This is a genomic window from Pseudomonas sp. B23(2017), assembly GCF_002113725.1.
Taxonomy (GTDB): domain Bacteria; phylum Pseudomonadota; class Gammaproteobacteria; order Pseudomonadales; family Pseudomonadaceae; genus Aquipseudomonas; species Aquipseudomonas putida_Z.
The window spans coordinates 57,672-170,345 of the sequence record NZ_NEJM01000012.1 but is presented as its reverse complement, the minus strand read 5'-3'; the positions used below and the strand labels follow the sequence as shown (position 1 = coordinate 170,345).

General features: G+C 62.0%; 101 protein-coding genes, 2 tRNA genes and 3 pseudogenes (1 of these 106 cut by a window edge). 46 read left to right on the top strand and 60 right to left on the bottom strand.

The window, feature by feature from the left end:
- Positions 1–341: the beginning of a cystine ABC transporter substrate-binding protein gene (gene tcyJ, locus CAG46_RS19385; RefSeq protein WP_003257420.1), read on the bottom strand. 454 nt of this gene lie to the left of the window's left edge; only the first 341 of its 795 coding nucleotides appear in the window; it begins with the start codon at positions 339–341; its stop codon lies off the left edge, out of view.
- A 393-nt stretch (positions 342–734) separates the two neighbouring features.
- Here tcyJ and epsC point away from each other — a divergent pair, with 393 nt between their 5' ends.
- Positions 735–1,667 carry a serine O-acetyltransferase EpsC gene (gene epsC / locus CAG46_RS19380; RefSeq protein ID WP_085618358.1) on the top strand — a complete coding sequence of 311 codons (933 nt, stop codon included), beginning with the start codon at positions 735–737 and terminating at the stop codon, positions 1,665–1,667.
- Positions 1,668–2,000: 333 nt separating this feature from the next.
- Positions 2,001–3,962 (top strand): choline transporter BetT, encoded by a 1,962-nt coding sequence (gene betT, locus CAG46_RS19375; RefSeq protein ID WP_170929293.1) that lies wholly within the window; start codon positions 2,001–2,003, stop codon positions 3,960–3,962.
- 126 nt (positions 3,963–4,088) lie between these two features.
- Here betT and tauD read toward each other — a convergent pair whose 3' ends face one another.
- The 4 genes from tauD to tauA are packed head-to-tail and all read right to left on the bottom strand — an operon-like array spanning position 4,089 to position 7,595.
- Positions 4,089–4,922, bottom strand: a complete 834-nt coding sequence (gene tauD / locus CAG46_RS19370; RefSeq protein ID WP_075046922.1) for a taurine dioxygenase — start codon at positions 4,920–4,922, stop codon at positions 4,089–4,091.
- A 48-nt stretch (positions 4,923–4,970) separates the two neighbouring features.
- Positions 4,971–5,810, bottom strand: coding sequence for a taurine ABC transporter permease TauC (gene tauC / locus CAG46_RS19365; protein WP_085618356.1), 840 nt, complete (start codon positions 5,808–5,810; stop codon positions 4,971–4,973).
- Positions 5,807–6,595, bottom strand: coding sequence for a taurine ABC transporter ATP-binding subunit (gene tauB / locus CAG46_RS19360; RefSeq protein ID WP_075044314.1), 789 nt, complete (start codon positions 6,593–6,595; stop codon positions 5,807–5,809). Before tauB ends, tauC begins: the two co-directional genes overlap by 4 nt.
- Before the next feature lie 28 nt (positions 6,596–6,623).
- Positions 6,624–7,595 (bottom strand): taurine ABC transporter substrate-binding protein, encoded by a 972-nt coding sequence (gene tauA, locus CAG46_RS19355; protein ID WP_075044315.1) that lies wholly within the window; start codon positions 7,593–7,595, stop codon positions 6,624–6,626.
- 654 nt (positions 7,596–8,249) lie between these two features.
- On the opposite strand from tauA, the gene CAG46_RS19350 reads away from it, so the two are divergent.
- The 8 genes from CAG46_RS19350 to CAG46_RS19315 all read left to right on the top strand — a co-directional run bounded on the left by CAG46_RS19350 (position 8,250) and on the right by CAG46_RS19315 (position 15,401).
- The gene (locus CAG46_RS19350) at positions 8,250–9,584 is read left to right on the top strand and encodes an OprD family porin (protein WP_085618354.1); all 1,335 of its coding nucleotides are present in this window, start codon (positions 8,250–8,252) and stop codon (positions 9,582–9,584) included.
- Between the two features lie 165 nt (positions 9,585–9,749).
- Positions 9,750–10,388, top strand: a complete 639-nt coding sequence (locus CAG46_RS19345; RefSeq protein WP_015268594.1) for a peroxiredoxin — start codon at positions 9,750–9,752, stop codon at positions 10,386–10,388.
- Positions 10,389–10,677: 289 nt separating this feature from the next.
- Positions 10,678–11,271: an NADPH-dependent FMN reductase gene (gene ssuE, locus CAG46_RS19340; RefSeq protein ID WP_024087992.1), complete on the top strand. Its 594-nt coding sequence runs from the start codon at positions 10,678–10,680 to the stop codon at positions 11,269–11,271.
- A gap of 84 nt (positions 11,272–11,355) precedes the next feature.
- Positions 11,356–12,321: a sulfonate ABC transporter substrate-binding protein gene (locus CAG46_RS19335; protein ID WP_075044317.1), complete on the top strand. Its 966-nt coding sequence runs from the start codon at positions 11,356–11,358 to the stop codon at positions 12,319–12,321.
- A 58-nt stretch (positions 12,322–12,379) separates the two neighbouring features.
- Complete coding sequence (ssuD, locus tag CAG46_RS19330; RefSeq protein ID WP_025337326.1) at positions 12,380–13,528, top strand: FMNH2-dependent alkanesulfonate monooxygenase; 1,149 nt, start codon at positions 12,380–12,382, stop codon at positions 13,526–13,528.
- A gap of 10 nt (positions 13,529–13,538) precedes the next feature.
- Positions 13,539–14,336, top strand: coding sequence for an aliphatic sulfonate ABC transporter permease SsuC (gene ssuC / locus CAG46_RS19325; RefSeq protein WP_039614250.1), 798 nt, complete (start codon positions 13,539–13,541; stop codon positions 14,334–14,336).
- The gene (ssuB, locus tag CAG46_RS19320; RefSeq protein ID WP_013970450.1) at positions 14,333–15,145 is read left to right on the top strand and encodes an aliphatic sulfonates ABC transporter ATP-binding protein; all 813 of its coding nucleotides are present in this window, start codon (positions 14,333–14,335) and stop codon (positions 15,143–15,145) included. Before ssuC ends, ssuB begins: the two co-directional genes overlap by 4 nt.
- Positions 15,146–15,185: 40 nt before the next feature.
- Positions 15,186–15,401: a molybdopterin-binding protein gene (locus CAG46_RS19315; RefSeq protein ID WP_003255829.1), complete on the top strand. Its 216-nt coding sequence runs from the start codon at positions 15,186–15,188 to the stop codon at positions 15,399–15,401.
- A 139-nt stretch (positions 15,402–15,540) separates the two neighbouring features.
- On the opposite strand, the gene CAG46_RS19310 is transcribed toward CAG46_RS19315, so the two are convergent.
- The 4 genes from CAG46_RS19310 to CAG46_RS19295 all read right to left on the bottom strand — a co-directional run bounded on the left by CAG46_RS19310 (position 15,541) and on the right by CAG46_RS19295 (position 20,745).
- Complete coding sequence (locus CAG46_RS19310) at positions 15,541–16,173, bottom strand: TetR/AcrR family transcriptional regulator (RefSeq protein ID WP_085618352.1); 633 nt, start codon at positions 16,171–16,173, stop codon at positions 15,541–15,543.
- Positions 16,173–17,750, bottom strand: coding sequence for a glutamate--cysteine ligase (gene gshA / locus CAG46_RS19305; protein ID WP_178080715.1), 1,578 nt, complete (start codon positions 17,748–17,750; stop codon positions 16,173–16,175). The genes CAG46_RS19310 and gshA overlap by 1 nt, the downstream gene beginning before the upstream one ends.
- A 287-nt stretch (positions 17,751–18,037) precedes the next feature.
- Entirely contained in the window at positions 18,038–18,421 is a 384-nt protein-coding gene (locus tag CAG46_RS19300) for a PaaI family thioesterase (protein WP_003257433.1), read from the bottom strand.
- Complete coding sequence (locus tag CAG46_RS19295) at positions 18,421–20,745, bottom strand: Tex family protein (protein WP_085618348.1); 2,325 nt, start codon at positions 20,743–20,745, stop codon at positions 18,421–18,423. Before CAG46_RS19295 ends, CAG46_RS19300 begins: the two co-directional genes overlap by 1 nt.
- A 217-nt stretch (positions 20,746–20,962) precedes the next feature.
- On the opposite strand from CAG46_RS19295, the gene ompR reads away from it, so the two are divergent.
- Together ompR and CAG46_RS19285 are read left to right on the top strand one after the other, a co-directional pair.
- The gene (gene ompR, locus CAG46_RS19290; protein WP_012270052.1) at positions 20,963–21,703 is read left to right on the top strand and encodes a two-component system response regulator OmpR; all 741 of its coding nucleotides are present in this window, start codon (positions 20,963–20,965) and stop codon (positions 21,701–21,703) included.
- A 13-nt stretch (positions 21,704–21,716) separates the two neighbouring features.
- Complete coding sequence (locus CAG46_RS19285) at positions 21,717–23,030, top strand: ATP-binding protein (RefSeq protein WP_085618346.1); 1,314 nt, start codon at positions 21,717–21,719, stop codon at positions 23,028–23,030.
- 124 nt (positions 23,031–23,154) lie between these two features.
- On the opposite strand, the gene rimK is transcribed toward CAG46_RS19285, so the two are convergent.
- Both rimK and CAG46_RS19275 read right to left on the bottom strand, forming a co-directional pair.
- Positions 23,155–24,060 carry a 30S ribosomal protein S6--L-glutamate ligase gene (rimK, locus tag CAG46_RS19280; RefSeq protein WP_013970455.1) on the bottom strand — a complete coding sequence of 302 codons (906 nt, stop codon included), beginning with the start codon at positions 24,058–24,060 and terminating at the stop codon, positions 23,155–23,157.
- Positions 24,057–24,539: an ATP-dependent zinc protease gene (locus CAG46_RS19275; RefSeq protein WP_003257436.1), complete on the bottom strand. Its 483-nt coding sequence runs from the start codon at positions 24,537–24,539 to the stop codon at positions 24,057–24,059. Before CAG46_RS19275 ends, rimK begins: the two co-directional genes overlap by 4 nt.
- Before the next feature lie 109 nt (positions 24,540–24,648).
- On the opposite strand from CAG46_RS19275, the gene CAG46_RS19270 reads away from it, so the two are divergent.
- Complete coding sequence (locus CAG46_RS19270) at positions 24,649–25,050, top strand: RNA-binding S4 domain-containing protein (RefSeq protein WP_013970457.1); 402 nt, start codon at positions 24,649–24,651, stop codon at positions 25,048–25,050.
- A 127-nt stretch (positions 25,051–25,177) separates the two neighbouring features.
- Here the strand turns inward: CAG46_RS19270 and CAG46_RS19265 are convergent, their stop codons facing one another.
- On the bottom strand, positions 25,178–25,972 hold the full coding sequence (locus CAG46_RS19265; RefSeq protein ID WP_085618344.1) for a phosphatase PAP2 family protein: 795 nt from the start codon (positions 25,970–25,972) through the stop codon (positions 25,178–25,180).
- A 120-nt stretch (positions 25,973–26,092) separates the two neighbouring features.
- Between CAG46_RS19265 and hslO the strand changes: the two genes are divergently transcribed.
- From hslO to CAG46_RS19250, 3 genes are all read left to right on the top strand, one after another.
- Positions 26,093–26,992: an Hsp33 family molecular chaperone HslO gene (gene hslO, locus CAG46_RS19260; RefSeq protein ID WP_015268604.1), complete on the top strand. Its 900-nt coding sequence runs from the start codon at positions 26,093–26,095 to the stop codon at positions 26,990–26,992.
- Between the two features lie 179 nt (positions 26,993–27,171).
- Positions 27,172–28,713, top strand: coding sequence for a phosphoenolpyruvate carboxykinase (locus tag CAG46_RS19255; protein WP_039614246.1), 1,542 nt, complete (start codon positions 27,172–27,174; stop codon positions 28,711–28,713).
- Positions 28,714–28,977: 264 nt separating this feature from the next.
- On the top strand, positions 28,978–29,418 hold the full coding sequence (locus CAG46_RS19250; RefSeq protein ID WP_085591836.1) for a thioesterase family protein: 441 nt from the start codon (positions 28,978–28,980) through the stop codon (positions 29,416–29,418).
- 55 nt (positions 29,419–29,473) lie between these two features.
- On the opposite strand, the gene CAG46_RS19245 is transcribed toward CAG46_RS19250, so the two are convergent.
- From CAG46_RS19245 to fdhD, 3 genes are all read right to left on the bottom strand, one after another.
- Positions 29,474–29,956, bottom strand: a complete 483-nt coding sequence (locus CAG46_RS19245; protein WP_085599970.1) for a glycine zipper domain-containing protein — start codon at positions 29,954–29,956, stop codon at positions 29,474–29,476.
- A 317-nt stretch (positions 29,957–30,273) separates the two neighbouring features.
- Positions 30,274–32,619 carry an FdhF/YdeP family oxidoreductase gene (locus CAG46_RS19240; protein WP_085618342.1) on the bottom strand — a complete coding sequence of 782 codons (2,346 nt, stop codon included), beginning with the start codon at positions 32,617–32,619 and terminating at the stop codon, positions 30,274–30,276.
- Between the two features lie 5 nt (positions 32,620–32,624).
- The gene (gene fdhD / locus CAG46_RS19235) at positions 32,625–33,455 is read right to left on the bottom strand and encodes a formate dehydrogenase accessory sulfurtransferase FdhD (protein ID WP_075044326.1); all 831 of its coding nucleotides are present in this window, start codon (positions 33,453–33,455) and stop codon (positions 32,625–32,627) included.
- A 187-nt stretch (positions 33,456–33,642) separates the two neighbouring features.
- Here fdhD and lysM point away from each other — a divergent pair, with 187 nt between their 5' ends.
- The gene (gene lysM / locus CAG46_RS19230; RefSeq protein ID WP_023661080.1) at positions 33,643–34,083 is read left to right on the top strand and encodes a peptidoglycan-binding protein LysM; all 441 of its coding nucleotides are present in this window, start codon (positions 33,643–33,645) and stop codon (positions 34,081–34,083) included.
- Positions 34,084–34,195: 112 nt separating this feature from the next.
- Here the strand turns inward: lysM and yrfG are convergent, their stop codons facing one another.
- Complete coding sequence (gene yrfG, locus CAG46_RS19225) at positions 34,196–34,858, bottom strand: GMP/IMP nucleotidase (protein WP_085591842.1); 663 nt, start codon at positions 34,856–34,858, stop codon at positions 34,196–34,198.
- 64 nt (positions 34,859–34,922) lie between these two features.
- Here yrfG and nudE point away from each other — a divergent pair, with 64 nt between their 5' ends.
- Positions 34,923–35,489, top strand: coding sequence for an ADP compounds hydrolase NudE (gene nudE / locus CAG46_RS19220; RefSeq protein ID WP_015268611.1), 567 nt, complete (start codon positions 34,923–34,925; stop codon positions 35,487–35,489).
- Complete coding sequence (gene cysQ / locus CAG46_RS19215; RefSeq protein WP_084785110.1) at positions 35,486–36,304, top strand: 3'(2'),5'-bisphosphate nucleotidase CysQ; 819 nt, start codon at positions 35,486–35,488, stop codon at positions 36,302–36,304. Before nudE ends, cysQ begins: the two co-directional genes overlap by 4 nt.
- Before the next feature lie 171 nt (positions 36,305–36,475).
- Here cysQ and CAG46_RS19205 read toward each other — a convergent pair whose 3' ends face one another.
- From CAG46_RS19205 to rfbC, 4 genes are read right to left on the bottom strand one after another with little or no spacing between them, the layout of a single operon-like run.
- The gene (locus CAG46_RS19205; RefSeq protein WP_085618338.1) at positions 36,476–36,931 is read right to left on the bottom strand and encodes a YiiD C-terminal domain-containing protein; all 456 of its coding nucleotides are present in this window, start codon (positions 36,929–36,931) and stop codon (positions 36,476–36,478) included.
- Positions 36,931–38,337: a sigma-54 dependent transcriptional regulator gene (locus CAG46_RS19200; RefSeq protein WP_025337340.1), complete on the bottom strand. Its 1,407-nt coding sequence runs from the start codon at positions 38,335–38,337 to the stop codon at positions 36,931–36,933. The genes CAG46_RS19205 and CAG46_RS19200 overlap by 1 nt, the downstream gene beginning before the upstream one ends.
- Positions 38,334–40,148 (bottom strand): ATP-binding protein, encoded by a 1,815-nt coding sequence (locus tag CAG46_RS19195; RefSeq protein WP_025337341.1) that lies wholly within the window; start codon positions 40,146–40,148, stop codon positions 38,334–38,336. Before CAG46_RS19195 ends, CAG46_RS19200 begins: the two co-directional genes overlap by 4 nt.
- 42 nt (positions 40,149–40,190) lie before the next feature.
- Positions 40,191–40,736, bottom strand: coding sequence for a dTDP-4-dehydrorhamnose 3,5-epimerase (gene rfbC / locus CAG46_RS19190; RefSeq protein WP_085618336.1), 546 nt, complete (start codon positions 40,734–40,736; stop codon positions 40,191–40,193).
- A 279-nt stretch (positions 40,737–41,015) separates the two neighbouring features.
- Between rfbC and aguA the strand changes: the two genes are divergently transcribed.
- Together aguA and CAG46_RS29145 are read left to right on the top strand one after the other, a co-directional pair.
- A complete protein-coding gene (gene aguA / locus CAG46_RS19185; protein WP_025337343.1) occupies positions 41,016–42,122 on the top strand; it encodes an agmatine deiminase in 1,107 nt (368 codons plus the stop codon).
- A 185-nt stretch (positions 42,123–42,307) separates the two neighbouring features.
- Positions 42,308–42,505 carry a hypothetical protein gene (locus tag CAG46_RS29145; RefSeq protein WP_085618334.1) on the top strand — a complete coding sequence of 66 codons (198 nt, stop codon included), beginning with the start codon at positions 42,308–42,310 and terminating at the stop codon, positions 42,503–42,505.
- 132 nt (positions 42,506–42,637) lie between these two features.
- Here the strand turns inward: CAG46_RS29145 and CAG46_RS19175 are convergent, their stop codons facing one another.
- Complete coding sequence (locus CAG46_RS19175; protein WP_085618332.1) at positions 42,638–44,716, bottom strand: TonB-dependent siderophore receptor; 2,079 nt, start codon at positions 44,714–44,716, stop codon at positions 42,638–42,640.
- A gap of 504 nt (positions 44,717–45,220) precedes the next feature.
- On the opposite strand from CAG46_RS19175, the gene CAG46_RS19170 reads away from it, so the two are divergent.
- Positions 45,221–46,540 carry an OprD family porin gene (locus CAG46_RS19170; protein WP_085618330.1) on the top strand — a complete coding sequence of 440 codons (1,320 nt, stop codon included), beginning with the start codon at positions 45,221–45,223 and terminating at the stop codon, positions 46,538–46,540.
- A 127-nt stretch (positions 46,541–46,667) separates the two neighbouring features.
- On the opposite strand, the gene CAG46_RS19165 is transcribed toward CAG46_RS19170, so the two are convergent.
- The 3 genes from CAG46_RS19165 to CAG46_RS19155 all read right to left on the bottom strand — a co-directional run bounded on the left by CAG46_RS19165 (position 46,668) and on the right by CAG46_RS19155 (position 50,670).
- On the bottom strand, positions 46,668–48,332 hold the full coding sequence (locus CAG46_RS19165; RefSeq protein ID WP_085618328.1) for an FMN-binding glutamate synthase family protein: 1,665 nt from the start codon (positions 48,330–48,332) through the stop codon (positions 46,668–46,670).
- A 228-nt stretch (positions 48,333–48,560) separates the two neighbouring features.
- Positions 48,561–49,949, bottom strand: a complete 1,389-nt coding sequence (locus CAG46_RS19160) for an ATP-binding protein (protein ID WP_085618326.1) — start codon at positions 49,947–49,949, stop codon at positions 48,561–48,563.
- Position 49,950: 1 nt separating this feature from the next.
- Positions 49,951–50,670 (bottom strand): response regulator, encoded by a 720-nt coding sequence (locus tag CAG46_RS19155; protein ID WP_025337347.1) that lies wholly within the window; start codon positions 50,668–50,670, stop codon positions 49,951–49,953.
- Between the two features lie 140 nt (positions 50,671–50,810).
- Between CAG46_RS19155 and CAG46_RS19150 the strand changes: the two genes are divergently transcribed.
- Positions 50,811–53,108: a TonB-dependent siderophore receptor gene (locus CAG46_RS19150; protein ID WP_085618324.1), complete on the top strand. Its 2,298-nt coding sequence runs from the start codon at positions 50,811–50,813 to the stop codon at positions 53,106–53,108.
- 593 nt (positions 53,109–53,701) lie between these two features.
- On the opposite strand, the gene CAG46_RS19145 is transcribed toward CAG46_RS19150, so the two are convergent.
- From CAG46_RS19145 to CAG46_RS19100, 9 genes and pseudogenes are all read right to left on the bottom strand, one after another.
- Positions 53,702–53,908 (bottom strand): DUF3079 domain-containing protein, encoded by a 207-nt coding sequence (locus CAG46_RS19145; RefSeq protein ID WP_085618322.1) that lies wholly within the window; start codon positions 53,906–53,908, stop codon positions 53,702–53,704.
- A 530-nt stretch (positions 53,909–54,438) separates the two neighbouring features.
- Positions 54,439–56,355 carry an antiviral reverse transcriptase Drt3b gene (gene drt3b, locus CAG46_RS19140; RefSeq protein WP_085618319.1) on the bottom strand — a complete coding sequence of 639 codons (1,917 nt, stop codon included), beginning with the start codon at positions 56,353–56,355 and terminating at the stop codon, positions 54,439–54,441.
- Positions 56,348–57,643, bottom strand: coding sequence for an antiviral reverse transcriptase Drt3a (gene drt3a, locus CAG46_RS19135; protein ID WP_085618317.1), 1,296 nt, complete (start codon positions 57,641–57,643; stop codon positions 56,348–56,350). The genes drt3b and drt3a overlap by 8 nt, the downstream gene beginning before the upstream one ends.
- A 1,091-nt stretch (positions 57,644–58,734) precedes the next feature.
- Positions 58,735–58,875: pseudogene (locus tag CAG46_RS19125) on the bottom strand (DUF3079 domain-containing protein); the annotation flags it as partial.
- A 122-nt stretch (positions 58,876–58,997) separates the two neighbouring features.
- Positions 58,998–59,630, bottom strand: coding sequence for a hypothetical protein (locus CAG46_RS19120; RefSeq protein WP_256575103.1), 633 nt, complete (start codon positions 59,628–59,630; stop codon positions 58,998–59,000).
- A complete protein-coding gene (locus CAG46_RS19115; protein ID WP_085618313.1) occupies positions 59,605–60,186 on the bottom strand; it encodes a DUF6036 family nucleotidyltransferase in 582 nt (193 codons plus the stop codon). Before CAG46_RS19115 ends, CAG46_RS19120 begins: the two co-directional genes overlap by 26 nt.
- A gap of 174 nt (positions 60,187–60,360) precedes the next feature.
- Positions 60,361–60,684 carry a helix-turn-helix domain-containing protein gene (locus tag CAG46_RS19110; protein WP_085618311.1) on the bottom strand — a complete coding sequence of 108 codons (324 nt, stop codon included), beginning with the start codon at positions 60,682–60,684 and terminating at the stop codon, positions 60,361–60,363.
- Between the two features lie 263 nt (positions 60,685–60,947).
- Positions 60,948–61,023, bottom strand: a tRNA-Thr gene (locus CAG46_RS19105).
- A 98-nt stretch (positions 61,024–61,121) separates the two neighbouring features.
- Positions 61,122–61,370 (bottom strand): hypothetical protein, encoded by a 249-nt coding sequence (locus CAG46_RS19100; protein ID WP_085618309.1) that lies wholly within the window; start codon positions 61,368–61,370, stop codon positions 61,122–61,124.
- 571 nt (positions 61,371–61,941) lie between these two features.
- Here CAG46_RS19100 and CAG46_RS19090 point away from each other — a divergent pair.
- A complete protein-coding gene (locus tag CAG46_RS19090; RefSeq protein WP_003257466.1) occupies positions 61,942–62,232 on the top strand; it encodes a DUF3077 domain-containing protein in 291 nt (96 codons plus the stop codon).
- Between the two features lie 388 nt (positions 62,233–62,620).
- Here CAG46_RS19090 and CAG46_RS19085 read toward each other — a convergent pair whose 3' ends face one another.
- The 5 genes from CAG46_RS19085 to CAG46_RS19065 form a co-directional block, all read right to left on the bottom strand.
- Complete coding sequence (locus CAG46_RS19085; RefSeq protein ID WP_085618305.1) at positions 62,621–63,826, bottom strand: methyltransferase; 1,206 nt, start codon at positions 63,824–63,826, stop codon at positions 62,621–62,623.
- A 128-nt stretch (positions 63,827–63,954) separates the two neighbouring features.
- Positions 63,955–64,644 carry an ABC transporter permease gene (locus CAG46_RS19080; RefSeq protein WP_015268628.1) on the bottom strand — a complete coding sequence of 230 codons (690 nt, stop codon included), beginning with the start codon at positions 64,642–64,644 and terminating at the stop codon, positions 63,955–63,957.
- Entirely contained in the window at positions 64,644–65,336 is a 693-nt protein-coding gene (locus CAG46_RS19075; protein ID WP_025337363.1) for an ABC transporter permease, read from the bottom strand. The genes CAG46_RS19080 and CAG46_RS19075 overlap by 1 nt, the downstream gene beginning before the upstream one ends.
- Positions 65,337–65,390: 54 nt before the next feature.
- Complete coding sequence (locus CAG46_RS19070; RefSeq protein ID WP_085618304.1) at positions 65,391–66,143, bottom strand: ABC transporter substrate-binding protein; 753 nt, start codon at positions 66,141–66,143, stop codon at positions 65,391–65,393.
- 11 nt (positions 66,144–66,154) lie between these two features.
- The gene (locus CAG46_RS19065; RefSeq protein ID WP_003257472.1) at positions 66,155–66,928 is read right to left on the bottom strand and encodes an ABC transporter ATP-binding protein; all 774 of its coding nucleotides are present in this window, start codon (positions 66,926–66,928) and stop codon (positions 66,155–66,157) included.
- Positions 66,929–67,592: 664 nt separating this feature from the next.
- On the opposite strand from CAG46_RS19065, the gene gabP reads away from it, so the two are divergent.
- Entirely contained in the window at positions 67,593–68,978 is a 1,386-nt protein-coding gene (gene gabP, locus CAG46_RS19060) for a GABA permease (protein WP_025337364.1), read from the top strand.
- 180 nt (positions 68,979–69,158) lie between these two features.
- Here the strand turns inward: gabP and CAG46_RS19055 are convergent, their stop codons facing one another.
- The 8 genes and pseudogenes from CAG46_RS19055 to CAG46_RS19025 form a co-directional block, all read right to left on the bottom strand.
- Entirely contained in the window at positions 69,159–69,602 is a 444-nt protein-coding gene (locus tag CAG46_RS19055) for a hypothetical protein (RefSeq protein WP_013970488.1), read from the bottom strand.
- Between the two features lie 59 nt (positions 69,603–69,661).
- The gene (ppk2, locus tag CAG46_RS19050; RefSeq protein ID WP_085707975.1) at positions 69,662–70,642 is read right to left on the bottom strand and encodes a polyphosphate kinase 2; all 981 of its coding nucleotides are present in this window, start codon (positions 70,640–70,642) and stop codon (positions 69,662–69,664) included.
- Between the two features lie 249 nt (positions 70,643–70,891).
- A complete protein-coding gene (locus CAG46_RS28935) occupies positions 70,892–71,056 on the bottom strand; it encodes a hypothetical protein (RefSeq protein WP_172827546.1) in 165 nt (54 codons plus the stop codon).
- A gap of 3 nt (positions 71,057–71,059) precedes the next feature.
- A pseudogene (locus CAG46_RS19045) lies at positions 71,060–71,647 on the bottom strand (zeta toxin family protein).
- A 350-nt stretch (positions 71,648–71,997) separates the two neighbouring features.
- Positions 71,998–72,073: transfer RNA gene (locus CAG46_RS19040), tRNA-Phe, on the bottom strand.
- 90 nt (positions 72,074–72,163) lie between these two features.
- Positions 72,164–72,436: an oxidative damage protection protein gene (locus CAG46_RS19035; RefSeq protein ID WP_003257478.1), complete on the bottom strand. Its 273-nt coding sequence runs from the start codon at positions 72,434–72,436 to the stop codon at positions 72,164–72,166.
- A complete protein-coding gene (gene mutY, locus CAG46_RS19030; protein WP_013970490.1) occupies positions 72,433–73,500 on the bottom strand; it encodes an A/G-specific adenine glycosylase in 1,068 nt (355 codons plus the stop codon). Before mutY ends, CAG46_RS19035 begins: the two co-directional genes overlap by 4 nt.
- Positions 73,497–75,743 carry an AsmA family protein gene (locus tag CAG46_RS19025; protein ID WP_085618391.1) on the bottom strand — a complete coding sequence of 749 codons (2,247 nt, stop codon included), beginning with the start codon at positions 75,741–75,743 and terminating at the stop codon, positions 73,497–73,499. Before CAG46_RS19025 ends, mutY begins: the two co-directional genes overlap by 4 nt.
- Before the next feature lie 387 nt (positions 75,744–76,130).
- Here CAG46_RS19025 and CAG46_RS19020 point away from each other — a divergent pair, with 387 nt between their 5' ends.
- From CAG46_RS19020 to hisF, 6 genes are all read left to right on the top strand, one after another.
- On the top strand, positions 76,131–77,792 hold the full coding sequence (locus CAG46_RS19020; protein WP_085618393.1) for an OFA family MFS transporter: 1,662 nt from the start codon (positions 76,131–76,133) through the stop codon (positions 77,790–77,792).
- A gap of 261 nt (positions 77,793–78,053) precedes the next feature.
- On the top strand, positions 78,054–78,647 hold the full coding sequence (gene hisB, locus CAG46_RS19015) for an imidazoleglycerol-phosphate dehydratase HisB (RefSeq protein WP_003255736.1): 594 nt from the start codon (positions 78,054–78,056) through the stop codon (positions 78,645–78,647).
- Positions 78,648–79,286: an imidazole glycerol phosphate synthase subunit HisH gene (gene hisH, locus CAG46_RS19010; protein ID WP_085618395.1), complete on the top strand. Its 639-nt coding sequence runs from the start codon at positions 78,648–78,650 to the stop codon at positions 79,284–79,286.
- Positions 79,287–79,547: a DUF2164 domain-containing protein gene (locus tag CAG46_RS19005; protein WP_085618397.1), complete on the top strand. Its 261-nt coding sequence runs from the start codon at positions 79,287–79,289 to the stop codon at positions 79,545–79,547.
- Between the two features lie 27 nt (positions 79,548–79,574).
- The gene (gene hisA, locus CAG46_RS19000) at positions 79,575–80,312 is read left to right on the top strand and encodes a 1-(5-phosphoribosyl)-5-[(5-phosphoribosylamino)methylideneamino]imidazole-4-carboxamide isomerase (RefSeq protein ID WP_003257484.1); all 738 of its coding nucleotides are present in this window, start codon (positions 79,575–79,577) and stop codon (positions 80,310–80,312) included.
- Between the two features lie 10 nt (positions 80,313–80,322).
- On the top strand, positions 80,323–81,093 hold the full coding sequence (gene hisF, locus CAG46_RS18995; protein ID WP_025337372.1) for an imidazole glycerol phosphate synthase subunit HisF: 771 nt from the start codon (positions 80,323–80,325) through the stop codon (positions 81,091–81,093).
- A gap of 120 nt (positions 81,094–81,213) precedes the next feature.
- Here hisF and choV read toward each other — a convergent pair whose 3' ends face one another.
- The 3 genes from choV to choX (CAG46_RS18980) form a co-directional block, all read right to left on the bottom strand.
- Positions 81,214–82,392, bottom strand: a complete 1,179-nt coding sequence (gene choV, locus CAG46_RS18990) for a choline ABC transporter ATP-binding protein (protein WP_085618399.1) — start codon at positions 82,390–82,392, stop codon at positions 81,214–81,216.
- On the bottom strand, positions 82,389–83,237 hold the full coding sequence (choW, locus tag CAG46_RS18985) for a choline ABC transporter permease subunit (RefSeq protein WP_169774667.1): 849 nt from the start codon (positions 83,235–83,237) through the stop codon (positions 82,389–82,391). Before choW ends, choV begins: the two co-directional genes overlap by 4 nt.
- Positions 83,238–83,318: 81 nt before the next feature.
- Positions 83,319–84,266, bottom strand: coding sequence for a choline ABC transporter substrate-binding protein (choX, locus tag CAG46_RS18980; RefSeq protein WP_085591296.1), 948 nt, complete (start codon positions 84,264–84,266; stop codon positions 83,319–83,321).
- Positions 84,267–84,719: 453 nt separating this feature from the next.
- Between choX (CAG46_RS18980) and CAG46_RS18975 the strand changes: the two genes are divergently transcribed.
- Both CAG46_RS18975 and CAG46_RS18970 read left to right on the top strand, forming a co-directional pair.
- The gene (locus CAG46_RS18975) at positions 84,720–86,096 is read left to right on the top strand and encodes an L-serine ammonia-lyase (RefSeq protein WP_025337375.1); all 1,377 of its coding nucleotides are present in this window, start codon (positions 84,720–84,722) and stop codon (positions 86,094–86,096) included.
- Between the two features lie 497 nt (positions 86,097–86,593).
- Entirely contained in the window at positions 86,594–87,700 is a 1,107-nt protein-coding gene (locus tag CAG46_RS18970) for a GlxA family transcriptional regulator (protein WP_025337376.1), read from the top strand.
- A gap of 120 nt (positions 87,701–87,820) precedes the next feature.
- Here the strand turns inward: CAG46_RS18970 and CAG46_RS18965 are convergent, their stop codons facing one another.
- The 5 genes from CAG46_RS18965 to choX (CAG46_RS18945) form a co-directional block, all read right to left on the bottom strand.
- Positions 87,821–88,078, bottom strand: a complete 258-nt coding sequence (locus tag CAG46_RS18965; protein ID WP_003257487.1) for a hypothetical protein — start codon at positions 88,076–88,078, stop codon at positions 87,821–87,823.
- Positions 88,079–88,503: 425 nt separating this feature from the next.
- Complete coding sequence (locus CAG46_RS18960; RefSeq protein ID WP_085618401.1) at positions 88,504–88,980, bottom strand: thioesterase family protein; 477 nt, start codon at positions 88,978–88,980, stop codon at positions 88,504–88,506.
- 10 nt (positions 88,981–88,990) lie between these two features.
- Positions 88,991–89,956: an L-carnitine dehydrogenase gene (locus tag CAG46_RS18955; protein WP_085618403.1), complete on the bottom strand. Its 966-nt coding sequence runs from the start codon at positions 89,954–89,956 to the stop codon at positions 88,991–88,993.
- A gap of 18 nt (positions 89,957–89,974) precedes the next feature.
- Positions 89,975–90,859: a 3-keto-5-aminohexanoate cleavage protein gene (locus CAG46_RS18950; RefSeq protein ID WP_046614490.1), complete on the bottom strand. Its 885-nt coding sequence runs from the start codon at positions 90,857–90,859 to the stop codon at positions 89,975–89,977.
- A gap of 121 nt (positions 90,860–90,980) precedes the next feature.
- Positions 90,981–91,925 (bottom strand): choline ABC transporter substrate-binding protein, encoded by a 945-nt coding sequence (gene choX, locus CAG46_RS18945; RefSeq protein ID WP_085618405.1) that lies wholly within the window; start codon positions 91,923–91,925, stop codon positions 90,981–90,983.
- Positions 91,926–92,072: 147 nt separating this feature from the next.
- Here choX (CAG46_RS18945) and CAG46_RS18940 point away from each other — a divergent pair, with 147 nt between their 5' ends.
- Complete coding sequence (locus tag CAG46_RS18940; protein WP_085618407.1) at positions 92,073–93,035, top strand: GlxA family transcriptional regulator; 963 nt, start codon at positions 92,073–92,075, stop codon at positions 93,033–93,035.
- Here CAG46_RS18940 and CAG46_RS18935 read toward each other — a convergent pair.
- The 3 genes from CAG46_RS18935 to CAG46_RS18925 all read right to left on the bottom strand — a co-directional run bounded on the left by CAG46_RS18935 (position 93,026) and on the right by CAG46_RS18925 (position 94,877).
- Entirely contained in the window at positions 93,026–93,577 is a 552-nt protein-coding gene (locus CAG46_RS18935) for a hypothetical protein (protein WP_075044353.1), read from the bottom strand. The genes CAG46_RS18940 and CAG46_RS18935 overlap by 10 nt on opposite strands.
- Positions 93,578–93,643: 66 nt before the next feature.
- Complete coding sequence (locus CAG46_RS18930; protein WP_080958440.1) at positions 93,644–94,360, bottom strand: hypothetical protein; 717 nt, start codon at positions 94,358–94,360, stop codon at positions 93,644–93,646.
- 115 nt (positions 94,361–94,475) lie between these two features.
- Positions 94,476–94,877: a lysozyme inhibitor LprI family protein gene (locus tag CAG46_RS18925; protein ID WP_003257504.1), complete on the bottom strand. Its 402-nt coding sequence runs from the start codon at positions 94,875–94,877 to the stop codon at positions 94,476–94,478.
- A 287-nt stretch (positions 94,878–95,164) separates the two neighbouring features.
- On the opposite strand from CAG46_RS18925, the gene CAG46_RS18920 reads away from it, so the two are divergent.
- The 7 genes from CAG46_RS18920 (at position 95,165) to CAG46_RS18890 (ending at position 104,525) form a co-directional block, all read left to right on the top strand.
- Positions 95,165–96,142, top strand: a complete 978-nt coding sequence (locus CAG46_RS18920; protein WP_003257506.1) for a dipeptidase — start codon at positions 95,165–95,167, stop codon at positions 96,140–96,142.
- Positions 96,143–96,219: 77 nt separating this feature from the next.
- On the top strand, positions 96,220–96,750 hold the full coding sequence (locus CAG46_RS18915) for a DUF5943 domain-containing protein (protein WP_013970507.1): 531 nt from the start codon (positions 96,220–96,222) through the stop codon (positions 96,748–96,750).
- Positions 96,751–96,765: 15 nt separating this feature from the next.
- On the top strand, positions 96,766–98,826 hold the full coding sequence (gene dgcA / locus CAG46_RS18910; RefSeq protein WP_025337383.1) for a dimethylglycine demethylation protein DgcA: 2,061 nt from the start codon (positions 96,766–96,768) through the stop codon (positions 98,824–98,826).
- A 177-nt stretch (positions 98,827–99,003) separates the two neighbouring features.
- Positions 99,004–100,956, top strand: a complete 1,953-nt coding sequence (gene dgcB / locus CAG46_RS18905; RefSeq protein WP_085618409.1) for a dimethylglycine demethylation protein DgcB — start codon at positions 99,004–99,006, stop codon at positions 100,954–100,956.
- Positions 100,956–102,188: an electron transfer flavoprotein subunit alpha/FixB family protein gene (locus CAG46_RS18900; protein WP_085618411.1), complete on the top strand. Its 1,233-nt coding sequence runs from the start codon at positions 100,956–100,958 to the stop codon at positions 102,186–102,188. The genes dgcB and CAG46_RS18900 overlap by 1 nt, the downstream gene beginning before the upstream one ends.
- A 10-nt stretch (positions 102,189–102,198) precedes the next feature.
- A complete protein-coding gene (locus CAG46_RS18895; protein ID WP_003257512.1) occupies positions 102,199–102,969 on the top strand; it encodes an electron transfer flavoprotein subunit beta in 771 nt (256 codons plus the stop codon).
- A gap of 677 nt (positions 102,970–103,646) precedes the next feature.
- Complete coding sequence (locus CAG46_RS18890) at positions 103,647–104,525, top strand: RHS repeat-associated core domain-containing protein (protein WP_085618413.1); 879 nt, start codon at positions 103,647–103,649, stop codon at positions 104,523–104,525.
- Positions 104,526–104,568: 43 nt separating this feature from the next.
- Here the strand turns inward: CAG46_RS18890 and gbcA are convergent, their stop codons facing one another.
- Positions 104,569–105,861: a glycine-betaine demethylase subunit GbcA gene (gbcA, locus tag CAG46_RS18885; RefSeq protein ID WP_013970512.1), complete on the bottom strand. Its 1,293-nt coding sequence runs from the start codon at positions 105,859–105,861 to the stop codon at positions 104,569–104,571.
- 295 nt (positions 105,862–106,156) lie between these two features.
- Here gbcA and gbcB point away from each other — a divergent pair, with 295 nt between their 5' ends.
- The gene (gene gbcB, locus CAG46_RS18875; RefSeq protein ID WP_015268654.1) at positions 106,157–107,257 is read left to right on the top strand and encodes a glycine-betaine demethylase subunit GbcB; all 1,101 of its coding nucleotides are present in this window, start codon (positions 106,157–106,159) and stop codon (positions 107,255–107,257) included.
- 123 nt (positions 107,258–107,380) lie between these two features.
- On the opposite strand, the gene CAG46_RS18870 is transcribed toward gbcB, so the two are convergent.
- A complete protein-coding gene (locus CAG46_RS18870) occupies positions 107,381–109,006 on the bottom strand; it encodes a methyl-accepting chemotaxis protein (RefSeq protein WP_085618415.1) in 1,626 nt (541 codons plus the stop codon).
- 275 nt (positions 109,007–109,281) lie between these two features.
- Between CAG46_RS18870 and CAG46_RS18865 the strand changes: the two genes are divergently transcribed.
- The 4 genes and pseudogenes from CAG46_RS18865 to CAG46_RS29355 all read left to right on the top strand — a co-directional run bounded on the left by CAG46_RS18865 (position 109,282) and on the right by CAG46_RS29355 (position 111,927).
- Entirely contained in the window at positions 109,282–109,512 is a 231-nt protein-coding gene (locus tag CAG46_RS18865; RefSeq protein ID WP_085618417.1) for a hypothetical protein, read from the top strand.
- Entirely contained in the window at positions 109,509–109,811 is a 303-nt protein-coding gene (locus tag CAG46_RS18860; RefSeq protein WP_003257516.1) for a cell division protein ZapA, read from the top strand. The genes CAG46_RS18865 and CAG46_RS18860 overlap by 4 nt, the downstream gene beginning before the upstream one ends.
- A gap of 178 nt (positions 109,812–109,989) precedes the next feature.
- Positions 109,990–111,063, top strand: a pseudogene (locus CAG46_RS29360) (cache domain-containing protein); the annotation flags it as partial.
- A gap of 126 nt (positions 111,064–111,189) precedes the next feature.
- Positions 111,190–111,927 carry a methyl-accepting chemotaxis protein gene (locus CAG46_RS29355; RefSeq protein ID WP_371919195.1) on the top strand — a complete coding sequence of 246 codons (738 nt, stop codon included), beginning with the start codon at positions 111,190–111,192 and terminating at the stop codon, positions 111,925–111,927.
- Between the two features lie 149 nt (positions 111,928–112,076).
- On the opposite strand, the gene CAG46_RS18850 is transcribed toward CAG46_RS29355, so the two are convergent.
- On the bottom strand, positions 112,077–112,517 hold the full coding sequence (locus CAG46_RS18850; RefSeq protein ID WP_143493500.1) for a hypothetical protein: 441 nt from the start codon (positions 112,515–112,517) through the stop codon (positions 112,077–112,079).
- Positions 112,518–112,674: the final 157 nt, after the last annotated feature.

The following is a 112,674-nucleotide window of genomic DNA, read 5'->3' as shown; positions in this document are numbered from 1 at the left end:
TTCTTCTTGCGCTCTTCGGAAATGGTCACCTGGTTTATCACCACGTCCAGGCGCTTGGACTCCAGTGCGGCGAGGATGCCGTCCCATTTGGTCGGCTGCACCTTGGCCTTTACCCCCAGCTCCTTGGCCAGCAGTTCGGACAGTTCCACTTCGAAGCCGGTCAGCTTGCCGTTTTCGTCCTGGAAGCTGAACGGTGGGTAGGTGCCTTCGAGGCCGACGTTGATCACGCCTTTTTCCTGGATGGTCTTCAGCTGCTCGCCGGCGAAGGCCTGGCCGAGCAGGCCGGCACCCAGCAGGAGTGCCAGGCTGGCGTTGAGTAGCGGTTTGGCGAATTTCGACATTTCAGAGCCCCGCGCTTGTTGTGTAAGTGGTGGGTGGCGACTATAGGGTCGGCTGCTTAGGCCAGGAAATACTAAAAAATTATTTTGTTATTTCCTTTTTAATTTTTGCCAGGTGCTGGCTGCTTTGAGGGTAGGCGAGGTTGCCTGCTCCGTCATCGCGGCTTATGCCTGACTTAGCGCAGGATGGAATAAAGCGTTGTTTTTTCCAAGAGATGGATTTGCCGTAGAGTGGATTGCATGTAGGCAGGTTCGGCCCTTTCGCGGGTAAACCCGCTCCCACAGAGCCCGCACAGGCATCGAAACCTGTGCAGTCCCTGTAGGAGCGGGCGAGCCCGCGAAGAGGCCGGCCCTGCAAATAAAAATGAGTTTGGCCTACTCAGGCAGGAGAAAACCGTGAGCGAACAACCTTCACCCGGGCACTGGCAGTTGCAGAGCATCGTCACCGGCCTGCGCGGTGCCCGTGAACAATGGCGTACCCGCAATGGCCGCAGCAGCGGCGAGCAGGGCGGGCGTGAGCTGCCTTCGCGCGAAGCGATGCGGCACATCCTGGAGCAACTGTGCGGCGCCCTGTTCCCCATGCGCCTTGGCCCGGTCGACCTGCGCGAAGAAAGCGAAGACTTCTACGTCGGCCATACCCTGGATGCCGCGCTGACCGCCTTGCTGGCCCAGGCCCGCCTGGAGCTGCGCTACGCCGCACGGCAAAGCAAGGGCGAGCTGGCCGGCGTCGATGCCCATGCGCTGAGCCTGGTGCAGGGCTTCGCCGCCGCCCTGCCGGGCCTGCGAGTGCTGCTCGACACCGATGTGCTGGCCGCCTACCACGGCGACCCGGCGGCGCGCAGTGTCGATGAAGTGCTGCTGTGCTACCCAGGCATCCTGGCGATCATCCACCACCGCCTGGCGCACCACCTGTACCAGGCCGGCCTGCCGCTGCTGGCGCGGATCAGCTCGGAGTTGGCGCATTCGGCGACGGGGATCGACATTCACCCCGGGGCGCAGATCGGCCCGAGCTTCTTCATCGACCACGGTACCGGCGTGGTGATCGGCGAAACCGCGATCATCGGCGAGCGCGTGCGCATCTACCAGGCAGTGACCCTGGGCGCCAAGCGCTTCCCCAGCGATGAGTCGGGCACCCTGCACAAGGGCCTGCCACGCCACCCGATCGTCGAGGACGATGTGGTGATCTATGCCGGGGCCACGGTGCTGGGGCGGATCACCATCGGCAAAGGCTCGACCATTGGCGGCAATGTGTGGCTGACCCGCAGTGTGCCGGCCGAGAGCAACATTACCCAGGCCAACCTGCAGCTGGATTGCCAGGACAAGAACTGATCTGGCATTTCCTTGGCCTGTACCGGCCTCTTCGCGGGTAAACCCGCTCCCACAGGGCCCCCACAGATTTTGAATCCTGTGCAGTACCTGTGGGAGCGGGTTTACCCGCGAAAGGGCCGAAACAGGAGGGCACCAATCAGCGCCCCAATTCGCATTGAAATCCGATCCATGTTTAACTTGAACGCTTGTTCAATGAAAAAACGCTGGTCCGCTGCCGGTGTTCAACAGGAGGATTCCTTTGCTGAACCCGTTCATTCCGAGCCTTACGTCATTCGACGAGGTGCGCCCCCAATGAGTGCACCGACCCCTTCCCTTGCCAATGGCAAGATCCGCATGAACCCCCCGGTGTTCTATTTCGCGGCAAGTTTCATCCTCATCTTCGGCCTGGTGGTCATTTCCTATCCGCAAGCAGCAGGCGACTGGTTGCTGGCGGCGCAGAACTGGGCGGCGAACACGGTCGGCTGGTACTACATGCTGGCGATGACGCTGTACCTGGTCTTCGTGGTGGTCACCGCCTTGTCCGGCTACGGCAAGATCAAGCTCGGTGCCGACCACGACGAGCCCGAGTTCAGTTACCTGTCGTGGGCCGGCATGCTGTTTGCCGCCGGCATCAGCATCACCTTGTTCTTCTTCTGCGTGTCCGAACCCCTGACCCACATGCTGCAGCCGCCCCAGGGCGAAGCGGGCACGGCCGAGGCCGGGCGCCAGGCGATGCAGATCCTGTTCCTGCACTGGGGCCTGCATGGCTGGGGCGTGTTCGCCTTCGTCGGCATGGCCCTGGCCTACTTCGCCTACCGGCACAACCTGCCACTGGCCTTGCGTTCGGCGCTGTACCCGCTGATCGGCAAGCGCATCAACGGGCCGATCGGTTATGCGGTGGACGGCTTCGGCATCATCGCCACGGTGTTCGGCCTGGGTGCCGACATGGGCTTTGGCGTGCTGCACCTGAACGCCGGCCTCGACTACCTGTTCGGCATCGACCACAGCCAGTGGGTGCAAGTGCTGCTCATCACCCTGATGATGGGCGCGGCGGTGGCCGTGGCCGTGGCCGGGGTGGAGAAGGGCGTGCGGGTGATGAGCGATATCAACCTGTTCCTGGCCTGCGCGCTGTTGCTGTTCGTGTTGTTCGCCGGGCCTACCCAGCACCTGTTCAACACGCTGATCCAGAACCTCGGCGACTACCTGGGTGCCTTGCCGCGCAAGAGCTTCGACGTTTATGCCTACGGCGAGAACCGTGACTGGCTGGGCGGCTGGACGGTGTTCTACTGGGCCTGGTGGATTGCCTGGGCGCCGTTCGTGGGCCTGTTCATCGCCCGCATCTCTCGTGGCCGCACCATCCGCGAGTTCGTCTTTGGTGTGCTGTTGATTCCGCTGGGCTTCACCCTGGCGTGGATGTCGATCTTCGGCAACAGCGCCCTGGACCAGGTCATCAACCACGGCATGACCGCGCTGGGCCAGTCGGCGCTGGATAACCCGTCGATGAGCCTGTACCTGCTGCTGGAGACCTACCCCTGGAGCAAGACGGTGATCGCCATGACGGTGTTCATCAGTTTCGTGTTCTTCGTCACCTCGGCCGACTCGGGCACCGTGGTGCTGTCGACCTTGTCGGCCAAGGGTGGTGATGCCGACGAGGATGGGCCGAACTGGCTGCGCATCTTCTGGGGCGCGATGACGGCGCTGATCACCAGTGCGCTGTTGTTCGCCGGCAGCATCGATTCGCTTAAATCGGCGGTGGTGCTGACCTCGCTGCCGTTCTCGCTGATCCTGCTGTGCATGATGTGGGGGCTGCACAAGGCGTTCTACCTGGAGTCGCAACGGCAGATCGCGCAGATGCATTCGCTGGCCCCGTTCGCCCAGTCACGCCGCGGCCGTGGTGGCTGGCGCCAGCGCCTGAGCCAGGCGGTGCACTTCCCGTCGCGCGATGAGGTGTACCGCTTCATGGACGACGTGGTGCGCCCGGCAATTGCCGATGTGCGTGAAGTGTTCGAACAGAAGGGGCTGGTGCTGATTACCCAGGACGACCCGAGCCACGACAACGTCAGCCTGAAGATTGGCCATGGCGAGGAACAGCCGTTCATTTACCAGGTGCAGATGCGTGGCTACTTCACGCCATCGTTCGCCCTGGGTGGGCTGGGTACGCAAGAGTTGAAGAACCGCCGTTACTACCGGGCGGAGGTGCACCTGAGCGAAGGCAGCCAGAACTATGACCTGGTGGGCTACAGCAAGGAGCAGATCATCAACGACATCCTCGACCAGTACGAACGGCACATGCAGTACCTGCATCTGGTCAGGTAATAACCTGTACCGGCCTCTTCGCGGGTAAACCCGCTCCCACAGGTATAACACTGGCTTCAATACCGGTGCGGTACCTGTGGGAGCGGGTTTACCCGCGAAGAGGCCGGCACTGCTGATGCATCTCTATCAGAAGGGCGCATCCCCGAGGATGGTCGCCCGATGCATTACCCGCCGGTTCGGTCGGTAGTCATCCACGGCAAAATGCTGGGTCACGCGGTTGTCCCAGAACGCCACGTCATTCTCCTGCCACCGCCAGCGAATGCTGAACTCCGGCCGCGTCGCATGGGCAAACAGCAGCTTCAACAGTGCCTCGCTTTCCAGTTCGCTCAGCTCATTGATGCGCGTGGTGAACCCCTCATTGACGAACAATGCCTTGCGCCCGCTCACCGGATGCGTGCGCACCACCGGGTGCGACAGCGGCGGGTTGTTGCGCCGGGTTGCTTCCCAGCGCGCAAGGTCTTCCGGCGTGGTACCAAAGCGCTCCAGCGGGAACGACTTGGTGAAGTCATGGGTAGCGGTCAGCCCGTCGAGCAGCTCGCGCAGCGGCGCCGACAAGGCTTCGAAGGCAGCGATGCCGCTGGCCCACAGGGTGTCGCCGCCGTAGGCCGGCAACTGCTTGGCGCTGAGCACCGCGCCCAGGGCCGGGGTCGGCAGGAAGGTCACGTCGGTGTGCCACACGGCGTTGTCGCGCACATCGGTAACCGCCGTGTCGAGGATCAGCACCTGCGGGGTTTCCGGCACGTTGGGGTAGATCGGGTGGATGTGCAGGTCGCCGAAGCGGGCGGCAAAACGTGCCTGCTGCTGTGGGTTGATCGGCTGGTCGCGGAAGAACAGCACCTGGTGTTGCAGCAGCGCCTGCTCGATGGCGTCACGTTCTTCGACGGTGATATCGCGGCTGATGTCCACGCCGCTGATCTGGGCGCCAAGCGCCGGGCTGAGGGGGGTGATGGTCAGGCTCATGTCGGTCTCTTCAATCAGGCGCCAGGCTGCTGGCGTGGTCAACAGGATTCAGTGGCTCTGCCCGTGCCAAGGCACCAGTTTGCGTTGCAGGGCACGCAGACTCATTTCCAGGGCGAAGGCGATCAGCGCGATCAGCAGGATCCCCAGTACCACCACATCGGTAACCAGGAACTGCGCCGCCGACTGCACCATGAAGCCCAGGCCGCTGGTGGCGGCGATCAGCTCGGCGGCCACCAGGGTCGACCAGCCGACCCCCAGGCCAATGCGGATGCCGGTGAGGATGTCGGGCAGGGCGCTGGGCAGGATCACGTGGCGGATCAGCTGGGCCTTGGTCGCGCCCAGCGACTGCGCGGCACGCAGCTTGGCCGGGTCGACCGTGCGCACGCCGGTGGCGGTGGCAATGGCGATGGGGGCGAAGATTGCCAGGTAGATCAGCAGCACCTTGGACAGCTCGCCGATGCCGCACCAGATGACGATCAGCGGCAGGTAGGCCAGCGGCGGGATCGGCCGGTAGAACTCGATCAGCGGGTCGAGAATGCCGCGGGCCACGCGGTTGTAGCCGATGGCGATACCCACCGGGATGGCGGTGAGGGTGGCGGCAAGCAGGGCCACGCCGATGCGCCCCAGGCTGGCACCCAGGTGCTGCCACAGGCTGGCATCCATGTAGCCTTGAGTCAGCAGGGTCCCGGCCTTGGCCAGGATGTCGGCGGGCGAGGGCAGGAACAGCGGCTCGATCCAGCCGGCCGCGGTCACCAGCCACCAGGCCAACAGCAGGCTGGCCAGGGTCAGGGTGCTGATCCAGCGGGTAGGCAGGGGGCGGCGCAGCTTGGTGGCTGACCGGGGTTGGGTGTTGCGTTTGCCGGCGACCGGCAGGTCCAGGCTGCTCATGCGCGCTCCTGCAGGCTTTGACGTTGGGAGAACACCCGCGCCAGTACGTGCTCGCGGGTTTCGATGAAGGCCGGGTCGGACTTGATCGCCCGCGCCGGTTCACCGGCTGCGTAGCGTTGGCCGAAGTCCAGTTGCAGGCGTTCCACCACGCGCCCCGGGTTGGGCGCCAGCAGTACCAGCTCGCTGGCGAGGAACACTGCTTCTTCGATGTCGTGGGTAATCAGGAACACCGGCTTGGCGGTGCGTTGCCATACCTGCAGCAACAACTCCTGCATCTGCTCGCGGGTGAAGGCATCAAGTGCGCCGAACGGCTCGTCCATCAGCAACACCCGTGGGTCGGCTGCCAACGCCCGGGCCAGGCCCACGCGCTGCTTCTGGCCACCGGACAATTGCCAGATACGCCGCTCGCCAAAGCCGTCGAGGTCGACCAGGGCCAGCATTTCGCGGGCCTTGGCCTCACGCTCGGCGCGTGGCACGCCGGCCAGTTCCAGGCCGAATGCGACGTTGCCCAGCACGTTCTGCCAGGGCAGCAGCGCATCGTCCTGGAACACTACGCCGCGCTCGGCGCCGGGGCCCTGGACGGGCACGCCGTCCAGGGTGATGCGCCCGCCGCTGGGGGCGACGAAGCCGGCGATCAGGTTGAGCAGCGAGGTCTTGCCGCTGCCGGAAGGCCCCAGGGCCACCAGCAGTTGGCGTGGCCCCAGGCTCAGGTTGATGTCGGCCAGTACCGGGGTTTCGGCACCGGGGTACTGTGCGCTGATGCGCTCCAGTTCGAGCAAGGCCATGGCAGGCTCCGGTCGGTTTTCTACAGGCTTAGTTGGGGAGGTACTGGGCGCTGACGTACGGCGAGTAGTCCGGCAGCACCGCGTCGACCTTGCCTTGCTGCTTGAGGAAGGTGGCCGTGTCGGTCAGCGCCTGGGTGGTCGGTGCGCCCAGTGCATTGGCCTGGTCGGCGGCCAGCGGGTAGACGTTGCCCTGCAGCAGCACCGGGATGTCAGCAGGCTTGGCGCCAGACAGTTTGGCCAGCTTGCTCACGTTGTCGGGGTTGGCCAGCCAGGCTTGCGGGTTCTTGCGGTAGTCGGCGTAGGCGTCGAGGGTGACCTTGGCAAAGGCCTTGACCACGTCGGGGTGCTTGGCGGCAAAGTCCTTGCGCACGATCCATGCGTCGAAGGTCGGTGCGCCTTTCTCGGCCAGCTCGCCGGAGGTGATCAGCACCTTGCCGTTTTCCTTGGCCACGCCCAGGGCCGGGTCCCAGACGTAGGTGGCGTCGATGTCGCCGCGCTTCCAGGCGGCAATGATCGCCGGCGGCGCCAGGTTGAGGATCTGCACCTTGGACGGGTCGATGTTCCAGCTCTTCAGCGCTGCCAGCAGGCTGTAGTGGCCGGTGGAGACGAACGGCACGGCGACTTTCTTGCCAACCAGGTCTTGCGGCGTCTTGATGCTGTCGCGGGCGACCAGTGCTTCACCGGCGCCAATCTGGGTGGCGATCAGGAAGGTCTCGACCGGCAGCTTGCGGGTGGCTGCGGCGGCCAGCGGGCTGGAGCCCAGGTAGCCGATCTGTACATCGCCGCTGGCTACGGCGGTGATCACGTCGGCACCGTTGTCGAATTTGCGCCAGTCGATGCTGGCCTTGCTGGCTTTTTCGTAGTTGCCATCGACCTGCGCCACCTTGGCCGGGTCGACGGTGGTCTGGTAGGCCACGGTCAGGTCGGCAGCCTGGGCCAACCAGCTGGCGCTGGCGAGGGTCAGGGCGGCGAACAGGCGCAGCGGAGCGTGCGGGATCATGGTGAACCTCTCGTCAGACAATCGATGTGATGGATGGCGAGAAGGCTAAATGATCTAAGAAAAGTAAAATAAATAACTTTTTTGCATTAGCTTAGGAGCCAATTATTTGAAATCACCGCCTGCCTTTACGCGATCCCTGTAGGAGCGGCCTTGTGTCGCGATGGGCCGCAAGGCGGCCCCGGCAATTTATGCGGCGTTAGCTGAGATTTTGGGGCTGCTTCGCACCCCATCGCGACACAAGGCCGCTCCTACAGGGGGCGCGTTAGCAGGGAGGGCCGGTGATTTCGCTCAATGGCGAAATCCGAGAGTGCTGCTAGGCTTTTTCGTCCCAATAGAACGATACGGAATTAGGTTATGAGCAAACGTTTGCAAATAACCAAAGGTTATGAATACCAATCTGCTGCTAACGAATCGCAGTAACAGTTCCTAACATATTCCTTAAAAATCTTACCAATTCATAAAACGGTCATTTTGGATTTATAGGATTGTCATTATCCTGTAGCGCAGGTGGCGTCTTAGACCAAAGTCGCGAAACGTTTAGAAACGATTGACTAAACGGTCACGCTTTGGGACTAAATCGCCAATCCACGGTGAGCGGGGCAGCAGATCCCACCGCCAGAGATACACAAGAATTAGAACGTAGAGGAGCAAAACATGTACAAGTCCAGCCTGGCCCTGGCCGTGGCACTGGGGGTTCTCGCCCAACAAGCAGGCGCTGCCGGTTTCGTTGAAGACAGCAAACTGTCGCTCAGCTCGCGCACCATGTACTTCAACGACGACAACCGCGAAAGCGGTATCGACCAGAAAGAAAGCGGTCAGGGCTTCAAGCTCGACTACCTGTCTGGCTTCACCGAAGGCACCGTAGGTTTTGGTGTCGACGTTCAGGCACTGTGGGGCATTCACCTGGATGGTGGCCGTGGTAGCCGCCCAGATGCCAACAACACCTTCTTCCCAAGCGACTCCGATGGTTCGGCAGTCCACAACTGGGCACGCATTGGTGGTAACGCCAAGGCTCGCTTCTCCAAGACCGAGGTCCACTACGGTAGCGCCCTGGCGCCTATGCTGCCGATCCTGGTCTCCAACGATGGCCGTCTGCTGCCGCAGACCTTCGAGGGTGGCACCCTGCAGTCGAAGGAAATCGACAATCTGACCATCAATGCTGGTCAACTGACCCACGCCATGGGTCGTGCTTCGAGCAACCGTACCGGTCTTTCCGTTTCTGGCGCCTTCCGCGACAGCAACAAGTTCCAGTTCGCCGGTGGTGACTACAAGCTCACTCCAGACCTGACCCTGCAGTACTACTACTCGAACCTGGAAGACTTCTACAAGCAGCACTTCCTGGGTGCTACCCACGTCTTCAAGATCGCCGACAACCAGTCGTTCAAGACCGACCTGCGCTACTTCGATAGCCGCAGCGACGGCAAGAATGGCGAGACCGGTTATGCCTTCGACAACAACGGTGGCTACGCGAAGAACGGGGGCGAGGTCGACAACAAGACCTGGAGCGCCATGTTCACCTACACCCTGGGTGGCCACGCGCTGATGCTCGGTCACCAGCAAGTGGGTGACGATGGTGGTTTCGTCTGGCTGAACCAAGGTAGCGTCCGCAAGGACGGCGCCACTTCCTCGCTGGAAGGCAATGGCGGCGCAAGCTTCTACCTGTTCACCGACAGCATGATCAACCAGTTCGCTCGTGCCGGTGAGAACACCACCTTCGGTCAGTACTCCTATGACTTCGCGTCCCTGGGCGTTCCAGGCCTGAAGGCTTCGGTGGCCTACCTGCGTGGTGACGACATCCGCAACAAGTCGGGCGACGGCAGCTACAACGAATGGGAACGTGACGCACGCGTCGACTACACCATTCAGCAAGGCTCCCTCAAAGGCCTGGGCTTCAGCCTGCGTCAGGGTGTCTACCGTGGTAGCGGCGAAAGCATCGGTGACAAAGACCAGACTCGCTTCATCGTGAACTACACTTACAACTTCCTGTAAGCCGTAGCTGAACAAGGAGCCTCGCCTAGTGCGAGGCTTTTTTGTGTCTGCGATTTCGTATGCCTTATGGTTATAAATAAATCAGTATTTATTCTTTTTGTTTTTAATCGAATGCAGGCACATTGAACCCACACGGTACAGAACCCAGCACAGGAGCCGCAGCCCATGAGCCTAAAACTCGGCGATATCGCCCCCGATTTCGAACAGGATTCCAGCGAAGGCAAGATCCGCTTCCACGAGTGGCTGGGCAACAGCTGGGGGGTGTTGTTCTCACACCCGGCCGACTTCACCCCGGTGTGCACCACCGAACTGGGCCTTACCGCCAAGCTGAAGGACGATTTCGCCAAACGCGGGGTCAAGGCCATCGCCCTGTCGGTGGACCCGGTCGATTCGCACCACCGCTGGATCGATGACATCAACGAAACCCAGAACACCGTGGTCAACTTCCCGATCATTGCCGACGCCGACCGCAAGGTGTCCGACCTGTACGACCTGATCCACCCGAACGCCAGCGACACCCTGACCGTGCGCTCGCTGTTCGTCATCGACCCGAACAAGAAGGTGCGCCTGACCATCACCTACCCGGCCAGTACCGGGCGCAACTTCAACGAAATCTTGCGGGTGATCGACTCGCTGCAGCTGACCGACAACCACAAGGTCGCCACGCCAGGTAACTGGCAGGATGGTGACGACGTGGTAATCGTGCCCTCGCTGAAGGACGAGGAAGAGATCAGGCAGCGCTTCCCCAAAGGTTACCGGGCGGTCAAACCCTATCTGCGGCTGACCCCGCAGCCCAATCGTTAAAGGATTCCTCGTTGCATTGCTCTTAGCCAAAGCAGGGATATTCGGGCCGTTTCGACGGCCCTTTTTTTTGCCTGCTGAAACTGCGTGGGCTTCTTCGCGGGTAAACCCGCTCCCACAGGGATAGTGCAAGTCCTAGGCCTTGTACGGTCCCAGTGGGAGCGGGTTTACCCGCGAAAGGGCCAAAACAGGAGATTGATAAAAATGGAATAAACAAATGAAAAAATATGATTTCTAGATATATGCGGCGACTGTTAATGTCACCTCCAACAGAACACAAGGAAGCGCTGCAATGCTGGTCGTCTCAATCGGTGGTAGCCCCAGTACCCGTTCACGCTCCGGCGTGCTGCTGGAGCGTTCTCGCCAGTGGCTGCAGGACCGTGGCGTCGAGGTAGTGACATTCCAGGTACGTGACTTTCCCGCCGAAGACCTGCTGCACGCCCGATTCGACAGCCCGCAGGTGCAGCACTTCCAGCAGCTGGTGGCCCAGGCCGATGGCCTGATCGTCGCCACGCCGGTGTACAAGGCCTCGTTCGCCGGTGCCCTGAAAACCTTGCTCGACCTGCTGCCCGAACGCGCCCTGGCACACAAGATCGTGTTGCCGATCGCCACCGGCGGCAGCATCGCCCACATGCTGGCGGTGGATTACGCACTGAAACCCGTGCTGTCGGCACTCAAGGCGCAAGAGACCCTGCAAGGGATCTTCGCCGACGACAGCCAGGTCGCCTACGCAGAAGGCTCCAGGCCCGCGCAGCTGGTAGCGGCGCTGGAAGAACGCCTGCAGGACGCGCTGGAAACCTTCCACGTTGCACTGGCCCGTCGGCCGCGCCCCGTGGCCCCCGGCGTATTGAACGAACGCCTGATCAGTGCTCGCTGGAGCATCTGACCGGCCCAACCCGCTTTACCACCTTACTCGCCCGACAACGAGGCAAGCAGGTGCAACCCGAACCCACTCGCACAGGAGAGCGCCATGCGCACAGTCTTCTTGCGTCGCGGTCTGGTCGCCCTGTTTGCGGCGGCTGTGTCCTTCGGCGCCATCACCCAAGCCCAGGCCGAGAGCCTGCGTATCGGTTACCAGAAATACGGCACCCTGGTGCTGCTCAAGGCCAAGGGCACGCTGGAAAAGCGCCTGGCCGAGCAGGGCGTGCAGGTGCAATGGACCGAGTTCCCCGGCGGCCCGCAGCTGCTTGAGGGGCTGAACGTCGGCTCCATCGACTTTGGCGTCACCGGTGAAACCCCGCCGGTGTTCGCCCAGGCCGCCGGTGCCGACCTGCTGTACGTCGCCTACGAGCCGCCAGCGCCGCACAGCGAGGCGATCCTGGTGCCGAAGGGCTCGCCGATCCAGTCGGTCAAAGACCTCAAGGGCAAGAAAGTCGCCCTCAACAAAGGCTCCAACGTTCACTACCTGCTGGTTCGCGCCCTGGAAGACGCCGGCCTGAAATACAGCGACATCCAGCCGGTGTACCTGCCCCCGGCCGATGCCCGCGCCGCCTTCGAACGCGGCAGCGTGGACGCCTGGGTGATCTGGGACCCGTACCAGGCTGCCGCCGAGAAACAGCTGCAGGCTCATACCCTGCGTGACGGCAAGGGCCTGGTCGACAACCATCAGTTCTACCTGGCCACCCGCAACTACGCGAACCAGCACCCGGCGGTGATCAACACCCTGATCGAAGAAGTGCGTGCCGTAGGCCAATGGTCCCAGGCCAACCCGCAGGAAGTGACCGACCAGGTCGCGCCGCTGCTCGGCCTGCCTGCCGACATCACCCTGACCTCGGTCAAGCGCCAAGGCTATGGTGCCGCGCCGCTCACCCCGGAAGTGGTGGCCGCGCAACAGAAGATCGCCGACACGTTCCAGGCACTGAAGCTGATTCCCAAGCCGCTGAGCATCAAGGACGTGATCTGGACACCCCCGGCCAAGGTCGCCAGTGCGCCTTGATTGATTTGCCTGCGCCGGGGCGCCGCCCTGGCTGAGCCCCCTTGAGGAGACAACTCCAATGAGCCTTAACATCTTCTGGTTCCTTCCTACCCACGGTGACGGCAAGTACCTGGGCACCTCCGATGGCGCGCGCGCCGTCGACCATGGCTACCTGCAGCAGATCGCCCAGGCGGCCGACCGGCTCGGCTTTGGTGGCGTGCTGATCCCTACCGGGCGCTCCTGCGAGGACTCCTGGCTGGTCGCGGCATCGCTGATCCCGGTGACCCAGCGCCTGAAGTTCCTGGTCGCCCTGCGCCCCGGGATCATTTCGCCGACCGTGGCGGCACGCCAGGCAGCAACCCTTGATCGCCTGTCCAACGGTCGCGCGCTGTTCAACCTGGTGACCGGTGGCGACCCGGACGAGTTGGCCGGTGACGGCCTGCACCTGAACCATCAGGAACGTTATGAAGCCTCTGTGGAGTTCACCCGTATCTGGCGCAAGGTGCTGGAAGGCGAGGTGGTCGACTACGACGGCAAGCACATCCAGGTGAAGGGCGCCAAGCTGCTCTACCCGCCGATCCAGCAACCACGCCCGCCACTGTATTTCGGCGGTTCCTCGGAAGCTGCGCAGGACCTGGCCGCCGAGCAGGTCGAGCTGTACCTGACCTGGGGCGAGCCGCCGAGTGCGGTCGCTGAAAAAATTGCCCAGGTGCGTGAGAAAGCCGCCGCCCAGGGCCGCGAAGTGCGCTTCGGTATCCGCCTGCACGTGATCGTGCGGGAAACCAACGAAGAAGCCTGGGCCGCTGCCGACAAGCTGATCTCGCACCTGGACGACGACACCATCGCTCGCGCCCAGGCCTCGCTGGCGCGCTTCGACTCGGTCGGCCAGCAACGCATGGCCGCCCTGCACAACGGCAACCGTGACAAGCTGGAAGTCAGCCCCAACCTGTGGGCCGGTGTCGGCCTGGTGCGTGGTGGTGCCGGTACCGCGCTGGTGGGGGATGGCCCGACCGTCGCGGCGCGGGTCAAGGAATACGCCGAGCTGGGCATCGATACCTTCATCTTCTCCGGCTACCCGCACCTGGAAGAGTCGTACCGGGTGGCCGAGCTGCTGTTCCCGCACCTGGATGTGCAACGCCCGGAGCAAGCCAAGACCGGTGGTTATGTGAGCCCGTTTGGCGAAATGGTGGCCAACGACATCCTGCCCAAGTCCGTTGCGCAGAGCTGAGGGCCAGGCCATGAGTCGTGCAACTTCCAACAACCTTGGCCAGCGCCTGGCGCCATGGGCGCTGCCGGTACTGCTGCTGGCTGCCTGGCAGCTGGCGGTCAGCGCCGGCTGGCTGTCGACGCGCATCCTGCCCGCGCCCAGCGCCGTGGTCAGCGCCGGCGTCGAGCTGGTGCGCAGCGGCGAGATCTGGACCCACCTGGCCATCAGTGGCTGGCGTGCCGGGCTGGGCTTCGTCATCGGTGGCAGCATCGGCCTGGTGCTGGGCTTCATCACCGGCCTGTCGAACTGGGGCGAACGCCTGCTCGACAGCTCGGTGCAGATGATCCGCAACGTGCCGCACCTGGCGCTGATCCCGCTGGTGATCCTGTGGTTCGGTATCGACGAGTCGGCAAAGATCTTCCTGGTCGCGCTGGGCACGCTGTTCCCGATCTACCTGAACACCTACCACGGCATCCGCAACGTCGACCCGGCGCTGGTGGAGATGGCGCGCAGCTATGGCTTGTCCGGCTTCAGCCTGTTCCGCCAGGTGATCCTGCCCGGGGCATTGCCTTCGATCCTGGTTGGCGTGCGCTTTGCCCTGGGCTTCATGTGGCTGACCCTGATCGTTGCCGAAACCATTTCGGCCAATGCCGGTATCGGTTACCTGGCGATGAACGCCCGTGAGTTCCTGCAGACCGACGTGGTGGTGCTGGCCATCGTCCTGTATGCCGTGCTCGGCAAGCTTGCCGACCTCGCCGCCCGCGGCCTGGAGCGTGTGTGGCTGCGCTGGCACCCGGCCTATCAAGTGGCGAAGAAGGAGGGCGCATGACCGTACTCAAGGAACAGCCGCCACGCCTGCTGCGTGGCATCCCGCTGGCTTCCAGCGGCCTGCGCAAGACCTTTGGCCAGCGCGAGGTACTGAAGGGTATCGAGTTGCATATTCCTGCCGGCCAGTTCGTCGCCATCGTCGGCCGTAGTGGCTGCGGCAAGAGCACCTTGCTGCGCCTGCTGGCCGGTCTCGACCAGCCCACTGCAGGCCAGTTGCTGGCCGGTGCCGCGCCGCTGGAGCAGGCCCGCGAAGAAACCCGCCTGATGTTCCAGGACGCGCGCCTGCTGCCATGGAAGAAGGTGATCGACAACGTTGGCCTGGGCCTGTCTGGCGACTGGCGCCCGCGTGCGCTGGAAGCGTTGGAGTCGGTTGGCCTGGCCGACCGCGCCAATGAATGGCCGGCGGCTCTGTCGGGTGGCCAGAAGCAGCGTGTGGCCCTGGCCCGGGCGCTGATTCACCAGCCGCGCCTGCTGCTGCTGGACGAACCGCTCGGTGCGCTGGATGCATTGACCCGTATCGAGATGCAGCAACTGATCGAACGCCTGTGGCGTCAGCACGGCTTCACCGTGTTGCTGGTTACCCACGATGTCAGCGAGGCGGTCGCCGTGGCTGACCGGGTGATCCTGATCGAGGACGGCGAGGTCGGGCTCGACCTCACTGTCGACCTGGCACGGCCTCGGGCGCGTGGTTCGCACCGCCTGGCCGCGCTGGAAAGCGAAGTGCTCAACCGTGTTCTGTCGGCCCCGGGCGCTGCGCCCGAGCCGGATCCTGTAGCCCCTTTGCCCACGCAACTGCGTTGGGCGCACTGACTCACTTACCAGACTGAAGCCATAGAGAAGGAATCAAATCATGACCATCAAAGCCATCAACGTTCGCAACCAGTTCAAAGGTACCGTGAAGGAAATCCTGGAAGGCCCGGTACTGTCGGAAATCGACGTGCAGACCGCCTCGGGCATCGTCACTTCGGTCATCACCACCCGCTCCGTGCGTGAGCTGGAGCTGCAGGTGGGCAGTGAAGTGATTGCCTTCGTGAAGTCGACTGAAGTGTCCATCGCCAAGCTGTGATGGGTGTGGGCCATGGGGCTGCTTTGCAGCCCTTCGCGGGCACGCCCGCTCCCACAGGTACTGCGCAGGTTTCAGGTTTTGCGCGGACCCTGTGGGAGCGGGCGTGCCCGCGAAGGGCCGCACAGCGGCCCCAATGATCTCAGCTGGAACGCTTGGCCAGAAATGGCGGCAGATACAACCCCAGATACGCCTCGAACACTCGCTTGCCTTCCTCGGCCATGCGCGGGGTGATCGCCTCATGCAGCTGCACCGACCGCGCATACACCCGGTCACTCAACTCCATGGCCAGGGCAAACACATCCACATCCGCCGGCATCACCGGCAGATGAAAGTGCTGGTCAAACAACTTGTGCATCAAGTCGCCCAGTTCCATGTCGTGCTGCCGGTCGGCCTGCACCACTTCGCTCAGGCCATGCTGGGCCAGGATCAGTTGCCGCGCCGCGGCGTCCTCGTTGTAGATATCCAGCATGCGCTGCTCGATCAGCCGTGACAGTTCGTGCCAGGTGTTGAACGCACTGCTGTCGATCGGCGCGCTCAGCGCTTCACGGAAGGCCCGGTGTACATCGGCCGTCAACGCCTCCAGCAGCGCCGGCACGCTGGCGAAGAAGTGGTACACCGACGACGGTGGAATCTGCGCGCGCTCGGCCACGCTGTAGATTGACAGGCTCGCCACCCCCAGCTCGGCCAGCAACTCGCGTGCAGCCGCCAGGATCGCCTCGATCCTGGCCTGGCTGCTGGCGCGCGGCTTGCGCGGGCTGGCAGTGCGGGTCATCAGTTGCTGATCGCCAGGATGCTGGCCTGGTAGGCGCCGACGAACAGGTCGAAGTCGCCGACTTCCTGCTGTTCCAGGCGCGACTGCTCGGCCAGCGAGTCGCGGGCGAGGGTTTCGAAGGCCTGCTGGCGCTCGACCGGCAGTGGCTGTTCGCGGAAGGTTTCGGCGTGGATGCGGCTCTGGCGCAGGGAGAACTTGACGAAGCTCTCGTCATGCTCGGTCATGCGTGCCAGTACCTGGGCCGACGGGGTCAGCGAGGCGTCGTCGACCTTGGCCTGCTGGGCATCCAGGGCCTTGCCGTGTTCTGCACCGCCTTGCGCCTGGTCGAGCAGATCGGCCAGTGGCCGAATACGCTCGATCAGCTCGCTGGCCCAGGCCTTCAGGCCGATCGGCTGGCCATTGCGGTGCAGTTCCAGGCCCGGGCGACGGCCTTCCTTGACCACGGTCAGGAAGTTGTTGGTGCACTGGCCGCATTCGCCGTTGTCCAGTTGCGGGCTGTCTTCCAGCGCGCAGAACAGCAGGAACGCGTCGAGGAAGCGCGCCTCGGTCAGGTCGATGCCCACCGGCAGGAACGGGTTGATGTCCAGGCAACGCACTTCCACGTACTGCACGCCGCGCGAGGTCAGGGCCTGGATCGGCCGCTCGCCGGTGTAGGTGACGCGCTTGGGGCGAATGTTCGAGTAGTACTCGTTCTCGATCTGCAGGATGTTGGTGTTCAGCTGTACCCACTCGCCATCCACGTGCGTGCCGACTTCGACGTAAGGCGGGTAGGGCGTGCCCACCGCCTTGCGCAGGCTGTCGGTGTAGCTGGCCAGGTTGTTGTAGCACGGCGTGAGGCCGGCCTGGGCGTTGCTCTGGTAGCCCAGGTCGCTCATGCGCAGGCTGGTGGCGTAGGGCAGGTACAGGGTTTCGGCGTCCAGCTCTTCGAGCTGGTGCGGGCGGCCACGCAGGAAGCCTTTGTCCAGGGCCGGCGAGGCGCCGAACAGGTACATCAGCAGCCAGCTGTAGCGGCGGAAATTGCGGATCAGCGCGATATAGGCCGACGACTGGTAGTCGCGGTCGCTCTCGCTGCCGCCTTCTGCGGCGCGCAGCAACGGCCACAGCGCTTCGGGCAGCGAGAAGTTGTAATGGATACCGGCGATGCACTGCATGGTGCGGCCGTAGCGCAGGGCCAGGCCCTTGCGGTAGACGTGCTTGAGCTTGCCGATGTTCGAGCTGCCGTACTCGGCGATCGGGATGTCCTCCTCGGCCGGCAGCGTGCAGGGCATCGACGGGCTCCACAGGTATTCGTCGCCCAGCTTGCTGTAGACGAAACGGTGGGTCTCTTCGAGGCTTTCCAGCACCTTGGCCGGGTCGGGAAGGGCCGGGGTGATGAACTCCAGCAGCGACTCGGAATAATCGGTGGTGATCTGCTCGTTGGTCAGCGCCGATCCCAGTGCTTGCGGATGCGGGGTCTGGGCCAGGCGACCTTCTTCGGTCACGCGCAGGCATTCGCGCTCAATACCGTGCAGGCACTGCTTGAGCAGGGGGAGATTGGCGCCGAGCAGGCTCAGGCGGCGGTTGAGGAGGTCGCTCAAGATGTATTCCTTCACGCGTCAGTCGCCCCAATATGGGGGTAGAAAAGACGGTCTACAAGGGTAGTGGGAAAAGGAACTGGCGTTGTCGCCTGGTTTACGCGGTTCCGGCATTGCGCAGCGCCGACTTCGGGGGCCGCTTCGCAGCCCATCGCCGGCAAGCCGGGCTCCCACAGGTAAACCACGATATTCAGGCTTGTGGATTACCTGTGGGAGCCCGGCTTGCCGGCGATGGGGCGCGAAGCGGCTCCCGGCTGTTGCCGAAAATACCGCAGATACCGCTTGGTGAGCTAGAGAACCGCGAAGGTTCCTTGCGCTTTCGCCACCAGCTTGTCGCCCTGAACTACGTCGGCGTCGACCACCAGGGTGCGCCGCCCGGCGTGCAGCACACGGGCGGTGCACAGGACCTCGCCGTCACTGACGGCGCGCATGTAGTTGATCTTGCACTCGATGGTGACGCTTTGCTGGTCGAAGCCATGGCTGGCCGAGCAGGCCAGGCCCATGGCGATATCCACCAGGCTGAAGATCGCGCCGCCGTGCAGCTTCTGGCCACGGTTGCGCAAGTGTGGCTCGAGCGCCAGGGCTACCTCGGCAACACCTGTTTCCAGGCGTTGCAGGCGGCAGCCGAGGAGCTGGCTGAAGGCGCTTTCGACGTATTCGCGTGGAACGTCCATCACTTCTTCTTCAGCTGTTTGGCGTTGGCGAACAGGGCGGCCATGGCGTTGTTGGCCGGTGCCGCAGTGGCGGTTTCGCGCTGGCGCGGCGCCTGCTGCTGGCGGTTGCCGCCATTGCCACGGTTACCACCGCGGTTGCCGTCTACCTTCTCGCCCGGGGTGTCGCTCATGCGCATGGACAGGCCGACGCGTTTGCGCGGGATGTCCACTTCCATGACCTTGACCTTGACCACGTCGCCGGCCTTGACCGCTTCACGTGGGTCCTTGATGAACTTCTCCGACAGCGCCGAGATGTGCACCAGGCCGTCCTGGTGCACGCCGATGTCGACGAAGGCACCGAAGTTGGTGACGTTGGTCACCACGCCTTCGAGGATCATGCCTGGTTCCAGGTCCTTGAGGTCTTCGACGCCGTCCTGGAAGGTGGCGGTCTTGAACTCGGGGCGTGGGTCGCGGCCAGGCTTGTCCAGTTCCTGCAGGATGTCGGTGACGGTCGGCAGGCCGAAGGTTTCATCGGTGAATTTCTTCGGGTCCAGGCGCTTGAGGAAGTTGCTGTCACCGATCAGCGAGCGGATGTCGCGGTCGGTGTCGGCGGCAATGCGCTGTACCAGAGGGTAGGCCTCGGGGTGAACCGCGGAGGCGTCCAGCGGGTTGTCGCCGTTCATCACGCGCAGGAAGCCGGCGGCCTGTTCGAAGGTTTTCTCACCCAGGCGGCTGACCTTTTTCAGCGCAGCACGAGTGGCGAACGGGCCGTTGGCATCGCGATGGGCGACGATGTTCTGCGCCAGGGTGGCGTTGAGGCCGGAGATGCGCGTCAGCAGCGCCACCGAGGCGGTGTTGACGTCCACGCCCACGGCGTTCACGCAGTCCTCGACCACGGCGTCCAGGCCGCGCGCCAGTTTCAGCTGGGACACGTCGTGCTGGTACTGGCCGACACCGATGGATTTCGGGTCGATCTTCACCAGCTCGGCCAGCGGGTCCTGCAGGCGGCGGGCAATCGACACGGCGCCACGGATCGACACGTCCAGGTCCGGGAATTCGCGGGCGGCCAGTTCCGATGCGGAATACACCGAAGCGCCAGCCTCGGAGACCATGATCTTGGTGATCTTCAGCGCCGGGTACTTCTTGACCAGCTCTGCAACCAGCTTGTCACTTTCGCGGCTGGCGGTGCCGTTGCCGATGGCGATCAGCTCCACCGAGTGCTTGGCGCACAGTGCAGCCATGATCGAAATGGTGCGGTCCCAATCGTTCTTCGGCGCGTGCGGGTAGACCGTGGTGTGGTCCAGCAGCTTGCCGGTGGCATCGACCACGGCAATCTTGCAGCCGGTGCGCAGGCCCGGGTCGAAGCCCAGGGTGGCACGCGGGCCGGCCGGGGCGGCCAGCAGCAAGTCGTGCAGGTTGTGGGCGAACACATTGATCGCCTCGCCTTCGGCGTTGTCGCGCAGCTCGCCGAACAGGTCGGTTTCCAGGTGGGTGTAGAGCTTGACCTTCCAGGTCCAGCGCACCACTTCGCCCAGCCACTTGTCGGCCGGGCGGTTGCGGTTCTCGATACCGACGTGGTTGCCGATCATCAGTTCGCACGGGTGCAGGGTGCCGGGCAGTTCTTCGCCGACTTTCAGCGAGGCGCTCAGCACGCCTTCGTTACGCCCGCGGAAAATTGCCAGGGCGCGGTGCGACGGGGCGTTGCGCAGCAGTTCGTCATGGGCGAAGTAGTCGCGGAACTTGGCGCCTTCTTCTTCCTTGCCAGGCACGACGCGGGCGCTGAGCACCGACTCCTGCTTGAGGAAGCTGCGCAGCTTGTCGAGCAGGGCGGCGTCTTCGGCGAAGCGCTCCATGAGGATGTACTTGGCGCCTTCCAGCGCGGCCTTGACGTCGGCCACGCCCTTGTCGGCGTTGACGAAGCGTGCGGCTTCGCTTTCCGGGGCGAGGTCGGGGTTGTTGAACAGGCCGTCGGCCAGCTCGCCGAGGCCGGCTTCCAGGGCGATCTGGCCCTTGGTGCGGCGCTTTTGCTTGTACGGCAGGTACAGGTCTTCGAGGCGGGTCTTGGTATCGGCCAGCTTGATCTCGCGGGCCAGTTCCGGGGTCAGCTTGCCCTGCTCCTCGATGCTGGCCAGGATGCTGGCGCGGCGCTCGTCGAGTTCGCGCAGGTAGCGCAGGCGCTCTTCCAGATGGCGCAGCTGGGTGTCGTCCAGGCTACCGGTCACTTCCTTGCGGTAGCGGGCGATGAAGGGCACGGTCGAGCCTTCGTCCAACAGGCCCACGGCCGCCTCGACCTGCTGGGGGCGTACGCCCAGTTCCTCGGCGATACGGCTGTTGATGCTGTCCATGTAAACCACCTGACATTTGTGAATACGGGGGTCGCCTGTGGGCCTTTCGCCCGGCGGCGCTGGATGAAAGCCGCGCATTATACCCATCGCAAACGGCTTGCGGTGATGGCGCCCGGCCAGCCGAAACTGGCGCCGGGGGAAAAATCTGCTAACAATGCTCACGCAACGTGCAGCAATGGCTACGCCATAATGCGCGGCGATATCAGAGGAGTTATTCATGACCGGCACGCCAAACACCGCTGAAGGTGACAAGATTCTCATCGTCGACGACGACCCGGGGCTGAGCAGCCTGCTGGAGCGTTTCTTCACCAGCAAGGGCTACCGTGCCCGTGCGGTGCCCAACACCGAGCAGATGGACCGCCTGCTGCAGCGTGAGGTGTTCAACCTGGTGGTGCTCGACCTGATGCTGCCCGGCGAGGATGGCCTGTCGGCGTGCAAGCGCCTGCGTCAGCAGAACAACCAGATCCCGATCATCATGCTCACCGCCAAGGGCGACGAGCTCAGCCGTATCAAGGGCCTGGAGCTGGGCGCCGACGACTACCTGGGCAAGCCGTTCAACCCGGACGAGCTGATGGCCCGGGTCAAGGCCGTGCTGCGTCGCCAGGCACCGAGCGTGCCGGGTGCGCCTGGTAGCGAAGACGAGTCGGTCACCTTCGGAGACTACGAGCTGTCGCTGGCCACCCGCGAACTCAAGCGTGGCGACGAAGTGCACATGCTCACCACCGGCGAGTTCGCCGTGCTCAAGGCGCTGGTGATGCACGCACGCGAGCCGCTGACCCGCGACAAGCTGATGAACCTGGCGCGTGGCCGCGAATGGGATGCGCTGGAACGCTCCATCGACGTGCAGATTTCGCGTCTGCGCCGCATGATCGAGCCGGACCCGTCCAAGCCGCGTTATATCCAGACCGTGTGGGGCGTGGGCTACGTGTTCGTGCCGGACGGAAACGCCGGTAAATGATGCCGCGCCGTCGATGAAAACACCGCTCTGGTTTCCGCAAAGTTTCTTCGCCCGCACCCTGTGGCTGGTGTTGATCGTCGTCCTGTTCTCCAAGGCCTTGACCCTGGTCTACCTGTTGATGAACGAGGACGTGCTGGTCGACCGTCAGTACAGCCACGGTGTTGCGCTGACCCTGCGCGCCTATTGGGCGGCCGACGAAGAAAACCGCGACAAGATCGCCCAAGCGGCAGGCCTTATCCGGGTCACCGGCTCGGGCGTGCCCGAGGGTGAGCAGCACTGGCCCTACAGCGAAATCTACCAACGGCAGATGCAGGCCGAGTTGGGCGAAGACACCGAGGTACGGCTGCGCATTCATGCGCCGCCGGCGTTGTGGGTCAATGCGCCAAGCCTGGGCCCGGGCTGGTTGAAGGTACCGCTGTACCCGCACCCGCTGCGTGGGCAGAAGATCTGGAACGTGCTGGGTTGGTTCCTGGCCATCGGCCTGTTGTCCACAGCTTCGGCCTGGATCTTCGTGCGCCAGCTGAACCAGCCGCTCAAGCGCCTGGTGTTCGCCGCCCGGCAGTTGGGCCAGGGGCGCAGCGTGCGCCTGCCGATCAGCGACACGCCCAGCGAGATGACCGAGGTTTACAAGGCCTTCAACCAGATGGCCGAGGATGTTGAGCAGGCCGGGCGCGAGCGCGAGCTGATGCTGGCCGGGGTTTCCCACGACCTGCGCACACCGCTGACGCGCCTGCGCTTGTCGCTGTCGTTGCTGGACAGCGACAGCGAATTGAGTGACGAAATGGTCCGCGATATCGAGGACATGGACGCGATCCTCGACCAGTTCCTGGCCTTTATCCGCGATGGCCGTGACGAGCCGGTTGAGGAAGTCGACCTGGCCGACCTGGTGCGCGAAGTGGTGGCGCCGTACAACCAGCCGGAAGAACGGGTGCGGCTGTGCCTGGAGCCGATCCCACCGTTCCCGCTGCGCCGGGTTTCGCTCAAGCGCATGCTGGGCAACCTGATCGGCAATGCCCTGCACCACGCCGGCAAGGGGGTCGAGGTGGCCGCCTATGTGTCGGGCGACGAGAGTGCGCCGTATGTGGTGCTGAGCGTGCTGGACCGCGGGACGGGGATCGACGAGTCGGAGCTGGAGACCATCTTCAACCCGTTCATTCGTGGTGACCGGGCCCGGGGTGGCAAGGGCACCGGGCTGGGGCTGGCGATCGTCAAGCGGATTGCGGCGCAGCATGGTGGGAATGTGGAACTGCGCAACCGCTCTGGTGGCGGGATCGAGGCGCGGGTACGGTTGCCTTTGGGGCTGTTGCTGCCGCGTAATGCTGTATGAATCTGGTTGGCTGCGTCGGCCCTATCGCCGGCAAGCCAGCTCCCACAGGTAATCCACAAGCCTGAAGGTCGTGGTAATCCTGTGGGAGCTGGCTTGCCGGCGATAGGGCCGGTACAGGCTTGAATCAGCCCTTACCCTTGGTCCGAGTCTGATTAGGCCCGCCATTCTTCTCCAGATGCTCGATGATCATGGCGGCCACGTTCTTGCCGGTGGTCACTTCAATCCCCTCCAGCCCCGGCGACGAGTTCACCTCCATCACCAGCGGCCCGTGGTTGGAGCGCAGGATATCCACACCCGCCACACTCAAGCCCATCACCTTGGCCGCGCGAATGGCGGTCATGCGTTCTTCCGGGGTGATCTTGATCAGGCTGGCCACCCCACCGCGGTGCAGGTTGGAGCGGAATTCCCCCGGCTTGGCCTGGCGCTTCATCGACGCGATGACCTTGTCGCCGACCACGAAGCAGCGGATATCCGCGCCACCCGCTTCCTTGATGTATTCCTGCACCATGATGTTCTGCTTCAACCCCATGAACGCCTCGATCACCGATTCGGCGGCCTTGGTGGTTTCGCACAGCACCACGCCGATGCCCTGTGTACCTTCCAGCACCTTGATCACCAGCGGGGCGCCGTTGACCATCTGGATCAGGTCGGGGATGTCGTCCGGCGAGTGGGCGAAGCCGGTAATCGGCAGGCCGATGCCGCGCCGCGACAGCAGTTGCAGCGAGCGCAGCTTGTCGCGGGAGCGGGCTATCGCTACCGACTCGTTGAGCGGATACACACCCATCATCTCGAACTGGCGCAGCACCGCGCAGCCATAGAAGGTCACCGAGGCACCGATGCGCGGGATCACCGCGTCGAAGCCTTCCAGCGGCTTGCCGCGGTAGTGGATCTGCGGCTTGTGGCTGGCAATGTTCATGTAGGCCCGCAGGGTATCGATCACCACCATTTCGTGGCCCCGCTGGGTACCGGCTTCGACCAGGCGGCGGGTGGAATACAGACGCGGATTGCGCGACAGCACAGCGATCTTCATGCAGCACCTGTGGCAGTAGAAAGGGTGGCCGGGAAGGCCGGTTTGTCTTGTACGTATTTGAGGCCAGGGTTGACCACCAGCTGGCCATGGATCAGGGCCTTGGAACCCAGCAACAGGCGATAACGCATGTTCTTGCGGCAGGCCAGGGTGAACTCCACCTCCCACACACCATCGCCCAGGGCCAGTGACGTGCGGATGACATAGCGGGTCTGGGCCTGGCCGTTGGAGCTCTTGATGGTTTTCATGGTCACCAGCGGTGCCTCGCAGCGGCGGTGGCGCAACTGCACCACCGAGCCCAGGTGTGCGGTGAAACGGACCCAGGGCTGGCCGTCGCGCTCGAACGGTTCCACCTCGGTGGCGTGCAGGCTGGAGGTGCTGGCGCCAGTGTCGATCTTGGCGCGCAGCCCGGCCACGCCAAGGTCGGGCAGGGCGACCCACTCGCGCAGGCCGATCACAGTCAAATGGTCAAATGTCTTCACGAAACGCACCCTGCGGATGAGGTGGTGAACTGTAAGCACGGCGGGGATTTTTTGCATCCGATCGTTACGGTAGTACAGTTCGATGAAACACAGCGTTCGAGGTAACGGGATGGCACAAAAAGCCGAAGACGACGATAAGGTCCGCCTGGACAAATGGCTGTGGGCGGCACGCTTCTACAAGACCCGCGCGCTGGCCAAGGCGGCGATCGAGAGCGGCAAGGTGCATTGCCGGGGTGAGCGCTGCAAGCCGGGCAAGGAGCCGCGGGTGGGTGACGAGTTCGTGCTGCGCACCGGGTTCGACGAGCGCACCGTGGTGGTGAAGGCTCTGTCGGTAGTGCGGCGTGGGGCGCCAGAGGCGCAGACGTTGTACGAGGAGACCGAGGACAGCGTGCGCCGGCGTGAGCAGGCGGCGGAACTGCGCAAGGCCGGGGCGATGGGCGTGACCACCGATGGGCGGCCGACCAAGAAGCAGCGGCGGCAGATTCACCAGTTGCATGGGAGCTTCGAATAGCCGGGGCCGCTTTGCGGCCCATCGCCGGCAAGCCAGCTCCCACGGGTACTGCGCAAGCCCTGAAACTTGTGCAATCCCTGTAGGAGCGGCCTTGTGTCGCGATGGGCTACGCAGTAGCCCCAAGGATCTAGCGGGTCACCGCCAAGCGCCCGACCAACGGTAACTTGGCCGCTATCGCGAACAACGGCGCCGTCCAGCGCATCAGCACCGCGCTCCCCTTGGCCGCCAGCGGCGTGTAGCAGCTCCAGCCCAACGCCAGCACCGCCATCAGCAGCCCGCCGATGTAGTCATCCTGCCCCCAGTGGGCTCCGGCCACCAGGCGCGGCAACATGAACAACACCGCCAGCCCCCAGACCACCAGATACTGCACCAGGCGGCGGCTGAACACGCTCATGAACAGCGCCCAGACCAGCAGCACCGAGGCATGATCCCCCGGGAAACTCTTGCTGGAACGGTCCTTGAGCTCCCAGGCCGCCTCCAGGTTCGGATAGTAGTCGCTGAGGTGCACCACCTCGTCGAACATCATCGAAGGGCTCTTGTGCTGCCAGCCGGCTGCATCCACCCACTTGGAAAACAGCGCGCGAATCACCACTAAGAGGATTAGCGTGACCAGGAAGCCGAAAAAGGCCTGGCGCACCTGGGATGCCTTGAACACCCAGTCGCCACGAATAAGCACTGCCAGAAGGATCAGGCCGACGACGATGTCGAATGGGCGCAGGCTACCGACGGTCCAGATGTAGCGCCAGGTGGTGTTGTCGGCCAGCGGCGCATTCAGGCTGTGGAACAGCCACTCGTCGAAAGTCAGGCACAAGATCTGGCCAATGGGCCATAACCAGAAACACAGTAGAGCGATAGGAAGCAGCGTACAGGCTGCCAATGGCCCCCAGGACCACCTTGCTTGGAACAGTGGTCGATTGTCCATAAAATACCTCTATTGCAAACAGGAATCGGAGCGCCTTGTGAGCGCTCTGTCACGGGGTTCTCGGATGATTCCGACAACCCTTGTAACCATTTTGTCATCATTTTCAGATAGCCAAAACCTATGAGCGACTTGCCTGATACCGATTTCACCCAACGTTTCATCTTCGACGAGCGCGATGTGCGCGGCGAGTGGGTGTCTCTCGATGACAGCTACGCCGCGGTGCTGGCGCGTCATGAGTACCCGCAGCCGGTGCAGGCACTGCTGGGCGAGCTGATGGCCGCCACCGCCTTGCTGGTGGGGGCGCTGAAGTTCGACGGCCTGCTGATTCTGCAGGCGCGTTCCGCAGGGCCGATCCCGCTGTTGATGGTCGAATGTTCCGGTGACCGGGACATCCGTGGCATGGCCCGCTACGAAGCGGACCAGATCCCGGCGGATGCGACCCTGTCGCAGCTGATGCCCGACGGCCACCTGACCCTGACCATCGATCCGGTCAAGGGCCAGCGCTACCAGGGCACTGTCGACCTCGACGGCGCCACCCTGTCGGAGTGCTTCACCAACTACTTCGTCCAGTCGCAACAGCTCAACACGCGCTTCTGGCTCAACGCCGAAGGCGGCAAGGCTCGTGGCCTGCTGCTGCAGCAACTGCCGCGCGATCGCCAGCCGGACGATGAAGAGCGTGAAGAAAGCTGGCAGCACGTTGTGGCATTGGCCACCACGCTCAAGGCTGATGAGTGGGCGCTGGACAACGAAACCCTGCTGCACCGCCTGTACCACGAAGATGCCGTGCGCCTGTTCGATATCCAGCCGCTGCGCTTCAATTGCAGCTGCTCGCGCGAACGTTCCGGCAATGCGCTGGTCAGTTTGGGCGAGCACGATGCCAAGGCGCTGGTGGAAGAATGCGGCGGGCAGGTGGAGATCGATTGCCAGTTCTGCAACGAGCGCTATTTCTTCGACGCCAGCGATGTGGCGCAACTGTTTGCCGGTGGCGGCACTGACGTAGCCTCAGAAACTCGTCACTGAAACGTTTAACTACAGGACAATCTCCTGTCGAATTGCGCAAAAGCGCAGTTCTGACAGGAGGGGCCTACTTTTTTTGGGCGTTTCTGGCATAATCCGGCCACTTTTTTCGCTGTAGTAGTTTTTTCAAGACAACTACAAAACGTTTGGAGCACTCGGCCTCGGGCCGGATGGGGTATCTCATGACGCAAGCCAACAACACCGTGTACACCGACCTGAGCGTCGATGAGCTGGTAAAAGAAGCGCTGCAACGCGGTGAAGGCGTACTAGCCGATACTGGCGCACTGGTCGTGGAGACCGGTCACCGTACTGGCCGTTCGCCGGCTGACCGTTTCATCGTCGAAGAGCCTTCCACCCAGGACGCCATTTCTTGGGGCCCGATCAACCGCAAGTTCCCGGCCGACAAGTTCGATGCCCTGTGGGACCGCGTCGAGGCGTTCAACAACGCCCAGGATCACTTCGTTTCCTACGTTCACGTAGGGGCTGCCGCCGAGCACTACCTGCCGGTGAAGATGACCACCCAGACTGCCTGGCAGAACCTGTTCGGCCGTTGCCTGTTCATCAACCCGGAGCAGTACAACCCGGCTGGCCGTGGCGAGTGGCAGGTCCTCAACGTCGCCAACTTCGTGTGCGAGCCTGAGCGTGACGGCACCAACTCCGATGGTTGCGTGATCATCAACTTCGCCCAGAAGAAGGTGCTGATCGCTGGCATGCGCTACGCCGGCGAAATGAAGAAAGCCATGTTCTCGGTGCAGAACTTCCTGCTGCCGGCTGCCGACGTGCTGCCAATGCACTGCGCCGCCAACATCGGCGAAGCAGGCGATGTGACCCTGTTCTTCGGCCTGTCCGGCACCGGCAAGACTACCCTGTCGGCCGATGAAAGCCGTTACCTGATCGGTGACGACGAGCACGGCTGGGGCGAGGGCGTGGTCTTCAATATCGAAGGCGGCTGCTACGCCAAGTGCATCGACTTGTCCGAGAAGAACGAGCCGGTCATCTGGAAAGCCATCAAGCATGGCGCCGTGCTGGAAAACGTCGTACTCGACGCCAACAAGCACGCCGACTACACCGATGTCAGCCTGACCCAGAACAGCCGTGCGGCCTACCCGCTGGAGCACGTTGCCAAGCGTTCCGAAGCGAACCTGGGCGGCGAGCCGAACGCAGTCATCTTCCTGACCTGCGACCTGACTGGTGTTCTGCCTCCGGTTTCGATCCTGAACAACGAGCAGGCGGCCTACCACTTCCTGTCCGGCTACACCGCGCTGGTCGGTTCCACCGAAATGGGTTCGGGCAGCGGTATCAAGTCGACCTTCTCCACCTGCTTCGGCGCACCGTTCTTCCCGCGCCCGGCTGGCGAGTACGCCGAGCTGCTGATCAAGCGTATCAAGGGCTTCGACTCGAAGGTCTACCTGGTCAACACCGGCTGGACCGGCGGTGGCTACGGCGTTGGCAAGCGCTTCAGCATCCCGACCACCCGTGCCGTGATCGCTGCGATCCAGAGCGGCGCGCTGATCGGTGCCGAAACCGAGCACCTGGACATCATCAACCTGGACGTGCCGAAGGCCGTTCCGGGCGTTGATACCGAGCTGCTCAACCCGCGCACCAACTGGGCTGACAAGGCTGCCTACGACGAGGCCGCCAAAGGCCTGGCCAAGCTGTTCATCGAAAACTTCAAGAAGTTCGAAGTTTCCGACGCCATCAAGGCCGCTGGCCCGCAGCTGTAAGCTGCGCCCGCCCGCAACGAGAAAGCCGCCCCTTGGGGCGGCTTTTTTGTTCCTGTGAATTAGCGCGGTCATTGTGGGAGCGGCCTTGTGTCGCGAAAGGGTCGCAAAGCGGCCCCGGCAATATCAGCGTGATGCCCAATTCCCTGGGGGCGCTTCGCACCCCTTTCGCGACACAAGGCCGCTCCCACAGGGGATAGCGGGCAGCGGAAATCCGGTTTTTCTGTTTCACTGTCAGCATCCATTGCGAAGACAAGAGCCAGCCAGATGACCGAATCCCCTCAGCGCACTGCCTTCTCCCACTTCCACCCCATCCTCACCCGCCCCCAGGACAATGACCTGAACGGCCACATCGCCGGTGCCACCGTGCACGGCTTCTTCGAAACCGCCATCCAGGCGTTCCTCGTCGAACAGGCCGACCTGGACCTGCGTGACGGCGAGCTGGCGGCCTTCGTGGTCAGTTCGGCGGCGGATTTCTACGCGCTGCCAGGCTTCCCGGACGTGCTGGAAGTGGGGCTGGGGGTGGCACGCCTGGCGGGCAGTACGGTGGAGTACCGCCTGGCCCTGTTCCGCCCAGGCGAGCCGGAGGCGTGTGCGGCAGGCACGGTGGTGCAGGTGTTCATCGAACGCGCCAATGGCCGGCCAGTGGCATTGCCAGAGGCGCTGCAGGTGATCCTGTCTGGTGTACTGCTGGAACAGCAGGCATAAAAAAGCCCCGCTGGCAGGGGCGGGGCTTTTGTTGCCGGGGCAAGGCCCTCAGGCGTTAGTCGCGCCAGTGGCGCTTGTGCTTGCGATGGCCGTAGTGGTGGCCACGGTCCCAGTGGCGGCGGTCGTCGTCATAGCCACGACGGTAGCGGCGGCCTTCGTGGTAATCGTCTCTGTCGGCCTCTTTACCCAGGTAGTTACCCAGTGCGCCACCGGCACCACCGCCGGCTGCTGCGCCAATGTAGCTACCGGTAGTGCCGCCCACGGAGCGGCCGACCACGTTACCGCCTGCTGCGCCCAGCGCGCCGCCGATAGCGGCTTCGCCGCGCTGACGCTTGTCGGCACCCAGGGCACCGCCAGCCGCGCCGCCCAGGCCGGCACCAATGGCGCCGCCGGTGCTACCACCGATGGAGTTGCCCACCACGGAGCCCAGTACCCCACCCAATGCGCCGCCAATGCCGGCCTCGGTGGTGCCGCCTGCCATGGCAACGCCGCTGAGCAAGCTGAAAGACAACAACAGTATCGAGGAGTACTTCTTCATCAAGAGAGCCTCATAAGGATGACGGGGCGATTTTTGAGCCTTGCAGGCACGCCTGGCAACGGAAATCCGACGAGTAACACGAGTTGTACACAATTCTCTAACTTACTGTATTTACTGTGAAACTTTATCGTTTTTTCGCTGTCTGAGACCTTTATGACGAAGCCCTGAACCGCTATGGAACAGGGCTTTTTTGATTTTTGCGCAGGGGCTTCCGGCCTCTTCGCGGGTAAACCCGCTCCCACAGGGATACCACCGCTCTCAGTCCTTGAGTTGCCTCTGTGGGAGCGGGTTTACCCGCGAAGAGGCCAACACCGTTCCTACAGGATGCGCCCGTCGTCCCGCGCCCGCTCCAGCTTGATGGCAATGAACTTCGACGTCGGCGTATGGCTGCCATCGCCAATGCTTTCCAGCGGCACCAGCGGGTTCACCTCCGGGTAGTACGCCGCCGCCTGCCCGGCCGGGATGTCGAAGGCCAGTAGGGTGAAGCCGTGCACACGGCGCACATGCTCATCCCCCCACAGCGACACGATGTCGACCTGCTGCCCCGGCTGGAAGCCCAGGCGAATGATGTCGGCTTCGTTGGCGAATAGCACCTCGCGCTGGCCACGCACGCCACGGTAGCGGTCGTCCAGGCCGTAGATGGTGGTGTTGTACTGATCGTGCGAGCGCATTGACTGCATGATCAGGTCAGGCACCTGCCCGCTGGCGCGTACACGCTCGTCGAGCAGCGTGTCGGGCAGCAGGTTGGCCTTGAAGTTGGCGCGGCCGGTGCTGGTATTCCATTCGCGGCTGGCAGCGCTGTTGCCCAGGTAGAAACCGCCCGGCTCGCGCAGGCGCTGGTTGAAGCCGCTGAAGCCAGCGATGGTGTCGCCGATCAGCTCGCGGATACGGTCGTAGTCAGCCACCAGCCAGTGCCAGTCCACGGGCTTCTTGCCCAAGGTGGCAGCGGCGATACCGGCGATAACCGCTGGCTCCGAGCGCATCTGCGTCGACAGCGGCTTCAGCTGGCCATTGGAGGCGTGGACCATGCTGAACGAGTCCTCTACCGTTACCGCCTGTGGCCCTTCTGCCTGCAGGTCGATGTCAGTGCGCCCCAGGCACGGCAGGATCAGTGCCTGCTTGCCGTGCACCAGGTGGCTGCGGTTGAGCTTGGTGCTGATGTGCACGGTCAGCTCGCAGTTGCGCAGTGCCTGGGCGGTGCGCTCGGTGTCCGGCGTGGCCTGGGCGAAGTTGCCGCCCAGGCCGATGAACACCTTGGCCCGGCCATCGAGCATGGCGTGGATCGCCTCGACGGAGTTGTGGCCGTTGTGCCGGGGCACGGGGAAGCCGAAGCGCTGCTCGATGGCGTCCAGCAGGGCCACCGGCGGGCGCTCGTTGATGCCCATGGTTCGGTCACCCTGCACGTTGCTGTGACCACGCACCGGGCACAGGCCTGCGCCTGGCACGCCGATATTGCCGCGCAGCATCTGCAGGTTGACGATTTCCTGAATGGTCGGCACAGAGTGGCGGTGCTGGGTAATGCCCATCGCCCAGCACATGATCACCCGCTTGCCACGGCAGTACATGCGCGCGGCCAGTTCGATGTCGGCCAGCGCCAGGCCGGACTGGGCCTGGATGTGCTCCCACGGGGTGGCATCCACTACCGCCAGGTAGTCGTCGACGCCATGGCCATGTTCGGCGATGAAGGCGTGGTCGAAGACTGCCGGTTCGCCGTTGGCCTGGGCTTCGCGTTCCCATTGCAGGACGAACTTGGCCATGCCGCGCAGCAGCGCCATGTCGCCGCCCAGGGCCGGGCGGAAGAATGCGGTGTTGGTCGGCCGGTCGCTGTTGGTCAGCATTTCCAGCGGGTTCTGCGGGTGCTGGAAGCGCTCCAGGCCACGCTCCTTGAGCGGGTTGATGCACACCACCTGGGCACCGCGCTTTACCGCATCGCGCAGCGGGTCGAGCATGCGCGGGTGGTTGGTACCGGGGTTCTGGCCCCAGACGAAAATCGCGTCGGCGTGCTCGAAGTCGTCGAAGGTGACGGTGCCCTTGCCGACCCCGACGCTTTGCCCCAGGGCCACGCCACTGGCCTCGTGGCACATGTTCGAGCAGTCGGGGAAGTTGTTGGTGCCGTAGGCCCGCACGAACAGTTGGTACAGGTACGCAGCTTCGTTGCTGGCGCGCCCCGAAGTGTAGAACTCGGCCTGGTCAGGGCTGGCCAGCTTGTTCAGCTCGCGGGCGATCAGGGTGAAGGCGGCGTCCCAGCTGATCGGCTGGTAGCGGTCGCTGGGCGCGTCGTAGACCATCGGCTCGGTCAGGCGCCCCTGGTACTCCAGCCAGTAGTCGCTCTGCTGCAGTAGCGACGTGACGCTGTAGCGGGCGAAAAAGGCGGCATCGACGCGGCGCTTGGTCGCCTCCCAGTTCACTGCCTTGGCACCGTTCTCGCAGAACTTGACCATGCCGCTTTCCGGCGAGTCGCCCCATGCACAGCCGGGGCAGTCGAAACCGCCGTTCTGGTTGGTCTTGAGCAGCGCGCGAATGTTCTTCAGCGCGTTATCGCTGCCGACCCAGGCCTTGGCCACGCTGCGCAGCGCGCCCCAGCCACCGGCGGGGCCGTGGTAGGGCTTGTAGCGAGGGGAGGAGGCTGGGGCGTTGTCCGGGAGGTGTTGGTACGAGGTCACGACTGTTACGACTCCGCCGCTGGGCTGTAGACCCGCGGTGCGCTGTGCTTGGGCAGATGGATAAGGTTGAGGTTGTGCTTGCGCGCCCATTGCAGGGCAAGGCCGGTGGGCGCCGACAGGCTTACCAGGGTCTGGATACCGGCCCGCAGCACCTTCTGGATCAGCTCCAGGCTGCAGCGGCTGGTGACGATGGCCAGGCCACCCTGGCTGTCGATGCCTTGGCGCAGCAAGGCGCCGATCAGCTTGTCGAGGGCGTTGTGCCGGCCGATGTCTTCGCGGCCGAGCAGCAGTTCGCCGTGGCGGTCCATGAACAGCGCCGCATGCACCGCGCCGCAGTGCTGGCCGAGGGGCTGGAAGGCATCGATGCGCTCACGCAGGCCGACCAGCCATTGCGCCGGTGGCAAGGGTGCGCCAGGCAGCTTGGCCAGCTCTGGCAGTGCCTGCTCCAGCGCTTCGACCCCGCACAGGCCGCAACCACTGGTGCCGGCCAGCTGGCGGCGCTGGTTTTTCAGGTTCCAGAACGCACGGCTGGAAATCTCCAGGTCGGCATACATTGCCGAGCCGCTGCCGGAGAGTTTCAGGTCGTAGATTTCCGTGGTGCCTTCCACTATGCCGCTGCCGACACTGAAGCCGACGGCGAAGTCTTCCAGGTCGGTGGGGCTGACCAGCATCACCGCCTGGTTCAGGCCGTTGTAGACAATGGCCAGGGCCACTTCTTCGGCCAGGGGCGTGCTGTCGCGTCTGGCGTCATTGAGCTGGACGTAATCGTAGGTGTTGCTGGCGGCGGGCATGGTCAAGGGCGATGAGGCCGCGCAGACCGGAGGTTTGCTGTTCATCGGGGCTGACTTTTCATCGGGGCTATCGGCAGCTTTCAGATAGCACAAGCCTAGGCGTGCGGGCCGGCGGCGTCTAATCGCTAGGGTCTATGCCTTGATAGACCGCGTCGATTGGTCGCATGGGGGCGCCAGGGGAAAAGCTGGCCTAGACTGCTGTGTCCGAGGTTTCGTCAACAAGGAGAGCGCTATGAGCTTGTTCAGTTTCGTCAAGGAAGCGGGCGAGAAGTTGATCGACCTGCTGACCCCCGGCAATGCCAATGCCGAAGAGCAGCTGAAGAAACACGTGGAAAGTGTCGGCCTGGGCAACCCGAATATCACGGCCACTGTAGAGGGAGACACGATCATCCTCAAGGGTGAGGTGGCCAGCCAGGAGGAGAAGGAGAAGATCATCCTGGCGGCGGGCAACGTCGCTGGCGTGGCCAGTGTCGATGACCAGATCACCGTGACCGGACCGGTGGCCCAGGCCGCGCGGTTCGTGACGGTGGAGAAGGGTGATACGTTGAGCGCCATTTCGAAGAAGGTGTATGGCGACCCCAACAAGTACCAGAAGATCTTCGAGGCCAACAAACCGATGCTCAAGCACCCGGACAAGATCTATCCGGGGCAGGTGTTGCGTATTCCTGACTGATCTCTGCAGCCTGTACCGGCCCTATCGCCGGCAAGCCAGCTCCCACAGGATTATCACAGGCCTGAGGGCCTGCGAGGTACATGTGGGAGCTGGCTTGCCGGCGATAGGGCCCTCACAAGCCTGCCAACAATTCCCGGTAATCCTCGACCGCCGCAAACTCCGCGGTATCCCGCGGCCCTGCCTGGCTATCCGGCTGGCGCACCGCCAGCAGATGCCCCACGCCAAACCGTCGCGCACTGCGCAGAATCGCCAGGGTGTCATCGATGAACAGGCTGCGCTCCGGTTCAAAGCCGATGTCCGCCTGCAATGCGTCCCAGAACTGCGGGCTTTCCTTCGGGTAGCCATAGTCATGCGAGCTGATCAGCCGTTCGAAATACGGCGCCAGCTCCACCCGCTCCAGCTTCAGCGACAGCGAATCCCGGTGCGCATTGGTGATCATCACCACGCGCTTGCCCGCGTCGCGGATAGCGGCAAGGAAAGTATCGGCATCCGGGCGCAGGGCGATCAGGTCGGCGATTTCCTGTTTCAGCTCGCGGATCGGCAGCCGCAGTTCGCGGCTCCAGAAGTCCAGGCAATACCAGTTCAGCGTGCCGGCATTGCGTTCGAACAGCGGCTGCAGCTCCATTTCCGCCATGGCCCGGCTCACCCCGTGCAGCTCGGCATAGCGCTGGGGCAGGTGGTCCAGCCAGAAGCGGTTGTCGTAATGCAGGTCGAGCAGGGTGCCATCCATGTCCAGCAGGACGGTATCGATGGCGGACCAGGGAAGAACAGGCATGGGAAACTCTCGATCAGTCGGCAAGCCACGGTATAGTAACCCGTTCACGCCAAGGAGCCGCCCCATGCGCCAGAAACCCACCGTCCTCAGCCGCGAAATCGTCGCCAGTAGCCGCCTGTTTCGCGTCGAAGCCGTGCAATTGCGCTTCAGCAATGGCAACGAGCGTACCTACGAGCGCCTGGTGGGCCGGGGTAATGGCTACGGCGCGGTGATGATCGTGGCCATGCTCGATGCCGAGCACGCGGTGCTGGTGGAGGAATACTGCGGCGGCACCGACGAATACGAGCTGTCGCTGCCCAAGGGCCTGATAGAGCCGGGCGAGGACGTGCTGGCGGCAGCCGACCGGGAGCTCAAGGAAGAGGCCGGTTTTGGCGCGCGCCAGCTGGAGCACCTGACCGAGCTGTCGCTGTCGCCGGGCTACATGAGCCAGAAGATCCAGGTGGTGCTGGCCAGCGATCTCTACGAGGAGCGCCTGGAGGGCGACGAGCCGGAGCCGATGCGGGTCGACAAGGTCAACCTGCGCGAACTCTCGGCCCTGGCCATGCACCCACAGTTCACCGAGGGGCGTGCCCTGGCGGCGCTGTACCTGGCGCGTGACCTGCTGATTCAGCGGGGGCTGCTGGAAGCATGAACGACCTGCAATTGATGCACGAAGTGGTCAAGCTGGCCCTGTTGGCGGGCGAGGCGATCTTGCCGTTCTGGCGCGCCGATGTGGCCGTGACCAACAAGGCCGACGATTCGCCGGTCACCGCCGCCGACCTGGCGGCGCACCGGGTGATTGCCGATGGCCTGCTGGCGCTGGCGCCGCAGATCCCGGTGCTGTCCGAAGAGGACTGCAACATTCCGCTGGCCGAGCGTCAGGGCTGGAGCCGCTGGTGGCTTGTCGACCCGCTGGACGGCACCAAGGAATTCATTGCCGGCAGCGAAGAGTTCACGGTCAACATCGCCCTGGTCGAAAACGGCGAGGTGGTGTTTGGCGTTGTTTCCATGCCGACCAACGGGCGCTGCTACTTCGGTGGTCGCGGGTTGGGCGCCTGGCGTGCGGAAGCGGGTGAGGCCGCCCAGGCGATCCAGGTACGCAATGCGCCGCCGGCGGGTGGGCGTTTCACCGTGGTTGCCAGCCGTCGCCATTCCAGCCCGGAACAGGAAGCCTTGTTGGCCGGGTTGGGGGCTGCGGTGGGTGAGCTGGAGCTGGCCAATATCGGCAGTTCGTTGAAGTTCTGCCTGTTGGCCGAGGGCAGCGCCGATTGCTATCCGCGCCTGGCACCGACCTCGCAGTGGGATACCGCGGCGGCGCAGGGCGTGGTGGAAGGGGCTGGTGGGGAGGTAATCGGGCTGGATGGCTTGCCGTTCCGGTACCCGGCGCGGGAGTCGTTGCTCAACCCGCATTTCCTGGCATTGCCGGCAAATGCTGCGTGGCGCCAAGCCTTTCTGAGCCTGATCTGATCGCCGCTTCGGCACGATCTTGTGGGAGCGGCCTTGTGTCGCGAAAGGGCCGCAGCGCGGCCCCAGTGTTCATAGTTCGCCGCCTATTTTTCTGGGGCCGCTTTGCGGCCCTTTCGCGACACAAGGCCGCTCCCACAGGGATCGTGCCAGCCTGTTACCAAGTGGTCCGTGTCAGCGGTGCAGCACGTACTGGCCGCTGAAGGTAACAGCAGGCTCGTTACTACCGGCATTGCTCACCGTGGTCTCCAGCGTCAACCGTGCCCGCCCGCGGCGCTGGTACATGGTCAAGAACCGCTCCCAGGTCTTTTCATCCGGCGCCGCACAGCGCGCCACCGCCGCCCCGGTAACCGGCAGCGGATAACTGATCTGCCCTTCCTGGATGACGATATGCCCGTCATCAATCCCCAGCTCGCGCAGGCGCAGGTGCAGCCAGCCCCAACCCACCAGCACCGCGGCGCAGTACAGGCTGCCGCCGAACATGGTGCTCTTGTGGTTGACGTTGGCCGCCAGCGGCAATTGCAGGCGCAGGGTGTGCTGCTGCCAATCGAGCACTTCCAGGCCCATTTCGCGGGTCAGGGGGATGTCGCCGTGCAGGACGGACTGCAAGTACTGGCTATCGGTGTTCATTAACGGTTGTCCTCTTGATCGTCATGCCCGCCGCTACCGCCGTCGAAGCTCAAGCCATGCTTGCGCAGCTTGTCGTGGAGGGTCTTGCGGGGGATGCCCAGCGCCTCGGCCAGGCTGCGCATGGAGCTGTGTGGCTGGGCCAGTTCGGCAGCGATCAGCGAGCGTTCGAACTGCTCGACCTGTTCGCTGAGGTTGCCGCTCGGCATCGGTACCGCAGGCATTGCCGCAGGTGGCGCCTGGCCGTCCAGGGCCAGTTCCAGGCCAAGCGCGAAACGCTCGGCGGCGTTCTGCAGCTCGCGTACGTTACCGGGCCAGTCGTGACGCAGCAGCATGGCGCGCTGGGCCGGCTGCAAGGCGTGTGGCGGCAGGCCATGGCGCTGGCTGGCGGCGTCGGCGAAGTGCTGGAACAGCACCAGGATGTCATCGCCGCGTTCGCGCAGCGGTGGAATACGCAGCGGCGCCACGTTCAGGCGGTAATACAGGTCGGCGCGGAAACGCCCCTGGTCGGCTGACTGGCGCAGGTCCTCCTTGGTCGCGGCGATGATGCGGATGTCCAGCGGGATCAGCTGGTTGCCACCCAGGCGCTCGACCACCCGTTCCTGCAACATGCGCAGCAGTTTCACCTGCACATCCAGGCTCATGCTCTCGATTTCGTCGAGGAACAGCGTGCCACCGTTGGCGAACTCGAACTTGCCGATGCGGCGTTTCTGCGCGCCGGTGAACGCCCCAGGCTCATGGCCGAACAGCTCGCTTTCGACCACCGACTCGGCCAGTGCGCCGGCGTTGATCGCCACGAACGGCCCGTCGCGGCGGCTGGACAGGTCGTGCAGGGCGCGGGCCACCACCTCTTTGCCGGCACCGGTCTCACCCAGGATCAGCACATCGGCGCGGGTGCCGGCCAGGGCGCCGATCTGCTCGCGCAGGCGCTGCATGGACGGCGACTGGCCCACCAGGCGGGTGGCCAGTTGCTGGCGATCGCTCAGGGCCAGGCGCAAGCTGCGGTTGTCCAGCACCAGGCGGCGCAGGGCCAGGGCGCGGCGCACGCTGTCCAGCAGGGCGTCGCTGGCAAAGGGCTTTTCCAGGAAGTCATAGGCGCCGGCGCGCATCGCCTGCACCGCCAGCGGCACATCGCCGTGGCCGGTGATCAGCAGCACCGGCAGTTCGTTGTCACGACCGTGCAGTTGTTCCAGCAGTTGCAGGCCATCGATGCCCGGCATGCGGATGTCGCTGACCACCACCCCGGGCCAGTCGGCCTCGATGCGTTCGGCCAGGCCCTGGGCATCGGCCAGGGCGACCACCTTGAGCCCGGCCAGGTCCAGGGTCTGGCTCAGGGCCTGGCGCAGGTGCGGGTCATCATCGACCAGGATGACCTGGGCTCGGCTGTCGATCAGTGTCTCGGTGGTCATGCCGAGGGGTCCTCCGAATTGGGCAAAGTAGCGCCAGGCGCGGCCACACGCAGCTGCAGGGTCAGCAGTGCGCCACCTTCCGGGTGGTTGGCCAGCAGCAGTTCACCGCCCAGGGCGCGCATCAGGCTTTCGCAGATGGCCAGGCCCAGGCCCAGGCCCTGGGTGCGGGTCTTGGTGGTGAAGAACGGCTCCTTGGCGTGCTCCAGGGCCTGGCGGCTGAAGCCGGGGCCGTTGTCGCGAATGTACAGGTAGACGCAGTCATCGCGCTGCTCGGCACTTAGCCACAGGCGGCGCGGGTTGGCCTTTTCGGTCAGGGCGTCGAGGGCATTGGCCAGCAGGTTGCCAAGCACCTGGCGCAGGCGGGTCTCGCCGGCCTGTACCCACAAGGTGGCTTCCGGCAGGTCGCGGATCAGCTCGACGGCCATCGCCCGGCGGCGCTTGGCCAGCAGCGCCAAGGCATCGTCCAGGGCCGGCTGCAGGGCCACGCTCTCCGGGGCATGGCGGTCACGGCGGGCGAAAGCGCGCAGATGGGCGATGATCGAGGCCATGCGCCCCGTCAGCTCGCCGATCAGCTTGAGGTTGCCGCGGGCGTCTTCGGTACGCTGGTGGTCGAGCAGGATCTCGGCGTTTTCCGCGTAGCTGCGGATGGCGGCCAGCGGCTGGTTGAGTTCGTGGCTGATGCTGGCCGACATGGTGCCGAGCACCGACAGCTTGCCGGCCTGCACCAGTTCGTCCTGGGCGCGTACGGCCTCCTGTTGGGCGTTCTCGCGCTCCAGCACGGCGCTCTTGAGCCGGGTGTTCAGGCCTTCGAGGTCGGCGGTGCGCTCGGCCACGCGTTTTTCCAGTTCCTGGCGGCCACGTGCCTCGAAGTCGATGCGGTCGATGTAGTGACGGCGCCGCTGCATCACCAGGCCGGCCAGCAGCATCAGCACCAGCAGGGTGCCAGCGCCGATGGCCATCACGGTTTGCACCGAACGGTCGACCAGCATGCGCGGGGCGAGGATGCTGACCTGCCAGCCGGTTTCCTTGATGTCGCGGGTCTGGCTGATCCAGGCGTCCTGGTTGAGCACCAGCGGTTGCGGGGCCTGGGTCGGGTAGGGCTGGATGGCGATGATGGCCTGGCGCTCGGCCTCGGTCAGCGCGCGGGTCGCGCGGAAGCGCCAGTCGGGCCGCGAGGTCAGGATGACCACGCCATTGTGGTCGGTCAGCAACAGCTGCTCGGGGGTGCGGCCCCACAAGGTTTCGGTGTGGTCGAGGTCGACCTTGACCACCAGTACGCCAACGATGCGTTCACGGTCTCGCACGGCGGCGGCGAAGAAGTAACCGCGCTTGGCCGATGTGGTGCCCTGGCCAAAGAAGCGCCCCAGGCGGCCGGCCATGGCTTCGTTGAAGTAGGGGCGGAAGGCGAAGTTGCGGCCGACGAAGCTGTCGCGCTTGTCCCAGTTGGAGGCAGCCAGGGTGTTGCCGCTGACGTCCATCAGGTACATCACCTCGGCGCCAGTCTGCTGGACGATGTCCTTGAGCAGGCGGTTGGCGTTGGTCACCGCTTCCAGGCGGAACGGGTCGGCCAGCACCCCGCGCAGCGCCGGCAGGTCGCCGAGAATCTGCGGCAAGGTTTCGTAGCGGTGCAGGGTGCCGAGCAGGTTGGCGACGTACAGGTCGAGGGTCTGGCGGTTCTGCGAGGCCAGTTCTTCCTGGTAGTAACGTTCGGCCAGGTGATGCAGGGGCCACAGTAACGGGGCCAGGCACAGGGCCAACAGGGCCAGGCTGCGCCAGCGGGGACGGCGTGGGGGCGTGGGTTTTGCAATCATCACGTAAAGGCGCCAGAAAAGTCTGCCGCAATTATGCGCTAGTTAAGGCAGCAGTTCCGCCTCTGCCAGCGGCAGGCCGCGCTTGTCCTTGTCCGACAGCACTGGTGGCTGCTGCAGCCCCCAGTCGATGGCCAGCGTCGGGTCATCCCAGCGAATGCAGCGGTCGGCGCCCGGGTTGTAGTAGTCGGTGGTCTTGTAGAGAAACTCGGCCGACTCGCTCATCACCGCAAAGCCATGGGCGAAGCCGGGCGGAATCCACAACTGGCGATGGTTGTCGGCCGACAGCTGCACCGCGACCCATTGGCCGAAGGTTGGCGAGCTCTTGCGCACGTCCACGGCAATATCACGGATTTCCCCCTGCACCACGCGCACCAGCTTGCCTTGGGTGTTTTCTACCTGATAGTGCAGACCACGCAGTACTCCCTTGATGGAGCGCGATTGGTTGTCCTGGACGAACTCGACATTCACGCCGGTTTGCCGGGCGAACTCACGGGCGTTGAACGCCTCGAAGAAAAAACCACGGCTGTCACCAAAAATCTTTGGCTCGATGATCAGTACTTCAGGGATCGCGGTAGGGATGATGTTCATGGCGGTTCGCTGGCCCGTTTTGCACATGTATTGACCCTAGCCGGTCTGGCCGTTTTTTCCGCCTAGGGCTTCAACGGCATTCACAAGGGCTGTCTATGGTAGAGGTCGTGCCGCTTTGGTTCTCGGCCAAGGTTGCGTATGTTTCGATTGTTATCGATTTACTAGCGGTATTAGCTCATAGATTTCCCGATTATCGGGCTTCAAATATCGATATATATCGGTTATAAATTGACAAACGCCCCAGCACAGTCCGGCTCAGGGCCATCACAGAGGTCAACCATGAAAACCCTCAACTCCACTCCCCGTGCCGATGGTTTCCACATGCCCGCCGAGTGGGCCCCGCAAACCCAGGTGTGGATGGTCTGGCCGGAGCGCCCGGACAACTGGCGCCTGGGCGGCAAGCCGGCGCAGGCTGCCCATGTGACCCTGGCCAAGGCCATTGCCCGCTTCGAGCCGGTAACCGTCGCGGTTTCCGCTGGCCAGTACGAAAATGCCCGTCGTCAGCTCGACCAGCCGAACATCCGCGTGGTCGAGATCAGCAACGACGACGCCTGGGTGCGTGATACCGGCCCGACCTTCGTCATCAACGACCAGGGGGAAGTGCGTGGCGTGGACTGGGGCTTCAATGCCTGGGGCGGCTTCGACGGCGGCCTGTACGCACCGTGGAACCGCGACGAGGAGCTGGCGGCCAAGGTCCTGGAAATGGAACGCTGCCAGCGCTACCACACCGAAGGTTTCGTGCTCGAGGGTGGCTCGATCCACGTGGACGGCGAAGGCACCGTGATAACCACCGAAGAGTGCCTGCTCAATCGCAACCGCAACCCGCACCTGAACCGCGAGCAGATCGAAGCGGTGCTGCGCGACCAGCTGGCGGTGGACACCGTGGTCTGGCTGCCGGATGGCCTGTACAACGACGAAACCGATGGCCACGTCGACAACTTCTGCTGTTACGTGCGCCCGGGCGAAGTGTTACTAGCCTGGACCGATGATTCCAACGACCCCAACTATGCACGCTGCCATGCCGCCATGGAGGTGCTGAAGAACACCCGCGATGCCAAGGGCCGTGAATTCATCGTGCACAAGATGCCGATCCCGGGCCCGCTGTTCGCCACCGCCGAAGAGTGTGCCGGTGTCGATCAGGTGGCCGGCAGCCAGGAGCGTGACCCGTCGGTGCGCCTGGCCGGCTCGTACGTGAACTTCCTGATCGTCAACGGCGGCATCATCGCGCCAAGCTTCGACGACCCGGCAGATGCCGAGGCCAGAGCGATTCTGGCGAAGATCTTCCCCGACCACGAGGTGGTGATGATCCCAGGTCGCGAGTTGTTGTTGGGCGGTGGCAACATCCACTGCCTGACCCAGCAGCAGCCGGCACCGGTCAAGCGTTGAGCGCACGGTGAATGAAGGGGCCCGTCAGATGACGGGCCTTTTTTGTTTCCGGGGCCGTCCGCAGGCCTGTGCTGGCATATGTTTTGTATTGTTTTCAGTCAGATAGCTCGGCCACGCCGCGCTCTCGGATCTGTAACAATCCTTACGTAGATTAGCCGCTCACGGGCCAGGGAGTACGTGTAGAGATGAACGCAGCAAGTGAGTCGGCTTTGCGCCCATCGGCAGTGAATCACCAATCGCTCAGGCTTGTGGCGAAGTGGTTGAAACACCATGGAAGCATCAGGGTCAGGACGACCGACCCACAACGTCTGCTTGCCGGACGATACCCCCAAGGGCTGATCAGCGAAGCAGAAATGCAGGCGCTGATGGCGGTGTGGCACTGATCGATTGCTTAAACCTGTGCTGGCCCCTTCGCGGCTAAAGCCGCTCCCACAGGTACCCCACTGGGCTCGATACATGTGGGGTACCTGTGGGAGCGGCTTTAGCCGCGAAGAGGCCGGCACAGGCAATAAAGATCAGAAGCTGTAGCTGCCAGTCACCACCAGGCTACGCGGGTCACCCACCTCGATCTGCGCCGCGCTGGTCGCCGAGCTGTAATAGGTCTTGTCGGCAATGTTGCTCAGTGCCGCCCGCACATCCCAGTCCTGCGTGCGGTACCCCGCCAATGCATCCCAGCGGCCATACCCCGGCAGCACCGTGGTGTTCTGGTTGTCCGCATATCGCTCGCCCACCAGCGTCAGGCCGGTTTCGGCGTACCAGCCCAGTTCCGGTTTCCAGGTCACGAACAGGCTGCCGTTGCGCTTGGCCACGTCATTGATGCGGTTGCCTTCCTGGCCGTTGTTGTCCTTGACGATGGTTGCGTCCTGCAGGCCGATGCCCCCGCGCACGTACCAGTTGCCAACGATGTTGCCGGTGGCGGTCAGCTCGATACCGCGCGAACGCTGCATGCCGCTGAGCAAGATGTTTTCCGGGACAAGCGGGTCGCGGGTGCGGCGGTTGTACAGTTCCAGCTCGTAGATGGCCAGGGTGGTGGTCAGGCGCTGGTCGAGCCAGTCGCTCTTCACGCCGATTTCCTTCTGGCGGGTTTCTTCCGGCTTGGCGTCGTTACCGTTGCCCTTTGCGCCTGGGGTGATGCCGATCAGGCCACCGCCAACCGGCGAGAAGGTCTTGCTCCACGAAGCGTAGAACGAATGGTCGCGCCACGGTGTGTAGACCACACCCAGGCGTGGGCTGGTGCTGTTGCTGTCCTGTGTTTCGCTCAGGCCATCCTTGTTGGTGGTCTGCACGTCGAACTGGTCGAAGCGTACGCCGGCAAGTACCTGCCACTGATCGTTCAAGCGGATCTGGTCTTGCAGATAAAGGCCGCGGCTATCGACCACGGTATGGTTGTCACTAAACACTGTCATCGGGCCATTGAGCTGCTGGTCGCGGCCGGGCTTGCCCAGGCCCTGCAGCTTCTGGTCGACCGCTTTGTACAGCACCGGGTCGCGCTTCTGGTTGCCGAACTCCAGGCCCAGCAACAGCTTGTGCTCCAGGCCCAGGGTGTCGAAGTCGCCCTCGGCCTCCAGGGTGTTGAACAGGTTGCGGGTGTTCAGGTCCTGCTGCCAGCGCTGGCGGGTCAAGGTGTCGGTGCTGGCGTCGTAGCCCGTGACATAGGTGTTGTCGAACTCACTGTCGAGCTTGAACAGGCCCAAGGTATGGCGCAACTGCCAGGTTTCGTTCAGCTGGTAGTTAAGGCGCGAGCGCAGCGACTGAGCGCGGTCATCGATGTAGTCGCGTTGGGTGTCGCCATAGGTGGTGCTGCGGCTGACATCTGCCGGGCGGCCGTTGACCCCGGGGATGCCACGGTCCGGGGTGCGGTTGTAGCGGCTGTATTCGTATTGCACCAGCCAGTTCAGGTCGGGGGTGACCTGCCAGCTGATCGACGGGGCGAACAGCTGGCGGCTGCCGTCGATGCCGTCGCGGAAGCTGTTGTTGTCCTGGTTGCCCATGTTCAGGCGCAGGCTGACGGTGTCGCTGGGGTCGGCACTGAGGTCGGCATACAGACTGCGCAGGTCTTCGCTGCCGGCCTGCGCCTCGATGCTCGAACGGCGGCCGTGCTCCGGCGCCTTGCTTACCCGGTTGACGATACCGCCCTGGCTGCCACGGCCATAAAGCACCGCTGCCGGCCCCTTGAGCACTTCGACCCGCTCGATGTTATGCAGGTCGCGGATGTACTGGCTGTCGTCGCGAATGCCGTCCAGGTAGAAGTCGTTGCTGGCTTCGAAGCCGCGGATGCGCACGCTGTCGAAGCGGGTGTCGGCACCGCTGCTGACGTTGGGGATGCCTTCCAGCGCCTTGCCCAGGGTGTTGCTGCCGTAATCCAGCACGTTGACGGTCTTCACCGTGTCGATGGCCTGCGGCACATAGCGTACCGGCGTCGAGGTGCGGGTCGCGGTGCTTACCTCCTTGACCCGCGGGTTGTCCTCTTCGCGCTCGCTGTCGGCGGTTACCGACAGTTCCGGCAGGGTGGTGGTGGCGGCACTGGCCAGGCTGGCGCCGAACAGCAGCGACAGGCCAAGCGTCAGGGGTGAAAGACGGCAGGGTACAAGCATGGGCACATCCGGATCGAGCAGGTGAAAAAGAGGTGCGGATGGTAATGCTTGTTATTTGCTCTTGCTTGAGTATTTGTAAAGGGTTGTCATTACATCTGTGTCAGTTTGTTACGGTCGCTGCTGCGCCGCGTTTCCGTGCAGGAGCAGCCTTGTGCTGCGAAAGCGCCCTCACCGGAAATTGTCCGTTCGATCAAAAGGCTATTTCCTACACAAGATAAATTGTCCGCTGATAGCGCAACCCTGCATGGAAATGCACCAGACCCACAGGAAATTTTGGTTATATCAACCTGCATTTCACGACTTTTTGACATTTGTAATCGCACACGGCTAGGATTCGGCCAACGCCTGCTGGCCATGATCTTGGCCATGCTGCTGCCAGAGGCCGCCGTGTGATTACCGGCAGGCCTTCCAGTCTGGATCCGCATAGCGTCGAACCTACGAAGGGGCGTTGGTTCCTGGCGTCATATTGCAGAGCGTTTTTGATTAAGAAATAAGGAAAACAACATGTTGAAAACCAGGATCAGCCTGGTCGCCCTGGCGATGGTCGCCGCGACCCAGGCACAGGCCAATGATCAGGCCGACAGCAAAGGCTTCATCGAGGACAGCCACGCCAACGTCCTGCTGCGTAACGCCTACATCAATCGTGACAAGAAGCACGGCACCGACGACCAGATCGAATGGGGCCAGGGCGTCATCGCCAACTTCTCCTCCGGCTTCACCCAGGGCACCGTCGGTGTCGGCGTCGATGCATTCGGCCTGTACGCCGTGCGTCTGGACGGCGGCAAGGGCCACAACGGTGGCGCCGGTGTCGACTTCTTCAAGCCTTCGGACTTCAAGGACGAGAACGGCAACGCCAACTCGCCGCACAACCTGGCCCGTGGTGGCGCTGCAGTGAAGTTCCGCATCTCCAACACCGTGCTCAAGTACGGGGACCAGATGCCGGCACTGCCAGTGCTGCAGTACGACGACGCCCGTCTGCTGCCAGAAAGCTTCACCGGTACCCTGATCACCTCCAAAGAGATCCAGGGCCTGGAACTGAACGCCGGCCGCTTCACCCAGGAAGCGCGCAAGAGCGCCGAGCGCCGTGACGGTGGTGGCCTGAAGTCGATCAACGTCCTCGGTGGTAGCTACAAGTTCACCGACAACTTCACCGCTTCGCTGTACACCGCCGACAACGAAGACGTGATGAAGAAGCACTACCTGGGCCTGAACTACGTCTTCCCGATTGCCAACGACCAGTCCCTGACCCTGGACTTCAACGGCTACAAGTCGGACATCGACAACAAGTTCGTCAAGAGCGCCAAACTCAACGGCGACTCCAACACCATCTGGAGCCTGGCAGCTACCTACGCGTTCGGTGCGCACTCGTTCACCATCGCCCACCAGCGCAGCACCGGCAGCACCGGCTACAACTACGGCTGGTACCAGAACGAGGGTGGCGTGGGTGACGGTGGTTCGACCATCTACCTGGCCAACTCGTACTGGTCCGACTTCAACGCCGAAGACGAGCGCTCCTGGCAGCTGGGCTACGGCCTGGACTTCGGTGCCTACGGCATCCCGGGCCTGACCTACAAGCTGGCCTACGTGGTGGGTGACAACATCAACACCCGCAACGTCGACAACCCGCAGGGCTTCGGTGAAGGTAAAGAGCGCGAGATCTTCAACCAGATCCGTTACGTGGTGCAGGACGGCCCGGCCAAGGACCTGTCGATCAAGCTGCGTAGCTCGTTCGTGCGTACCAACAACGCCGTGCAGCAGAACGGTTACAACGACGACGGCAACGAAGTCCGCGTATTCGTCGAGTACCCGATCAGCATCTTCTGATCCTGATCTGATGGCCTAGGGGCTGCTTTGCAGCCAATCGCGACACAAGGCCGCTCCTACATGAGATTGCGTACTCCTGTAGGAGCGGCCTTGTGTCGCGAAAGGGCCGCAAAGCGGCCCCCGGCTTTCACGCCGGCTCCACTTCCCTGCGCCGCACCCCAGCAACCTTCACCTCTCCCTCCCCGGTCTCCGGCGCAAAGCTGTCACTACGCGCCATCCGCCACATCCGCGCATAAAACTCGCTTTCAATCGAGCCACTGAGCAATTCGCCCGGCTTGAGGAATGTGTGCAGGTCCGAGAACAGCCCGATTTCGCTAGGGCTGATACGCCGCGCCAAGTGCTTGGGCTTGAGCTCCGAAGGATGCTCCAGGCCAGCGGCAGCCAACATTTCGGCCAACGTATGCAGCGTGTTGCGGTGGAAGCTGGCCACCCGCTCGGCCTTGTCCGGCACCACCAGGGCGCGTTGGCGCAGCGGGTCTTGCGTGGCCACGCCGGTCGGGCATTTGTTGGTATGGCAGCTCTGCGACTGGATGCAGCCGATGGCGAACATGAAGCCGCGCGCGGAGTTGACCCAGTCCGCCCCGATGGCGAGCACGCTGGCGATGTCGAAGGCGCTGACGATCTTGCCTGCCGCGCCAATGCGGATACTGGCGCGCAGGTTCAGGCCGACCAGGGTGTTATGCACGAACATCAGGCCCTCGCGCATCGGCACGCCCATGTTGTCGCTGAACTCGCGTGGCGCCGCCCCGGTGCCGCCTTCCTTGCCATCGACGACGATGAAGTCCGGAGTGATGCCAGTGGCCAGCATGGCCTTGGCAATGCCCATGAACTCCCAAGGGTGGCCCAGGCAGAATTTGAACCCCACCGGCTTGCCGCCCGACAGCTCGCGCAGGCTGGCAACGAACTGCAGCAACTCGACCGGCGTGCGGAAGGCACTGTGCGCCGCCGGCGAGATGCAATCCTCGCCCACGCGCACGCCACGGGTTGCGGCAATTTCGGGGCTGACCTTGTGCCCCGGCAGGATGCCGCCGTGGCCCGGCTTGGCGCCCTGGCTGAGCTTGATCTCGATCATCTTCACCTGCGGCGAGCGCGCCTGCTCGGCGAAGCGCTGTGGGTCGAAGCGCCCGTCCTCGGTGCGGCAGCCGAAGTAGCCACTGCCGATTTCCCAGATCAGGTCACCGCCATGTTCGCGGTGGTACGGGCTGATGCTGCCTTCGCCGGTGTCATGGGCAAAACGGCCCATGCGTGCACCGCGGTTGAGGGCAGCGATGGCGTTGGCACTGAGGGCGCCGAAGCTCATGGCCGAGATATTGAAGATCGATGCCGAGTAGGGCAGGCGGCATTGCGGCCCGCCAATGGCGATGCGGAACGATGCCGGGTCTGGCGTGGCTACTGGCAGCATGGAATGGCTGATGAACTCGAAGCCGGGCTTGTAGGCATCGTTGAGGGTGCCGAAGGCCTTCTCGGCGCTTTCGTTCTTGGCCCGGGCGTAGACCAGCGAACGCTGCGAGCGGGAGAACGGCAGCTTGTCGTCGTCGCCCTCGATCAGGTACTGGCGGATTTCCGGGCGGATGGTTTCGATCAGGTAGCGGATGTTGCCCAGGATCGGGTAGTTGCGGCGCACGGCGTGGTGGCTTTGCCGCAGGTCATTCAGGCCGACCAGGCTGAGCAGCGCGGTGATCAATGTGAACGGCCACAGCCAGGCATGCTGGGGTAGCAGCGGCAGGCTGGTGAAGGTGAACAGCAGGCAGAGGGCGAGGCAGGCGTAGCGGCTGGGTAGAGAGTGTTTCATGGGTCCATCGCAGGCAGGATGACCGGGCATAGGATAGGCAAAGGCGGGGAGGGGAAAACCTGGGTAATCGGTAAAAGACTGTTACCTGATCGCGTGTTTCCAGGCTCATGCGGTCCTTTGTAGGAGCGGCCTTGTGTCGCGAAAGGGGCGCGACGCGGCCCCGGCACTCTTTGCATCAACTCCAGAATCCGGGGCTGCTGCGCAGCCCATCGCGACACAAGGCCGCTCCTACAGGGGGGCGCGTAAAGGCTGATTGGGTAGCAACACGCTGACCCGCAACCCACCCCCCTCGCGGTTCTCCAGCAGCAACTCGCCCCCATGGCTGGCAGCAATCCGCTGGGCGATGCTCAACCCCAGCCCATACCCCCCGGACGCCTGGTTGCGCGACCCTTCACCGCGCACGAACGGGTCGATGATGGTCGCCAGCAGGCTCGGAGCAATCCCCGGGCCGCGGTCATCGATATGGATGAACACCCCCGTGCTCGCCTGTTCCAGCGTGACCGAAACCTCCTTGGCATAACGCAACGCATTGACCAGCAGGTTCTGCAGGCAGCGCTGCAGCAGCAGGGCATCGACCCGCAGGCTGCCCGCCTGGCCATGCACCGGCAGTGGCTCTTCGGCGGTGGCCAGCTCCGCGCACTGGCGCACCACCAGCCGGTCCAGGTCTACCTGCTGCAAGTTCTGTTGCTCCCCCGCGCGCAGGTAATCGAGCACCTGGCCGATCATGTTGTCCATCTGCGCGATGTTCTGCCGCAGGCGCTGCCGGTTTTCGTCGTCCGGCAGGCGCTCCAGGCGCAGGCGCATGCGCGTCAGCGGGGTGCGCAGGTCGTGGGACACGGCGGCCAGGAAGTAGGCCTTGTCGTTGACCATCGCGATCAGCCGCTGCTGCATGGCGTTGAAGGCCTGGGCCGCCTGGCGCACTTCCTCCGGGCCATCCAGCGCCAAGGGCGGCTGCTCGAGGTTGCTGCCCAGGCCGCGCGCGGCATCGGCCAGGCGCCGCAGCGGGCGCAGGCACAGGCGCACGGCTATCAGGCACACCAGCAACACCGCGACGATGCGCAGCGCGTACACCCGCAACAGGTAATCGCTGATCAACACCCAGGCCGACTCGCCGCTCCAGCCTTGCAGTTCCTGGCCCTCGATAGTCAGCCAGTGCCCATCGGCCAACGGCACCGCGAACTGCAGATGCGCCTGGGCCGTGCGCAGGCCGAACAGGCTGCGCCAGACGATCGGCTGGCCCTGTTCGTCGGTCAACTGCACCTTCATCAGGCGCACGTCCTGAGCATGCCCCAACTCGTACTCGAGGGCCTGGTGCAGCAACAGCTCGACACGCCTGCGCCCGCGGCGCTCGTCCTGCACCGGCGTGGGCAGGGCTTCGCTGCAACGCAGTTGGTAATGCGCTGGCGCCTGCAGTGCACCGGCACGGCAGTCGGCCTGAGCGATCAACGGCGCGCTGCGTGCGGCAATCAGCCGGACAGGGGCCTCGAGAACCTGGGCAAAACGCACATCGAACCAGATGCTGCTGGACATCAACTGGATCAGCACGGTGCCGCTGACCATTATCAGCAGCAACTGGCCGAACAACGTGCGTGGCCACAGCCGGCGCAGCCAGCGCATGTCAGGTATCGGCCCCGTTGGCGGCGATGCTCAGCAAATAGCCTTCGTTGCGGATAGTGAGAATTTGCGCGGCACCCGCCGGCGCGTGGCGCAGGTGCTGGCGCAGGCGGCTGACGCACATGTCCACCGAACGGTCGTCTGGCAGGTGGTCGCGGCCGAACGCACTGCGCGTCAGCTGGTCGCGGGACACCACACGGTTGTTGGCTTCCAGCAGCTCGCGCAGTACGCGGTAGTCGGAGCGGGGCAGGGTCAGGGTCTCGCCATCGGGGCGGGTGAGCAGGCGCTTCACGTGTTCCAGGCGGAAACCGGCGAACAGCTGGGCATCTTCTACCGGCTCTTCGGCGGGGGCATCCAGGCGTTGCGGACGACGCAGCACGGCCTTGATCCGGGCGATCAGCTCGCGTGGCTCGAAGGGCTTGGCCAGGTAGTCATCGGCACCCACCTCCAGGCCGATGATGCGGTCCAGCGTGCTGCCCTTGGCCGACAGCATGATCACCGCCAGCCCCGGGGTGGCTTGCAGCTGGCGGCACAGGCTCAGGCCGTCTTCGCCCGGCAGCATCAGGTCCAGCACCACCAGCTCCACCTTGTGCCGGGCCAGTTGCTCACGCATCTGCTCGCCGTCAGCCGCTGCCAGCACGTTATAGCCGGCATCCGTCAGGTAATCACAAAGAAGTTCGCGGATCTCGTCGTCATCGTCGACAACAAGCAAAGTTGTGCTCATGCAGAAAAACACCTGTTCGGTGAGGGCCGGTGGCGCTCGTTACGTTCGATTACATCCCCGTACAAGCCGGGTCTGGAGCCCGGGGGGCCGATCCCTAGAATCCTAACAAAAAATCATCTGCAAATACGAAGCCTTCCCAAATGAACTCCGAGAGCACCCCGAACGCCTTCCCCTCCATCAGCCGAGGCGGCACGCGCCTCAAACCGCTGGCCCTGTTCATTGCAGTGGCCGTCAGTGGTGGCGCGATGGCTGCTGACAGCAAGCCCCTGGAACTGGAGGCCACGCAGATCGAAGACAGCGCCCTGCTGCCCGCCGACGAAGCCGGCCAGCTGGGTTACACGGTCGAAAGCACCCGCAGCTCCACCGGCCTGGCCCTGACGCCGCGCCAGACGCCGCAGTCGGTCACCACCATTACCCGCCAGCAGATGGATGACCGCGACATCCACACCATCGAGCAAGCGCTGGAAACCACCCCAGGCGTGACCGCGAGCAAGTCCGAAGTGGGCGGGCGTACCGACTACCGTGCCCGTGGTTACTCGATCAGCAACTGGAAGGTCGATGGCCTGCAGTTCCAGGGCGGCTCCGACTTCAGTGGTGGCGGCAACGCACTGAACATGGACCTGTACGAGCGCATCGACATCGTGCGCGGCGCCAACGGCCTGCTGGGCGGTACCGGCGACCCGTCGGCCACCGTCAACCTGATCCGCAAGGCACCGACCAGGACGTTCGGCGGTAGCGCCTATGCCACCTACGGCAGCTGGGACAAGCGCCGCCTGGGCGCCGACCTCAACCTGCCGCTGTCCGAAGACGGCCGCCTGCGTTCGCGCTTCGTGATGACCCAGCAGGACGCCAACTCATTCCGCGACAACCAGTCCGAACGATCCCGCGCCGCGCTGGCCAATTTCGAGTTCGACCTGGACGACGCCACCACCCTTGGTGCCGGCTACCAGTACGAGTACAACAAGATTGTTGGCGGTGGCTGGGGTGCGAACATCCCGATCTGGTACCGCGATGGCAGCAAGACCGACCTGCCGCGCAGCACCAACGTGGTGCCCAGCTGGAGCTTTGGCGAGTACACCACCCGCACCGCGTTCGGCTCGCTGGAGCACCGCTTCGACAACGACTGGACGCTGAACCTGAAAGCCGCCCAGAGCACCGCCGAAACCCTCAACCACCGCGGCCTGGCCAAGGTCAACTCGGCGGGCCGTGGCAGCTACGGCGGCTATTGGGACCAGGATGGCAGCGGCGCCGTGCTAAACGGCTTGCACAGCTCCACCGACACCACCCAACAGTCGGCGCAGATCGACCTGTCCGGCCCGTTTCAGCTGTTCGGCCGTACCCACCAGGCGATGGTTGGCTACAACGACAGCCGCACCGTGGCCTGGTCGCCGGAATACACCTGCACCATGGTTGGCGACGGCATGGCCAGTGCGCCTGCGCTGGGTTGCCAGTTCCGCGCCAACAACGGCTTCCCGCTGACCGACTGGCGCAATGGCGTGGATGACGATTACAACATCATCGCCTCGCGCACTGGCCGCCACAGCAAGACCACCACCCGCCTGCAAGGCATGTACGCGGCAACCCGCCTGAGCATCACCGACCCACTGTCGGTCATCCTCGGTGTGCGCACCAGCAATTACTCGGCCACCACCCGCAGCGTGGCTGGCGCACGTACCAGCCAGGAAGAGAACGGCATCGTCACCCCGTACCTGGGCGCCGTGTACGACCTCAACGACAACTACTCGCTGTATGCCAGCTACACCGACATCTTCACCCCGCAAACCGCTGAAACCAGCAGCGGCAGCAAGGTCGAGCCGATTCGCGGGCAAAGCTACGAGACGGGTATCAAGGGTGAGTGGTTCGATGGCCGCCTGAACGCCTCGGCGGCGTACTTCCGCACCAAGCAGGAAAACAAGGCAGTGCTCGACGGCGACCTGACCACCCCCACCGGTGGCGACGCCTACAAAGCCGGTTCCGGCCAGGAAACCGATGGTATCGACCTGGAAATCGCCGGCGCCCTGACCCCCAGCTGGAACGTGTACGCCGGCTACACCTACCTGCACTTTCGCCGCGTCGACAGCGACGGCCGCAGCGACCCATCGCACCTGTTCAAGGCCTCGACCACCTACCGCCTTTCCGGCCCGCTCGACCGCCTGACCCTGGGCGCCGGGGTTACTGCGCAGAGCAACATCCGCGCAATCTCCAGCCCGGCGGGCCAGCCGAGCAATGGTGTGAGCACCGGTGCCACTGACGTGAACTGGTCCGGTTATGCCATCTGGAATGCCATGGCCAAGTACCAGCTTACCGACGACACCAGCGTCAGCCTCAACGCCAACAACCTGTTCGACAAGCACTACTACACCCGCTACGGGTTCTATGCCGGGGCAATCTACGGCGACCCCCGCAACCTGTCGCTGACGGTCAGCACAGCGTTCTGATCAAACGCACTGGGGCTGCTGCGCAGCCCATCGCCGGCAAGCCGGGCTCCCACAGGTATTTTGGTAGCAACTGCCTTGCTCAATTTCTAACAGGTGGCGCGATCCCTGTGGGAGCGGGCGCGCCCGCGAACACGGGCGAAGCCAGTGCCATCCACCGCAGCACCTGATTCGCTGGGTCGGCGCCAGGCTCAAACCATGCGCTGTACCTGTGGTAGATGGCCCAGCCCTTTGGGCTGCGCTGTCGCGTAGATAACTGAAATTGCAAGCAATCCGCGTACCCTGTGGGAGCGGCTTTAGCCGCGAAGAATCCAACGCGGTGTATGGCACCGGCTGCGCCGGTGTTCGCGGCTAAAGCCGCTCCCAAAGGTACAGCGCATGCCTTGAGCCCGGCGCACTCCTTTGGGAGCAACTGCCTTGCTCAATTTCTGATAGGTGGTGCGATCCCTGTGGGAGCGGGCGCGCCCGCGAATACGGGCGAAGCCCGTGCCATTCACCGCGGCACCTGATTCGCTGGGGCTGCACCGGGCTTCAAGGCATGCGCTGTACCTGTAGGAGCCCGGCTTGCCGGCGATGGGCCTCAAAGCGGTCCCATTTCAGCTAGGCCCTGCCCCTTGCTCGCGATCAACCGGCTTCTCCAGCCGGTCCTCGAAGCTGTCCCAGTCCTCGCCAAACAGTTCCACCGGGTGCATGGTCCGACTCGCCCCATTGCCACAGGCCAATGACTTGGCCGGGCAATACAGGTCGCAGCCCCAGCAGATGCGCTCCGGGTGGCTGGGGTTTGTGGGGAATTTCTTGGCCATGGTTTCCTTCCCTCAAGGACTGACTGATCTCAGGCTAAGCTGCGTGCCGGCGTCAGGCTTGATTGAGATCAATCTTGGGGGAAGGGATCATGCAGAGCGTGCTGGAAACAAAAAAGGCCCACCTTTCGGTGAGCCTTTTTGATGCTGCGTATGGTGCGCACCAGGAGTCGAAGAGAGTAATAAGTACTTGAATTTAAATATTTTAATTAATTAAGTAGAATTCTCTATCCCTATAACTACCTTTACAGCCATGATTCGCTTGTATAGACGGGCTTTAGTGTGTTAAGCCTCAAAAGTCATGAGGGAGCTTCTAGTCAGAGCAAGGCAAGGCATTGGCTGAAATTGCTTTGCGATCGTGAACTGTAGAGCAAAAAAATTGGCTGCGTACATACTGACCGCAGCCAACCTTTACTTGAGAAGGCTATGTGTGTGTGCAAAATTAATTGCTCAAGACTCTGTGTAAACGCAATTTCTTGCCCCATTGTCCCGTGTTGAGTGGCACTCGCTCAAGCTCTTGGATTCTACTTCGGTTAGTAAGTGAATTTCAAGCCTTTTTTGTCGATAGCTCTCTGAAGATTTATTTGGCTGTCCCAATTGGTGAACCAGGTTTTTGATACTGACTTTAGGAAGTCATTGATTTTGTTTTTGTTGGGGATGTCATACTGATCTAGAACAAGTTGAAGGAATTTTTTCTTGAGTTTTTCAGTGATATACGGGCACGACATGCTGTCTAGTAGCAAATGGATTGTGTTCGACTCAATTGCACGGCGGTCAAGAGAAATAGTGGCTTCAATTTTTTCTAGAAGTTCTTCTTTAAGGGTGTTGTATGTGGGGTTGGACTTAATGTAATGCAAAAAAGTAATGGTTTCGAAATAGCAAGTGTTATGGGTGGAGCTTATTTTTTCATATAAAGACTTTAGCTTTTGAGGGGGTAGTAGATATTCGCGACCCAGCGTGGATAGTAGCGTTAAGATATTTAGCGATTCAATCTTGCAGTCATCTTTTTCGTCGTAAATCATTAGGTCCAAAAATAAAATACTTTCATCGAGTATCTTTTTCTTTATGTTGTTTTCGTGGTCATAAGAAAGGTGTTTAGAAATATCAAGGCAAATCGAGGATATCTGAATAACTAGGTATGTAACTCTAACTCTAGGTGCCATGGATAGAATGAAGAAGCAAAGTTCGAGTAGTATATAAATCAAGTTAAAAATACTTTCTCGATCAGTATTGCCTGCGAAAGCTATATTTCTAAGTTTGCTAATTTTTTTGCAGATTCGACTTAAGGCAATGCCTGCGACGCCAGAGTAATCAGTGACATTGGAGAAAAGTATTTGTTTGAATTCTTGAATCAAGCGATTAGCTTTTTTTGATGGCGAACCTTTGCAAACTACATCACATGTTGACTCGTCTGTATTTACTAGGTGCTGATCAATAAAGTCATTGATGAATTTCCTGGTTTCACTTTTCGCAATAGTGAGTGAGGTCATAAATGGCGTAGTGTGAAGGCTGGTTTTGCTTTCATTGATGTGTAGCTTGTATAGCTCTAGATTTTCCTTGAATTTCTTGAATATCTTACGGCAGGTTTCTTCTTTTTTTGAAAATACAAAATAATCATCGACATATCTTTTGACGGTATAGTCACGCCCCAAAATTAAGTCGTCTTTCGATAGGTCTGATATGGTTTCTATATCAATGCGCTGCAGTATTATTTCAGAAAATATTCTTGAGGTTTCGGGGCCGATAATGATGCCGTTAGTTTCTCCGTGGTTGGAGTTTCTAATTATTTCATCAAATTTATTTTCAAATGATATTCCGTTATGGTTTTCTTTAGCAAATCCCTTGCTCTTGACCGCCCATGCTACCGAGTGAGTGTAAATAGAGTCGAAGCATTTTGAGATATCAAAGCGCATCAGGAAATTAAATTTTTTTTCGATCCTATGATATTCGTAGGATTCGTAAAATTTATAAAGAAAATTGTATTTATTGTAGGAAAAATAAGAGCTTGCATGAGGGATGTTTAAGTTGTCAGATCCGTCGTTTATCTCCTTGGCCTCTGGGTTGATGTCAGCACTACTATATTTGCTATCTATATCATAGAAAAAACCTGCTATTTTTACAGGCGCTCTGAGAGAGATCTTGCTCCGCGAGCACAGAGACGTAATTAGTACGTCGTATTCTTTGTAGAATTCTATATAGTCAAGCTGTGATGTTGGGTGCGGCAGACTGAGTCTGCGAGCTCCCAGTGTGTCTTTTTTTATTTTGTAGGGAAGTGGGATTTTCCAAGTATTGCTCCTTATGGACATGAGGAGGTTATTTGTGTGCATATCCCCATTTTTTATGTGCTCATAGAAACCTTCGTTGTTGAAAATGACAGGAACTTCATATGGTGCTGTCTCGGTTAATAGGACCCTATTGAAATCTCCCTTGTTGATCCTGGATTTAGGCATTTTTCCAGCACTCCTTTATGGCGCTCAACTTCTCTTCGCTAACTTTATAGGTGATTTTATTTTTGAATCCGGAACGGAATGAAAGTCTCCCTAGTTGAGAGCGTTCCGCGTTGGATAGAGATTTTGATAGCGCTCTTCCCAATGAGCCTCTTTTGCTGTGTATCGATTTTCTTAGGAAGTTTGTGAGATCCAGTAGTGCCGGATCGTCCGCGCTTAATAGCGGATAGTTGTAAAATATTCCGCTGCGAATTTTAAAATCACCTTTAATGCTGAACTCGCAGTTCCCTGTTAGGAAGTGGATTCTATCCTTCAGTAATTGGTAGTTTGGTTTTTTGCAATGATCAAGTAGCGCTAGTATTGTTCTTGTCTTGATGCGGTTTACTTTTCTTTCTGCTAGGGTTACGGTTATTTTTTTGGGTTTTTTCCGATCTTCTTTTTTTGAGTTTTTCGGAATGTCAGAAAAGGTAAAATTATAACCGAGGTAATCTAGCGTAATATTTTTTGGTGCGTCAGGCTCGCAAGTGCAAGATGCTCTGCATTTACAGTTGTTACTGCATTCGCAGTTTAGCAGGCACCTGCAAGTAATAGGGTGATATTTGCTCTTTTTTTTGTGTGTGTTAAGTCCTGTTGGAAGGGAGCTTTTAATTGCTCGTTCGCTTCCAGTCATTATGTTCTTGTATGCAAATATGATTATGTCGTCTACGTATCTAGCGTAATAGTAGACTCCACTGAGGCTTCTGATGGCACCGTCGAAATCGCGCATATATATTTCTGTTAGCGTAGAGCTTATGTTTAGTCCTCGGGGGATATGGTCAGGGATTGAAGGGTCTCTCAGAATTGCCTTGACTATTTTTTTCGAAGTAGGTGATAGAAGTGTTTCTTCGAAAATTGGTTCAAGTACGGCGTCAAGCTTTATGCTTTCATAAAAGCTTTTAATGTCTAATCTTATTATATGTATTGGGTTGATTTCTTGGAGTAGTGTATATACTTGCTTGGTTATTTCTCTGCGATTAGACTGCTTTGCACCATAAATACGTTTTAGGTTATCGTTAAGCTTTCTTAGGATTAAAATCTCTTTTATGCTTTTGGTGCGGACTATTTTTTTGTTTTTTATTTGGGCGGTGCTAATGCTTTCAAATTTAAAATCTTGACTGTCCACCGTGTAACTCAGATCGGTCAGAATTTTCTCTTCGCTTTCAAAGGAGTTCTGCTTCTTCAATTTCCGCTGATCGCGTCTGCTATGAAGGAATTTTTTTAGATTATCCGGTGAAAAGTTCTGATTCAGCATAGGATTCTATTTTACCAATCTGGCATGCGATGATAGTCGCTGAAATGTGAAGGGTGGTTATCGAGAGTTCAGGTTTTCATGTTTCTGTTCTGCTAAATAAAACGCTATATGGCGCTGAATTTAATGAAATGCTAATTTGACATCGATTTTTATGTGAGCTAGCAATTTGTTTCATTTTTGGTTCGCCTGGGCGCATCGGAGGAAGCATATTTAAATATGGATCAAAGCACAATGCCATCATGGTCTAATCTACGTGCCAAAGCAGTTTGAGCTGACGCGGTGTATAGCTAAGCGTACAAAGTCCGCCGGAGCACATTTCTACATCCGAAAGCTCAGTCGACCACTCGGCGTTTTGATTGAAGTTTTGGCAAATCTCCCATTTGCATCAAATGTAAGTGGCGCCGTCGCTCAGTGGCGCTCATCTGTAAACCTCCCCACGTCATCCCGCCAAGAATGCTGAGTGTTATCAGGGATCAAGGCCCCTGCGACCTGTGGGGATGTTCTCTAACTCGAGACTGGCGGCTCTTTACAACCAAGAGCAGGGGCATCTCATGATCTGGCCTCCTGAGCACCGTTACCGGTGGGCGGGTGGAGGCTGCATTGGCTGACGAGACCAGCGCCTGAAGATCCTGAGCCATGCGCAAGCAGCAATGCGATGACCGGGGCATGCCTGACTGTCAGTCAGGTGCAGTCCATTCCTTGGTCGGCGGCACCATCATCTACATGGCTGTTGCTGGTGACATCGGCGTTTGTCACGCCGATTGTCACGAGGGGGATTGCCGCAAAGCCTTGTGCGATCAGGGCTGCAGCAGTGGTAGAAGTGCCCGTCTCTTTCCAGAAGAAAGAGACGGGCACAGGTTGGCGCAATATACGACCAAGCGGATAGGTTGCTGTAGGGCAGCGAAGTACGGTGTAGCTGGCGCACGAGGGCCATAGGTATAAGAGCATCCATCACATGCTGCTGCGAAGCCCATCGCAGGCAAGCCAGCTCCCACAGTTACAGCGCATGCCTTGAGCGCGGCGCGCCCCTTTGGGAGCAACTGCCTTGCTCAGGTTCTGATAGGTGGCGCGATCCCTGTGGGAGCGACCCTGTCCTCACCAAACAGTTCCACCGCGTGCATGGTCCGACTCGCACCATTGCCACAGGCCAATGCCTTGGCCGGGCAATACACGTCGCAGCCCCAACAGATGCGCTCCGGGTGGCTGGGGTTTGTGGGGAATTTCTTGGCCATTGTTTCCTTCCCTAAAGTGCTGACGGATCTCAGGCTAAGCTGCGTGCCGGCGTCAGGCTTGATTGAGATCAATCTTGGGGAGGAGTACAGCCACTACAAACAACTGACCCAACATTATCGGATCAGTGTTCAGGTGGACGCGTTGCCAACTGGGCATAGCCGTTCGGCAGATGATGGGCATCTACAAAGTGCCGTGTTTGCAGTTCTAGCACCATGTTCATCAGACTGGATACGGGCTCAGCCACGCCCCACGTAGCAGCAACCTTGTCGTAACGGTTTACCGCTTGCGCCTTTTCTACCTGTTTGCCATTCAGATCTTGAGCCAGATCCTTCCAGCGGGTGACCAGCTTCTTCATCTGCTCGGCTTGTTCCGGTTTCATGCATGGAAAACGGCGAAGCCGGTCAACCAGATACATCAGGCGCCGCTTCCTTACGGGTGCGAGCCTTGGCATGTTCAAGCGATTTTCCAATGCTTCGCGCATATCCTCGTTTCTGTACCAGAAGAGGAGAGCGAAAGTCTCGGCAACGGCCTTGTCGAGCTTGTCCAGCGAGGTTTTTGTAGCTTGAACGACCAGGTGCTCAAGTGCCTGACGGGCATGTTGATCAGTGGGGGGCATGTCAGAGGACACAAGCGCCCAGAGTTTTTCTAGCGAGTAATCGAGCGGGGAGGTGTCGCAATGCCGAGCCCCATGCGCCGTATTCGAGGGCATAGTCATCGCCTCACTGGTATTACTGGCCCCACTCTCGCGCTTCATCGAGAATCAACCTCAGGCAGCTGGTTACGGTGCTTCTATCACAGGGGTAATAGTCGATTGCCTCCTTGGCAAGCCTATCAAATTCCTTGAGATTCAGCTTGCCTGACCTGATAAGCAGATTGATGTCATCCTGGTCGCGTTCGGTGAATCTCCCGAGTTTTGAAATGGCGAGGTCGATCGGGTGAGCTATGAAAACCTGTAAAGGAGAGCACTCCTGGCCGGGAAGGAGGATTGCCCGCGCATCGTAGTCTTCATGCAAGGGGCATAGCGAGTTATTGAATTGCTGGTCGAACACCACGGACAGGTCCAGACCATCCTGCTCGTAGTCTTCCGGCGCGGCATAAACTGCCCTTATTTCGTCCCTGAGCAGGTGTTCGCTGGCCTGAATCTCCGCATCGATATCCGCACTGCCGCGGGCATTCGTCAGCATGTGCAAGGCGCACCCGCCAAATACATAGATCTTGACTGTTCCCGAGCGTTGCCCAGCCAGTAGAGGCAAGGCTCTGTCGAAGAGCTGGCGCACGGCCTGCGCCAAAGGGGTTTGCAGGTGCAGCATGAGGCAGGGCTCCTGAGGTTGGCAGGCCACTTTACTCACGGATGGCGCAAGAGTTGTTTCGTTGAAACATCGCTTTGCAAAAAGCAGAGTTGTGGCTCTTTAGCACGCTGTGCGTAGGCCCTGCGCTACGTCGTTATTGCTCAAACACGAGCTGCAAGAAATGGGGTACAGGGTTTAGCTGCCAGGTGCTTGAATGATCACGATCTGCGGCGGTGAACCGGCATCGTTCGAGGGCAGGGTGAGGCTTGTGCGAAAGCCGAGCTTGTCGAGCATGTCCATCATGGCATCGAGGGTGAACTTCTCGATCTTGCCATTTGCAAGCTCGGATATTCGGGATTGGGTTACGTTCAGCCTGACCGCAGCATCATGCTGCTTGAGGCCCATTTTTTTGATGCAGTCGGTGATGAAAATGGACAGGTCCATTTTCAAGGCCATTTTGCTGGCTGTGTCTGCATCGTGGGTGGCGTGAAAAGGGCTTTCGTGGAATTGAAGCGCCATCGGCTTGCCTCAGCAGGAATACCTAAAATTTACGATAAATCGTGGCTGGGCCAGGTGGGCGAGTCAAAGCGTTTATGTTGGAAGACGTGTCTGGTCTCAGGCTGCGCTCTTTTTTGGGATCGTTGGGGCCGCTGCGCAGCCCATCGCAGGCAAGCCAGCTCCTACACCGAGCGCATCGACCTCAAGGCCAAGGCTGATGTGGTTGGGCGACCCTGAAAACAAAAAAGGCCCACCTTTCGGTGAGCCTTTTTTGATACTGCGTATGGTGCCGGCACCAGGAATCGAACCCGGGACCTACTGATTACAAGTCAGTTGCTCTACCATCTGAGCTATACCGGCAATGGGGCGTCATTATAACGATCGGTTGGCGCCTGTAAACCACTTCGTTGCGAATGTTCGCAAATGACCTAAGTCACCGACCTGAAAGAAGAATTTTCCTACCAGCCGCGATGGATGGTGGTGACGCTTGGCTCGGTTTTGCCCGGGTTGAAGAACAGCTTGTCGTTGTCGCAGCCGCGCTTGCGGCAGGGGCTTTCGGTGCGCAGGGGCAGGCCGTTGTCGCCGCCCAGCTGCATGCCGGGGTGGTTCCAGCCCAGGCTGCTGTTGGAGTGGGGAGCGGTGCCGCTGGCGCAGCCGGTCAGGGCCAGGGCGAGGGTCAGCAGGGCGAGGGGCTTGGCTTGGGTCACGATGGTCGGGTCCGTTAGTCCATTGTCGGTTCTGGCGCAACGCCAGAAGGTCGCGGGGCTGGCGGGCAGCGCGCGACGTCACTTTTTAATGATTTGGGGGGCGGATGATACACCGTTGCGGTGGTCAGGCATTAGCTTTGTGTTGCTTGTGATGGCCTATTCGCGGGCTTGCCCGCTCCCACAGGATCTCCACAAGCCTTGAAACTGTGTAGTACCTGTGGGAGCGGGCGCGCCCGCGAAAGGGCCGTCAGCTGTACGAAGATTCTGAACTTTAGGGCTAACAACTTCAGGGTTTGGTGGCTTCGGAACTATCCTACGCGCGCCGCCGAAGTATCGCTGTTGTCGGGGAAATGGCTCACGGATACCTTTTTCGGGTCGCTCTGGCGACCGGGTGTGAGAACCCGATGACGAATTTAGCGGCCCTGTAATGGCGACCGTGCGCGGGCAGACTTTGGTCTGGCCGAGGCTTCCTATATTCACTCGGTTTCTCACCCCGTGCACGGTTGCCGCCCTTTATTCCGTGAGAAAGAATGAAGGCGGTAACTCCTTGAGGAATATAGGAGTTTGAAAATTGAAAACGATCGATACTGATCCCCGCAGCCCCAAGCCAATCACCACCGCAGGCGTGGAAACCTTCCTCGCAGCCGGTAACCCATCCCTCAATCTGCTACGTGTGGAGCCTGGCGTCCCCGTCGATGCTGCCTATGAGCATGTCTCGATCCTGATGGGCTACATCAAGCATCTGGTGCGCGAGGGGGATATGGAGGATGACCATAAATTCCTGGGCGCCGCCGATTATCTGTGCGACATGGCCAAGGCGCTGATGAACGATATCGAGATTGCCAAGAACAAGGCGCATTGAGCCCTGATGCGGTCAGTGTGGGAGCGGCCTTGTGTCGCGATGGGCCGCAAAGCGGCCCCCGTTTTTGGCGTATTTGCAGAGATCGCTGGGGCTGCGTTGCAGCCCTTTCGCGACACAAGGCCGCTCCTACAAGGGACCGCGTAAATCAGGCCATTCTGGGTAAGGCTTTAGACGCAGTCGCCAACCACAAGAAATGTTTATGCACAAGTGGCATCGGCGCCTTGCGCGAAAGGCATGCCGGATCGATACACCGCCGGTCTTTGCGCAAACGCCTGTTTTTACTGGCCTTGACGCGCAAGCTGGAATAAGCGAAACGCTTGAAATAGCGCTTGGATCCAACAGGTAATCACAAGCTTGTTCACAGAGTTATCCACAGGTTGTGCTGCGGCTAACGGTCGCGTTCGGCAAGGATAAGCAGGTTGCGCGGGGTGAGTGGGTAGTCGCAGAAGAGGCCAAGGCGCACGTTGTAGCCTTGTTCTTCGAGGAACAGGGCGCGATCGAGTACCAGCCACAGCTCCAGCGGCCGGCGGAACAGGTTGCGCACGCGCTCCAGGTTGCGGACCTCGGCCAGGCGTTGCCAGCCGGCGGCTTCCAGGGCTGCCCAGTCCGGGTTGCCAGTCAGCTGCAATTGCTTGAGTTCGGCCAGGTCGCGGCAGTACTGCTCGAAGGGCTTCTCCAGCCAGGCCACGGGTAGCGACGGTGTCGGCAGGTACTCGTCGGTCTGGCGCTGCTGGCGTTGCAGCAGGTCGAAGCCCAGGCGCCGGGCCATCGAGGTGTCGCGCTGGCGTCGTACGCGGGCGCCGGCGGTAACGGTTTCGCTCAAGGGCAGGCCCAGGTCGTCCAGTGACAGCCGCAGGCTGGAGGCTTGGGCGGCTGTGGATAACGCTTGGTACTGCTGCGCCGCGATGCGGTTGTAGCAGCAGGGGGCCACGGCCAGTTGCCGGCAACCTTGCTGGCTGGCCAGTTGCATCAGGCGCACATGCAGGTCGCCACAGGCGTGCAGGGCGACCACGCTTTTGTCGCCAGCCAGGTGGCGGGCGCTGTCGTTGGCCATCACATCCTGGTGCACATGCTGCGCTGGCAAGTGGTGGTGCGCGCTCAGGGCCTGGCCGGCGGCGACCAGTTCGGCGTCGTATTCCAGGCAGGTCAGGTGTTGGCCGGGTTGCAGCAGGCGGCGGCCCAGGTGGCCTTTGCCGGAGCACCAGTCCAGCCAGTGACTGGGCTGTTCGCGGAAGGCCAGGTGGCTGGCGAAGGCTTCGATCTGCTGCCATTTGCGGCCAGGGACGGCTACGTCGAGGCGGTGCGCGGCGGGGGGCAGGTCGGTTTCCGGGAGGTTGCCGAGTGCCGAAAGCTGTCGGGCTTGCTGGGCCAGTTGCGGGAACGGGGCGGGCAACGGGGCAGCGGTGGTGTCGGTTTCGGCGTCTGCCAGGGAGCATTGGCGCAGGTGGGCGGCAAGCTCGGGGTGGGCGGTTTCCCAGGCCAGCTGCAGGCTGGTGAAGGGGCGCGGTTTCCACAGCTGCTGGTGCTCGATCAGGAACTGGTCGAGGGCCTGGAAGCGGGTGCTTAGGTGGGGGCTGTGGAGGTGGTTGGGCATGGCAAGGATGTGTGGTGGTTTTGAGGGCCTCTTCGCGGGCACGCCCGCTCCCACAGGTATAGCGCCACATTCAAGGTTGGCGCTACACCTGTGGGAGCGGGCGTGCCCGCGAAGCAGTCAGTGAGGTCTCAGCGGCCCTGGCACGCATCCACGCGCAACCAGCGCTCCAGCAGCTTGAAACCCTGCACCAGTACGAACGAGATCACCAGGTAGAACACCCCGGCGGCAAAGAAGATCTCTACCGGCAGGTAGGTGCGGGCGATGATGGTACGGGCCATGCCGGTCAGTTCCAGCAGGGTCACGGTACTGGCCAGGGCACTGGCCTTGAGCATCAGGATCACTTCGTTGCTGTACGCCGGGAGGCCGATGCGCGCGGCGCGTGGCAGCATGATGTAGAACAGCGTCTTGCCCCGCGACATGCCCAGTGCCCGCGCCGCCTCGATCTCACCCTTGGGGATCGACTGCAGCGCGCCGCGCAGGATCTCGGCGATGTAGGCAGCAGTGTGCAGGGTCATGGTCAGCACGGTGCACCAGAACGGATCGCGCAGGTACGGCCACAGCGAACTCGAACGCACCGCGTCGAACTGCGCCAGGCCGTAGTAGACCAAGAACAGCTGCACCAGCAGCGGCGTGCCACGGAAGAAGAAGATGTAGCTGAACGGCACCGCGCGCACATACCAGTGGCGCGAGGAGCGGGCGATGCCCAGCGGGATGGCCAGGATCAACCCGGCAACCACCGCGATGGCCACCAGCTCCAGGGTCAGGGTCGCACCCTGGGCCAGGCGTGGCAGCCATTTGATGATGACTTCCCAATTCATTATTCGGCCCTCGCAAAGCCGCGAGCGGCGCGTTTTTCCATGAAGTGCATGCCGGTCATGGCAATGATGGTCAGGCTCAGGTAGATGCAGGCCGCAACCATGTAGAAGGTGAACGGCTCTTTGGTCACGGTCACGCCGATTTGTGCGTGGCGCATGATTTCTTCCAGGCCGATCACCGACACCAGGGCGGTGTCCTTCATCAGGATCATGAACAGGTTGCCAAGGCCGGGCAGGGCGATGCGCCACATCTGCGGCAGGATGATCCGCGACAGGATGCGGCCTTTGGACAGGCCAAGCGCCAGGCCGGCTTCACGGTGGCCCTTGGGGATCGCCAGGATGGCGCCACGGAACACTTCGGTGGCATAGGCGCCGAAGCACAGGCCCAGGGCGATCACGCCCGCAGCGAAGGCGCTGAGCTCCAGGCCCGGCATGTTCAGGGCTTCACCGAGGGCGTTCATCAAGCCGACGGTGCCGAAATAGATAAGCAGTACCCACAGCAGTTCGGGCACGCCGCGAACCAGGGTCGAATAGAAGCCACCAAGCCATTGCAGTGGCTTGATCGAGGAAGTCTTGGCCAGGGCGCCGAGCAGGCCCAGGACCAGGCCCAGCAGCAAGGCGCAAAGCGCCAGTTTTACGGTCATCAGGGTGCCGGCCATCATGGCCGGACCGAATCCGTGCAGGTCGATATTCATGGGCAGGTCATTCTAGGGACTGGCGCGCCGCAAGGGCGCGCCGGTCGGGGCGGATCATTCGATGCTGAACGGGAAGTACTTGTCGTTGATCTTCTTGTACGTGCCGTCGGCCTTGATTTCTGCCAGGGCCTTGTTCAGGTCGTCGCGCAGCTTGGTGTCGCCCTTGCGCACGGCAATGCCGATCTTGTCGCTGTCCATCACTGGCTCACCCTTGAACTCGAAGTTCGAGCCGTCTTTGCTCTTCAGCCACTCGTACTGCACGTACTTGTCGGCCAGGATGCCGTCGATGCGGCCGGCAACGAGGTCAAGGTAGGCGTTTTCCTGGGTGTCGTAGAGCTTGACGTCTACACCCGGGAAATTGTCTTCAAGATAGGTGCCGGCCAGGGTGGCGCGCTGGGTGCCGATCACCTTGCCCTTGAGCGAGTCCTTGTCAGTCTTGAAGTCGACGTTTTTCGGCGCGATGAACTGCAGCTTGTTGGAGTAGTACGGCTCGGTGAAGTCCACGGCCTGCTTGCGCTCGTCGGTGATCGACAGCGACGACACCAGGAAGTCGAACTTCTTGGCGTTCAGGGCCGGGATGATGCCGTCCCAGTCGGAGGTGACGACCGAGCACTCGACTTTCATCTTGGCGCACAGGGCGTCGCCGATGTCTTTGTCGAAGCCGACCACGTTACCGCTGGCATCCTTGTTGTTGAACGGTGGGTAGGCGGCTTCGATACCCATGCGCAGTTTCTCTGCGGCCAGGGCGTTGGCCGACATCACCAGCGTGGCAGCAGCTGCCAGGAGGAACTTCTTGTAAGTGTGCATGTATTGCTCCGTTAGCGGTGGCTGGACATGAATTGCTTGCAACGCGCCGAGGTCGGGTTCTCGAAGACCTGCTGCGGCGATCCCTGCTCTTCGACCAGGCCCTGGTGCAGGAAGACGACTTCACTGGACACATGGCGGGCAAAGCTCATCTCGTGCGTCACCAGCAGCATGGTACGGCCTTCTTCGGCCAATGCGCGGATAACGTTTAGCACTTCCTGGACCATTTCCGGGTCGAGCGCCGAAGTTGGCTCGTCGAACAGGATGACCTTGGGCTTCATGGCCAGGGTACGGGCAATGGCGGCGCGCTGTTGCTGGCCACCGGAAAGCTGGGCGGGGTAGCTGTGGCGCTTGTCGTAGATGCCCACCTTGTTCAGCAGGGCTTCGGCGGCTTCGATGGCCTCGGCCTTGCTCTGGCCGAGCACGCGGCGTGGTGCCTCGATGATGTTGTCGAGGATCGACATGTGCGGCCACAGGTTGAAGTTCTGGAAGACGAAACCGATCTCGCTGCGCAGGCGGTTGATCTGGCGGTTGTCGGCGGCGACCAGGTCGCCGTTCTTGGCGGCCTTGAGCTTGAGGGCTTCACCGGCGACCAGGATTTCGCCCTGGTGCGGGTTCTCGAGCAGGTTGATGCAGCGCAGCAGGGTGGACTTGCCGGAGCCGGACGACCCCAGGATGGAGATCACGTCACCGTCGCGTGCGGTCAGCGAAATGCCCTTGAGAATTTCCTGCTCGCCGTAGCGTTTGTGCAGATTGCGGATTTCCAGCGCGGGCGTGGCCTGAGCCATGTGCGGTCCTCATGTGTACGGGTGCGTTCCCAGCTGTTGGCGGCCTTCCTGGCGTGCGCCAAGCTAGCATAGCGGCATTATCACGGCCAACAGGGTCGCTGGGGACTCGGGGCGCTGGTGGGGCGGTTTGTCGCATCGTTGCAGCGCAACGTCGCGCGGATGTCCGCGAAGGTGTCGCCCAGCACCAGAGCCTTGATGAAAAAAGGCGCGATGGTGCCAGCTTTGGCCCGCTCATGGAAGCGGTTTTAGACCTTTCGCGGGCTCGCCCGCTCCCACGGGTTCGTTAAAAAGCTCAAATGGTTGCACCTGACCTGTGGGAGCGGGCATGCCCGCGAACGGGGGAGGTCGGGTCTTCAGGTTGTACCTCTAGGTTGCACTTTTTTGCATTGCAGCGGTGCACAGGTGTTACCGGGGAGCACCTTTGGTGCGTTTGTAAGTGGGTATTTCAGTAATCCGATGATTTGGCGGCCTTTCGGTCAGCCGTTGGCCGAAAGCCCTCCAAACCGCATACTAAAAGGCCTGCCGACTTTTCTGACGAATGCATTCAGCACATGGCGCGCTTATTGCCAGTAGGAAACCGCCGATTGCAGCGACGCCCAGGTCAACCCCAGGCGCGCTCCGTAACCGCAGTCGGAGTGGTCCACTCCTTACAAAGGTAGTTTTAATGAGCGGTAACAATTCCAATGACCTCGCTCAGGGGCTCAAACAACGGCATGTGACCATGCTGTCCATCGCTGGCGTCATCGGTGCCGGCCTGTTCGTTGGCTCCGGCCACGCCATCGCTGCTGCCGGCCCAGCTGTGCTGCTGGCTTACGCTGCCGCCGGTACGCTGGTCGTGCTGGTGATGCGCATGTTGGGTGAAATGGCTGTCGCCTCGCCTGACACCGGTTCGTTCTCTACATATGCCGACCGCGCCATCGGGCGCTGGGCCGGTTTCACCATTGGCTGGCTGTACTGGTGGTTCTGGGTACTGGTAATTCCGCTGGAGGCCAACGCCGCCGCGGCCATCCTGCATGCCTGGTTCCCTGCGGTCGACCTGTGGGCGTTCTCCCTGGTCATCACCTTGGCGCTGACCCTGACCAACCTGTGCAGCGTGAAGAACTACGGCGAGTTCGAGTTCTGGTTCGCCCTGCTCAAGGTGCTGGCGATCATCGGCTTCATCGCTGTGGGTTGTGCTGCCATGTTCGGCTTTGTGCCGAGCAGCCAGGTAAGCGGTGCCAGCCACCTGTTCGACACCCAGGGCTTCATGCCTAACGGCCTGGGCGCGGTGCTGGCAGCCATGCTGACCACCATGTTCTCGTTCATGGGTACCGAAATCGTTACCATTGCCGCTGCCGAGTCGAAGGACCCGGGCAAGCAGATCAGCCGCGCCACCAACTCGGTGATCTGGCGTATCTGCCTGTTCTACCTGGTGTCGATCTTCCTGGTCGTGGCCCTGGTACCGTGGAACGACCCGGCCCTGGCCGAGACCGGTTCCTACCAGACCGTGCTGAGCCGCATCGGCGTGCCGAATGCCAAGCTGATCGTCGACATCGTCGTGCTGATCGCCGTGACCAGCTGCCTGAACTCGGCGCTGTACACCTCGTCGCGCATGCTGTTCTCGCTGAGCAAGCGTGGTGACGCCCCGGCCATTGCCCAGCGCACCACCAAGTCGGCTACCCCGCATGTGGCGGTTCTGCTGTCCACTGCAGCGGCCTTCCTCTGTGTGTTCGCCAACTTCGTGGCCCCGGCCCAGGTGTTCGAGTTCCTGCTGGCCAGCTCTGGTGCCATTGCGCTGCTGGTGTACCTGGTGATTGCCGTGTCGCAGCTGCGCATGCGCGCCCAGCGTGAGGCCCGCGGCGAGAAGATCACCTTCAAGATGTGGCTGTTCCCGGGCCTGACCTGGGCGACCATTGCCTTCATCATTGCCATTCTGGTGGTAATGGCGCTGCGTGAGGACCACCGCGCCGAAATCATCGCGACCGCATTGCTGAGCATTGGTGTGGTGGCGGCTGGCTTGCTGGTGCACCGCAAGCGTGAAGCTGCCGGGCGGGTGGCGCTGGATAACTGATCCGCGCTGGCTGAAATGAAAAGGCCGCGTCCTGTGAAGGGCGCGGCCTTTTTTGTTGCCTGTTCCGGCCCTTTCGCGGGCTTGCCCGCTCCCACAGGGACGGCATTGCCTTCGGGCCTGTGGTGTTCATGTGGGAGCCGGCTTGCCGGCGATAGGGCCCGGGCAGGCTACACAGCCCTGTCAGCCAAACTGCTTCTGCTGCTGTTGCTGCTTGGCAACCAGCTCCGAAGCCGCCACATAGGCTGCCTGGAACTCATCGCTCTCCAGCCAGGCCATGGTGGCCTCTTCGTCGGCCCCGTCCAGCCATTTGCGGTAGGCATTGAACACCAGCACGATGTAGTCGGTGGCGTGTTCTTCCTTGTGCCCCTTGAGCACCAGGGCCAGCAGCGGGTCTACCAGGAACACCGAAATCATCGGCACCAGGCCGCCTTCCTGGGCTTCCTTCATTTTCTTGAACAGCGGGTCGTAGCTGCCCGATTCCATGGCCTTGTTGTACACCTGCTCGATGCTGGCGCTGTCGCCAGCGCTGGCCTTGACTGCCTGGCCGCTGCGTACCATGCGGTTCTGCTTGGCCTTGCTGGCGGCGCGCTTGGCGCGTTTCTGTTGCTTGGTGGGGGTGGCCATGGGGTGAATCCTTGGTGGGGCGGAAATTGCGCGTATTGAAGCGCAGCAGGCACGCCGATTCAACTGGCCTGCGGCTCTGCCTCATCTTCCTCGAAACCTCGCGACGCCCGACCGACCAGCAACTCATCCGGCGCATGCGCCACACTGTGGTTCTTCCCCGGATAATCCAGCGAATGCAGGAAGTGCCGGATGCAATTGATCCGCGCACGCTTCTTGTCATCGGACTTGATCACCGTCCACGGCGCATCGGCGGTATCGGTATGGAAGAACATCGCCTCCTTGGCTGCTGTGTAATCGTCCCACTTGTCCAGCGACTTGATGTCGATGGGCGACAGCTTCCAGTGCTTGAGCGGGTCGTCCCGGCGCGAGATGAAGCGGCGCAGCTGCTCTTCGCGGTTCACCGAGAACCAGTACTTGAACAGCAGGATGCCGCTGTTGCACAACATCCGCTCCAGCTCCGGGGCCTGGCGCATGAACTCCAGGTACTGCAGTGGCGAGCAGAAATCCATCACCTTTTCGACGCCGGCGCGGTTGTACCAGGAGCGGTCGAAGAACACCATTTCACCTGCCGTGGGCAGATGCTGGATGTAGCGCTGGAAGTACCACTGGCCTTTTTCCTGCTCGGAAGGCTTTTCCAGGGCAACGATGCGAGCACCACGAGGGTTGAGGTGCTCCATGAAGCGCTTGATGGTGCCGCCCTTGCCTGCGGCATCGCGCCCTTCGAACAGGATCACCACGCGCTGGCCGGTTTCCTTCACCCAGCTCTGTACCTTCAGCAACTCGATCTGCAGCGCGTGCTTGGCCTTCTCGTAGTCCTGGCGACGCATGCGGGTGCGGTAGGGGTAGCTGGCCGGCAGGTGGGCCGAGGTGCTGTCTTCGTTGCTGCCCTTGGGGGCGGTGGCGACTCCCAGTGCAGCAGGTTGCTGGCTGATGCTGGTGATCGTCGGCTCCGGCTTGCGCTGGCGTGGGCGACGCGTGCGGGCTGGGGTGATGGCGGGCTCGCTGGGGGCGGGGAGCAGGAGGGGGGATTCTTCGCTCATGGAGGTCCTTGCGAGGTCAGGTCGAATGTCCACCTGGCATCTTAAGGATGAGCGATCGATGGCGTTTTGATGTTGGTCAACCCAGGTTGCCTGAATGGGCCATTTCTGCCTGCGGTTCATTGGTCTGGAGACGGAGGAAGAGGGGTGAAAGCAAGGGGTATGAAGGCTAGCGGAAGATGGTGTACTTCAAAGGGCCCTTTATGGGCCCTTGCAGGGTTGATGCAGTCCAGCGGCCATTGAGAACAGGCCTTACGCAGATTTGGCAGCAGCCTCGAGCATGACTGCTTTCTGGCGTTTTGTGGCTTCAACGAGCACGGTGTTATATACGCGTTTCTTCTCGTCGGACTTGGCATTGCGAATGAACTCCGCGAAGGGGCTTTTTACCTTCTCGGGTGTGGACTTGAAGAGGCTCATGCTTCACTCCTGGGGGTTCTCAAGCGTCGCCTTCAGTTGTTCGCGGGTGAAGCGCTCGGGAATGTGGTAGTCGATTTTGTCAACGCCTGCCTTGTAAAGGCGGTTCGAGTTATCAATGTGCTTCAACAGTAGGTCAACGTGGACCTCTTTGCCATACTCTAGCTTAAGGGTATTCACCACGTCACGAGCGGCGAAATACTGTTCGACGAAATGGTCGACCAGAATCCGTCGTCCTTCAGCTTGCTCCCGGGCCTTCACGAACTCCCATGCTAGCTGCGGATTCTGGTAGACGTAGAGAATCTGAACGTAGCGCCCCTTCTATAGCGAGCGATCAATGTTGCGCCGTGCTACATCCAGGTTGGCCAGCGTCCCGTCAAGCAGGAACGACTGGTGCTGTTTCAGGGCGAAATCCAGAATTTTTTCTACCACGATGGAGACCGCGCCCTGGAAGAGGTAGGCGTTTCCGCCTTGGTAGTCGGCAAACTCACTGCGCAGCTCATCAGGATCGATCCGAAGGATTGGCTGATCGGAGAACAGGTTCAGAAGCTCAATGGAAGCCTCTGTCTTGCCTGCGCCGGGTGAACCAGACATGAAAACAGACACTGGCTCCTGCTCGGCCGGGTACCGATCGGTACAGGTGAGTTTTCTGGCGATCGCTTTCTTATTGGCTTTTGCAAATGCTATGGCGCTGTTCCACAGCTGCTGCTCTTCTACCGTAAAAACCATTTGCCTCTCCTTTCAAGCGGGCCGCTTGGGGGAAGAGTCTCGGCGTGAGTGGTAACCGAGTCCAGCGCCTTGTCATGACGGTATGTTGCAGTGGGGGGGGTATGCTTGGGCGGATAGGCGGAGCGGGCAGAAAACCACAGACAACAAAAAACCCGCACTAGGCGGGTTTCTTGTTGTCGCTTCGGGTAACTTTGCAACCACCAGAAGCTTGAAGGTGGTGCCCAGAGACGGAGTCGAACCGCCGACACGAGGATTTTCAATCCTCTGCTCTACCGACTGAGCTATCTGGGCGACGAGGTGAATTAAATAGACTTTCAGACCGCTCGTCAACGACTTTTTGAAAAAATTTTAAATTAATTCCGTCGCTTACGTTCCGTGGGGTCATTCCGAGGGTGGAACGTAGCCTTCCGCCTGGGCGTATTCTTCGCCGGCGAAAAACTTGTCCATCTCGCCCTGGAGGAATTTGCGGTCCTCTGCGTTCATCATGTTCAGGCGCTTTTCGTTGATCAGCATGGTCTGGTGCTTCTGCCAGTCGGCCCAGGCTTTCTGCGAGATGTGTTCGAAGATGTCCTGGCCCTTGGCGCCGGGGTAGGGCGGGCGCTCCAGGCCTGGCAGTTCTTCTTTGTACTTGCGGCACATCACGGTGCGGGTCATCGGGCGTCTCCTGCAATCAGTTCGTCGGCCGCGCGTTTGAGCAGCTTTTTCACCGGGGCGGCGAGGCCCAGGCGCGGCGGGGTGGCGAGGTTATACCAGAGCCAGTCGGCCTCGGCCACGTGCTGGCCGACCGGGTCGACGCGCACCAGCCAGGGCTCGATCGCCAGCTGGAAGTGGCTGAAGGTATGGGTCAGGCCGTCCATGGCGCGGCTGTCAGCCAGGCGCAGGCCGTGCTGGTAGGCCAGATCGTCGAGCTGGGCGATGTCGTCCAGCTCCGGCAGGCTCCACAAACCACCCCACAGGCCGCTGGACGGGCGGCGGTAAAGCAGGATGGCGCCTTCGTGGTTGGCCAGCAGTGGCATCAGTGTGCGGCGTTGCGGCAGTGCCTTGCGCGGCTTGGGCTCGGGGTAGCGGGTTTCTTCACCGTGCAGGTGCGCTTCGCAGCCTCGCTGCAGCGGGCAGATCAGGCAACTGGGCTTGCTGCGGGTGCACAGCGTGGCGCCCATGTCCATCATCGCCTGGGTGTAGTGGTTGGCTCGCTGCTGCGGGGTAAAGCGTTCGGCCGTGGCCCACAGCTGGTTGGCCACCTTGGGCTCGCCGGGGTAGCCGGCCTGGGCGGTGTAGCGGGCCAGCACGCGCTTGACGTTGCCGTCGAGGATCGGTGCGCGGATGCCCATGCTGATGCTGGCGATGGCGCCGGCGGTGGAGCGGCCGATGCCGGGCAGCTCGGTGAGCTGCTCGACACTGCGCGGGAATTCGCCGCCATGCTGTTCGACCACGATCTTCGCGGCCTTTTGCAGGTTGCGTGCCCGGGTGTAGTAGCCCAGGCCCGTCCACAGGTGCAGCACTTCGTCCTCCGGCGCCTCGGCCAGGGCCTGCACGGTCGGCAGGGCCTGCATGAAGCGGTCGAAGTAGTTGAGCACGGTGCTGACCTGGGTCTGCTGCAACATGATTTCCGACACCCACACCCGGTACGGGTTGATGCCCTGTTGCCAGGGCAGGTCGTGCCGGCCGTGTTCGTCATACCAATCCAGCACTGCGCTGGAGAACTGCTCGGGGCTCATCGCTTGAACAGCCCCTTGAGCGCGTCTTTCAGTTCCGGGCTCACTTTGTCTCCGAGTTTTTCATCGATCTTGTCTTGCAGGCGGTTGCCGGCCACCTTGGCGGCAACCTTGCCCAGGCCGTCCTGGTCCAGACGGCAGGCTTTGGCGCCCAGCTCCAGAGGGCCACGGCAGCGCAGCGGTATTTCGACACCCACATAGCGTTCGTTGACCTGGCAGGCCGGGTCCGGCATGGCGCGCTGGTCGCCTTCGACGACCACGCCAACGTTGTAGTCCATGCCCAGTACACGCAGGTCGAGGTCACCATGGCCATTGACGGTCAGGCCCGGAATGCGTGCCTTGAGGTCCGGGTTGTTGGCGACGCCATTGCGTACTACCAGGCTGCCACGCAGTTCCTGGAACGGGGTGTCCTTGCCGCGAGGCTCGCCGGTGAGCGATTTGCGGTTCAGCGTGGCGATGGCCTTGCACAGCTGCTGTTCCAGGTTGGCATTTACCAGCACGCCGTCGTTGATGACGAAGTTGGCGTTGCCGTTGAGGGTGTCGACCAGGGCCTTCTGGCTGTTGCCGGTGGCGGTCAGGTCGCTGGTCAGGGTCAGCAGGCCTTTGACCGGTGGCGTCTGTTCCTTGCCCTCGGTCTTGATGAAGTGTTCCACCGGCACCCGCTGGATGCTGGTGTTGACGCCCAGTTGCGGCACGGCAGGGCGCACGTCGACGGTGCCCTTGGCCTCGAAGGTGCCGTTGTACAGTTCACCGCGCAGGGTTTGCAGGGTCAGCAGGCCGCCCTGGCCGATGGCCTTGAGCTGGGCGTCTTCGATCGGCAGTTTGTCCAGGGTCAGCGAGCCGAAGGCCAGGTCGGCCTGCAGGTCGAGGGCGCGCAGGCGGTCGACTGGCAGCAGCTTGTCATCGCTCCAGGCGACCTGGGTCGGGGCGTTGGGAAGCGGCGTGGTGCCAGGGCCGGCGACCGCGCTGGCTTCCTGTTGCTTGACCTCGGCCTGGCGCGCGGCGGTGGCGCCCTTGGCCTCTTCACTCTTGGCCGGCAGGTAGCGGTCGGCGTTGAAGGTGTCGCCCTTGAGCTGCAGGCGCAGGGCCTGTTTGGCGAAGTCTTCGACGGCCACGCGGCCACTGAAGGTGCTGTCGTCCAGCTTCACCGCCAGGTCTTCCAGGGCCAGGCTGTTCGGCGTGCCCTGCAGGCGGGTGACCAGTTCCAGCTTGGCGAAGGCCGCCGGGTCGTTGGTGGCCGGCAGCGGGCGGCCGATGCTGTCGAGGAAGGTGCGCAAGTCGAACTGGGCGATGGACAGGCCGCCGCTCAGCTGTGGCGCCTTGTCCAGGTCTCGCAGGTTCAGCTCACCCAGGGCGCGCAGCTGGTTGGCCGAGACTTTCAGGCCGTTCCACGAGGCGACATTGGCGGCCAGGTCGACCAGCAACTGGCCTTGGGCGGCGAAGGTCACGGTCTTGCCGCCGGTGGGCTCCCCCGAGGTTTCGCCCGACAGGCGCATGTCTTCGAAGTTGTAGCGCTTGAGCTTGCGGTCGAAGCGCAGCTCGCCGGCCAGTTCGGTGCGGGCCTTGATGTTCGGCTGGCTGGCACTGAGGAAGGCGCTGGCCTTGAGCGGAATGTTCGCCCCTTCGTGGACCGGGCCGGTGCTCAGCTGGATGCTTTCGGCGCTGTAGCTCTGGCCGGTCTTGGCATCGGTGTACTGCACGCGGGCGTTGTTCACGGTCAGGCTGTCGATGTCCAGCTTGACGGCGCGTTCATTGCTGGCGACCGGTGCCGACGCCTGTTCGGCCGGTGCCTGGGCCGGAGCACTGGCCTGCGAATCGGCGCTGGCGCCGTTCTGCGCGGGCAGCGGCTTGCCGATGTCTTCCCAGTTGCCATGGCCCTGTTCGTCACGGGCCAGGGTCAGGTTCAGGCCCTCGACGCGTACGTCGCTCATCTGCACTTCGCGGCGCAGCAGTGGCAGCACACGTACAGAAAGCCCGAGCATCTGCAGGTCGGCGAACGGTTCCTTGGGTTTGTTCAAGGTGGCGATGCTCGCTTCGTGCAACTCCAGGCCCAGCCACGGGAACAGGCTCCAGCCAATGTCACCGTTGAGGGTCAGCTCGACGTGAGCCTTGTCACGTGCCAGCTGGCGAATCTCGTCTTTGTAGTCGTTGGGATCGAAGAGGTGGGTCAGGGCGAAGCCCAGCGCCACGATGATCAGCAGCAACCCGAGAAGCCCTAGTCCCAGGATTTTGCCGAACGCTTTCATGGGCGAGTCCTTGTAGTCCGTTTTTGAAATTCAAGCGCCAGAGTATAGCGCCGCAGTGGTTGCCCCTGCGTATTCGACTAGAGATACAGGGCATTTCCTACGTGTACGGCAGATGGTACGGCTTTCGACAGCCATGATTTTGTCAGTTCCGAATGTGTGGCCTGTACTGGCCCTATCGCCGGCAAGCCAGCTCCCACAGGGATCCCGCTGTCCCCGAGGTCGGTGGGGTACTTGTGGGAGCTGGCTTGCCGGCGATAGGGCCGGTATAGGCAACATGACCGTTTCAGCCGAGCAAAAATTAACGATATCAGATTGCTTTCACGCTACTTGATGCTGCTACCCTTGCGCCGCTTTGCCTGCACCCTACCTATAAGAAGGATCTGATCCATGAGCAGTACCGTCGCGGCGGGGACCTTGGCCAGTGCGCCAGGCTTCCTGTCGAAGGAGCGCATCATCGCCCGTCCGGGCTTCAACCGCTGGCTGGTCCCGCCGGCCGCCCTGGCCATCCACCTGTGCATCGGCATGGCCTATGGCTTCTCGGTGTTCTGGCTGCCGCTGTCGCAAGCCCTCGGCATCACCGCCCCGGTTGCCTGCGCAGCGGACATGGGCTTCATGGCCCGTATGTTCAGTGCCGAATGCGATTGGCCGATTTCCATGCTGAGCTGGATCTACACCCTGTTCTTCGTCTTCCTCGGTTGCTCGGCGGCCGTGCTGGGTGGCTGGCTGGAACACGCCGGACCGCGCAAGGCCGGCCTGGTGTCGGCGCTGTGCTGGTGCGGCGGCATGCTGATTTCGGCGATTGGCGTGAAAACCCATCAGCTGTGGCTGATGTGGCTGGGTTCCGGCGTAATCGGTGGTATCGGCCTGGGCCTGGGCTACATCTCGCCGGTGTCGACCCTGATCAAGTGGTTCCCGGACAAGCGCGGCATGGCCACCGGCATGGCGATCATGGGCTTTGGTGGCGGGGCCATGGTCGGTGCACCGCTGGCCACCGCGCTGATGGGCCATTTCGGCAATGCGCAGGAAGTGGGCGTGTGGCAGAGCTTCGTCGTCATGGCGGCGATCTACTTCGTGTTCATGACCGCCGGTGCCCTGGCGTATCGCATACCGCCGACCGGCTGGAAGCCAGAAGGCTGGAGCGCCCCGGTGAAGAAAGCTGGCAACGCCATGGTCACCGACCGCCACGTGCACGTCAGCGTGGCCTGGAAGACCCCGCAGTTCGCGCTGATCTGGCTGGTGCTGTGCCTGAACGTGTCGGCGGGTATCGGCATCCTCGGCATGGCTTCGCCGTTGCTGCAGGAAGTGTTCGCCGGCAAGCTGCTGGGCAACGGGCTGAGCTTCAGCGAGCTGAACAGCGCCCAGCTGGCGCAGATTGCCGCGATTGCCGCCGGCTTCACCGGCCTGCTGAGCCTGTTCAACATCGGCGGGCGGTTCTTCTGGGCGTCGTTCTCGGACTACATTGGCCGCAAGAACACCTATTTCGCCTTCTTCGCCCTGGGCGTGGGGTTGTACAGCCTGGTGCCGAACATGGGGCACCTGGGTAACGTGGCGCTGTTCGTCGCGGCGTTCTGCATCATTCTGTCGATGTACGGTGGTGGTTTTGCCACGGTACCGGCCTACCTGGCCGACCTGTTCGGCACGCAGATGGTCGGCGCCATTCATGGCCGCCTGCTGACCGCCTGGGCGGCGGCGGGGGTGCTGGGCCCGGTGCTTATCACCTACCTGCGCGAGTACCAGTTGGCGGCCGGGGTGGAGCGTGCGGCTGCTTATGACATGACCCTGTACATCCTCGCCGGCCTGCTGGTGCTGGGCTTTGTCTGCAACATGCTGGTGCGGCCGGTGGCCGACAAGCATTTCATGAGCGATGCCGAACTGGCTGCCGAGCGGGCGTTGAGCCATGACAAGGGCGCCGATGGGGCGCGCTCGCTGGAGTGGAAGGCGGCGCCGGGTAGCCTGCCGCTGGTGCTGCTGGCCTGGGCGGTGGTGGTCGTGCCGTTGGCCTGGGGCGTTTGGATTACCCTGCAGAAGACGGCTGTGCTGTTCCATTGATTGGGGGCGCTTTGCGCCCCATCGCGACACAAGGCCGCTCCTACATCTGTCCCCGTTTTCTCTGCGAGCGCGGTCCCCTGTAGGAGCGGCCTTGTGTCGCGATGGGCTGCAAAGCAGCCCCAGGCCCCCGGTTGTATAGACCTGTAACGGTATCCAGCCTGCGTAATTCCTCGTTCTGCCATATGTCATCCGCGTTTCAAGCCGGCGCGTTCTAGGCCTATAATGAAGCCCTTTTCGCCTAATGATTTTGCGGAGCTGGTGATGGTCGAACGTAAGGCTTCCGTCGAGCGCAATACCCTGGAAACCCAGGTCAAGTGCTCGATCAACCTCGATGGCAGTGGCAAGGCCCGATTCGATATCGGTGTGCCTTTCCTTGAACACATGCTGGACCAGATTGCCCGCCATGGGCTGATCGATCTGGATATCGAGTGCAAGGGTGACACGCATATCGACGATCACCATACCGTCGAAGACGTCGGCATCACCCTGGGCATGGCATTCGCCCAGGCCATCGGTGACAAGAAGGGCATCTTCCGCTACGGCCACGCCTATGTGCCGCTGGACGAAGCGCTGTCGCGCGTGGTCATCGACTTCTCCGGTCGCCCGGGCCTGCAGATGCACGTGCCGTACACCCGCGCCAGCGTCGGTGGCTTCGATGTCGACCTGTTCCAGGAGTTCTTCCAGGGCTTCGTCAACCACGCCCTGGTGACCCTGCACATCGACAACCTGCGTGGCCACAACACTCACCACCAGATCGAGACCGTGTTCAAGGCTTTCGGCCGCGCCCTGCGCATGGCCATTACCCTCGACGAGCGCATGGCCGGGCAGATGCCATCCACCAAAGGGTGCCTGTAAATGCAGACGGTAGCCGTAATCGACTATGGCATGGGCAACCTGCACTCGGTGGCCAAGGCGCTCGAGCATGCAGGGGCCGGTAAGGTGCTTGTCACCAGCGATGCCACGGTCATCCGCGAAGCCGACCGCGTGGTATTCCCGGGTGTGGGCGCGATTCGTGACTGCATGGCCGAAATCCGTCGCCTGGGCTTCGACAGCCTGGTGCGCGAAGTCAGCCAGGACCGCCCGTTCCTCGGCATTTGCGTGGGTATGCAGGCACTGCTCGACCACAGCGAAGAAAACGACGGTGTCGACTGCATCGGCATGTTCCCCGGCCAGGTGCGCTTCTTCGGCAAAGACCTGCAGGAAGACGGCGAGCACCTGAAGGTGCCGCACATGGGCTGGAACGAAGTTGGCCAGACCAACGACCACCCGCTGTGGCACGACATCCCCGACCGTGCGCGGTTCTACTTCGTGCACAGCTACTACATCAATGCCGGCAAGCCGGCCCAGGTGGTCGGCCGCGGCCATTACGGTGTCGATTTCGCCGCTGCGCTGGCCGATGGCTCGCGCTTTGCCGTGCAGTTCCACCCGGAGAAGAGCCATACCCATGGCCTGCAGCTGCTGCAGAACTTCGTCGCCTGGGACGGGCGCTGGTAAATGAGCAGGTCGAAGACCAAGGCCCCGGTCATCACCCTGGCCCCCGAGCAGGAGCGCGAAGCGCTGCACACGCTCAAGCGCTTCCTCGAAGACCGTTTCGAGCTGGAGCTGGGGGCGTTCGAAGTGGCCGAAGTCCTCGAGCTGTTCAGCAAAGAAATTGCACCCCTTTACTACAACAGGGCGATTGCCGATGTTCAGCTGCACCTCAAGGAGCGGTTCGAGAGCATCGAAAGCGATCTGTGGGCGCTCGAGAAGCCCTGAAAACCCAAGAACAGACAGGTTCCCAAGATGCTGATTATCCCCGCTATCGATCTGAAGGACGGTGCCTGCGTGCGCCTGCGCCAAGGCCGCATGGAAGACTCCACGGTATTTTCCGACGACCCGGTGAGCATGGCCGCCAAGTGGGTCGAGGGTGGCTGCCGCCGCCTGCACCTGGTCGACCTCAACGGCGCCTTCGAAGGCCAGCCGGTCAACGGTGAAGTGGTCACCGCCATTGCCAAGCGCTACCCGACCCTGCCGATCCAGATCGGCGGTGGCATCCGCTCGCTGGAAACCATCGAGCACTACGTCAAGGCTGGCGTCAGCTACGTGATCATCGGCACCAAGGCGGTCAAGCAGCCGGAGTTCGTCGCCGAAGCGTGCAAGGCCTTTCCGGGCAAGGTCATCGTTGGCCTGGACGCCAAGGATGGCTTCGTCGCCACCGACGGCTGGGCGGAAGTGAGCTCGGTGCAGGTCATCGACCTGGCCAAGCGTTTCGAGGCCGATGGCGTCTCGGCGATCGTCTACACCGACATCGCCAAGGACGGCATGATGCAGGGCTGCAACGTGCCGTTCACCAAGGCGCTGGCAGAAGCTACCTCGATCCCGGTGATCGCCTCGGGCGGCATCCACAACCTGGGCGACATCAAGGCCCTGCTGGACGCCAAGGCCCCGGGCATCATCGGCGCCATCACCGGTCGTGCCATCTACGAAGGCACCCTCGATGTCGCCGAGGCCCAGGCCTTCTGCGACAACTACCAAGGCTGAGGACTGAACCATGGCACTGGCCAAGCGCATCATCCCTTGCCTGGACGTGGACAACGGCCGGGTGGTCAAGGGCGTCAAGTTCGAGAACATCCGTGATGCCGGCGACCCGGTGGAAATCGCCCGTCGCTACGACGAGCAAGGTGCCGATGAAATCACCTTCCTCGACATCACCGCCAGCGTCGACGGCCGCGACACCACCCTGCATACCGTCGAGCGCATGGCCAGCCAGGTGTTCATCCCGCTGACCGTGGGCGGTGGCGTGCGCACCGTGCAGGACATCCGCAACCTGCTCAATGCTGGTGCCGACAAGGTCTCGATCAACACGGCCGCGGTGTTCAACCCGGAGTTTGTCGGCGAGGCAGCGGACCGTTTCGGTTCGCAGTGCATCGTTGTCGCCATCGACGCCAAGAAGGTGTCCGGGCCGGGTGAACAGCCGCGTTGGGAGATTTTCACCCACGGCGGGCGCAAGCCTACCGGGCTGGATGCCGTTGAATGGGCGAAGAAGATGGAAGGCCTGGGAGCCGGCGAGATCCTGCTGACCAGCATGGATCAGGACGGCATGAAGAACGGCTTCGACCTGGGTGTTACCCGTGCGATCAGTGATGCGCTGGGTATTCCGGTGATTGCCTCGGGCGGGGTGGGTAACCTGCAGCACCTGGCTGACGGCATTCTGGAAGGGCATGCCAGTGCGGTGCTGGCGGCCAGTATCTTCCACTTTGGTGAGTACACGGTGCCGGAAGCCAAGGCCTACATGGCTTCGCGCGGGATCGTCGTTCGCTGACCCATTATTGGGAGGGCTTTGCCCTCCTTTCGCGACACAAGGCCGCTCCTACAGGGATATGCGTTCCCCTGTAGGAGCGGCCTTGTGTCGCGAAAGGGCCGCAAAGCGGCCCCAATGGCATCAACCGTGGTTCTTGCCGAGCAGCGCGTGATACAGCTCGCTGTCGCCCAGAATCCCCACCACCTTGTCATTCTCCTGCAGCACCAGCTTGTTCCCGGTCTGGTAGCGAATCTGCAGCGCATCACGCATGCCGATATCCGCATGCACCAGGGTCGGCCTGCGGCCCAGCCCCTCCACCGACTGCCCCGGCGCCCAGTTCTGCATCTCCAGCCCGTTCTGCCCCTGGCGTGCGCGCTTGATCGAGTTGCCTTCGCCCAGGTCCAGCCACGAGTCGCCACCCGGGTCCAGGCACACCGAACCATTCACCCGCTTGCAGTTGTCCAGGCTGCGCATCAGGCTGCGCCCGCACAGCACGTTCAGCGGGTTGGTATGGGCGACGAAGGTGCGCACATACTCGTCGGCCGGGTTGAGCACGATCTCTTCCGGCTTGCTGTACTGGATGATCCGCCCGTCCTTCATGATGGCGATGCGGCTACCCAGCTTCAGCGCTTCGTCCAGGTCATGGCTGACGAACACGATGGTCTTGCTCAGCTTGGCCTGCAGGCCAAGCAACTCGTCTTGCAGGCCCTGGCGGATCAGCGGGTCCAGTGCCGAGAACGGTTCGTCCATCAGCAGGATGTCGGCATCCATCGCCAGAGCCCGAGCCAGGCCCACGCGCTGCTGCATGCCGCCAGACAGTTCGTCCGGCTTCTTGTTGCGCCACTGGGTCAGGCCCACCAGCTCGAGCTTCTCGTCGACCAGCTTGCGCCGTTCCTTCTCGGGGCGGCCCTGCATTTCCAGGCCAAAGCTGATGTTCTCGCGCACCGTCAGCCAGGGCATCAGGGCGAATTTCTGGAACACCATGGCAATGCGCTTGGTGCGCATCATCTTCAGCTCGGCGGGGGTGCAGTGGGCAATGTCGATGTGCTTGCCTTCGTGCTCGACGAACAGCTTGCCGCGGCTGACGGTGTTCAGGCCGTTGATGCAGCGCAGCAAGCTCGACTTGCCAGAACCGGACAAGCCCATCAGCACGCAGATCTCGCCCTTCTGGATATCCAGGTTGGCTTTTTCGACACCCACCACCAGGCCGGTCTGCTTGAGGATCTGCTCGCGGGTCTGGCCCTGGTCGAGCAGGGACAGCGCTTCGCGCGGCTTGTTGGAGAAGATGACGTCGACGTCTTCGAAACGAATGATGCTCATGCTTCACCCCTTACCGGCAGGTCCGGTTGCTTGCAGATACGGTCGAGCATGATCGCCAGCAGCACGATCGCCAGGCCCGCTTCGAAGCCCAGGGAAATATCGGCGGTGTTCAGTGCGTTGACCACAGGTTTGCCCAGGCCGTCAGCGCCGACCAGGGCGGCAATCACCACCATCGACAGCGACAGCATGATGCACTGGGTAACGCCGGCGGCGATGCTTGGCATCGCGTGCGGCAGTTCGATACGGGTGAGCAGCTGGCGCCGCGAGCAGCCAAAGGCCTTGCCGGCGTCCATCAGCTCCTGCGGGACGTCGCAGATGCCCAGATAGGTGAGACGGATCGGCGCGGCGATGGCGAACACCACCGTCGAGATCAGCCCCGGCACCACACCCAGGCCGAACAGGGTCAGGGTGGGGATCAGGTAGACGAAGGTAGGTACCGTCTGCATCAGGTCGAGTACCGGGCGCATGGCGGTATAGAACATCGGTTTGTGCGCGGCGACGATGCCCAGTGGCACGCCGATGGCCACGCAAACCACCGTGGCGAAGGTGACCTGCGCCAGGGTTTCCATGGTTTCCTGCCAGTAACCCAGGTTGAGGATCAGCAGGAACGACAGGGCAACGAATGCGGTCAGCGCCCACTTGCGCTGGATGAAATGCGCCAAGGCGGCGAACAGAGCGATGAGCACGAACGGATTGAAGAAAGTCAGGGCACTGGTGACGCCATGGATCATGAACTCCAGGCCTTGCGCGATGGCGTCGAAGTAATTCGCGCCGTTCTGGGTCAGCCACTCGACGAACGACGCGATGTACTGGCCCAGGGGTATTTTCTGATCGATAAGCATGATAGCGAGCTTCCACCTGCATAGATTGAAATCAACCCGGGGCAGGCACGGGCCTGCCCCGAGGTAGCGCTATTGCGTATTTCGTTACTGCGTCAGCTTGGCCTTGGCCGCCTCAAGGCCGGGTTTGCCGTCCACGGTGGTTACGCCGGCCAGCCAGGCATCCAGTTTGCCAGGGTTGTCCTTGAGCCACTTCTTGGCCGCCGCCTCGGGTTTCATCTTGTCGTCCAGGACATAGCCCATCATGGTGCTTTCATCCTTGAGCTCGAACGACAGGTTCTTCAACAGCTGGCCAACGTTGCTGCATTCCTGCACATAGCCCTTGCGGGTGTTGGTCAATACGGTCGCCTTGCCGAAGTCGGGGCCGAAGAACTCGTCCCCGCCGGTCAGGTACTGCATCTTGAAGCGGGTGTTCATCGGGTGCGGTTCCCAGCCGAGGAACACCAGCGCATCGCCGCGTTTCTGCGCGCGGTCGACCTGCGACAGCATGCCGGCCTCGCTGGACTGGACGATCTTGAAGCCGGCGTCCTTCAGGCCGAAGGCGTTCTTGTCGATCATGCTCTGGATTGTGCGGTTGCCATCGTTGCCGGGCTCGATGCCGTAGATCTTGCTGTCGAGTTCTTTCTTGAACTTGGGAATGTCGCTGAAATCCTTCAGGCCCTTGTCATACAGCGCCTGGGGCACGGCCAGGGTGTACTTGGCGTTTTCCAGGTTGGCGCGCACTGTTTCTACAGTACCGGCGTCGCGGTACTGCTTGATGTCGTTCTCCATGGTCGGCATCCAGTTGCCGAGAAACACGTCCAGGTCCTTGCCGGTGGCCAGCGACTTGTAGGTCACCGGTACCGAGATCATGGTGGTGTGGGTCTTGTAACCCAGTGCTTCGAGCACAACGCTGGTGGTCGCGGTGGTTACCGTGATGTCGGTCCAGCCGACATCCGAGAACCGTACCGTCTGACATTGCTCGGGTTCGGCGGCCTGGGCCAGCAAAGGCGCGGACAGCAACGCAACCAGCAACAGCGAGGGTGAACCTTTCATGGATGGACTCCTGTGATTTTGTCTTCGGGTTCGCGTGGGTCGCCGGGCTTTCTCAGGGTCCGGTCGACCAGGCCTGCAGAGGGCAGGATGCGTGGCCGTGCTTTACGAGTCGCTTTCGATAATCCTCCAGCGCTGGGCAATCGCCTACTGGTGGGGTCGTAACCAGTACGGAACGGGTCGTATCCAGTATGGGCGATGTCGCTTATGGATTTTTCCACCCCCTCAGCCGCATTTTTACGTCACCAGGCCGCCGGAAAGCGGCGTGGCGAGGGCAGCTCCCCGGTAAAAAACAGCGCGGCGCTGCTGGACAAAAGTACGTCGGTTGCAGACGGCGAGGGGGTTGGTAAAAGCCCGATGATGCGTGCATTCAAGGCGGCCCGCTGCTTCAGCCTAGCAGCTGCCCCGCCCTGCGCATGGCGCGCAGAGACAAGCCCAGCAAGAGGTGATTCGACAATGGCCATCAGCGTGTTCGACCTGTTCAAGATCGGTGTCGGGCCCTCCAGCTCCCACACCGTCGGCCCCATGCGTGCTGGCGCCCTGTTCGTCCAGGGCCTGCGCGAACGCGGCGAGCTGGAACGTGTGAAGCGGATCGAAGTGCGCCTGTATGGCTCGCTGTCGGCCACGGGTGTGGGGCATGGCACCGACAATGCCACCATCATGGGCCTGATGGGTGAATGGCCTGACGCCATCGACCCGACCCAGATCGCACCGCGTATCGCCGACCTGCGCGAAACCAACACCCTGCAGCTGGACAGCCGCCTGCCCATCGAATTCGTCTGGGCCCGCGACATGCTGCTGCTGGACGAGAACCTGCCGTACCACCCCAACGCGATGACCCTGATTGCCGAAGGCGAGCAGGGCGAGCTGCACCGCGACACCTACTACTCGGTGGGTGGCGGCTTCGTGGTCGATGCCGCCCAGGCCGCCAGCGGCGTGCTGGATGCCGACCAGACGGTGCTGCCGTACGACTTCAACAGCGCCGCCGAACTGCTGCGCCTGTGCAAGCAAAACGACCTCAGCGTGTCGCAATTGATGATGGCCAACGAGAAGGTCTGGCGCAGCGAGGAAGAGATCCGCGCCGGCCTGCACAAGCTCTGGGAAGCCATGCAGGAATGCGTCAACAACGGCCTCAAGTACGAAGGCACGCTGCCCGGCGGGTTGAACGTGCGCCGCCGCGCCGCCAAGCTGCACCGCAGCCTGCAGGAAATCGGCAAGCCCAACGTGATCGGCTCGACCATGAGCGCCATGGAGTGGGTCAACCTGTTCGCCCTGGCGGTCAACGAAGAAAACGCCGCCGGCGGGCGCATGGTTACCGCGCCGACCAACGGTGCGGCGGGCATCATCCCGGCGGTGTTGCACTACTACATGCGCTTCAGCGATGCGGTGGACGAGTCCAGCGTGGTCGATTTCTTCCTCGGTGCTGCCGCGGTGGGCATCCTGTGCAAGAAGAACGCGTCGATCTCCGGTGCCGAAGTGGGTTGTCAGGGTGAAGTCGGTTCGGCTTGCGCCATGGCCGCGGCGGGCCTTGCCGAAGTGCTGGGTGCGACCCCGCCACAGGTGGAGAACGCTGCCGAGATCGCCCTGGAGCACAACCTGGGCCTGACCTGCGACCCGGTCGGCGGGTTGGTGCAGGTGCCGTGCATCGAGCGCAACGCGATTGCCGCGGTAAAGGCCATCAACGCGGTGCAGATGGCCCTGCGTGGTGATGGCGAGCACTTCATTTCCCTCGACCAGGTGATCCGCACCATGCGCGATACCGGGGCCGACATGCACGACAAGTACAAAGAGACCTCGCGCGGTGGTTTGGCAGTCAGCGCGATCGAGTGCTGATAGCTTGATCTGACCTCAAGGGCCTCTTCGCGGGCACGCCCGCTCCCACAGGAACTGTGCAGTCCCTGTGGGAGCGGGCGTGCCCGCGAAGGGGCTCTTGAGATTGAAACAGGTGCATTACGGAAGCCAATGCCCCTTTATGGTGCAGTACGACGCATACCGATCGTCGGGTGTCGTTATCAGTGTGGGCGTTGTCGGTGACACTCATGAGTGTCGTTTCTGGGCATCCTACACTGCGCATGTCACCAAATTGCTCAGCCGTTACACGCACAGCGCCTAGCACGCCAGTTCCACGAAGATTGGCCAACTCGATCAAAGCACCTGATTTGCCTGACAAAGGCGTCGTTTTCAGGTTTTTTTGGATAGCCGTTCAATTTCAGGCACGGCGTTTGCGTTGAGATTGGCACCAAGGCCCCTGCACATGAACCGGGGCCATACATAACAAGAATCAGTGCTCGCCTGAGGCACACCCTGCATTTGTGTGAGGAGAAATCGCGATGACGTCGTACACCTCCGGGAACCCAACCCAGAACCGCACAGCCCCCCAGTCCATCGGGTTTCTCCTACTGGACAATTTCACCCTCATTTCCCTGGCATCGGCCGTCGAGCCGCTGCGCATGGCCAACCAGCTGTCCGGCCGCGAGCTGTACCGCTGGCACACCCTCACCGCCGATGGTGGACAGGTGTGGGCCAGCGATGGCTTGCAGATAACCCCTGACGCCGCCATGCACAGTGCGCCCCCCATCGATACCGTGATTGTCTGTGGCGGCGTGGGCATCCAGCGCAGCGTTACCCGCGAACATGTCACCTGGTTGCAAACCCAGGCCCGTCAGTCGCGCCGTCTGGGCGCGGTATGTACCGGTAGCTGGGCCTTGGCCTGTGCCGGGCTGCTGGATGGTTTCGATTGCAGCGTGCACTGGGAATGCCTGGCGGCCATGCAGGAGGCCTACCCGCGGGTCAACATGAGCACCCGCCTGTTCACCCTCGACCGTAACCGCTTCACCAGCTCCGGCGGCACTGCGCCGCTGGACATGATGCTGCACCTGATCAGCCGCGACCACGGCCGTGAACTGTCGGCTGCGATTTCCGAAATGTTCGTCTACGAGCGCATCCGCAACGAGCAGGATCACCAGCGCGTGCCGCTCAAGCACATGCTTGGCACCAACCAGCCGAAGCTGCAGGAAATCGTCGCGCTGATGGAGGCCAACCTCGAAGAGCCGATCGACCTGGATGAACTGGCGGTATACGTGTCGGTATCGCGTCGGCAGCTCGAGCGCCTGTTCCAGAAGTACCTGCACTGTTCGCCGTCGCGTTACTACCTGAAGCTGCGCCTGATCCGCGCCCGGCAGCTGCTGAAGCAGACGCCGATGTCGATCATCGAAGTGGCGTCGGTGTGCGGCTTCGTGTCTACCCCGCACTTCTCCAAGTGCTACCGCGAATACTTCGGCATTCCGCCGCGTGACGAGCGCGTGGGCTCCAACACCGCACAGCAGGTGGCGATGATGCCGATCCCTCAGGCCATGACCCTGTCGCCGCACAGCGGGCCGATGGCGGCCCTGAGCCAGGCGCGCAACGAGTCGACCTTTGCCAGTGTAAGGCTCTGAAACGGAGCCGGCCTCTTCGCGGGCTTGCCCGCTCCCACAGGAGGTGCACAGTGTTTGAAATCTGTGCAATCCCTATGGGAGCGGGCAAGCCCGCGAAGAGGCCGGTGCAGGAAAACTCTGTCAGCCGCGCTTGTTGAACTGCGCCAACGCTGGCAACAGCTGTTTGTCGATGGCCTGGCGCACCGCCGGCAGGATCGTCGCACTACCGGTATACATCTGCTCCACCATCCCCTTCAGCGCCCGTGCATTGGGCTCGGTCAGCCCACGCACCACCGCTTCGCACGCCTGCTCGGCAGTAGCGCCGGCCGGAATCTCGAACCCGCGCGCGCGCAGGTGGCCTGCCAGATCGTCCTGGTCAATCAAATCCGCATGCATCATGGCTGTTGTCCCTTTTATCGCTAAGAGAGTGCTGCTGTGATTTACGACCGATTCTGTGACGCCGGCGACATGCCCGCAACAACAGAATGGCGCCATGGCTGCTTTGGCTAAGAACAGGTCGTTCCCGGCTAAATCCACCTGCCGGGAAGTGCGCAAACTCAAGCCATCTACCGCAACGGAGGGTTTGGTCACCCTCGTTCGTGCACAGTGGATGTTGCTCGCTCTTGGCCCCGGATGCTCACGGCTTTCCGGGGTTATTTTTTTGCCCGGAGCAACACCGCCGCCGCTGTTGGCACACTGTCTTGCTTGCTCAATACTTGCAGGCATGCATGCCCTCTGTGGGAGCGGGTTCACCCGCGAATGCGTCGGTAGCTTCACCATCGCATTCGCGGGTGAACCCGCTCCCACAGGGTACGCAGTTTTGTTCAGGATCGGGTGTTCAAACCCATCACACGGCCGACGAACTCAGCCGAGGGCACATCCTGCTGCTCATCCACCAACCCTTGCAGCAACCCGACACTACGCTCACTGAACGGCGCCGACTTCGGCCCCGCCAGGTCCACATGCAGCAGCATCTGCTCACTGGCCGCCAGCGCTTCGTCGAACCCTGCCCGGTGCAGGCTGTGGTAGACATGCAGGCGCTTGCGGTCGAAGCCGATGATCTGCGTCTGCACCCATACCTCGGTGCCCAGCTTCACTTCGTGCAGGTAGTTGATGTGCGCCTCTAGGGTGAACAGCGAGGTACCGCTCTGGCCGCGACTGTCGGCATCCAGGCCGATGCGCTCCATCAGCGCGTCGGTGGCGTAGCTGAAGATCAGCAGGTAGAAGGCATCGCGCAGGTGCCCGTTGTAGTCGACCCAGTCCTCCTGGACTGGAGTGCGGTAGGTGATCAGTGCCGGCATCGCGGTCTCCTCAGTCGCCGAAAGCCATACCGTGCTTGGCCTTGCTGGTCTTCACCGCTTCCAGCACTGCCAACAGGGTGTCATCACGATAGCGCTCCAGCGCGGCGATGCTGCGATCACCCAATTGCTCGGAGGTGCCTTCGACTACATCGTCGATCAGCTTGTCGGTCAGCTCTGGTGCCGGCAGGTAAGTCCACGGTAGCTGCAGCGCCGGGCCGAACTGGGCCATGAAGTGACGCATGCCTGCGTCACCACCGGCCAGGGTGTAGGTGAGGAACGTGCCCATGAACGACCAGCGCAGGCCGGCGCCGAAGCGGATGGCATCGTCGATTTCGCCGGTGCTGGCCACGCCGTCGTTGACCAGGTGCAGGGCCTCGCGCCACAGGGCTTCGAGCAGGCGGTCGGCGATGAACCCGGGCACTTCCTTGCGTACATGCAGCGGGCGCATGCCCAGGGCGGTGTAGATGGTCCTGGCAGCTTCGATGGCCTCGGGGGTGGTGCGCTTGCCACCGACGATTTCCACCAGCGGCAGCAGGTACACCGGGTTGAACGGATGGCCGACCACGCAGCGCTCGGGGTGGGTGGCCGACTCGTAGAACTCGCTGGGCAGCAGGCCCGAGGTGCTTGAACCGATGATCGCGTCGGGTTTGGCGGCAGCGCTGATCTTTGCGTGCAGGTCGAGTTTCAGGTCCAGGCGTTCAGGGGCGCTTTCCTGGATGAAATCGGCATCGCGGACGCATTCCTCGATGGTGGCGACGAACTTCAGGCGGTCTTGTGAAGCGCCTGGGGTCAGGCCTTGCTTTTCCAGTGCCGGCCAAGCGTTGGCGATGCGCTTGCGCAACGCCTGCTCGGCGCCTGGCGCCGGGTCCCAGGCGACCACATCCAGCCCGTGGGCCAGGGCGCGCGCGACCCAGCCGCTGCCGATCACGCCACTACCCAGGGCGGCGAAGGTCTTGATCTTGGTGATGAAGGTCATGTTGGGCTCCTGAAAGTGTCAGCGGCGTTTGAGGTTCATCTTTTCCCGGCCTTCGGCCGGGGTCAGCACACGGGCGCCAAGGCGCGAAATGATTTCCACCGCGCGCTCGACCAACTGGCCGTTGCTGGCCAGCACGCCACGGTCCAGGTACAGGTTGTCCTCCAGGCCCACCCGCACGTTGCCGCCCAGTAGCACGGCCTGGGCGGCCATCGGCATCTGCATGCGGCCGATGCCGAACCCGGCCCAGGTGACGTTGGCCGGCAGGTTGTCGACCATCGCCTTCATGGTGGTGGTATCGGCCGGCGCGCCCCACGGGATCCCCAGGCACAGCTGGAACAGTGGGTCGTCGAGCAGGCCTTCCTTCATCATCTGCTTGGCGAACCACAGGTGGCCGGTGTCGAAGATTTCCAGCTCGGCTTTTACCCCCAGCTCGGTAATGCGCTTGGCGCCGGCGCGCAGTTGTGCCGGGGTGGAGACGTAGATCGAGTTGCCGTCGCCGAAGTTGAGGGTGCCGCAGTCGAGGGTGCAGATTTCCGGCAGCAGCGCTTCGACGTGGGCCAGGCGCTCCAGTGGGCCGATCAGGTCGGTGCCCGGGCCGAATTCGAGTGGTGTTTCACCCGGGCCGATTTCCAGGTCGCCACCCATGCCCGCGGTAAGGTTGACGATGATGTCCACGTCGGCTTCACGGATGCGCTCCATGACTTCGCGATACAGCGCCACGTCACGGCTGAAGCGGCCGGTTTGCGGGTCGCGCACGTGGCAGTGGACCACGGTGGCGCCGGCTTTGGCGGCCTCTACGGCAGACTCGGCGATCTGCTTGGGGGTGACTGGAACAAGGTGGCTTTTCGAGGCGGTGTCGCCGGCTCCGGTGAGGGCGCAGGTGATGATGACGTCGTGGTTCATGGCGGGGTTCCTTGTGGTGTCTGGTGGCCTTTTCGCGGGTAAACCCGCTCCCACAGGGGACGATGTTGCCCCTGGCATGTGCATGACTTGTGGGAGCGGGTTTACCCGCGAATGGGCCGGATCAGTTGGCAGTGAGGTTGAGGTTGTCGGCAGCCGGCTTGCCATCGAAGGTGGTCACACCCTCGAGCCAGCGGGCCTTGTCCTCGGGGTGGTCCTTGAGCCACTGGCGGGCCGACTCCAGTGCATCCTTGTGGTCGAGCAGCGGCTGCATCATGCGGCTCTCGTCCTCGGCGCTGAAGTTCAGGTTGGCCAGCAGGCGGTGGGCATTGGGGCAGCGTTCGGCGTAGTCCGGCGCGGTCACCGTCCACACTGTCGCGCGGCCTTCGTCAGGGCCCAGGGCGTCCTGGCTGTCGCTCAGGTAGACCATGTCGATATTCACGTTCATCGGGTGCGGTGCCCAGCCAAAGAACACCACGGCCTCGTTGCGCCGCACCGCGCGGTCGACGGCGGCGAGCATGCCGGCCTCGCTGGACTCGACCAGCTGGAACTTGCCCAGGCCAAACTGGTTCTTGGCGATCATCGCCTTGATCTGGGTGTTGGCGCCGGAACCCGGTTCGATGCCGTAGATTTTCCCGCCCAGTTCCTTTTCGAACTTGTGGATGTCGGCGAAGGTCTTCAGGCCCTTGTCGGCCAGGTACTTGGGCACTGCCAGGGTGGCGCGGGCGTCTTCCAGGCTGGGTTTGTCGAGCACCTTGACCTGCTTGGCGTCGACGAACGGGGTGATGGTCTGGGTCATGATCGGGTTCCAGTAACCCAGGAACATGTCCAGGCGTTTGTCGCGGATGCCGGCGAAGATGATCTGCTGCGAGGCGCTGGTCTGTTTGGTCTGGTAGCCAAGGCCATCGAGCAGCACCTGGGCCATGGCGCTGGTGGCGATGACGTCGGTCCAGTTGACCACGCCCAGACGGACGTTCTTGCAGGCCGCAGGCTCGGCGGCGAATAGTGGGGAAGTGGCGATGCTGCTCAGGGCAAGGGTCAACAGGCTGCGGCGGATCAAGCTGTGCATGGTGGCTCTCCATCGGCAGTGCATATTGTTATTGGGGTTCGACCTCTCTGGGTCGTATGAAGAAGCTACGCTGCTGTCAGGGTGGAAAATCGCACCCTGGCGACCAACATTTGCACGGAGGCGACCACCTTTGCCGTGGAGCATGCAATGCCGCAAATCATTCACTTCCTGTTGTTGCCCGGGTTCTCGGCCATGGGTTTCATCAGTGCCCTGGAGCCACTGCGGGTGGCCAATCGTTTCAAGGGCCCGCTGTATCGCTGGCAGGTGTTGAGCCTGGACGGCGGGGCGGTGCAGGCCAGCAATGGCATGTCGGTGAACGCCGATGCGGCGCTGGGGGCGGGCGAACCTGGTGGCATCCTGCTGATCGTCGCCGGTTTCGAGCCATTGGCCTGTTACGGGCCGGCGCTGCAGCAGGCGCTACGCCGCCTGGATCATGAGGGGGTGGTTCTGGGTGGCATCGATACCGGCGCGGTGGTACTGGCCGAGGCCGGCCTGCTCGACGGCCACCGCGCCACCGTGCACTGGGAGGCGCTGGAGGCGTTCAAGGAGAATTACCCGAGCCTGCAGGCCACACAGGAACTGTTCGAAATCGACCGACGGCGCATCACCTGTGCGGGCGGCACTGCCTCGATCGACCTGATGCTCGACCTGATTGCACAATCCCATGGCAGCGAGCTGGCGGTGCAGGTTTCGGAGCAATTCGTGTTGGGCCGTATTCGGCCGCGGCAGGATCATCAGCGGATGCAGATCGCCTCTCGCTATGGCATCAGCAACCGCAAGCTGGTGCAGGTGATCGGCGAGATGGAAAAGCATACCGAGCCACCGTTGAGCACATTGGAGCTGGCCGCCCGTGCCATGATCACCAGGCGTCAGCTGGAGCGCTTGTTTCGTTTGTACCTGAATGATACGCCCAGTGGCTTCTATCTTGACCTGCGTCTGGACAAGGCACGTCAGCTGCTGTGTCAGACGCAGATGAGCATCACGCAGGTCAGCGTTGCATGTGGTTTCGAGCTGCCGTCGTACTTCACCCGCCGGTACAAAAGACGCTTTGGGCGCTGTCCGCGTGAAGAACGTCAGGCGCTCAAGCCACAGCTGCCGGATCAGAACTGATCGAGGTCGGAAAGCGCCTGGAGGCGGTTTTCGACCTGTACTCGCCGTGCTTCGAAAGCCCGGGCGTCGAGTTTCGCGCCCATGTGGTCCAGTTGCAGGGCAAGGCGTGTACGTGGGGCGTCCGGGTCGGTCGAACAGCACAGGTTGAAGACGATCGCCAGCGGGCTGCCGCTGTCATCCAGGTCAAATTCGATGCGCAGGTGCGAGCTGGCCGAGGTGCTGCGCAGCAGGGCGAGGTCTGGCTGTTTCAAGCCATTAAGTATGTCGTTGGCTACCCGCTCGAACTTGAGGTTGCGACGCTGGGGCGCTGGAATCCAGCCGTTGAAGACGTCTTGAAACACAGCATCCGTGGGTACGCAGTTGATGCTTTTCGTTGTCCGTTCGATCAGCTCGACACCGCTGTTTTCCAGGCCCTGCAGAAAACGGTTGAACCAGCGCTGGCCATCCTGTTGGCGATCGTGAACCTGGTTGGCCTCCAGTTGCGCCAGGCGCAGGCAGGCATGAAGGTCTTCCCAGGGTTGGTTGGCAGGTTTGGTGGGCATGCTTCTGGCCCTCGCTGCAGGCGTAGGAAGGGGAACCTGGCGCCGCTGGGCGGCGCCAGGTGCAGGTCAGATGTCCAGTGCCAGGATATCGAACGCCTGGCTGGCCAGCTTCATCCTGACGGCTTCGCGCATGGCGTCGAAGTGGCGAACACTGAACGAGCCCTGCTGCGAGGCCCGGTATACGCGGGTGTTGGACTTGTCGATGATGCGGCCAGCGGAACCTGCGGTTTTTTCAGCCTTGTCATAGCTCAGCTGAACGCTGGTCATGTGCATGATCGGCAGGCCTTGAGGTGTCATTTCGCAGGCCGAAATCTGAATGGTGCTGGATTTGCCCGAAACGCTCACGCTGCTTTCTTCGAGCAGTTGCTGTGCCTTCGGCGTTTGCACGATCACTTCGAAGGAGCGTTTTACGCAGCGGCTCAGGCGGTGGCTGGCGCCGATCTGGACGGTGACGATCTGAGGCACCAGGGTGGCCAGCGTGTGGGTGTCCTTGTCGATTGCTTCTTCGACATGGGCGGCGCCGGTCAGCGTCCAGCCGAACTTGCCCAGGCCGTCGTTGTAGAAGTTGTACCACTCGCGCTGCTGGGTTTCCTTGTCGAACTTCTTGTTCGCCGACAGGTTCATCAGGCGCATGCCATCGAGCACGTCTTCGGCAACGCTGGCGGGTACATCCGGGGCAAAGATGCAGACGGTGTTGGCTACCATGACGGCGCGTTCTTCGCCTTCTTTCTTCAGGGCGGCAATGGCGCTGTTCATGTCGGTCTTGCTGATAGTGGAGGTCATGTCTTGGTTTCCGATCGAGTTCATCATCGGCACCTCGGGTGAGGCGCCGGGGACGCACTTTGGTTCGGATCGTCAAGACAGATAAGCCGAAAGCCTTTCCTGCCGAGGAACTCCCTTACTGCTGGCCGATGGACTGCAGGTACTCAGAGCGGTCATCGCTGCGCTGTGCCACGCAAGTGTTCCACGCCGCTTCGAACGCCTTGCTGCCCGGCTTCTCGGCGTAGGTTTCGACCTTGCAGTCGGCATCGCGCAGTTGCGTCCACAGTTTTTCGGCCGCCTCCATGCGCCCGGCCAGCGCATCTGCCTTGTCGCCTTCGTCGGCGTACTGGTCGCGAATGCGCTGTATCAGGTCGTCATACGCCGACTTCAGTTCACGCTCGGCCGTCTGCTTGTTGAACGCCGCGCAAGCGAATGTCTGCTGGTCGGTCTCGACGTTGTCGCACGGGGTGCTTTCTTCCTCGCCGGCCTGGGCGCCCGATACGACAGCCAGCAATACCAGCCATGCCATTGATTTCATCCGTTTTCTCCTCAACAAGGCTGACGAATCGGCTGGATTCTCGCTCAGCCGCCGACAAGACGATAGCTCCCTGAAGAAATGTTCATGAAACGGCCGGAAATGTCGTTATCGAGACTGTCTCTCATCGCCAGACGGCGCGCCAGAGGGCGCGATGTCGCGCATTGACGCTTTCGGCAAACCCCCTGTCGTTTTTGCATCGGGGCGCCTTTGGGCACAGGCATATGCTGGCCCCAAAGCGCCGGCAATAAGGTTTGGCGCAAACCCATTCAATAAAAGGGGACAGCCTGATGAGCCCAGCCGAACTTCACGCCGACAGCATCGTCATCGACGGCCTGATCATTGCCAAATGGAACCGCGAGCTGTTCGAGGACATGCGCAAAGGCGGGCTGACTGCGGCCAACTGCACGGTGTCGGTCTGGGAAGGCTTCAAGGCTACCGTCGACAACATCGCCGCCAGCCAGAAGCTGATCCGCGATAACAGCGACCTGGTGATGCCGGTACGCACCACCGCCGACATCCGCAAGGCCAAGGAGCTGGGCAAGACCGGCATCCTCTTCGGCTTCCAGAACGCCCACGCCTTCGAAGACCAGATCGCCTACGTCGACGTGTTCAAGCAGCTGGGCGTGGGCATCGTGCAGATGTGCTACAACACCCAGAACCTGGTCGGCACCGGCTGCTACGAGCGTGATGGTGGCCTGTCGGGCTTCGGCCGCGAGATCGTTGCCGAAATGAACCGCGTCGGCATCATGTGCGACCTGTCCCACGTCGGCTCCAAGACCTCCGAAGAAGTCATCCTCGAATCGAAAAAGCCGGTCTGCTACTCGCACTGCCTGCCTTCGGGCCTGAAGGAACACCCGCGCAACAAGTCGGACGAAGAGCTGAAGTTCATCGCCGACCACGGCGGTTTCGTCGGTGTGACCATGTTCGCGCCGTTCCTGGCCAAGGGCATCGACTCGACCATCGACGATTACGCCGAAGCCATCGAGTACACCATGAACATCGTCGGTGAGGACGCCATCGGTATCGGTACCGACTTCACCCAGGGCCACGGCCAGGACTTCTTCGAGTACCTGACCCACGACAAGGGCTACGCCCGTCGCCTGACCAACTTCGGCAAGATCATCAACCCGCTGGGCATCCGCACTGTGGGCGAATTCCCCAACCTCACCGAAACCTTGCTCAAGCGCGGCCACTCCGAGCGCGTGGTGCGCAAGATCATGGGTGAGAACTGGGTCAACGTCCTCAAGGACGTGTGGGGCGAGTAAGCCGCTCTCCAAGCCTGAAAGCCCCTGCCAGCAACGCCGGGGCATCCCAATAAAAAATTTTATGGAGTTGAGTTTCCATGGCCAAGATCGCCCCGCAATTGCCAATCGAAGTAGACAGCGAGACCGGTGTCTGGACCAGCGACGCCTTGCCGATGCTGTATGTGCCGCGCCATTTCTTCGTCAACAACCACATGGGCATCGAGGAAGTCCTTGGCGCCGACAAGTACGCCGAGATCCTCTACAAGGCCGGCTACAAGTCCGCCTGGCACTGGTGTGAAAAAGAAGCCGAGTGCCATGGCCTGGAAGGCGTGGCGGTGTTCGAGCACTACATGAAGCGCCTGAGCCAGCGCGGCTGGGGCCTGTTCGAAATCCAGGACATCGACCTCGACAAGGGCACCTGCAGCGTCAAGCTCAAGCACTCCGCGTTCGTGTACGTCTATGGCAAGTGCGGCCGCAAGGTCGACTACATGTTCACCGGCTGGTTCGCCGGTGCCATGGACCAGATTCTCGCTGCCCGCGGCAGCTCGATCCGCACCGTGGCCGAACAGGTCTATGGCGGGTCGGAAGAAGGCCACGAAGATGGCCTGTTCGTTACAAAGCCGTTGTAAGCCGGAGATAGCGTCATGGCATTCGAAGCAATGTTCCAGCCGATCCAGATCGGCAAACTGACCATCCGCAACCGTGTGCTCAGCACCGCGCACGCCGAGGTCTACGCCACTGACGGCGGCATGACGACCGACCGCTACGTGAAGTACTACGAAGAAAAGGCCAAGGGCGGTATCGGCCTGGCGATCTGCGGCGGCTCGTCGGTGGTAGCCATCGACAGCCCGCAGGAGTGGTGGGCGTCGGTCAACCTGTCGACCGACCGCATCATCCCGCACTTCCAGAACCTGGCCGACGCCATGCACAAGCATGGCGCCAAGATCATGATCCAGATTACCCACATGGGCCGTCGCTCGCGCTGGGACGGCTTCAACTGGCCGACCCTGATGTCGCCGTCGGGTATCCGTGAACCCGTGCACCGCGCCACCTGCAAGACCATCGAGGTGGAAGAGATCTGGCGCGTGATCGGCAACTACGCGCAAGCTGCCCGCCGCGCCAAGGAAGGTGGCCTGGACGGCGTGGAACTGTCGGCCGTGCACCAGCACATGATCGACCAGTTCTGGAGCCCGCGGGTCAACAAGCGTACCGACGAATGGGGCGGTACCTTCGAAGGCCGCATGAAGTTCGGCCTCGAAGTACTGAAGGCTGTGCGCGCCGAGGTCGGTGACGACTTCTGCGTGGGCATGCGTATCTGTGGCGACGAGTTCCACCCCGATGGCCTCAGCCACGAGGACATGAAGCAGATCGCTGCCTACTACGACGCCACTGGCATGCTCGACTTCATCGGCGTGGTCGGTTCGGGTTGCGACACCCACAACACCCTGGCCAACGTAATCCCGAACATGAGCTACCCGCCGGAGCCGTTCCTGCACCTGGCGGCCGGCATCAAGGAAGTGGTCAAGGTCCCGGTGCTGCACGCGCAGAACATCAAGGACCCGAACCAGGCCACGCGTATCCTCGAAGGCGGCTACGTGGACATGGTCGGCATGACCCGTGCGCACATGGCTGACCCGCACCTGATCGCCAAGATCAAGATGGGCCAGATCGATCAGATCAAGCAGTGCGTCGGTGCCAACTACTGCATCGACCGCCAGTACCAGGGCCTGGATGTACTGTGCATCCAGAACGCCGCGACCTCCCGTGAATACATGGGCGTGCCGCACATCATCGAGAAGACCACCGGCGCCAAGCGCAAGGTGGTGGTGGTTGGCGCCGGCCCGGCCGGCATGGAAGCGGCCCGCGTGGCTGCCGAACGTGGCCACGATGTGACCCTGTTCGAGAAGAAGGAGCAGATCGGCGGGCAGATCACCATCGCCGCCAAGGCCCCGCAGCGCGACCAGATCGCCGGTATCACCCGCTGGTACCAGCTGGAGCTGGCGCGCCTGAAGGTCGACCTGCGCCTGGGCACCGCCGCCGACGTGGCTGCCATCCAGGACCTGCGCCCGGACATCATCGTGCTGGCGGTGGGTGGGCATTCCTTCCTGGAGCAGAACGAGCACTGGGGCGCCGCCGAAGGGCTGGTGGTCAGCAGCTGGGACGTGCTCGACGGCAAGGTTGCGCCGGGCAAGAACGTGCTGGTGTACGACACCATCTGCGAGTTCACCGGCATGTCGGTGGCTGACTTCATCGCCGACAAGGGCAGCCAGGTCGAGATCGTCACCGACGACATCAAGCCGGGTGTGGCCATGGGCGGTACTACCTTCCCGACCTACTACCGCAGCATGTACCCGAAAGAAGTGATCATGACCGGCGACATGATGCTGGAAAAGGTCTACCGCGAAGGCGACAAGCTGGTGGCGGTGCTGGAAAACGAATACACCGGTGCCAAGGAAGAGCGCGTGGTCGACCAGGTGGTGGTGGAGAACGGCGTGCGTCCTGACGAGCAGCTGTACTACGCACTGAAGGAAGGTTCGCGCAACAAAGGCCAGATCGACGTGGAGGCACTGTTCGCCATCAAGCCACAGCCGATCCTCAGCCAGCCGGGCGAAGGCTACCTGCTGTACCGCATCGGCGACTGCGTGGCCCAGCGCAACGTGCATGCGGCGATCTACGACGCCTTGCGGCTGTGCAAGGACTTCTGATCGAGAAAAATCGTCGCCACCGGGCGCGGTCCCTGTGGGAGCGGGTTCACCCGCGAAAGCGTCAGCACAAGCAACAGAGTTGTCTGATCTGACGCATTCGCGGGTAAACCCGCTCCCACAAGGGGCCAATCCCACCTTCAGAGTGGCGCAAGAATCCAGCTGTTGTGGGAGCCTCCCATGTTGAACACCCTTCTACCTATCCTGCTGTTCGCTGCCCTTGGCCTGGCAGTGCTCGGCGCCCTGCGCCGGGTGCGCATGTGGCGGCGTGGCCGGCCGTCCAAGGTCAACCTGATCGGCGGCCTGCTGGCCATGCCGCGCCGCTACCTGGTCGACCTGCACCATGTGGTCGAGCGCGACAAGTACATGTCCAAGACCCACGTGGCCACCGCTGGCGGCTTCGTGCTGTCGGCCGTGCTGGCGATCCTGGTGCACGGCTTCGGCCTGCAGAGCAAGATCCTCGGCTACGCGTTGCTGGTGGCCACGGTGATCATGTTCAGCGGCGCCATCTTCGTCTTCAAGCGCCGCCTCAACCCGCCTTCGCGCCTGTCCAAGGGCCCGTGGATGCGCCTGCCGAAGAGCCTGCTGGCGTTTGCCGTGAGCTTCTTCATCGCCACCTTGCCGGTCGCCGGCATCCTGCCGGCCAACACCGGTGGCTGGGTGATGGTGGGCATTCTCGGCCTGGGCGTGCTGTGGGGCGTGTCGGAGCTGTTCTTCGGCATGACCTGGGGCGGCCCGATGAAACACGCCTTCGCCGGTGCCCTGCACCTGGCCTGGCACCGCCGCGCCGAACGCTTCGGCGGCGGCCGTTCCACCGGCCTCAAGCCGCTGGACCTGGAAGACCCGAACGCGCCGCTGGGCGTGGAAAAACCGGTGGACTTCACCTGGAACCAGCTGCTGGGCTTCGATGCCTGCGTGCAGTGCGGTAAATGCGAAGCCATGTGCCCGGCCTTTGCCGCCGGCCAGCCGCTGAACCCGAAAAAGCTCATCCAGGACATGGTCATCGGCCTGGCCGGTGGCACCGACGCGCAGTTCGCCGGCAGCCCATACCCGGGCAAACCGATCGGTGAGCATGGCGGCCACCTGCACCAGCCGATCGTCAATGGCCTGGTCGACGCCGAAACGCTGTGGTCGTGCACCACCTGCCGTGCCTGCGTCGAGGAATGCCCGATGATGATCGAGCACGTCGATGCCATCGTCGACATGCGCCGTCACCTCACCCTGGAAAAAGGCGCCACCCCGAACAAGGGCGCCGAAGTGCTGGACAACCTGATCGCTACCGACAACCCGGGCGGCTTCGCCCCTGGCGGGCGCATGAACTGGGCCGCCGACCTCAACCTGCAACTGCTGTCGGAGGTGAAAACCACCGAGGTGCTGTTCTGGGTCGGTGACGGTGCCTTCGACATGCGCAACCAGCGCACCCTGCGCTCGTTCGTCAAAGTGCTCAAGGCGTCGGGCGTGGACTTTGCCGTGCTCGGCCTGGAAGAGCGCGACAGCGGCGACGTGGCGCGCCGTCTGGGCGATGAAGCGACCTTCCAGCAACTGGCCAAACGCAATATCCAGACCCTGGGCAAGTACAAGTTCCAGCGCATCGTCACCTGCGATCCGCACAGCTTCCATGTGCTGAAGAACGAGTACGGCGCCCTGGGCGGGGACTATCAGGTGCAGCATCACAGCACCTACATCGCCGAACTGATCGCGGCCAACAAGCTCAACCTCGGCCAGCACAAGGGCGGCAGCGTCACCTACCACGACCCGTGCTACCTGGGCCGTTACAACGGCGAGTACGAAGCTCCGCGTGCCGTGCTCAAGGCCCTGGGTATCGAAGTGCGCGAGATGCAGCGCTCGGGCTTCCGTTCCCGTTGCTGCGGCGGTGGTGGCGGTGCGCCGATCACCGACATCCCTGGCAAGCAGCGTATCCCGGACATGCGCATGGACGACATCCGCGAGACCGAGGCCGAGCTGGTAGCTGTGGGTTGCCCACAGTGCACCGCCATGCTCGAAGGTGTGGTCGAACCGCGCCCGCAGATCAAGGACCTGGCCGAACTGGTGGCCGACGTGCTGATCGAAGAGGACGCGCCCTCTGCCCCAAAGCCGCAAACGGCCAAACGTGAACCTGCGGAGGTGCACTGATGAGCGACATTATCCGCCGCGACCCACGCGCCGAGTGGATCGCCCGTAACCGTCTGCACCCGCTGCATGCAGCGATGCAGACGCAGCAGACCAGCTGGATGGGGCCCAACGGCCTCATCCGCAAGAACCCCCACGCGATTGCCGCAGGCTTCATCGGCCCGGCCGGCATCAAGCGCATCGACCGCAGCGGCGCCCAGCAGGGTACCGCCGTGGGCGGGCGACGCACGGCGGCGGCCGAGGTCAAGCTGCCGCTGCACCAGGTGCCGGCGCCGGCGTTCTACATCGCCGTTGTGCCGGACATGGTCGGTGGCCGCCTGAGCAGCCACGACCGCGACCTGCTCGGCCTGGCCCACAGCCTGGCCGGCAGCGACGGTGCGGTGCTGGCAGTGGTGTTTGGCGAGCACAAGGAAAGCAACTTTTCCACAGCCGGGGTCGACCGCCTGCTGGTCATCGAAGGCGAGGCTTTCGAAGGTTATGCACCGGAGCAACTGGTACAAGGTCTGCGGGCTGTGGATAACCAGTTCACCCCGCGCCACTGGCTGCTGCCCGACAGCCGCACCGGTGGTGGCGAACTGGGCCGGCGCCTGGGCGCGGCACTGGGTGAGCGCCCGGCGACGCGGGTATGGCAGGTCAAGGACGGCCAATGCATCGGCCGTGCCGGTGCCGGCCAGCAAGACCTGCAGCGCGCCGTACCACGCTTGATCCTGGCGGCGGCCGAGTGCGCCGAGCCGGTCAGCGAAACCCGGCACGAAGCGCTGCCCGTGGAGTTGTCCACAAGCGTGGCGCGCAGCCTGTCGCGCATCGAAGACCTCGGCTCGGTGGCCGTGGACCCGGCCACCATTGCCATGGCCGAAGCCGAGTTCATCGTCTCGGGCGGCAACGGGGTCAAGGACTGGGACCTGTATCACAAGGCCACCGCGGCCCTTGGCGCCACCGAAGGCGCCTCGCGGGTGGCGGTGGACGACGGTTTCATGCCGCGCAACCGCCAGGTAGGTGCCACCGGTACCTGGGTTACCGCGCGGGTCTACGTGGCTGTGGGTATCTCGGGCGCGATCCAGCACCTGCAGGGCATCGGCGCCTGCGACAAGGTGGTGGCGATCAACATGGACCCGGGCTGCGACATGATCAAACGGGCCGACCTGTCGGTAATTGGCGACAGTTCGGCGATTCTCCAGGCACTGATCGAGGCTGTGGACAACTACCGCAGCGTCGGCCAGCGCGACGCGGCATAAGGGCACGAGCATGAGTACGAAAGTGATCAGCCTGGTTTCCATCGGTGCCCACCCCAGCTCCGGCCGCGCTCGCCGCGCCGAGCAGGATGCGCGCGCCGTGGAGCTGGGTTTGCAGCTGGCTGGGGATAACTTGCAGGTGGTGCATGCCGGCGACCCACGGGAAGAGGCGCTGCGCGCCTACCTGGGGATGGGTCTGGACCATCTGGATGTGCTGGAGCAGCCGGCTGGTGCCGACGTGCTGGGCGTGCTCGGGGATTACCTGCGCGATGCCGGGGCACAGCTGGTGCTGACCGGTAGCCAGGCCGAGACCGGCGAAGGGTCGGGCATGTTGCCGTTCCTGCTGGCCGAAAAGCTCGGTTGGCCGCTGATTGTGGGGTTGGCTGAAGTGGAGTCGATCGACAACGGCACCGCCCAGGTATTGCAGGCGCTGCCGCGCGGTCAGCGGCGTCGGCTGAAGGTGCGCCTGCCGTTGCTGGCGACTGTGGATAACGCTGCGCCCAAGCCGCGCCAGAGTGCTTTCGGGCCGGCGCGTCGGGGTGTTCTGGCGGCACGCAACGTGGCTATCGTCGAGGACGAACTGCTGGCCGAAGCCGAACTGCAGCCAGCCCGCCCACGGCCCAAGCGGCTGAAGGTGATCAAGGCCAAGAGCGGTGCCGACCGGATGAAGGCGGCGACGGCCAAGGCCAGTGGCGGCGGTGGCAAGGTGTTGAAGGACGTTTCTCCACAGGAAGGCGCCGAGGCCATCCTCAAGCTGCTGGTGGAAGAGGGCGTGCTGCGCTAGAGCCTCACGCGGTCCCGGTGTAGGAGCGGCCTTGTGTCGCGATGGGCTGCGCAGCAGGCCCCGGCAATCTTGACTCATAGTCGAGATCCTGGGGCCGCGCTGCGGCCCATCGCGACACAAGGCCGCTCCTACATTCCATACACAGCCTCGATCGAGCGCTTTTGCCCACCAAATCTGTTCGCCAAGGTGTGGATAAAGTGTTGGCGCATGGCCGTAGCCCTTGTATCACGTGGCTCCCAAGCTTTTGATCAAAAAACGATCAGTCTTATCCCTGCCTTCGCATGCAACGCGCGGCAGCCCTCCTGATTTTGCCCACAATCGCTGTTAGCCGGTCTGTGGATAATCTGTTCGGTATCTCCTGTAAGCGGCGTAGTGAAAGGCTTTGACAGATTTGTTCAAAAATTGATCAATCCCGCCTGAATCCTACGCGATGCCTGAAAATCAAGCCTTTAAGGCACTTATCAACAGGGTGATTGCAGAAAATTCAACAGTTGCACACAAACTCTGTTGGTGTCTCTGTGGACAAGGTGTACGAAGTCCGCTGTAGCCCAATAAAAATGCGGCTTTGGCCGATGTGATCAAATAATGACCAGGTGCCTGACTGATATTTTTGTCAGTACACAGACACACGATTAATAGTTACCGTGCCCGCAAGCGCGCAAAATTGTGGATAAGTCATGGCGACATTCTTGTTGAATACTGATCAGCAGCATTCTGTATTGGGTCGGTCTCCCTTCGACCCGCAGGCCTATTCACCCTACGGTTTCCTGCAAGCTGGCTTAGAACCAGTGCTGGGTTTTTGTGGCCTACCTCGGAGTTCTTTGACAGGTCAATACTTGTGCGGAAACGGACATCGCTCCTATAGCCCGGTCCTTATGCGTTTTTTGAGCGCTGACAGATGCAGCCCGTTCGACGAAGGTGGATTGAATACCTACGCCTACTGCAGCGGTGATCCAATCAACAGGATCGATCTGGACGGACAGAGTTGGCGGACTTTCTTTGGGGCGGGGTCAAGTGCAGTTACCGCCACCGGCGCGATTGTGAGAACTGCAAGAAACGAGGCATTACGGCTTCAACACCGGCACCGCACTTCTCGAGGCCTGCCCTCCACCTACGCCGAACCGCCGCTGTCGAGCCGCATTGGCAACACTGCGTTTGCTGCAACCGGTGCAGCAGGAGTTGTAGCCAACGTGCTGTCGAGTGCCGAGAGCGGTTGGGCAGAAGGTTCATTGATACCACTCAGCACTAAATTCGGCTTGGCCAATACCGGAGGTAACATTGCGGGGGGCGTTACGTCCAATTTTAATGCTGCGCGGGAGACCTGGGCATTGATGGGGCAGCCAGGCATACCGTCGAGCAGCGTCGTATTTGGTACGTTCGTGGAGGTGACCGGCCTCAGGATGGCGGGCGAGGCGGTGAGATTCGTTGGTCGCAAGAGCTGGGAGCTGGCAGACAGAATCGCCCATACGGCTCAGGGCGCTTATCAAGCTTGGCGACAGTGGGGGAGGGGCACGACTCGGTCTGAAACCGAAATGCGTGATGTGCGCAGGCCCTGACGCCTCCTGGCACGTGTGATAACGCGCCAGGAGGTGGGGCGAGTTATTGCGCCTGAACCTCCTTCAGGTACGCCGCCGGCTCCGCCCCCAGGTTGTTCAGCAAGCGCTGGCTGTACCAGTCAATGAAGTTGACCACGCCAAACTCGTAGGTTTTCGAGTATGGCCCAGGCTGGTAAGCGGTGGAGTTGATACCACGCTGGTTTTCCTCGGCCAGGCGACGGTCCTGGTCGTTGGTGGCGTCCCACACCTTGCGCATGTTCTCGGGGTTGTAGTCCACACCCTCCACGGCATCCTTGTGCACCAGCCACTTGGTAGTGACCATGGTTTCCTGGGCGCTGATCGGCCACACGGTGAACACGATCATGTGGTCGCCCATGCAGTGGTTCCAGGAGTGTGGCAGGTGCAGGATGCGCATCGAGCCCAGGTCCGGGTTCTGGATACGACCCATCAGCTTCTGGCAGGCCTGCTTGCCGTCCATGGTCATCGACACGGTGCCCTTGAGCAGTGGCATGCGCACGATACGGTTACGCAGGCCATGGCTCTTGTGCAGGTACGGGATCTTCTCGGCTTCCCAGGCGGCGGCGGAGGCGGCCACGTGGTCCTTGAATTCCTGGCTGGCGCGTGGGTCGTTGGTGTCGTCCCATTCCAGCAGGGTTTGCAGCAGCTCCGGGTGCGAACCGTTGCAGTGGTAGCACTCGCGGTTGTTTTCCAGCACCAGCTTCCAGTTGGCCTTTTCCATCAAGGTGGTCTGCACCGCCACCTTGGTGTTTTCCATGTCGTACGGTTCCATGTAGTGGTCCAGGGTGGCCAGGAACTCGTCGATGGCAGGCGGGTTTTCCGCCAGGCTGATGAAGATGTAGCCGCCGGCGACCTTCACGTTCACAGGCTTCAGGCCATACTGGTTCATGTCGAAGTCGGCACCCATTTCGGTACCGGCGAACAGCAGGCGGCCGTCCAGCTCGTAGGTCCACTGGTGGTACGGGCAGACCAGCTTGGCCACCTTGCCCTTGTCGCTGACGCACAGGCGCGAACCGCGGTGGCGGCAGACGTTGTGGAAGGCGTGCACCTTACCTTCGGCGCCACGCACCACGATGATCGGGTTCTTGCCGATCTGCAGGGTGATGTAGTTGCCCTTGGCCGGGATCTCGCAGGTCATGCCGGCGATCAGCCACTCCTTGTGGAAGATCTCCTGCATGTCGATCTGGAACAGACGCTCGTCGGTGTAGAAAGGCTGGGGCAGCGAGTAGGTGCGCTCGCGGGTCTGCAGCATCTCGGCGGTGGCCTTGCGTGCAGGTTCCAGTGGATCGCCCAGGCTCAGGGTTGCGGTGACGTCCATCGTGTATTCCTCGGGGCCGTGTGCGGCCGGCAAAAGGTGGCTAATCGTTGTTGTGGTGCCGCAAGGCTGCTTATCAAGAAACAGCTGGTTGTTTTGCCGTGGAGTGTGCGTCCGAAGGCGTCATGAACCGTATCCATGGGCGACATGGCCGATTTGAATTACGACGCGCCAGCCCTTGCAGCGCGGGGCTGGTCGCGATAAGCACGCCGATGTCGCTGGCAGGAATGTACGTCGTCTTCAGCTTGCGCATTATCCAAGCCATAAAAAGGCCAATAGTCGGCTGCTGGAGATGAACATGTCCGATACCTTCCTCAATCCGGTCACTACCCAGACCTGGGCCAACGGCCGCCACATCGTGCGCTGCGTCAAGGTCATCCAGGAGACCTGGGACGTGCGCACGTTCTGCTTCATGGCCGATCAGCCGATCATGTTCTTCTTCAAGCCGGGGCAGTTCGTCACCCTGGAGCTGGAGATCGAAGGCAAGCCGGTGATGCGTTCCTACACCATCTCCAGTTCACCGTCGGTGCCCTACAGCTTCTCGATCACCGTCAAGCGTGTACCGGGCGGCCTGGTGTCCAACTTCCTCCACGACACCATGCACGAAGGCGCCGAGCTGCCGGTGCACGGCCCGGTGGGGCTGTTCAATGCTATCGATTTCCCGGCGCAGAAGGTGCTTTACCTCTCGGGCGGTGTCGGGATCACCCCGGTCATGTCGATGGCGCGCTGGTTCTACGACACCAACGGCAATGTCGACATGGTGTTCGTGCACAGCGCCCGTTCGCCGAAGGACATCATTTACCACCGCGAGCTGGAGCAGATGGCCTCGCGCATCCCCAATTTCAGCCTGCACATCATTTGTGAAAAGCATGGCCTGGGTGAGCCGTGGGCGGGTTATCGCGGTTACCTCAACCAGCGCCTGATGGAGCTGATCGCGCCGGACTACATGGACCGCGTGGTGTTCTGCTGCGGCCCGACGCCATACATGACTGCGGTCAAGCGCATGCTCGAAGCGGTCGGCTTCGACATGAAGAACTATCACGAGGAATCGTTTGGCGCGACGCCGCCCGAGGCCAAGGCCGATGCGGTGGAGCATGCCGAGCAGGCTGCCGACGCGCCGGAACTGGATGCGGCCGATCTCAACCTGGTGGAGTTCATCGGCAGCGAGAAGAGCATCCGCATCGCCCCGGGCGAGACCGTGCACGCGGCGGCGGCCAAGGTTGGCCTGATGATCCCGAAAGCCTGCGGCATGGGCATTTGCGGCACCTGCAAGGTGCTCAAGCTGGGCGGCGAAGTGGAGATGGAGCACAACGGCGGCATTACCGAAGAGGACGAAGCCGAGGGCTACATCCTGTCGTGCTGCAGCGTGCCGAAAGGGGATGTGCGGATCGATTACTGATCTGAAATTGCAGGGGGCTGCTTTGCAGCCCATCGCGACACAAGGCCGCTCCTACAGGGGATCGCGTACCTCCTGTAGGAGCGGCCTTGTGTCGCGATGGGCCGCAAAGCGGCCCCAGGTTTTTCAAGTACGGAACCGCGCCACCAACCCATTCAGATCCACGGCCAACCGCGACAACTCCGCACTCGCCGCACTGGTCTGATGCGCCCCGGTAGCACTCTGCACCGACAGGTCATTGATGTTCACCAGGTTGCGGTCCACTTCCCGTGCCACCTGCGCCTGCTCTTCCGCCGCGCTGGCAATCACCAGGTTACGCTCGTTGATCTGCGCCACCGCCCCGGCGATGGTGTCCAGCGCCATGCCTGCGCCACGGGCAATGTTCAGGGTGGATTCGGCACGCTCGGTGCTGGTGCGCATCGATTCCACCGCTTCTTCCGTACCGCCCTGGATACTGCCGATCATCCGCTCGATCTCGCTGGTCGACTGCTGGGTACGATGAGCCAGCGCCCGCACCTCATCAGCCACCACGGCAAAGCCCCGGCCCGCCTCACCGGCACGTGCCGCCTCGATCGCGGCGTTCAGCGCCAGCAGGTTGGTCTGGTCGGCCAGGCCACGGATCACGTCCAGCACCTTGCCGATATCGCGCGACTGTTCGGCCAGGTGAGTGATCAGTTTGGCAGTGGCCTGCACATCGCCGCTCATGCGCTCGATGGCACCCACGGTCTCCATCACCAGGTCACGTCCATCACCGGTGGAGCGGCTGGCTTCACTGGACGCTTCCGAGGTGCTCACGGCATTGCGCGCCACTTCTTCCACAGCGCTGGTCATTTCAGTTACCGCAGTGGCAGCCTGCTCGATCTCGTTGTTCTGCTGCTGCAGGCCACGGGCACTTTCGTCGGTGACGGCATTCAACTCTTCGGCCGCCGAGGCCAGCTGGGTGGCGGAGCCGGCGATCTGTTGCAGGGTATCGCGCAGCTTGTCCTGCATGCGGGCCATGGCACGCAGCAGGCGGGCGGCTTCGTCGGTGCCTTCGGCGCGGATGACGTGGGTCAGGTCACCGTCGGCGACCTGTTCGGCGCTTTTGAGTGCTTCTTCGATCGGCTTGACGATGCTGCGGGTCAGCAGGAAGGCGCAGACGAAAGTCAGCACGGTGGCGGCGACCAGCAGGCCGATCACCAGGGCGAAGGCAGCGGCGTACTGGTTGGCGGCCTTCTCGTTGGTGGCGCGGGTCTGGTCGGTGTTGATGCGCACCAGGGTGTCCATGACTTTGTTGATCTGTTCGGAGTTGGCCAGCAGGTCGCGGTTGAGCAGGTCGCGCAGTTCGTCGACGCGGTCGGCCTGGCTCAGGCTGCGCATGCGCGACTCAAGTTGGCGGTACTGGTTGAGCAACTGGCCGTACTGGTCGAATGCAGCCTGTTCGTCGGCGGCGCCGATCATCGGCAGGTAGGCCTGGCGTGCACGGTCGATCTGGCTGTTGCGTTCGTCCAGCAGGCTCAGGGTCTCGCGCTGGGTCGCCGGCTCGCGGTTGAGCAGCAGGCGGTAGGAGAGGGTGCGCATGCGCAGGTTCAGGGCGGTGAGTTCGTCGAGGATCTTGATGCTGGGCACGCTGACCTGTTCGATGACGACGCCGGCCTGGCGGATGTTGCCCATCTGGATGAGGGAGAAGATGCCGAGGCCAAGCATCAGCAGGCCGATGAGCGCGAAGCCGAGCAGCGCGCGCGGGGCGATGTTCATATTACGTAGAGACATGAAGGGACGATCCAGGCAAAGGGAAAAGGGTGCGCAAAGTGCGACAGAACATGACTTGCCGGGCTATCGGTTGTGACTGCTCAGTCTTGAGTGCTGTTGGCGAAAATTGTGAGGTTGCTAACCTTTTCCTGACCGGCGGTTGACCCATGTCGGAACAAGGGGGTGGTTCCTCTGTCAATCTGCGGGTTAGACACCTTGTGAATCCGATATTTAATGGCGATGGGCCGTACTTTTCTTTATCGTGTGCGCCCCTCGCAACAACCTGAGATAGACCCATGCTGGAAGCTTCCCTGAACCAAATCGAGCAACTGGTCAGCGACCTGATGCAGAAGAACGCTCAACTCACCGAGCAGAACACCGTCCTCGGCCAGGAATTGGCCCAGGCCAAGGAAGAGAACGAAACCCTGCAGCTGTCGCTGATGGAGCAGGAAGAGAAGAACGGCAGCACCGCCGCACGCCTGCAGGCCCTGCTCGAGCGCGCCAACGCCGGCGTCGTAGGCGCATGACACTGCGAGCGCAGCCGATCAATGTCGTGTCGATCCTCGGCAACGACTATTCGATCAAGGCGCCTGAAGGCCAGGAAGCGACCCTGGCCCAGGCGGTGCAGATGCTCAACACCGCCCTGGCCCAGACCAAGCGTCAGTACCCGACCCTGATCGGCGACAAACTGCTGGTGCTGGCCGCGCTGAACCTGTGTTCGCGGCAGATCGAACTGCAGGATGAGCACCGCAAGACGCTGGAGCGTACCCAGGCGCAGATCGACGCCACGGTGGACGCCATCGTGCGAACCATAGCCGAACAATAAGGCCTTGCATCGCCCTCTGTGGGAGCGGGTTCACCCGCGAATGCGTCAGTGCATTCAGCATCGCATTCGCGGGTAAACCCGCTCCCACAGGGCATATGATTGCTTCAGATCACTGGATTAACTGGATACGCAAGTGTATACACTTTCCGCAAAACAATAATTATGCGGGGAGTAGGGCATGCGTATCTGGCGCAAGAGCATCCAGTGGCAGTTGATCACCAGCATGGGCGCCGCCCTGCTGGCGAGCATCCTGGTGGTGGTCATCATTTTCACGGTGGCGCTAAACCGCCTCACCGAACGCTACCTGGTCGATACCGCGCTGCCCACCAGCATCGAGGCCATCCGCAACGACATCGAGCGCATGCTCGGCCAGCCGCTGGTGGCGGCGGCGGATATTGCCGGCAACACCCTGCTGCGCGACTGGCTTGCCGCCGGTGAAGACCCCGCCCAGGCCGCTCCATTCATCGAATACCTGACCGCCGCCAAGCAGCGCAACCAGGCCTTCACCACCTTGTTCGTCTCGACCGAAACCGGCCACTACTACAACGAGAATGGTCTGGACCGTACCCTCAGCCGCAGCAACCCCAAGGACAAATGGTTCTACGGCTACATCGACAGCGGTGCCGAACGCCTGATCAACATCGACAACGACGGTGCCACCGGCGAACTCGCGCTGTTCATCGACTATCGCGTGGAAAAGAACGGCCAACTGGTCGGTGTGGCCGGCATGGGCCTGCGCATGACCGAACTGTCGAAGCTGATTCATGACTTCAAATTTGGCGAGCACGGCAAGGTGTTCCTGGTGCGTAACGATGGCCTGATCCAGGTTCATCCGGACGCTGCCTTCAGCGGCAAACGCCAGCTCACCGAACAGCTCGGCGCGGATGCCGCCAAGGCGCTGATGACCGGCGGCGAAGGCCTGCGCAGCAGCCGCTTCAGCCGTGACGGTGAAAGCTACCTGGCGCTCGGCCTGCCCCTGCGCGACCTCAACTGGACGCTGGTGGCCGAGGTGCCCGAGGAGGAAATCTACGCGCCAATGCATCAGGCGGTATGGCTGACCAGCCTGATCGGTGGTGCGGTGGCCCTGGTGTCGCTGCTGCTGGTGGTGCTGCTGGCGCGTGGCCTGGTGCGGCCGATCCGCCGCGTCACAGCGGCGCTGGTGCAGATCGGCAGCGGCGCGGGTGACCTCAGCCACCGGCTGGACGATTCACGCCAGGACGAACTGGGCGACCTGGCGCGTGGCTTCAACCGCTTCCTCGACAGCCAGCGCCGGTTGATCGGCGAGGTATTGCACACTTCCGAGCGGCTGCACCTGGCGGTCGAGCAGGTGACACAGGTGGTGGACAACACCGCCGAGCGTTCCGGGCGCCAGCAGGAAATGACCGAAATGGTCGCTACCGCCGTGCACGAAATGGGTTTGACCGTGCAGGACATTGCCCGCAATGCCGGTGATGCGGCCCAGGCCTCGCAGTCGGCGAGGGACGAAGCCCTGCAGGCGCGTGAAGTGGTGCAACGCTCGATCCGTGGTATCGAGGGGATGTCGGGCGATATCGGCAAGGCGGCCGACGCAGTCAGCCAGCTGGCCGATGAAGTGGCCTCGATCGACGAAGTTCTGGCGGTTATTCGTAGCATTTCCGAGCAAACCAACCTGCTGGCGCTGAATGCTGCCATTGAAGCGGCCAGGGCAGGGGAGATGGGCCGTGGGTTTGCCGTGGTGGCCGATGAGGTGCGTACCTTGGCCCGGCGCACGCAGCTGTCCACCGACGAAGTGCAGCAGATGATCCAGCGCTTGAAGCAGGGCGCGGGTTCGGCGGTGAGTTCGATGCAGGCGGGGCAGCAGGCGACGGGTAGCGGGGTGGAGTCGAGCCAGCGCACCGGGGCGTCATTGGGGGCGATCACTGACCAGGTGGAGCACATCAGCGACATGAACCATCAGGTGGCTACTGCGACCGAAGAGCAGTCGGCGGTGACCGAGGAGATCAACCGTACAGTGCAGGGGATTTCCGACCTGGCGCGGGAGACCGCGGCGGAGGTGCAAGGGTGTCGCGAGGAATGCCTGGCATTGCGTGGTTTGGCTAACGATCTGGCGCAGCAGATGAATGGCTTCAGATTATGATCGACTCATGGGGTGCGGCAAAAGACCTGGCAGCTTTGTAAGGGAGCAACGCAGTCGATAGACGCGTTACTGGCTTGATGTAGCTCACCCCAGAATGTTGAATCACGATACTGGGGTGAGCCAATTATTCAGCCGAGCAATGCTATTGCTCACTGCGGCTCATTAATATAAAAATCGATGTAGGCATCGCCGTCGGAGAATACTTCGATCGCTGCAAATACGCTTGGGTTTTCAATCATCACGCCTTCAAACTCGAATTCCGGCTGCGAGGTATAGATCGAGATAACGCCGACGTCATGCACGGTGTAGGGTTTTTCGTTGGCGTAGATAGTTGCACCGACATGAGTGGTACGTTTGCCGGCACGCCGCTTCAGCGGTTGCTGGATACGGCCCAGCTTGTAGGTTTTGCTTGCTGCCGCCTGGTTACCTGATACAGAGATACTGGCGACTCTGCCGATAACGGCGTTGGTCTCCGAAGCGGCTTGCACGATGTCACCCACCTTTACCGAAGCAAGGGCTTTGGCGGCTTCTGCGTTACCCGCGATTTCGACACTTTCGTTTTCGTACTGGAATTTCAAAGTGGCGCTCATGGTCTGGTCCCTCTTGGAATACAGGTATCTTGAGAAGTACATGTCCTTCGAGAGCCAGTTTCATTTATCGGAACTTAAAGCGTAACTGGTAGTTTTACCAGTTGCGAAAAACAGGGTACGTAATTAAGCCGACTTTACGCAGCCGGCCCGTTTAACG

Coding starts and splice junctions, on each gene's coding strand:
- CAG46_RS19145 (WP_085618322.1), bottom strand. CDS start 53,908: ATGGCCAAGAAATTCCCCACAAACCCCAGCCACCCGGAGCGCATCTGC.
- CAG46_RS18890 (WP_085618413.1), top strand. CDS start 103,647: ATGGCGACATTCTTGTTGAATACTGATCAGCAGCATTCTGTATTGGGT.
- hisB (WP_003255736.1), top strand. CDS start 78,054: ATGGTCGAACGTAAGGCTTCCGTCGAGCGCAATACCCTGGAAACCCAG.
- fdhD (WP_075044326.1), bottom strand. CDS start 33,455: ATGAACAGCAAACCTCCGGTCTGCGCGGCCTCATCGCCCTTGACCATG.
- CAG46_RS19155 (WP_025337347.1), bottom strand. CDS start 50,670: ATGAGCACAACTTTGCTTGTTGTCGACGATGACGACGAGATCCGCGAA.
- betT (WP_170929293.1), top strand. CDS start 2,001: ATGAACCCCCCGGTGTTCTATTTCGCGGCAAGTTTCATCCTCATCTTC.
- CAG46_RS19255 (WP_039614246.1), top strand. CDS start 27,172: ATGACGCAAGCCAACAACACCGTGTACACCGACCTGAGCGTCGATGAG.
- CAG46_RS19120 (WP_256575103.1), bottom strand. CDS start 59,630: ATGAAGCGCGAGAGTGGGGCCAGTAATACCAGTGAGGCGATGACTATG.
- aguA (WP_025337343.1), top strand. CDS start 41,016: ATGAAAACCCTCAACTCCACTCCCCGTGCCGATGGTTTCCACATGCCC.
- CAG46_RS19020 (WP_085618393.1), top strand. CDS start 76,131: ATGAGCAGTACCGTCGCGGCGGGGACCTTGGCCAGTGCGCCAGGCTTC.
- CAG46_RS29355 (WP_371919195.1), top strand. CDS start 111,190: ATGACCGAAATGGTCGCTACCGCCGTGCACGAAATGGGTTTGACCGTG.
- CAG46_RS19055 (WP_013970488.1), bottom strand. CDS start 69,602: ATGGCCACCCCCACCAAGCAACAGAAACGCGCCAAGCGCGCCGCCAGC.
- CAG46_RS18860 (WP_003257516.1), top strand. CDS start 109,509: ATGACACTGCGAGCGCAGCCGATCAATGTCGTGTCGATCCTCGGCAAC.
- CAG46_RS18915 (WP_013970507.1), top strand. CDS start 96,220: ATGGCCAAGATCGCCCCGCAATTGCCAATCGAAGTAGACAGCGAGACC.
- CAG46_RS18955 (WP_085618403.1), bottom strand. CDS start 89,956: ATGACCTTCATCACCAAGATCAAGACCTTCGCCGCCCTGGGTAGTGGC.
- gabP (WP_025337364.1), top strand. CDS start 67,593: ATGAGCGGTAACAATTCCAATGACCTCGCTCAGGGGCTCAAACAACGG.
- CAG46_RS19005 (WP_085618397.1), top strand. CDS start 79,287: ATGAGCAGGTCGAAGACCAAGGCCCCGGTCATCACCCTGGCCCCCGAG.
- CAG46_RS19335 (WP_075044317.1), top strand. CDS start 11,356: ATGCGCACAGTCTTCTTGCGTCGCGGTCTGGTCGCCCTGTTTGCGGCG.
- CAG46_RS19065 (WP_003257472.1), bottom strand. CDS start 66,928: ATGGCTCAGGCCACGCCCGCGCTGGAAATCCGCAATCTGCACAAACGC.
- ppk2 (WP_085707975.1), bottom strand. CDS start 70,642: ATGAGCGAAGAATCCCCCCTCCTGCTCCCCGCCCCCAGCGAGCCCGCC.
- CAG46_RS18895 (WP_003257512.1), top strand. CDS start 102,199: ATGAGTACGAAAGTGATCAGCCTGGTTTCCATCGGTGCCCACCCCAGC.
- CAG46_RS19110 (WP_085618311.1), bottom strand. CDS start 60,684: ATGGCGCTTCAATTCCACGAAAGCCCTTTTCACGCCACCCACGATGCA.
- CAG46_RS19025 (WP_085618391.1), bottom strand. CDS start 75,743: ATGAAAGCGTTCGGCAAAATCCTGGGACTAGGGCTTCTCGGGTTGCTG.
- CAG46_RS19350 (WP_085618354.1), top strand. CDS start 8,250: ATGTACAAGTCCAGCCTGGCCCTGGCCGTGGCACTGGGGGTTCTCGCC.
- CAG46_RS19300 (WP_003257433.1), bottom strand. CDS start 18,421: ATGGACGTTCCACGCGAATACGTCGAAAGCGCCTTCAGCCAGCTCCTC.
- ompR (WP_012270052.1), top strand. CDS start 20,963: ATGACCGGCACGCCAAACACCGCTGAAGGTGACAAGATTCTCATCGTC.
- ssuE (WP_024087992.1), top strand. CDS start 10,678: ATGCTGGTCGTCTCAATCGGTGGTAGCCCCAGTACCCGTTCACGCTCC.
- CAG46_RS18960 (WP_085618401.1), bottom strand. CDS start 88,980: ATGCCGGCACTGATCACCTACCGCACTCCAGTCCAGGAGGACTGGGTC.
- dgcA (WP_025337383.1), top strand. CDS start 96,766: ATGGCATTCGAAGCAATGTTCCAGCCGATCCAGATCGGCAAACTGACC.
- CAG46_RS19165 (WP_085618328.1), bottom strand. CDS start 48,332: ATGAAACACTCTCTACCCAGCCGCTACGCCTGCCTCGCCCTCTGCCTG.
- lysM (WP_023661080.1), top strand. CDS start 33,643: ATGAGCTTGTTCAGTTTCGTCAAGGAAGCGGGCGAGAAGTTGATCGAC.
- CAG46_RS18935 (WP_075044353.1), bottom strand. CDS start 93,577: ATGCCCACCAAACCTGCCAACCAACCCTGGGAAGACCTTCATGCCTGC.
- nudE (WP_015268611.1), top strand. CDS start 34,923: ATGCGCCAGAAACCCACCGTCCTCAGCCGCGAAATCGTCGCCAGTAGC.
- ssuB (WP_013970450.1), top strand. CDS start 14,333: ATGACCGTACTCAAGGAACAGCCGCCACGCCTGCTGCGTGGCATCCCG.
- choX (WP_085618405.1), bottom strand. CDS start 91,925: ATGCACAGCTTGATCCGCCGCAGCCTGTTGACCCTTGCCCTGAGCAGC.
- CAG46_RS19250 (WP_085591836.1), top strand. CDS start 28,978: ATGACCGAATCCCCTCAGCGCACTGCCTTCTCCCACTTCCACCCCATC.
- dgcB (WP_085618409.1), top strand. CDS start 99,004: ATGTTGAACACCCTTCTACCTATCCTGCTGTTCGCTGCCCTTGGCCTG.
- CAG46_RS29145 (WP_085618334.1), top strand. CDS start 42,308: ATGAACGCAGCAAGTGAGTCGGCTTTGCGCCCATCGGCAGTGAATCAC.
- tauC (WP_085618356.1), bottom strand. CDS start 5,810: ATGAGCAGCCTGGACCTGCCGGTCGCCGGCAAACGCAACACCCAACCC.
- CAG46_RS18900 (WP_085618411.1), top strand. CDS start 100,956: ATGAGCGACATTATCCGCCGCGACCCACGCGCCGAGTGGATCGCCCGT.
- CAG46_RS19345 (WP_015268594.1), top strand. CDS start 9,750: ATGAGCCTAAAACTCGGCGATATCGCCCCCGATTTCGAACAGGATTCC.
- CAG46_RS19085 (WP_085618305.1), bottom strand. CDS start 63,826: ATGCCCAACCACCTCCACAGCCCCCACCTAAGCACCCGCTTCCAGGCC.
- yrfG (WP_085591842.1), bottom strand. CDS start 34,858: ATGCCTGTTCTTCCCTGGTCCGCCATCGATACCGTCCTGCTGGACATG.
- CAG46_RS18865 (WP_085618417.1), top strand. CDS start 109,282: ATGCTGGAAGCTTCCCTGAACCAAATCGAGCAACTGGTCAGCGACCTG.
- tauD (WP_075046922.1), bottom strand. CDS start 4,922: ATGAGCCTGACCATCACCCCCCTCAGCCCGGCGCTTGGCGCCCAGATC.
- CAG46_RS18970 (WP_025337376.1), top strand. CDS start 86,594: ATGACGTCGTACACCTCCGGGAACCCAACCCAGAACCGCACAGCCCCC.
- CAG46_RS19080 (WP_015268628.1), bottom strand. CDS start 64,644: ATGAATTGGGAAGTCATCATCAAATGGCTGCCACGCCTGGCCCAGGGT.
- CAG46_RS19295 (WP_085618348.1), bottom strand. CDS start 20,745: ATGGACAGCATCAACAGCCGTATCGCCGAGGAACTGGGCGTACGCCCC.
- CAG46_RS19205 (WP_085618338.1), bottom strand. CDS start 36,931: ATGAACACCGATAGCCAGTACTTGCAGTCCGTCCTGCACGGCGACATC.
- CAG46_RS19160 (WP_085618326.1), bottom strand. CDS start 49,949: ATGCGCTGGCTGCGCCGGCTGTGGCCACGCACGTTGTTCGGCCAGTTG.
- CAG46_RS19245 (WP_085599970.1), bottom strand. CDS start 29,956: ATGAAGAAGTACTCCTCGATACTGTTGTTGTCTTTCAGCTTGCTCAGC.
- tauA (WP_075044315.1), bottom strand. CDS start 7,595: ATGATCCCGCACGCTCCGCTGCGCCTGTTCGCCGCCCTGACCCTCGCC.
- tauB (WP_075044314.1), bottom strand. CDS start 6,595: ATGGCCTTGCTCGAACTGGAGCGCATCAGCGCACAGTACCCCGGTGCC.
- cysQ (WP_084785110.1), top strand. CDS start 35,486: ATGAACGACCTGCAATTGATGCACGAAGTGGTCAAGCTGGCCCTGTTG.
- CAG46_RS19035 (WP_003257478.1), bottom strand. CDS start 72,436: ATGACCCGCACCGTGATGTGCCGCAAGTACAAAGAAGAACTGCCAGGC.
- CAG46_RS19310 (WP_085618352.1), bottom strand. CDS start 16,173: ATGACCCGCACTGCCAGCCCGCGCAAGCCGCGCGCCAGCAGCCAGGCC.
- ssuD (WP_025337326.1), top strand. CDS start 12,380: ATGAGCCTTAACATCTTCTGGTTCCTTCCTACCCACGGTGACGGCAAG.
- CAG46_RS19175 (WP_085618332.1), bottom strand. CDS start 44,716: ATGCTTGTACCCTGCCGTCTTTCACCCCTGACGCTTGGCCTGTCGCTG.
- CAG46_RS18920 (WP_003257506.1), top strand. CDS start 95,165: ATGAGCCCAGCCGAACTTCACGCCGACAGCATCGTCATCGACGGCCTG.
- CAG46_RS18965 (WP_003257487.1), bottom strand. CDS start 88,078: ATGATGCATGCGGATTTGATTGACCAGGACGATCTGGCAGGCCACCTG.
- CAG46_RS18930 (WP_080958440.1), bottom strand. CDS start 94,360: ATGACCTCCACTATCAGCAAGACCGACATGAACAGCGCCATTGCCGCC.
- CAG46_RS19315 (WP_003255829.1), top strand. CDS start 15,186: ATGACCATCAAAGCCATCAACGTTCGCAACCAGTTCAAAGGTACCGTG.
- CAG46_RS18950 (WP_046614490.1), bottom strand. CDS start 90,859: ATGAACCACGACGTCATCATCACCTGCGCCCTCACCGGAGCCGGCGAC.
- CAG46_RS18850 (WP_143493500.1), bottom strand. CDS start 112,517: ATGAGCGCCACTTTGAAATTCCAGTACGAAAACGAAAGTGTCGAAATC.
- CAG46_RS19265 (WP_085618344.1), bottom strand. CDS start 25,972: ATGGACAATCGACCACTGTTCCAAGCAAGGTGGTCCTGGGGGCCATTG.
- drt3b (WP_085618319.1), bottom strand. CDS start 56,355: ATGCCTAAATCCAGGATCAACAAGGGAGATTTCAATAGGGTCCTATTA.
- rfbC (WP_085618336.1), bottom strand. CDS start 40,736: ATGAACATCATCCCTACCGCGATCCCTGAAGTACTGATCATCGAGCCA.
- hslO (WP_015268604.1), top strand. CDS start 26,093: ATGAGCGACTTGCCTGATACCGATTTCACCCAACGTTTCATCTTCGAC.
- ssuC (WP_039614250.1), top strand. CDS start 13,539: ATGAGTCGTGCAACTTCCAACAACCTTGGCCAGCGCCTGGCGCCATGG.
- mutY (WP_013970490.1), bottom strand. CDS start 73,500: ATGAGCCCCGAGCAGTTCTCCAGCGCAGTGCTGGATTGGTATGACGAA.
- CAG46_RS19270 (WP_013970457.1), top strand. CDS start 24,649: ATGGCACAAAAAGCCGAAGACGACGATAAGGTCCGCCTGGACAAATGG.
- rimK (WP_013970455.1), bottom strand. CDS start 24,060: ATGAAGATCGCTGTGCTGTCGCGCAATCCGCGTCTGTATTCCACCCGC.
- CAG46_RS18925 (WP_003257504.1), bottom strand. CDS start 94,877: ATGAAATCAATGGCATGGCTGGTATTGCTGGCTGTCGTATCGGGCGCC.
- CAG46_RS19150 (WP_085618324.1), top strand. CDS start 50,811: ATGAACTCCGAGAGCACCCCGAACGCCTTCCCCTCCATCAGCCGAGGC.
- CAG46_RS18940 (WP_085618407.1), top strand. CDS start 92,073: ATGCCGCAAATCATTCACTTCCTGTTGTTGCCCGGGTTCTCGGCCATG.
- CAG46_RS19170 (WP_085618330.1), top strand. CDS start 45,221: ATGTTGAAAACCAGGATCAGCCTGGTCGCCCTGGCGATGGTCGCCGCG.
- CAG46_RS19115 (WP_085618313.1), bottom strand. CDS start 60,186: ATGCTGCACCTGCAAACCCCTTTGGCGCAGGCCGTGCGCCAGCTCTTC.
- choX (WP_085591296.1), bottom strand. CDS start 84,266: ATGAAAGGTTCACCCTCGCTGTTGCTGGTTGCGTTGCTGTCCGCGCCT.
- drt3a (WP_085618317.1), bottom strand. CDS start 57,643: ATGCTGAATCAGAACTTTTCACCGGATAATCTAAAAAAATTCCTTCAT.
- CAG46_RS18975 (WP_025337375.1), top strand. CDS start 84,720: ATGGCCATCAGCGTGTTCGACCTGTTCAAGATCGGTGTCGGGCCCTCC.
- CAG46_RS19200 (WP_025337340.1), bottom strand. CDS start 38,337: ATGACCACCGAGACACTGATCGACAGCCGAGCCCAGGTCATCCTGGTC.
- CAG46_RS28935 (WP_172827546.1), bottom strand. CDS start 71,056: ATGAGCCTCTTCAAGTCCACACCCGAGAAGGTAAAAAGCCCCTTCGCG.
- hisF (WP_025337372.1), top strand. CDS start 80,323: ATGGCACTGGCCAAGCGCATCATCCCTTGCCTGGACGTGGACAACGGC.
- hisA (WP_003257484.1), top strand. CDS start 79,575: ATGCTGATTATCCCCGCTATCGATCTGAAGGACGGTGCCTGCGTGCGC.
- choV (WP_085618399.1), bottom strand. CDS start 82,392: ATGAGCATCATTCGTTTCGAAGACGTCGACGTCATCTTCTCCAACAAG.
- CAG46_RS18870 (WP_085618415.1), bottom strand. CDS start 109,006: ATGTCTCTACGTAATATGAACATCGCCCCGCGCGCGCTGCTCGGCTTC.
- CAG46_RS19285 (WP_085618346.1), top strand. CDS start 21,717: ATGAAAACACCGCTCTGGTTTCCGCAAAGTTTCTTCGCCCGCACCCTG.
- gbcA (WP_013970512.1), bottom strand. CDS start 105,861: ATGGACGTCACCGCAACCCTGAGCCTGGGCGATCCACTGGAACCTGCA.
- CAG46_RS19195 (WP_025337341.1), bottom strand. CDS start 40,148: ATGATTGCAAAACCCACGCCCCCACGCCGTCCCCGCTGGCGCAGCCTG.
- CAG46_RS19070 (WP_085618304.1), bottom strand. CDS start 66,143: ATGCACACTTACAAGAAGTTCCTCCTGGCAGCTGCTGCCACGCTGGTG.
- hisH (WP_085618395.1), top strand. CDS start 78,648: ATGCAGACGGTAGCCGTAATCGACTATGGCATGGGCAACCTGCACTCG.
- gbcB (WP_015268654.1), top strand. CDS start 106,157: ATGTCCGATACCTTCCTCAATCCGGTCACTACCCAGACCTGGGCCAAC.
- CAG46_RS19075 (WP_025337363.1), bottom strand. CDS start 65,336: ATGAATATCGACCTGCACGGATTCGGTCCGGCCATGATGGCCGGCACC.